The organism is Pseudomonas sp. TWI628, from assembly GCF_039673865.1.
Lineage (GTDB): Bacteria > Pseudomonadota > Gammaproteobacteria > Pseudomonadales > Pseudomonadaceae > Aquipseudomonas.
The window spans coordinates 1-82,843 of sequence record NZ_JBDJMM010000030.1 but is presented as its reverse complement, the minus strand read 5'-3'; the positions used below and the strand labels follow the sequence as shown (position 1 = coordinate 82,843).

At 64.6% G+C, this 82,843-nt stretch carries 72 protein-coding genes; 51 read left to right on the top strand and 21 right to left on the bottom strand.

Annotated elements, in window-relative coordinates:
* Positions 1–364 precede the first annotated feature (364 nt).
* Positions 365–1,858, bottom strand: a complete 1,494-nt coding sequence (locus ABE528_RS21850) for a CoA-acylating methylmalonate-semialdehyde dehydrogenase (RefSeq protein WP_346654040.1) — start codon at positions 1,856–1,858, stop codon at positions 365–367.
* A gap of 72 nt (positions 1,859–1,930) precedes the next feature.
* The gene (locus ABE528_RS21845; RefSeq protein ID WP_152958299.1) at positions 1,931–3,277 is read right to left on the bottom strand and encodes an aspartate aminotransferase family protein; all 1,347 of its coding nucleotides are present in this window, start codon (positions 3,275–3,277) and stop codon (positions 1,931–1,933) included.
* Positions 3,278–3,395: 118 nt separating this feature from the next.
* Here ABE528_RS21845 and ABE528_RS21840 point away from each other — a divergent pair, with 118 nt between their 5' ends.
* The 5 genes from ABE528_RS21840 to ABE528_RS21820 all read left to right on the top strand — a co-directional run bounded on the left by ABE528_RS21840 (position 3,396) and on the right by ABE528_RS21820 (position 7,750).
* Positions 3,396–4,313 (top strand): LysR family transcriptional regulator, encoded by a 918-nt coding sequence (locus ABE528_RS21840; protein WP_054886800.1) that lies wholly within the window; start codon positions 3,396–3,398, stop codon positions 4,311–4,313.
* Positions 4,314–4,403: 90 nt separating this feature from the next.
* A complete protein-coding gene (locus ABE528_RS21835; RefSeq protein ID WP_152958300.1) occupies positions 4,404–5,066 on the top strand; it encodes a TetR/AcrR family transcriptional regulator in 663 nt (220 codons plus the stop codon).
* A 9-nt stretch (positions 5,067–5,075) separates the two neighbouring features.
* Positions 5,076–5,660 (top strand): YigZ family protein, encoded by a 585-nt coding sequence (locus ABE528_RS21830; RefSeq protein ID WP_346654039.1) that lies wholly within the window; start codon positions 5,076–5,078, stop codon positions 5,658–5,660.
* Between the two features lie 371 nt (positions 5,661–6,031).
* Complete coding sequence (locus ABE528_RS21825; RefSeq protein ID WP_152958302.1) at positions 6,032–6,718, top strand: SDR family oxidoreductase; 687 nt, start codon at positions 6,032–6,034, stop codon at positions 6,716–6,718.
* 84 nt (positions 6,719–6,802) lie between these two features.
* On the top strand, positions 6,803–7,750 hold the full coding sequence (locus tag ABE528_RS21820; RefSeq protein WP_027920845.1) for an adenosine deaminase: 948 nt from the start codon (positions 6,803–6,805) through the stop codon (positions 7,748–7,750).
* 5 nt (positions 7,751–7,755) lie between these two features.
* On the opposite strand, the gene ABE528_RS21815 is transcribed toward ABE528_RS21820, so the two are convergent.
* Positions 7,756–8,457, bottom strand: coding sequence for a helix-turn-helix transcriptional regulator (locus ABE528_RS21815; RefSeq protein ID WP_152958304.1), 702 nt, complete (start codon positions 8,455–8,457; stop codon positions 7,756–7,758).
* Positions 8,458–8,909: 452 nt separating this feature from the next.
* Between ABE528_RS21815 and ABE528_RS21810 the strand changes: the two genes are divergently transcribed.
* A complete protein-coding gene (locus ABE528_RS21810; RefSeq protein WP_256669403.1) occupies positions 8,910–9,107 on the top strand; it encodes a hypothetical protein in 198 nt (65 codons plus the stop codon).
* Here ABE528_RS21810 and ABE528_RS21805 read toward each other — a convergent pair.
* Both ABE528_RS21805 and ABE528_RS21800 read right to left on the bottom strand, forming a co-directional pair.
* Complete coding sequence (locus tag ABE528_RS21805) at positions 9,058–10,239, bottom strand: multidrug effflux MFS transporter (protein ID WP_152958305.1); 1,182 nt, start codon at positions 10,237–10,239, stop codon at positions 9,058–9,060. The two genes, ABE528_RS21810 and ABE528_RS21805, sit on opposite strands and share 50 nt — an antisense overlap.
* A 106-nt stretch (positions 10,240–10,345) precedes the next feature.
* The gene (locus tag ABE528_RS21800) at positions 10,346–10,543 is read right to left on the bottom strand and encodes a cation transporter (RefSeq protein ID WP_159412249.1); all 198 of its coding nucleotides are present in this window, start codon (positions 10,541–10,543) and stop codon (positions 10,346–10,348) included.
* A 146-nt stretch (positions 10,544–10,689) separates the two neighbouring features.
* Between ABE528_RS21800 and ABE528_RS21795 the strand changes: the two genes are divergently transcribed.
* The 4 genes from ABE528_RS21795 to ABE528_RS21780 all read left to right on the top strand — a co-directional run bounded on the left by ABE528_RS21795 (position 10,690) and on the right by ABE528_RS21780 (position 16,068).
* On the top strand, positions 10,690–11,076 hold the full coding sequence (locus tag ABE528_RS21795; protein ID WP_152958307.1) for a hypothetical protein: 387 nt from the start codon (positions 10,690–10,692) through the stop codon (positions 11,074–11,076).
* A 57-nt stretch (positions 11,077–11,133) separates the two neighbouring features.
* Positions 11,134–13,533, top strand: coding sequence for a heavy metal translocating P-type ATPase (locus ABE528_RS21790; protein ID WP_152958308.1), 2,400 nt, complete (start codon positions 11,134–11,136; stop codon positions 13,531–13,533).
* Positions 13,530–13,934 carry a Cu(I)-responsive transcriptional regulator gene (gene cueR, locus ABE528_RS21785; RefSeq protein WP_110633749.1) on the top strand — a complete coding sequence of 135 codons (405 nt, stop codon included), beginning with the start codon at positions 13,530–13,532 and terminating at the stop codon, positions 13,932–13,934. The genes ABE528_RS21790 and cueR overlap by 4 nt, the downstream gene beginning before the upstream one ends.
* A gap of 190 nt (positions 13,935–14,124) precedes the next feature.
* The gene (locus tag ABE528_RS21780; protein WP_346654038.1) at positions 14,125–16,068 is read left to right on the top strand and encodes a methyl-accepting chemotaxis protein; all 1,944 of its coding nucleotides are present in this window, start codon (positions 14,125–14,127) and stop codon (positions 16,066–16,068) included.
* Between the two features lie 60 nt (positions 16,069–16,128).
* Here the strand turns inward: ABE528_RS21780 and ABE528_RS21775 are convergent, their stop codons facing one another.
* Together ABE528_RS21775 and ABE528_RS21770 are read right to left on the bottom strand one after the other, a co-directional pair.
* The gene (locus ABE528_RS21775; protein WP_152958310.1) at positions 16,129–16,908 is read right to left on the bottom strand and encodes a helix-turn-helix transcriptional regulator; all 780 of its coding nucleotides are present in this window, start codon (positions 16,906–16,908) and stop codon (positions 16,129–16,131) included.
* A 57-nt stretch (positions 16,909–16,965) separates the two neighbouring features.
* Entirely contained in the window at positions 16,966–18,243 is a 1,278-nt protein-coding gene (locus ABE528_RS21770) for an acetyl-CoA C-acetyltransferase (RefSeq protein WP_346654037.1), read from the bottom strand.
* A gap of 118 nt (positions 18,244–18,361) precedes the next feature.
* Here ABE528_RS21770 and ABE528_RS21765 point away from each other — a divergent pair, with 118 nt between their 5' ends.
* The 8 genes from ABE528_RS21765 (at position 18,362) to ABE528_RS21730 (ending at position 24,469) form a co-directional block, all read left to right on the top strand.
* Entirely contained in the window at positions 18,362–19,714 is a 1,353-nt protein-coding gene (locus tag ABE528_RS21765) for a 3-oxoacyl-ACP reductase (protein WP_346654036.1), read from the top strand.
* 2 nt (positions 19,715–19,716) lie between these two features.
* Positions 19,717–20,568: a MaoC/PaaZ C-terminal domain-containing protein gene (locus ABE528_RS21760; RefSeq protein WP_152958313.1), complete on the top strand. Its 852-nt coding sequence runs from the start codon at positions 19,717–19,719 to the stop codon at positions 20,566–20,568.
* 70 nt (positions 20,569–20,638) lie between these two features.
* Entirely contained in the window at positions 20,639–20,944 is a 306-nt protein-coding gene (locus ABE528_RS21755) for a MazG-like family protein (protein WP_027920833.1), read from the top strand.
* Positions 20,941–21,690 carry a methyltransferase domain-containing protein gene (locus ABE528_RS21750; protein ID WP_152958314.1) on the top strand — a complete coding sequence of 250 codons (750 nt, stop codon included), beginning with the start codon at positions 20,941–20,943 and terminating at the stop codon, positions 21,688–21,690. Before ABE528_RS21755 ends, ABE528_RS21750 begins: the two co-directional genes overlap by 4 nt.
* A 23-nt stretch (positions 21,691–21,713) precedes the next feature.
* On the top strand, positions 21,714–22,349 hold the full coding sequence (locus ABE528_RS21745; RefSeq protein WP_152958315.1) for a DUF4136 domain-containing protein: 636 nt from the start codon (positions 21,714–21,716) through the stop codon (positions 22,347–22,349).
* A gap of 19 nt (positions 22,350–22,368) precedes the next feature.
* A complete protein-coding gene (locus ABE528_RS21740; RefSeq protein ID WP_152958316.1) occupies positions 22,369–22,938 on the top strand; it encodes a DUF4136 domain-containing protein in 570 nt (189 codons plus the stop codon).
* 161 nt (positions 22,939–23,099) lie between these two features.
* The gene (locus ABE528_RS21735; protein WP_103445812.1) at positions 23,100–23,570 is read left to right on the top strand and encodes a prepilin peptidase; all 471 of its coding nucleotides are present in this window, start codon (positions 23,100–23,102) and stop codon (positions 23,568–23,570) included.
* A 119-nt stretch (positions 23,571–23,689) separates the two neighbouring features.
* The gene (locus tag ABE528_RS21730; RefSeq protein ID WP_346654035.1) at positions 23,690–24,469 is read left to right on the top strand and encodes a response regulator transcription factor; all 780 of its coding nucleotides are present in this window, start codon (positions 23,690–23,692) and stop codon (positions 24,467–24,469) included.
* 8 nt (positions 24,470–24,477) lie between these two features.
* On the opposite strand, the gene ABE528_RS21725 is transcribed toward ABE528_RS21730, so the two are convergent.
* The 4 genes from ABE528_RS21725 to pbpC form a co-directional block, all read right to left on the bottom strand.
* Positions 24,478–25,053 carry a PIN domain-containing protein gene (locus ABE528_RS21725; RefSeq protein WP_346654034.1) on the bottom strand — a complete coding sequence of 192 codons (576 nt, stop codon included), beginning with the start codon at positions 25,051–25,053 and terminating at the stop codon, positions 24,478–24,480.
* A complete protein-coding gene (locus ABE528_RS21720; RefSeq protein ID WP_346654041.1) occupies positions 25,053–25,511 on the bottom strand; it encodes a helix-turn-helix domain-containing protein in 459 nt (152 codons plus the stop codon). Before ABE528_RS21720 ends, ABE528_RS21725 begins: the two co-directional genes overlap by 1 nt.
* A 201-nt stretch (positions 25,512–25,712) precedes the next feature.
* Positions 25,713–27,371: a POTRA domain-containing protein gene (locus tag ABE528_RS21715; RefSeq protein ID WP_346654033.1), complete on the bottom strand. Its 1,659-nt coding sequence runs from the start codon at positions 27,369–27,371 to the stop codon at positions 25,713–25,715.
* A gap of 91 nt (positions 27,372–27,462) precedes the next feature.
* On the bottom strand, positions 27,463–29,817 hold the full coding sequence (gene pbpC / locus ABE528_RS21710) for a peptidoglycan glycosyltransferase PbpC (protein WP_346654032.1): 2,355 nt from the start codon (positions 29,815–29,817) through the stop codon (positions 27,463–27,465).
* A gap of 77 nt (positions 29,818–29,894) precedes the next feature.
* Between pbpC and ABE528_RS21705 the strand changes: the two genes are divergently transcribed.
* Positions 29,895–30,188: a hypothetical protein gene (locus ABE528_RS21705; protein WP_346654031.1), complete on the top strand. Its 294-nt coding sequence runs from the start codon at positions 29,895–29,897 to the stop codon at positions 30,186–30,188.
* Between the two features lie 81 nt (positions 30,189–30,269).
* On the opposite strand, the gene ABE528_RS21700 is transcribed toward ABE528_RS21705, so the two are convergent.
* The gene (locus tag ABE528_RS21700; protein WP_346654030.1) at positions 30,270–35,171 is read right to left on the bottom strand and encodes an alpha-2-macroglobulin; all 4,902 of its coding nucleotides are present in this window, start codon (positions 35,169–35,171) and stop codon (positions 30,270–30,272) included.
* Between the two features lie 163 nt (positions 35,172–35,334).
* On the opposite strand from ABE528_RS21700, the gene ABE528_RS21695 reads away from it, so the two are divergent.
* Positions 35,335–36,672 (top strand): MATE family efflux transporter, encoded by a 1,338-nt coding sequence (locus ABE528_RS21695; protein ID WP_346654029.1) that lies wholly within the window; start codon positions 35,335–35,337, stop codon positions 36,670–36,672.
* A gap of 101 nt (positions 36,673–36,773) precedes the next feature.
* Here ABE528_RS21695 and speA read toward each other — a convergent pair whose 3' ends face one another.
* The 4 genes from speA to ABE528_RS21675 all read right to left on the bottom strand — a co-directional run bounded on the left by speA (position 36,774) and on the right by ABE528_RS21675 (position 41,035).
* Complete coding sequence (speA, locus tag ABE528_RS21690; protein WP_152956918.1) at positions 36,774–38,687, bottom strand: arginine decarboxylase; 1,914 nt, start codon at positions 38,685–38,687, stop codon at positions 36,774–36,776.
* A 152-nt stretch (positions 38,688–38,839) separates the two neighbouring features.
* On the bottom strand, positions 38,840–39,211 hold the full coding sequence (locus ABE528_RS21685) for a translation initiation factor Sui1 (RefSeq protein WP_346654028.1): 372 nt from the start codon (positions 39,209–39,211) through the stop codon (positions 38,840–38,842).
* Positions 39,212–39,428: 217 nt separating this feature from the next.
* Positions 39,429–39,965: an NUDIX hydrolase gene (locus ABE528_RS21680; protein WP_152956919.1), complete on the bottom strand. Its 537-nt coding sequence runs from the start codon at positions 39,963–39,965 to the stop codon at positions 39,429–39,431.
* 2 nt (positions 39,966–39,967) lie between these two features.
* Positions 39,968–41,035: a DUF2333 family protein gene (locus tag ABE528_RS21675; protein WP_346654027.1), complete on the bottom strand. Its 1,068-nt coding sequence runs from the start codon at positions 41,033–41,035 to the stop codon at positions 39,968–39,970.
* Positions 41,036–41,281: 246 nt separating this feature from the next.
* Between ABE528_RS21675 and ABE528_RS21670 the strand changes: the two genes are divergently transcribed.
* From ABE528_RS21670 to accC, 6 genes are all read left to right on the top strand, one after another.
* Positions 41,282–42,661, top strand: a complete 1,380-nt coding sequence (locus ABE528_RS21670; protein WP_152956921.1) for a diguanylate cyclase — start codon at positions 41,282–41,284, stop codon at positions 42,659–42,661.
* Between the two features lie 105 nt (positions 42,662–42,766).
* The gene (locus tag ABE528_RS21665) at positions 42,767–44,728 is read left to right on the top strand and encodes a methyl-accepting chemotaxis protein (protein ID WP_346654026.1); all 1,962 of its coding nucleotides are present in this window, start codon (positions 42,767–42,769) and stop codon (positions 44,726–44,728) included.
* A 102-nt stretch (positions 44,729–44,830) separates the two neighbouring features.
* Entirely contained in the window at positions 44,831–46,609 is a 1,779-nt protein-coding gene (locus ABE528_RS21660; protein ID WP_346654025.1) for a protein-disulfide reductase DsbD, read from the top strand.
* A gap of 179 nt (positions 46,610–46,788) precedes the next feature.
* Positions 46,789–47,241 (top strand): type II 3-dehydroquinate dehydratase, encoded by a 453-nt coding sequence (gene aroQ, locus ABE528_RS21655; protein WP_027920816.1) that lies wholly within the window; start codon positions 46,789–46,791, stop codon positions 47,239–47,241.
* Between the two features lie 100 nt (positions 47,242–47,341).
* Positions 47,342–47,800 (top strand): acetyl-CoA carboxylase biotin carboxyl carrier protein, encoded by a 459-nt coding sequence (gene accB, locus ABE528_RS21650; RefSeq protein WP_152956924.1) that lies wholly within the window; start codon positions 47,342–47,344, stop codon positions 47,798–47,800.
* 17 nt (positions 47,801–47,817) lie between these two features.
* Positions 47,818–49,173, top strand: a complete 1,356-nt coding sequence (accC, locus tag ABE528_RS21645; RefSeq protein ID WP_152956925.1) for an acetyl-CoA carboxylase biotin carboxylase subunit — start codon at positions 47,818–47,820, stop codon at positions 49,171–49,173.
* A 64-nt stretch (positions 49,174–49,237) separates the two neighbouring features.
* On the opposite strand, the gene ABE528_RS21640 is transcribed toward accC, so the two are convergent.
* Complete coding sequence (locus ABE528_RS21640; RefSeq protein ID WP_152956926.1) at positions 49,238–51,091, bottom strand: sigma-54-dependent Fis family transcriptional regulator; 1,854 nt, start codon at positions 51,089–51,091, stop codon at positions 49,238–49,240.
* A gap of 279 nt (positions 51,092–51,370) precedes the next feature.
* Here ABE528_RS21640 and ABE528_RS21635 point away from each other — a divergent pair, with 279 nt between their 5' ends.
* The 12 genes from ABE528_RS21635 (at position 51,371) to ABE528_RS21580 (ending at position 66,354) form a co-directional block, all read left to right on the top strand.
* The gene (locus ABE528_RS21635; RefSeq protein WP_152956927.1) at positions 51,371–52,426 is read left to right on the top strand and encodes an NAD(+)/NADH kinase; all 1,056 of its coding nucleotides are present in this window, start codon (positions 51,371–51,373) and stop codon (positions 52,424–52,426) included.
* A 22-nt stretch (positions 52,427–52,448) separates the two neighbouring features.
* Positions 52,449–53,426 (top strand): thiamine pyrophosphate-dependent dehydrogenase E1 component subunit alpha, encoded by a 978-nt coding sequence (locus ABE528_RS21630; protein ID WP_152956928.1) that lies wholly within the window; start codon positions 52,449–52,451, stop codon positions 53,424–53,426.
* Between the two features lie 32 nt (positions 53,427–53,458).
* Positions 53,459–54,481: an alpha-ketoacid dehydrogenase subunit beta gene (locus ABE528_RS21625; protein ID WP_346654024.1), complete on the top strand. Its 1,023-nt coding sequence runs from the start codon at positions 53,459–53,461 to the stop codon at positions 54,479–54,481.
* A complete protein-coding gene (locus ABE528_RS21620; protein WP_152956930.1) occupies positions 54,478–55,584 on the top strand; it encodes an acetoin dehydrogenase dihydrolipoyllysine-residue acetyltransferase subunit in 1,107 nt (368 codons plus the stop codon). Before ABE528_RS21625 ends, ABE528_RS21620 begins: the two co-directional genes overlap by 4 nt.
* A 219-nt stretch (positions 55,585–55,803) precedes the next feature.
* Positions 55,804–56,682, top strand: a complete 879-nt coding sequence (gene prmA, locus ABE528_RS21615) for a 50S ribosomal protein L11 methyltransferase (protein WP_346654023.1) — start codon at positions 55,804–55,806, stop codon at positions 56,680–56,682.
* Positions 56,683–56,724: 42 nt separating this feature from the next.
* A complete protein-coding gene (locus ABE528_RS21610; protein WP_346654022.1) occupies positions 56,725–58,074 on the top strand; it encodes a DUF3426 domain-containing protein in 1,350 nt (449 codons plus the stop codon).
* Between the two features lie 205 nt (positions 58,075–58,279).
* Positions 58,280–59,293: a tRNA dihydrouridine synthase DusB gene (gene dusB, locus ABE528_RS21605; protein ID WP_152956933.1), complete on the top strand. Its 1,014-nt coding sequence runs from the start codon at positions 58,280–58,282 to the stop codon at positions 59,291–59,293.
* Positions 59,290–59,610 carry a DNA-binding transcriptional regulator Fis gene (gene fis, locus ABE528_RS21600; RefSeq protein WP_008093076.1) on the top strand — a complete coding sequence of 107 codons (321 nt, stop codon included), beginning with the start codon at positions 59,290–59,292 and terminating at the stop codon, positions 59,608–59,610. Before dusB ends, fis begins: the two co-directional genes overlap by 4 nt.
* A gap of 80 nt (positions 59,611–59,690) precedes the next feature.
* A complete protein-coding gene (purH, locus tag ABE528_RS21595; RefSeq protein WP_152956934.1) occupies positions 59,691–61,298 on the top strand; it encodes a bifunctional phosphoribosylaminoimidazolecarboxamide formyltransferase/IMP cyclohydrolase in 1,608 nt (535 codons plus the stop codon).
* A gap of 182 nt (positions 61,299–61,480) precedes the next feature.
* Positions 61,481–62,776 (top strand): phosphoribosylamine--glycine ligase, encoded by a 1,296-nt coding sequence (gene purD, locus ABE528_RS21590; RefSeq protein ID WP_152956935.1) that lies wholly within the window; start codon positions 61,481–61,483, stop codon positions 62,774–62,776.
* Positions 62,777–62,911: 135 nt separating this feature from the next.
* On the top strand, positions 62,912–65,689 hold the full coding sequence (locus ABE528_RS21585) for a response regulator (protein WP_346654021.1): 2,778 nt from the start codon (positions 62,912–62,914) through the stop codon (positions 65,687–65,689).
* Positions 65,690–65,757: 68 nt separating this feature from the next.
* Positions 65,758–66,354, top strand: coding sequence for a MarC family protein (locus tag ABE528_RS21580; RefSeq protein ID WP_152956937.1), 597 nt, complete (start codon positions 65,758–65,760; stop codon positions 66,352–66,354).
* 9 nt (positions 66,355–66,363) lie between these two features.
* Here the strand turns inward: ABE528_RS21580 and cobJ are convergent, their stop codons facing one another.
* The 4 genes from cobJ to cobG are packed head-to-tail and all read right to left on the bottom strand — an operon-like array spanning position 66,364 to position 70,739.
* On the bottom strand, positions 66,364–68,070 hold the full coding sequence (gene cobJ, locus ABE528_RS21575) for a precorrin-3B C(17)-methyltransferase (RefSeq protein WP_346654020.1): 1,707 nt from the start codon (positions 68,068–68,070) through the stop codon (positions 66,364–66,366).
* Positions 68,058–68,792 carry a precorrin-2 C(20)-methyltransferase gene (locus ABE528_RS21570; RefSeq protein WP_152956939.1) on the bottom strand — a complete coding sequence of 245 codons (735 nt, stop codon included), beginning with the start codon at positions 68,790–68,792 and terminating at the stop codon, positions 68,058–68,060. Before ABE528_RS21570 ends, cobJ begins: the two co-directional genes overlap by 13 nt.
* On the bottom strand, positions 68,789–69,415 hold the full coding sequence (locus ABE528_RS21565) for a precorrin-8X methylmutase (RefSeq protein WP_152956940.1): 627 nt from the start codon (positions 69,413–69,415) through the stop codon (positions 68,789–68,791). The genes ABE528_RS21570 and ABE528_RS21565 overlap by 4 nt, the downstream gene beginning before the upstream one ends.
* The gene (gene cobG / locus ABE528_RS21560) at positions 69,408–70,739 is read right to left on the bottom strand and encodes a precorrin-3B synthase (protein WP_346654019.1); all 1,332 of its coding nucleotides are present in this window, start codon (positions 70,737–70,739) and stop codon (positions 69,408–69,410) included. Before cobG ends, ABE528_RS21565 begins: the two co-directional genes overlap by 8 nt.
* 180 nt (positions 70,740–70,919) lie before the next feature.
* On the opposite strand from cobG, the gene cbiE reads away from it, so the two are divergent.
* The 13 genes from cbiE (at position 70,920) to cycA (ending at position 82,750) form a co-directional block, all read left to right on the top strand.
* Positions 70,920–72,131, top strand: coding sequence for a precorrin-6y C5,15-methyltransferase (decarboxylating) subunit CbiE (gene cbiE, locus ABE528_RS21555; RefSeq protein WP_346654018.1), 1,212 nt, complete (start codon positions 70,920–70,922; stop codon positions 72,129–72,131).
* On the top strand, positions 72,124–73,218 hold the full coding sequence (locus ABE528_RS21550; protein ID WP_346654017.1) for a cobalt-precorrin-5B (C(1))-methyltransferase: 1,095 nt from the start codon (positions 72,124–72,126) through the stop codon (positions 73,216–73,218). Before cbiE ends, ABE528_RS21550 begins: the two co-directional genes overlap by 8 nt.
* Positions 73,215–73,943 carry a cobalt-precorrin-6A reductase gene (locus tag ABE528_RS21545; RefSeq protein ID WP_346654016.1) on the top strand — a complete coding sequence of 243 codons (729 nt, stop codon included), beginning with the start codon at positions 73,215–73,217 and terminating at the stop codon, positions 73,941–73,943. The genes ABE528_RS21550 and ABE528_RS21545 overlap by 4 nt, the downstream gene beginning before the upstream one ends.
* An 83-nt stretch (positions 73,944–74,026) precedes the next feature.
* Positions 74,027–74,257, top strand: a complete 231-nt coding sequence (gene vapB / locus ABE528_RS21540) for a type II toxin-antitoxin system VapB family antitoxin (RefSeq protein ID WP_152956945.1) — start codon at positions 74,027–74,029, stop codon at positions 74,255–74,257.
* Positions 74,257–74,676 (top strand): tRNA(fMet)-specific endonuclease VapC, encoded by a 420-nt coding sequence (vapC, locus tag ABE528_RS21535; protein ID WP_152956946.1) that lies wholly within the window; start codon positions 74,257–74,259, stop codon positions 74,674–74,676. Before vapB ends, vapC begins: the two co-directional genes overlap by 1 nt.
* Before the next feature lie 120 nt (positions 74,677–74,796).
* Positions 74,797–75,234: an NfeD family protein gene (locus tag ABE528_RS21530; protein ID WP_346654015.1), complete on the top strand. Its 438-nt coding sequence runs from the start codon at positions 74,797–74,799 to the stop codon at positions 75,232–75,234.
* 27 nt (positions 75,235–75,261) lie between these two features.
* Positions 75,262–76,116, top strand: a complete 855-nt coding sequence (locus tag ABE528_RS21525) for an SPFH domain-containing protein (RefSeq protein WP_152956948.1) — start codon at positions 75,262–75,264, stop codon at positions 76,114–76,116.
* 120 nt (positions 76,117–76,236) lie between these two features.
* Positions 76,237–76,626, top strand: a complete 390-nt coding sequence (locus ABE528_RS21520) for a DUF2946 domain-containing protein (protein WP_346654014.1) — start codon at positions 76,237–76,239, stop codon at positions 76,624–76,626.
* A gap of 46 nt (positions 76,627–76,672) precedes the next feature.
* Complete coding sequence (locus tag ABE528_RS21515) at positions 76,673–77,158, top strand: copper chaperone PCu(A)C (protein WP_152956950.1); 486 nt, start codon at positions 76,673–76,675, stop codon at positions 77,156–77,158.
* Between the two features lie 25 nt (positions 77,159–77,183).
* Complete coding sequence (locus tag ABE528_RS21510) at positions 77,184–77,621, top strand: DUF2946 domain-containing protein (RefSeq protein ID WP_346654013.1); 438 nt, start codon at positions 77,184–77,186, stop codon at positions 77,619–77,621.
* A gap of 66 nt (positions 77,622–77,687) precedes the next feature.
* Positions 77,688–79,745 (top strand): TonB-dependent copper receptor, encoded by a 2,058-nt coding sequence (locus tag ABE528_RS21505; RefSeq protein WP_346654012.1) that lies wholly within the window; start codon positions 77,688–77,690, stop codon positions 79,743–79,745.
* Between the two features lie 58 nt (positions 79,746–79,803).
* Complete coding sequence (locus ABE528_RS21500) at positions 79,804–81,171, top strand: PepSY domain-containing protein (RefSeq protein ID WP_152956953.1); 1,368 nt, start codon at positions 79,804–79,806, stop codon at positions 81,169–81,171.
* A 172-nt stretch (positions 81,172–81,343) separates the two neighbouring features.
* Positions 81,344–82,750, top strand: a complete 1,407-nt coding sequence (gene cycA / locus ABE528_RS21495; RefSeq protein ID WP_152956954.1) for a D-serine/D-alanine/glycine transporter — start codon at positions 81,344–81,346, stop codon at positions 82,748–82,750.
* Positions 82,751–82,843: the final 93 nt, after the last annotated feature.

Here is an 82,843-nt window from a genome sequence, read left to right as displayed (position 1 = left end):
TTTTTTGCGAGAAACTCGTTTAGCTTCAAACACTTGACTCGCTGCGATCTCTCGTAGCGGGAGGCGAATAATACAGCGTTTAAAACCGCTGTCAACCTTCATCTCAACCGCCATCGATCATCTGATCGAAGCCCTTCCAGTTATCTCTTAACAACCTAACTCGTTGAATCTCAAGGAGTTTGTCGTTCCGATGTCGCTGGAAGTGGGGCGCATTATAAGGGGATTCGAAAGGCCGTCAACCTTTAATTTCAAGAAATTGAAATATAGGAGGAAAAGACCGCGTCAGGGCCACCAGGTGCTCGCCAGCACCACCCTAAAAACAAAGCGGGGAGGCCTACCGGCCTCCCCGCTTCTCCATCACCCCTTACAAACTAGGGAACGCAAACTGCGACGCCTCATGGCTGGCACGCTGCGGCCAACGCTGGGTGATCGCCTTGCGCCGGGTATAAAAGCGCACACCATCCGGGCCATAGGCATGCAGGTCACCGAACAGCGAACGCTTCCAGCCACCGAAGCTGTGGTAGGCAACCGGCACCGGCAGCGGTACGTTGACACCGACCATGCCCACTTCAATCTCGTCGCAGAACAGGCGCGCCGCTTCACCGTCACGAGTGAAGATGCAGGTGCCGTTGCCATATTCGTGATCGTTGATCAGCTGCATGGCCTGCTCCAGGCTGTGCACGCGCACCACGCAAAGCACCGGGCCAAAGATCTCTTCTTTATAGATGCGCATTTGCGGGGTCACGTTGTCGAACAGCGTGCCACCAACAAAGTAGCCATCTTCATTACCCGCCACACGCAAGCCACGGCCATCCACCACCAGCTTGGCGCCAGCGGCAACGCCGTCGTCGATGTAACCGACAACCTTGTCACGCGCAGCAGCAGTCACCAGTGGGCCCATGTCCAGGCCGCAGGAAGTGCCGGCACCAATCTTCAGCGCCTTGATCTGCGGCTCCAGCTTGGCGATCAGTGCATCGGCAACCTGGTCACCCACGCACACCGCCACCGAGATGGCCATGCAACGCTCGCCGCACGAACCGTAGGCAGCACCCATCAGCGCGCTGACCGCGTTGTCCAGGTCGGCATCAGGCATCAGCACCGCGTGGTTCTTCGCACCACCCAGGGCCTGTACGCGCTTGCCGCGCTTGGTGCCTTCGGCATAGATATATTCGGCAATCGGTGTCGAACCGACGAAGCTCAGTGCTTTCACTTCCGGCGCTTCGATCAGTGCATCCACCGCTTCCTTGTCACCATGCACCACGTTGAGGATGCCCTTCGGCAGGCCAGCCTCCAGCAGCAGCTGAGCGATGAACAGGGTCGAGCTCGGGTCACGCTCGGACGGTTTGAGGATGAAGGCGTTACCGCAGGCAATGGCCAGCGGGTACATCCACAGCGGCACCATGGCCGGGAAGTTGAACGGGGTGATGCCAGCGACCACACCCAGCGGCTGGAAGTCGGACCAGGCGTCGATGTTCGGGCCGACGTTGCGGCTGTACTCGCCTTTCAGCACTTCCGGCGCGGCACAGGCGAACTCGACGTTCTCGATGCCACGCTTCAGTTCACCTGCAGCGTCTTCCAGGGTCTTGCCGTGCTCTTCGCTGATCATCTGCGAGATGCGGGCTTCGTTCTGCTCCAGCAGCTGCTTGAAGCGGAACATCACCTGGGCACGCTTGGCCGGTGGGGTGTTGCGCCAGGCCGGGAAGGCAGCCTTGGCCGAGTCAATGGCTTCCTGCACGGTCGCACGGCTGGCCAGCTCGACCTTGCGTACCGCCTGGCCGGTGGAGGGGTTGAAGACATCGGCGGTGCGCTCACCCTTGGTAACCAGTTCGCCGTGGATCAGGTGCTGAACAATGCTCATGCAAAACTCCAGATAAAGAAGGTTGAGGCAGGCGCGTGATGGGTCACGCGCCCTACGTCAAAAGCGGAAAGATCAGTCGATCTGGTTCAGGGCTTCGCCGACCGCGTCGAACAGGCGGTCCAGTTCCTGCGGCTGGGTATTGAAGGTTGGGCCGAACTGCAAGGTGTCGCCACCGAAACGCACATAGAAGCCGGCTTGCCACAGCTTCATGGCCGCTTCGTAAGGACGCACGATCGCATCACCATCGCGGGCAGCGATCTGGATCGCGCCGGCCAGGCCGTAGTTACGGATGTCGACGATGTTCTTGGTGCCCTTCACGCCATGCAGCAGCTTCTCGAAGTGCGGTGCCAGTTCGGCAGCCGACTGCACCAGGCTCTCCTTCTGCAGCAGGTCGAGCGCGGCGAGACCGGCGGCGCAGGCTACCGGGTGAGCCGAGTAGGTGTAGCCGTGGGGGAATTCCACCGCATATTCCGGGGTCGGCTGGTTCATGAAGGTCTGGTAGATCTCGCTGGTGGCGATGACCGCCCCCATCGGGATGGCACCGTTGGTGACCTGCTTGGCGATGCACATCAGGTCAGGGGTGACACCAAAGGCCTCGGAACCGGTCATGGCGCCCATGCGGCCAAAGCCGGTGATCACTTCGTCGAAGATCAGCAGGATATTGTGCTGGGTGCAGATTTCACGCAGGCGCTTCAGGTACCCCTTCGGCGGCGGCAACACGCCGGCGGAACCCGCCAGCGGCTCGACGATCACCGCGGCGATGTTCGAGGCATCGTGCAGTTCGATCAGCTTGAGCATTTCATCTGCCAGGGCAATACCGCCCTCTTCCGGCATGCCTTTGGAGAAGGCGTTAACTGGCAGCACGGTGTGAGGCAGGTGGTCGACGTCCAGCAACTGGCCGAACATCTTGCGGTTGCCGTTGACGCCACCCAGGCTGGTGCCGGCAATGTTCACCCCGTGGTAACCACGGGCACGGCCAATGATCTTGGTCTTGGTGGCCTGGCCTTTCAGGCGCCAGTAGGCACGCACCATCTTCAGCGCGGTGTCGCAGCACTCGGAGCCAGAGTTGGTATAGAAGACGTGATTGAGGTCGCCCGGGGTCAGCTCGGTAATCTTCTCGGCAAGCTGGAACGACAGCGGGTGGCCGAACTGGAACGCCGGGGAGTAATCCAGGGTACCGAGCTGGCGCGCGACCGCTTCGGTGATTTCCTTGCGGGTATGCCCGGCGCCACAGGTCCACAGGCCAGACAGGGCGTCGAAGATCTTGCGCCCCTTGTCATCGACCAGGTAGTTGCCTTCTGCCGCCACGATCAGGCGCGGGTCGCGCTGGAAGTTACGGTTGGCGGTGTAGGGCATCCAGTGGGCGTCCAGCTTCAGCTGGCTGGCGATACCGGTGGCAGCGGTTTCGGGCATGTTCATCGGCAGTTCCTCGGAAGACGATTAGGCAACGATGGATGTTGTTGCAGCTAAATTCGCACGCGGATAAAGTCTGAAAAAGCCTACATTTCTAATCTTCAGGTAGCGCAAGACTAAACTTATGAGCCGACGCCCCGACCCTCTCGCGCAAGTCAGTGATTTCGACATTCGCCTGCTGAAAATCTACCGAAGCGTGGTTGAATGCGGCGGCTTCTCGGCGGCCGAGAACGTGCTGGGGATCGGCCGCTCGGCCATCAGCCAGCAGATGAACGACCTCGAACAACGCCTGGGCTTGCGCCTGTGCCAGCGTGGTCGTGCCGGTTTCTCGCTGACCGAGGAAGGCCGCGAGGTCTATCACTCGGCGCTGCAGTTGCTCAGTGCGCTGGAGACCTTCCGTACCGAAGTCAACGGCCTGCACCAGCACTTGCGCGGCGAGCTCAACATCGGCCTGACCGACAACCTGGTCACCCTGCCGCACATGCGCATTACCCATGCGTTGGCCGAGCTCAAGGACCGCGGCCCGGATGTGCGCATCCAGATCCGCATGATCGCCCCCAGCCAGGTCGAGCAAGGGGTACTGGACGGCAGCCTGCACGTCGGCGTGGTCCCCCAGACCAGCCCTCTGTCCGGCCTGGAATACCAACCGCTGTACAGCGAACGGTCACAGCTCTATTGCGCGGTTGGCCACCCCTTGTTCTACGCCGACAACCAGCAGATCGACGATGACCGCCTCAACAGCCAGGAAGCGATCGCGCCGACCTTCCGCCTGCCCGCGGAAATCCAGGCGCACTACCAGGCGCTCAACTGCACCGCCAGTGCCTCGGACCGCGAAGGCATGGCGTTCCTGATCCTCACCGGCCGCTATATCGGCTACCTGCCCGACCACTACGCCACCTTCTGGGTCCAGCAAGGTCGCCTGCGTGCACTCAAGCCTGCGCAACGCTTCTATGACCTGAGCCTGAGCTGGGTCACGCGCAAAGGGCGGCGGCCGAACCTGGTGCTGGAAAGCTTCCTGGAAAGCCTGGCTGCGACACGTTGATGCCAGCTTCTGACGCTAAGGCTTGTCACGCCAGCACAGGCAGGTAATCTTGTCCGACATTCGTTGCCACAGACCTGTCCGGAATCGTCCATGACCCTAGAAGTCCCTGCGCATCGCCTCGCCGCCTCGGGCAAGCCCGCCGGCCGCATCCGCCAGAAGAACGAACAGGCCATCATCCAGGCCGCCGAAGACGAATTCGCCCGCCATGGGTTCAAAGGCACCAGCATGAACACCATCGCGCTGAAAGCCGGCTTGCCCAAGGCCAACCTGCATTACTACTTCACCAACAAGCTTGGCCTGTACATTGCCGTGCTAAGCAACATCATCGAGCTGTGGGACAGCACCTTCAACGCCCTGAGCGTCGAGGACGACCCGGGCGAGGCGCTGAGCCACTATATCCGCACCAAGATGGAGTTCTCCCGGCGCAACCCGCAGGCCTCGCGCATCTTCGCGATGGAAGTGATCAGCGGCGGCACCTGCCTGACCGAATACTTCAGCGCCGACTACCGCGAATGGTTCCGCGGCCGGGCCGCCGTGTTCCAGGCCTGGATCGACGCCGGCAAGATGGACCCGGTCGACCCGGTGCACCTGATCTTCCTGCTGTGGGGCAGCACCCAGCACTATGCCGACTTCGCCACCCAGATCTGCCAGGTCACCGGCCGCAGCCGCCTGACCAAGCAAGACATGGAAGATGCCAGCAACAACCTTATCCACATCATTCTCAAGGGGTGCGGCATCACGCTGGGTGCCTGACGTTCATCTATGCCTTCTACCCTGCTCGACCTCTGCGAATTTCGCGAGGAAATCCGCAAGAGCCGCTTCATCACCCTCGCCGGCCCGATCAACAGTGCCGCCGAGGCGATGAGCTTCATCGAACGCCACAGCGACCTGGCCGCCACCCACAACTGCTGGGCGTGGAAGATCGGCGGGCAATACCGCAGCAATGACGATGGCGAGCCAGGTGGTACCGCCGGGCGGCCGATCCTGGCGGCCATCGAAGCACAGGACTGCGACCAGGTGGTGGTGCTGGTGATTCGCTGGTACGGCGGCATCCAGCTGGGCACCGGCGGGCTGGCACGCGCCTACGGCGGTGGCGCCAACAAGTGCCTGCAACAGGCGCCCAAACGGCTGCTGATCCAGCGCAGCGAATACACCTGCAGTTGCACCTTCAGCGAACTGGCCCTGGTGAAACTGCGCCTGGCCGACGTGGATGGCCTGGTGCTGGATGAACAATTCACCGCCAACGGCGTCGACCTGCAGATTGCCGTGGGCGCAGCTTACGTTCCGGCCCTGCAACAGCAACTGGCCGACCTGAGCCGCGGCCGAATCATCCTCGAAGCACGCTGAAGTTTGCCCACAACAACTGTGGGCTGGCCTGTGGATAAGCTTGGGGCACTCCGTTGCAGCCCAAGTACCGCAGGGCCTGCAGAGCATTGAGCATATTTTGATCACTGTTTGATGACAGCCGCAAGCAACTGAACCTTTGAGACTTATCCCCAATGTGTCAGGGCTGTTGCAAAACGAACGACGCCCTGCTTGCACACATTTACTGTGGATCAGCCTGTGGATAACCCGTTAGCCAACAAGCCAAGCGCCCGCCCGCTCACGGCCTGACGAGCCTGTACATTTTTTAACCAGCCGCGAAGTATCCGAGGCGCGCTCGCCAACTCTGCACTATGCTCAATTCCTTTTTCCCACACCGATAAAGGAATGTTCCTATGGCATCTTCTAGAACTGCCCTCATCATCGGCGCTTCCCGCGGGCTAGGCCTTGGTCTGGTGCAACGTCTGCACGAGGACGGCTGGAACATCACGGCCACCGTGCGTAACCCTCAGCAGCCCGGCGCCCTCGCCGATGTACCGGGTGTCCGCATCGAACAACTGGAAATGAACGACACCGCCCAACTCGACGGGCTCAAACAGCGCCTGCAGGGGGAGGTTTTCGACCTGGTGTTCGTCAACGCCGGCGTCATGGGCCCCTTGCCGCAAGACCTGGAAATCGTGCAAACCCAGGCCATCGGTGAGCTGTTCATGACCAACGCCGTGGCGCCGATCCGCGTCGCCCGCCGCCTGGCCGGCCAGGTACGTGAAGGCAGCGGCGTGCTGGCGTTCATGAGCTCGATCCTTGGCAGCGTGACCATCCCCGACGGTGGCGAGGTCTGCCTGTACAAGGCCAGCAAGGCCGCGCTCAATTCGATGATCAACAGCTTCGTGGTCGAGCTGCAACGCCCCGACCTGTGCGTGCTGGCCATGCACCCGGGCTGGGTGAAGACCGACATGGGTGGCGAAAACGCCGAAATCGACGTGCTCACCAGCACCCGTGGCATGCTCGAACAGATCAAGGCGCAAAGCGGCCACGGTGGCCTGCGCTTCATCAACTACAAGGGCGAGTCGCTCACCTGGTGAGGTGAATACCGACCGGCCGGGCGCAATGCCCGGCCAGGCCCTGTAGAATGGCGGCAACCGTACCTGATTCGAGACATTCCCCCTATGTATGACTGGCTGAATGCCCTGCCCAAGGCAGAACTGCACCTGCACCTTGAAGGCTCGCTGGAACCCGAACTGCTGTTCGCCCTGGCCGAGCGCAACAAGATCGCCCTGCCGTGGAACGACGTGGAAACCCTGCGCAGCGCCTACGCCTTCAACAACCTGCAGGAATTCCTCGACCTGTATTACCAGGGCGCGGACGTGCTGCGCACCGAGCAGGACTTCTACGACCTGACCTGGGCCTACCTGCAACGCTGCAAGGCGCAGAATGTCATCCACACCGAACCCTTCTTCGATCCGCAGACTCACACCGACCGCGGCATCCCGTTCGAAGTCGTGCTCAATGGCATCAACCAGGCTCTGAAGGACGGTCGCGAGCAACTGGGTATCAGCAGTGGCCTGATCCTCAGCTTCCTGCGCCACCTCAGCGAAGACGAAGCGCAAAAGACCCTCGACCAGGCCCTGCCCTTCCGCGACGCGTTCATCGCCGTCGGCCTGGACAGCTCGGAAATGGGTCACCCGCCCAGCAAGTTCCAGCGTGTGTTCGACCGTGCCCGCAGCGAAGGCTTCGTAGCCGTAGCCCACGCCGGTGAGGAAGGCCCACCCGAGTACATCTGGGAGGCCCTCGACCTGCTGAAGATCAAGCGCATCGACCACGGCGTACGCGCGATCGAAGACGAACGCCTGATGCAGCGCATCATCGACGAACAGATCCCACTGACTGTCTGCCCGTTGTCGAACACCAAGCTCTGCGTGTTCGACCACATGAGCCAGCACAACATCCTCGACATGCTCGAGCGTGGCGTTAAGGTGACGGTGAACTCGGACGACCCGGCCTACTTCGGCGGTTACGTCACCGAGAACTTCCATGCCCTGCACACCCACCTGGGCATGACCGAAGACCAGGCCCGCCGCCTGGCGCAAAACAGCCTGGATGCTCGCCTGGTCTGAAGCCGTCAACCGACCTGCAAGGTGCTCACGCGGGCTATACAGTTGATCTGCTGCACACCCTCGGCAGAAATCTGCAGTACCCGCGTGCCCTCAGGCTCGCGTATCCAGCCAGACTGCAAAAACAGTTTGAGCAATGCCTGACCAAGGCTGCCGCCCAGGTGTGGCCCTTGGTCGCTCCATTCATTGCAATGGCAGATCACACAGTGCCGCCGCGACGCCAGCGCGTCGATGTAGACGCCAATGGCCGCCAGCTGCGTTCGCCCCTCCTCACTGACCATCAGTTCCCGCTCGCTGCCCTCCAGCCAGCCCGCCACCACCAGCCGGTGATACAGCTCACCCGCCAGCTCGCCGCCCAGGTGTTCGCCACAGCGACGTGCCCTGCGCATCGACATCGGCAGCTGCAGCACCTCCGTACGCGGCCCCCTTTCCGACGCCAGCTGGACGCTGGCCAGCGCTTCGACAGCAACGCCCACCTGAGGTGTCGCGAGCCTGAAGTAGCGCTTGCGCCCGCGAGCCTCAAGCCTGAGCAGGCCGGCCGAAGACAGCAACGAAAGGTGGGCACAGGCCGACGACGCGGTCAGGCCGGCCATCATTGCCAGTTCATCGGTCGGCCGTGGTGTGCCATCGATTAGCGCCCACAACATCGCGCTACGCTTGGGGTCGGCCATCAGGCCGGCAATCTGACTGATACTGCTGACTGCATTCATGTCCCTGTATCTCCCCGCATGATCACGTCTGGTTTCCAGAGGCCAGCCTTGGCTACGCTGATCGCCTCTCAAGCAAACTGCCAAGGGCCAGTATAAGCCGCACCCGTGCCCCTTCCGGCAGTCCTGCATTTGCTCGGACAGGCGCATTCGGCGTTGGGTGGGGCAACCCTCACGCAAGTCAAAGTCGCCACAACGTGGTGCAGAAAGGAAAATACAGGGCATGAGGAAGGATGGCCCAGAGTGTGCAGCGACTCTGCTGACAGCGCGCTTCCTTAAGTAGCGCAAATCAAAGCGAAGCTTCCACAACAATCCAGGCATGTGCCTTGGAATCGTCTGACAGGCCACTGGGAACGGTGCCCAGACCGCCAGTCAGGACACATACCCAAGTCATGGCGCCCGGTGACTGCAGCGCTACACTTGACCCGCTCCCCCCCAATCGGAGGTATGCCGCAATGAAGATTGTCGTCAGTGCGTCGAACCGCAACCCCAACTGCCCTTGGCAAGTGAGGCTCGACCAGCATGTGGTGAGTTTCCGCAGCGAGGCAGAAGCACGTGCCTTCGTCGCCACCCTGGAAACCCGCCTGCGGGCACCTCACCCGCTTATGCTGGACGCGTGGCCTGTAAATGCCGGGTCAACAGCGCGACACTGACCACCAGCGCTCCGCACAGGCTGATCACCAAGGTCATGGGCACCGCACTGCCGTCATGCAGCACGCCGACCAGCGACGCCGCACCGGCTGCGACGCTGAACTGCAGGCAGCCCATCAGCGCCGACGCGCTGCCTGCTCGCGCGCCCTGGCCACTCATGGCGCAGGCCGACGCGTTGGGGATGATGCAACCCAAGCTGGCAATGCAGACGAACAGCGGCACCAGCAATGGCCACAACTGCGCCGGGCGCAGAGCTGCCACGCCCAGCAGTACCAGCCCTGCTGCCAGGTAGAGCCAGACCGCCCGTACCAACAGGAATGCCGGCCCTCGCTTGGCCAGCAAGCGCGCGTTGACCTGGGCTACCAGTATGAAGCCGGCTGCGTTGCTACCGAACAGCCAGCCATAGTGCTCCGCGGGTACGCCATAGAGCTTGATGAATACGAAAGGCGAACCGGCGATGTAGGCAAACATCCCGGCAATGGCGATACCGCCAGTCAAGGCGTGGCCGATGAACACACGATCAGCCAACAACCGCAGGTACTGGCGCACTGCACCTGACAGCGGCTGGCGCGGCATGTTCGCCGGCAGGCTCTCCGGCAGGCCCAGGCTTACCGCCAGCAGGCTGGCAGCGCTGAACAGGCTCAGCGCCAGGAAAATCGACTGCCAACCGGCCACGTTCACCAGCACTCCGCCCAGCATCGGCGCAAGGATGGGTGCCAGGCCCATCACCAGCATCAACTGCGAGAACACCTTGGCCGATGCCACCGGGTCGCACTTGTCACTGACAATGGCCCGCGACAGCACCATGCCGGCACAACCGCCCAGTGCCTGGACAAAGCGCGCCACGATCAAAGTGTCGAGGTTGGGGGCGTAGGCACAGGCCAGCGAGGCCAGGGTGAACAGCGCCACACCGAACAGCAGCGGCTTGCGCCGGCCGAAGCGGTCCGCCACCGGCCCGTAGGCCAGTTGGCCGATCGACAAGCCGAGGAAGTAGGCCGCCAGGGTGGCCTGTACATGTTTTTCATCGGTGGCGAACGCCTGCGCCATAGCCGGGAAGGCGGGCAGGTAGAAGTCGATCGCCAAGGGCCCGAACGCACTCAGTGCGCCCAGAATCAGCACCATTCGCAGGTTCATCAGGAATCCATAGCAGGCTAAGCAAGCTGCTAAGTCTACCTGCAGTGGCCACCCTCAGCATGAAAACATTTGCAACAAAACAGGGCCGCATTGCGGCCCCTTCGGCTCAGGCCACTTCAGCCTGGTAGCCTTCCTCGCGAATAGCCGCCAGCACCTGCTCAGCGGCCAGCGAGCTTTGCACGCGCACTTTCTTGCCAGGCAGATCGACTTCCACCGTCGCCTGCGCATCCTGTTCCTGTACCGCGCGCGTCACTGCTTTCACGCAATGGCCACAGGTCATGCCTTGAACATTGAACACTTGCATGGGTACTGCCTCCTTCAGGGTTTGACGCAGTTTCAAGCTTGCCATCGGGGCAAGGTCAAGTTCTGCGTGCAACGGCCGGGCTGGAAATCCGCGCGGTCCTCAGCCAAGCTGCGCCTTTGACGATTTGTGCAAGCAGGAGATTCTTCATGTTCAGGACAGCAGTGGGCGTTGTCGGGCTGTTGGCCGCGCTGGCCGCCGTGCCACCGGCCAGCGCCGAGGGCAATTCGGACTACAGCGTACTGATCATTTCCCGGGAACGCCTGGAAGTGGCTACCAGCTGCGAAATCGGCGTGTACCTCAACGATCAGCTCTCCGGCCGCGTATTCCAGGAACAGTCCACGTCCTTCAACCTGCCGCCCGGCCCGGTCGACGTGCGCTTGCGCCTGCTGCCCGGGCAGATGCCCGGCTGTGCTCCAGGCATCGAGGACCAACGCAGCACGCGACTCAACCTGCAAGCGGGCCAGATCAGTAAGTACCGCATCGCCATGGGCCACAATGGCCTTGAGTTGAAGCGAGCCAGCCTGGGCTATTGACCTTCCCTGTGTGGCAAGGTTGATGCTGATGCTGAAGCCCTGCCAAGGAGGAGCGTCATGCCTGCATCTACCACATTCGACCTGCCGATCTCCGGCATGACCTGCGCCAGCTGCGCTGGCCGTGTCGAGCGCGCCCTGCGCAAAGTCAGCGGCGCTGATCAGGTCAGCGTCAACCTCGCCACCGAACAGGCCAGGGTCCAGGCCCCGGCCGACAGCCTGCCAGCCTTGGTCGAAGCCGTGCGTGGCGCCGGCTATGGCGTGCCGACCCGAACCGTGGAACTGCAGATCGGCGGCATGACCTGCGCCAGCTGCGTCGGCCGTGTCGAGCGCGCGCTTGGCAAGCTGCCTGGGGTCGAACAGGTCAGCGTCAACCTGGCCAGCGAACGTGCTCACCTTGAAGTGCTGCAGGCGCTCGACGACGCGCTGCTGATAGCCGCTGTCGAAAAAGCCGGTTACAGCGCCAGCCTGCCGCAAGCGGCCAAGGATGATCAGCAGGCTGCGCAACGGCGCCTGCGCAACGAACGCCTGGCCGTCGCTGCCGCGCTGTTGCTGGCCCTGCCCTTGGTGCTGCCGATGCTGGTGCAGCCATTCGGCCTGCACTGGATGCTGCCCGCCTGGGTGCAGTTCGCGCTGGCCACCCCGGTGCAGTTCGTGCTCGGCGCACGCTTCTACAAAGCCGCCTACAAAGCCGTGCGGGCCGGTGCCGGCAACATGGACCTGCTGGTCGCCCTGGGCACCAGTGCGGGTTATGGCCTGAGCCTGTACCAATGGGCCAAGGCCCCAGCCGGAATGGCCCCCCACCTTTACTTCGAAGCTTCGGCGGTAGTCATCGCCCTGGTACTGCTGGGCAAATACCTCGAAAGCCGGGCCAAGCGCCAGACCGCCAGCGCCATCCGCGCCCTCGAAGCGCTGCGCCCTGAGCGTGCCGTGCGCGTCATCGACGGCCGCGAAGAAGACGTGGCGATTGCCCAGCTGCGCCTCGGCGACCTGGTACTGGTCAAGCCTGGCGAACGCTTCCCGGTCGACGGCACGGTGGAAGAAGGCAGCAGCCACGCTGACGAAGCACTGATCAGCGGCGAAAGCCTGCCGGTAGCCAAACAACCCGGCGACAGCGTCACCGGGGGGGCAATCAACGGCGAAGGCCGGCTGCTGGTACGTACCCAGGCGCTGGGTACGGAAACCGTGCTGGCCCGGATCATCCGCCTGGTCGAAGACGCACAAGCGGCCAAGGCGCCGATCCAGAAGCTGGTCGATCGGGTCAGCCAGGTATTCGTGCCCGCCGTGCTGGTGCTGGCACTGCTCACCTTGATTGGCTGGTGGCTGGCCGGTGCGCCGCTGGAGACCGCGCTGATCAATGCGGTCGCCGTGCTGGTGATCGCCTGCCCCTGCGCCCTGGGCCTGGCCACGCCAGCAGCAATCATGGCCGGCACCGGTGTCGCTGCCCGCCACGGCATCCTGATCAAGGACGCCGAAGCGCTGGAGCGTGCCCATGCGGTCGATCGTGTGGTATTCGACAAGACCGGCACCCTCACCTCCGGCAGCCCGCGGGTGGTCCACAGCCAGGCACTGGACGGTAATGGCGCCAACCTGCATCGCCTAGCCGGTGCCCTGCAGCGCGGCAGCGAGCATCCGTTGGCCAAGGCGGTGCTGGATGCCTGCGCCGAGCAAGGCCTGGAGGTACCCGTCGTGACTGACAGCCAGTCACTCACCGGTCGCGGCATTGCCGGGCGCGTGGAAGGTCGCGAACTGGCGCTGGGCAACCGTCGCCTGCTCGATGAAAGCAATCTGCAACCTGGCGAGCTGGCTGCCAGCGCTCAAGCCTGGGAAGCCGAAGGCCGCACGCTGTCGTGGCTCATCGAACGTGGCACAGCGCCTCGCGTACTCGGCCTGTTCGCCTTCGGCGACAGCCTCAAACCCGGTGCCGGGCAGGCCATCGCCGCCCTGCACGCCCGCCACATCAGCAGCCACCTGCTGACCGGCGACAACCGCGGCAGCGCCAAGGTGGTGGCCGATGCCCTCGGCATCGACGACGTGTACGCCGAAGTATTGCCGGCCGACAAGGCCGCCACCGTGGCCGCCCTGAAAAAGAGCGGCGTGGTAGCGATGGTCGGCGACGGCATCAACGATGCCCCGGCCCTGGCCGCTGCCGACATCGGCATCGCCATGGGCGGTGGCACCGACGTGGCCATGCAGGCTGCCGGCATCACCCTGATGCGCGGCGACCCGCGCCTGGTGCCCGCCGCGCTGGAAATCAGCCGCAAGACTTATGCGAAAATCCGCCAGAACCTGTTCTGGGCCTTCATCTATAACCTGATCGGCATTCCCCTGGCCGCGCTGGGCTATCTCAACCCGGTACTGGCCGGCGCCGCCATGGCGCTGTCCAGCGTCAGCGTGGTCAGCAATGCCTTGTGGCTGAAGACCTGGAAACCCACCAACACCTCGCAGGAGGCCCGATGAACATTGGCCAGGCCGCCCGCCGCAGCGGGCTCAGCACCAAGATGATCCGCTATTACGAATCCATCGGCCTGCTCAAGCCGGCCACCCGCAGCGACAGCGGCTACCGCTTGTACCAGGCCGAGGACTTGCACAGCCTGGCCTTCATCAAGCGCTCCCGTGACCTCGGGTTTTCCCTGGAAGAAGTGGGCAAGCTGCTGACCCTGTGGCAGGACCGCGGGCGTGCCAGCGCCGACGTCAAGGCGCTGGCCATGCAGCATATCGATGAGCTGAATCGGCGTATCGAGGAGCTGGTGAGCTTGCGTGACACCCTGGGTGATCTGGTTGCCCACTGCCAGGGGGATGACCGCCCGGACTGCCCGATTCTGAAAGACCTGGCCAATGGCGCAGGATGCTGCCATTGAAAGCCTGCGGCGTGCTGACATCAGTACGCCGCAAACTTTTGGTATGCCATATTAGCCCAATGCCGACCGAATAGTCGCCAAATGCGACTTTGCCCAACAAATACGGGCACTTTCACTAAAAAATCCCCGGATGCTGCCGATGTAGTTGCTACCTGCCTCGCGTGCAAAAAAACAAACCCCGGGAGCGTCGATGAACATCAAACAGAAACTGACATGGGCCTTCGCGATTATCGCGGGCTTGCCCATCGTCCTCGTGGCCACCTTGGTGGTGATCAACCTGCGCGGCGAAGCCCGTGACGGTTTCCTCGACAGCAGCAGCCGGGAAATCCGCCAGGTCAGCAACGCGATGAACATCTTCTTCCAGGGCATCGACCAGAACGTCGACTACCTGGCCTCCCAACCGATGGTGGCGGCCACGGGCAACAACCTGAACAAGTTCATGAGCGCCAACCCGTCCTACGAACTGGGCGATCAGGACAAGCAACTGCTGGAATTTTTCACTCGCCTGGCAGAAACCCACCCAGGCTACGCCTACGTAGCCTACGGGGTGAATGACGGTGGCTATGTCGGCTGGCCGGGCGGGCAGAAGTTCGTCAACTATGACCCGCGCCCGCGTCCCTGGTACCAGCTGGCCATGGCCAACCCGGGCAAGACGGTGCGCACTGGCGCCTATTACTGGGCTGCCGACGATGCCGTGCTGATCAGCACCGTGCGCGCCGTCGCCAACCAGCTCGGCAACCCCGGTGGCGTGGTCAACATCGACGTGTCGCTCAAGGGCCTGACCGAGATCGTCAAGCAGATCAAGCTGGGCGAAAGCGGCTACCTGATGCTGGTGGAAAACAACGGCAACGTGATGGTCGACCCACGCGATGCCAGCCACAACTTCAAGCAACTGGCCAGCTTCGGCGACGGATACGCCGAACTGGCCAAGGCCGGCAAGGGCCTGGTCGAGGTCGAGATCAACGGCGAGCGCTACATGGCCAACGTCTACCCTGACGAGAAGCTGGGCTGGACCTTCATCGGCCTGATCCAGCAAGGCGAAGTGATGCAGACCACCACCCGCCTGACCTGGCTGATCGGCGCCATCGCACTGGTACTGGCGGCACTGTTCGCCGTGGTCGGCGCCGCCTTCGCCAAACTCATCGTGCGCCCGATCAACAGCGTCACCAGCGGCCTGGAAGACATTGCCCAGGGCGAAGGCGACCTGACCCGTAATCTGGACGTGCGCGGGCGCGACGAAACCGCGCAACTGGCCAACTGGTTCAACCAGTTCCTGGGCGCCATCCGCAGCCTGATCCAGCATATCGGTTCGGCCGCCAGCAAGATCCTCAGCACCTCCAGCAGCTCCACCCGGGTCTCCAGCGACATGGCCGAGGCTGCCGGGCGCCAGCGTGAAGCGGTGGACATGGTCTCCACCGCGTTCCACGAAATGGTCGCCACCGCCAACGAAGTCGCCCGCTCCTGCAGCCAGGCTGCGCAATCGGCCGACAGTGGCCAGCAGCAAGCCCGCGAAGGCCAGCAACAGATCGACGCAGCAGTCAGCAGCGTCGACCGCCTGAGCCAGGAGATTGAGCAGTCGGCCCAGTCAATCCAGCAACTGGAGCGCGACAGCAACGCCATCCAGTCGATTCTCGGCACCATCCGCTCGATTGCCGAACAGACCAACCTGCTGGCACTCAACGCAGCCATCGAGGCGGCCCGGGCCGGCGAACAAGGCCGTGGCTTTGCCGTGGTGGCCGACGAGGTGCGGGCACTGGCCAAGCGCACCGCCGACTCCACGGCCGAAATCGACGGTTTGCTGGGCAACCTGGCCAGCCGCACCGCCGAAGTGGCCGAGCAGATGCATGCCAGCCTGGAAGTGTCGCAGCAGTCTGTCAGCCGCATTGGCCTGGCCCGTGACAGCTTCGGGCAGATCCGCGAGTCGGTGGACATCATCCGCGACATGAACACGCAGATCGCCACGGCGGCGGAAGAACAGCATCAGGTGGCCGAGGACATCAACCGCCATATCAGCCAGATTCATGGCGATGCGCAGTTGGTGGCGGAACTGGCCCAGGCGGCGCGCCAGGACTCCGAGAGCCTGGCCGGGCTGTCCAATGAACTGGATTCGCTGGTGCGTCGCTTCCGCACCTGATCGGCAGCCTGTTCTGGCCCTATCGCCGGCAAGCCGGCGATAGGGCCAGAACAGGCAACCTCAAAGCTTCAGTTCCCCGGGGGTCGCGCCGAACAGCTGCTTGAAGGCTGCAATGTAGGCCGAAGTCGAATCATACCCACAGCCCAACGCCGCCTCGGTCACACTCTCCCCCGCCTCCAGCAAGGCCAGCGACGACAGCAACCGCATCCGCTGGCGCCAGTTGCGAAAGCTCAACCCGGTCTCGCGCTGGAACAGCCGCATCAAGGTCTTCTCCGAACACCCCAACTGCACCGCCCACTGCTGCAACGTCTGGACCTGGTCCGGCGCGGCAATCAGCCCGTTGCACAACGCCAACAGCCCCGGATGCCGCGGCAGCGGCAGCGAAAAACCCACTTCAGGCAAGGTCCGCAACTGATCGAGCAACACGGCCACCAGGCGCCCTTCGACACTGTCACCCTCGGCATATTCAGCCGGGAACAGGCAGAACTGCTTGATCAGCTCCCGCGCCAGCGCTGTCACCTCCAGGACCCGACATTGCGCCGGCGCCCATGGGCAGGCATCACGGCGGATATACAGGCTGCGCATTTCGGCCTGCCCGGAGGTGACCACTTCATGTTCGGCATCAGCCGGAATCCACACGCCCCACTGTGGCGGGGCGAAGTAGCTGCCATCGTCGGTATACACCCCCAATACGCCACTGATGGCGTAGGAAAACTGCACCCAGTCGTGGCTGTGGCGAGTCGTCCAAGAGCCGGCGCCGAGGCTTTCGGCGCGGGCATACAGTGGCCTGGGTAACTGGTCCAGGGCTGGAATGGCACGGGGGTGTCCGATCGTCTGCATAGCGAATTCTTGTAGTTCTGAACAGACAAGCCTAACAGAGATCGCTACCGCCCTTCGTTAGCGCTCGACGATCACCGTCACCCCTTGCCCACCCGCTGCACAGATGGAGATCAAGCCACGTCCTTTCCCTGCCGTGGCCAGCAACTTCGCCAGGTTTGCCAATATCCGCCCACCGGTGGCGGCGAATGGGTGCCCTGCCGCCAACGAGCTGCCTTTGACGTTGAGCTTGCTGCGATCGATGGCACCCAGCGGTGCCTCAAGCCCCAGCTTCTCCCGGCAATATTCGGCATCTTCCCAGGCTTTCAAGGTGCATAACACCTGTGCCGCGAAGGCTTCGTGGATTTCGTAGTAGTCGAAGTCCTGCAAGGTCAGGCCATTGCGCGCCAACAGGCGTGGCACTGCGTACACCGGCGCCATCAGCAGCCCCTCGCGGCCGCTGACGAAATCCACAGCGGCGGTTTCGCCATCGACCAGGTAAGCCAGCACCGGCAGGCCCTGCTGCTGTGCCCATTGCTCGCTGCCAAGCAGCACCATCGAGGCGCCATCGGTCAATGGTGTGGAGTTGCCCGGCGTCAAGGTGCCCAGGCCGCTGCGGTCGAATGACGGCTGAAGCCTGGCCAGTTGCTCCAGGGTCAGGTCAGTGCGCAGGTTGTTGTCGCGGCTGAGGCCCAGGAAGGGCGTCAGCAGGTCATTCTGCCAGCCCTCGCTGTAGGAGGCCGCCAGTTGCTGGTGACTGTGCAGCGTCAGCGCGTCCTGCTCGGCGCGGTCAATCCCCCAGGTTTGCGCCATGCGTTCGCAATGTTCGCCCATCGACAGCCCGGTGCGGGGTTCGCCATTGCGCGGCAGATCGGGTTTCAGGTGGCTTGGGCGCAATTGCAGGAACGGTTTGAGCCGCTCCGCCAAGGTTTTGCCGCGATTGGCCTGCAAGAGGATGCGCCGCAGCCCTTCGTTAACGCCGATGGGGGCATCGGACGTGGTGTCCACGCCACCGGCGATGCCACAGTCGATCTGCCCGAGGGCAATCTTGTTGGCCACCAGCAGCGCCGCTTCCAGCCCGGTACCACAGGCCTGCTGAATGTCGTAGGCCGGCGTCTGCGGCGCCAGGCGCGAGCCGAGCACGCATTCGCGGGCCAGGCTCATGTCCCGCGAGTGCTTGAGCACTGCCCCTGCCACCACTTCACCCAGGCGCAGCCCGTGCAGGCGATAACGCTCGATCAGGCCTTCCAGCGCTGCAGTCAGCATCGCCTGGTTGCTGGCGGTGGCGTAGGCGCCGTTGGAGCGGGCGAAGGGAATACGATTGCCGCCCAGGATCGCGACCCGGCGAGTTGAACGCATGCGCTTGTTCCTCCTGAAACCATTTGATCCGTACAGCCTAGGTGTTTTTACCGCATTCGAACGACCTTGCCACAAAGTTGGTCCACACTTGCAAGCTTGCCTTCAGGGAGACCCGCACATGAGCGATCGCTATCTCGGCTTTGCCAACTCCAACCTCGGGCGCCGCCTCGTCGACACCTTTGGCCTGCCGCGCCCGGCGCCGCTGGAGCGCTGGCAGGCAGGCCGCCTGCGCCCGGTGGAGGGCGCGCTGGTGCTGGGCGGCGGGCCACTGGCGAACCAGGTCGAGGCCATCGCCCCGCGCCTGACCGAAGCGCTGTACAGCTTCAATGGTGACGGCCTGCAGGCGCCCGCCTGGGTCGCCGGCCTGGGGCCGAAGCTCAAGGCCGTGGTGTTCGATGCCAGCCATCTGTCCGACAGCGACCAGCTGAAGCAGTTGCGCGAATTCTTCCAGCCTTTGCTGCGCAGCCTCGCCTCCTGTGCCCACGTGGTGATCCTCGGGCGTACACCAGAATCCCTCGACGACCCGCTCGCCAGCGTCGCTCAGCGCGCCCTGGAAGGCTTCAGCCGTTCGCTGGCCAAAGAGCTGCGTAATGGCGCCACCGCGCAGTTGTTGTATGTGGGCGCGGGTGCAGACGATCAGCTCGAAGGCGCCTTGCGCTTCTTCCTGTCCCCCAAAAGTGCCTTTGTTTCCGGCCAGGTCCTGCGCCTGCAGGCCTGTGCCACCCAGGTCGAAGACTGGACCCGCCCGCTCGGTGGCCGTCGCGCCCTGGTCACTGGCGCCGCACGCGGTATCGGCGCCGCCATTGCCGAAACCCTCGCGCGTGATGGCGCCGAAGTGATGCTGCTCGACGTACCCCAGGCCCAGCAGGAACTCGATGCCCTCGCCGCACGCCTGGGTGGCAAGGCCCTGGGCTTGGACATCTGCGCCAGCGATGCCGCCGCGAAACTGCTCGAAGCCCTGCCCGACGGCATCGACATTGTCGTGCACAACGCCGGCATCACCCGCGACAAGACCCTGGCCAACATGACCCCGGAATACTGGGACGCGGTGCTGGCAGTCAACCTCAAGGCCCCCCAGGTGCTGACTCAGGCCCTGTATGACGGCGGCGCGCTGGGCGACCACGCACGTATTACCCTGCTGGCGTCGGTCAGCGGCATTGCCGGCAACCGTGGCCAGGCCAACTATGCCGCGAGCAAGGCCGGCCTGATCGGCTTCGCCGAGGCCTGGGCGGCGAAGCTTGCCGAGCGCGGCGGCAGTATCAATGCCGTGGCGCCCGGCTTCATCGAAACGCACATGACCGCCGCCATGCCCATCGGCCTGCGCGAGGCCGGCCGGCGCCTGAGCTCACTGGGCCAGGGCGGGCGCCCGCAGGATGTCGCCGAAGCCATCGCCTGGCTCAGCCAGCCGGGCTCCGGCGCGGTCAACGGCCAAGTGCTGCGCGTCTGCGGCCAGGCATTGATGGGGGCCTGAACATGAGCCGCCAATGGCAAGACCTGCACAGCCCGGACTCACGCGCCAGCCTGTACCTGCGCGCCGCCAGCAAACGCAAGATCAGCGGCGATACCCTGCCCACCAGCGGCCTGCGCAGCGTCTTGCGCGTGCAGCCCGACAACCTGGCAGCCTATCGCCGGCTCTGCCACTTCACCGACGATGGCCGCTTGCCGGGCACTTATCCACACGTGATGGCCTTCACCCTGCAACTGCAACTGCTGACTGCCCACGACTTCCCCTTCCCGCTGCTCGGGCTGGTGCACCTGCATAACCGCATCGACGTGCTCCGCCCGCTGGGTGGCATCGACGAGCTGCGCTTTGCGGTGTACGCCGACAACCTTCAGGCGCACGCCAAGGGTGGCACTTTTGACCTGGTCACCGAAGCCGAGGATGGCCTTGGCCTGCTCTGGCGTGAAACCAGCCGCATGTTGGTGCGTGGCCTGAAGCTGGATGGCCAGTTGGACGATGGCGAAGCGAACGAGCCCGGCGCCCTGGCGGAGGTCACCCGCTGGTACGCCGACGGTGATATCGGCCGGCGCTACGCCAAGGTCTGTGGCGACTACAACCCGATTCACCTGAGTGCCGCCAGCGCACGCCTGTTCGGCTTCCCCAAGGCCATCGCCCACGGCATGTGGAGCAATGCCATGGCGTTGGCGGCCTTGCGTACGCACATGCCAAACAGCGGCTATCGCTTCGAGGTGGGGTTCCGCAAGCCGGTGCGCTTGCCGTCGGAGGTTGTCCTGAGTGCCAGCGAAGCGGGGCCGGCGGGTGAATTGCGGCTGGACGGGCAGGGTGGATTGCTGCACATGGTCGGGCGCTGGGCCGTGCTCTAGCGCCCTGATTGCACTTGCTTTGCATCGGGCCTGCGCCGAAGCTATGCAGCATTAGGAGACCCAGACCCCGATGAACCTGCAAGAACTCACCGAACGCCTGCACCAGATCCGCGACAACAATGATTGGCGCGGCTTCCACAGCCCGAAGAACCTGGCCATGGCCGCCAGCGTCGAGATGGCCGAGCTGGTGGAAATCTTCCAGTGGCTGAGCGAGGACCAATCGCGCCAGCTGCCCGCGGATCAGCTGGCCCACGCCGGCCAGGAGGTCGGCGACGTGGTCCTCTATCTGTTGCTGCTGTGCAGCGAGCTGGGCCTGGACATGGAGCAGGTGGTGCGCGCCAAGCTGGCCGACAGCGAGAGGCGTTTCGCGCGATGAACGACCGTCACTTCGATGAACTGGCCACACGCTTCGCCGAAAAAATCTACGGTGGCGCCAAGGGTGCGATCCGCCTGGCCGTGCTCCAGGCCGACCTGGCCGACACCCTCCCCGATCGGCCACTGCGGGTGCTCGACATCGGCGCCGGCCTGGGCCACATGGCCTTGTGGCTGGCCCAGCGCGGGCACGATGTAACGCTGGCCGAACCTGCCGCCCCCATGCTCGAGGGTGCCCGGGCGCGCTTCGCAGAAGCGGGCCAATCGGCAACCTTCATCCAGGCGCCCTGGCAAGAGCTGCTTGGCCAGCTTACCGAGCCTTATGACCTGGTGCTGTGCCACGCCGTGCTGGAATGGCTGGCCGAACCGCAAAGCATCCTGCCGGTACTGCATCAGCTGGCTGCCCCAGGTGGCTGGCTGTCGCTGGCGTTCTACAACCGCGACGCGCTGGTCTATCGCAACTTGCTCAAGGGCCATTTCCGCAAGTTGCGCAGCAACCGCCTGGAAGGCGAAAAGCAGAGCCTGACCCCGCAAAAACCGCTTGATCCACGGGAACTCAAAGCGCAACTTGAAGTGATGTGGCAAGTCGAAAGCGAAAGTGGCGTGCGCGTCTTCCATGACTACATGCCCAAGGAGTTCCAGGACAAGGCCGAGCTGCTCGACCTGCTGGAAATGGAACTGGCCCACCGCCGTCACCCAAGCTTCGCCGGGCTCGGCCGCTACCTGCACTGGATGTGCCGCCCCCGCTGACTGCGCCCCTCCGGGAGGGATACATGCCGTACCGTCTGTTGTGCCTGGCCCTGCTGCCGCTCACCCTGGCCGCCTGCCAGGCCAGCAACCCCTATGTGGCCAGCAGCCGCCCGCTGCCGCCAGCCCCTGCGCAAGCGGCCAAGACCTTCGACGCCAGTGCCTACCCGGCACCACCGCGCGACTATGGGCACTACCGTAGCTGGAGCTGGCGCGACGGCCAGCTGCCCAGCGGCAATGCCGACGCAGACCCCGCACAAATTGCCGATGCCGTCAGTGGCGCCCTCGACCAACATGGCCTGCGCCCTGCCCGGGGCGCCACCGGCGACCTGCTGGTGAGCGCCGACATGCGCCTGGAACGACGCCTGCGCCAGGTGCGTGACTATGACACTTACGACCCCTATTACGGCCCGTACCCCTACGGCGGTGTCGGCTTCGGCGGCTACCGCAACGGTTACGGTGCCTACGGCAGCGTGCCGATCGTACGCACCTACGAAGTGGAGGTGATGGTGGTGCGCATCGACCTGTTCGATGCCCGCAACGGCCAGCCGGTGTGGAGCGCCAGCGCTGAAACTGGCAGCGACAAAGGCTCGCCGCGCGATCGCGAGACCGCCCTGCGCGAATCTATTCACAAGGCGCTCAGCGGCTATCCTCCCAGTTAATGCCTAACGGAGAACCATCATGTTGCGCCGCCTCGTTCTACTGTCATTCGCGCTGCTGCTCGCCGCCTGCTCGAGCAACAACGTTCAGCAGGATTTCGACGCCAGCCGCGATTTCGCCGCTTATCGCAGCTGGGCATGGCAGGAGCCGGGCCTGCAATATCGCCCGGATGACCCGCGCATCAAGAGCGACCTGACCGAGCAACGCATCCGCGCGGCGGTCGCCGACCAGCTCGACCAGCGCGGCCTGCGCCCGGCCCAGGGCAATGCCAGGCCTGACCTGAGCGTGCGCGCCTACCTGATCGTCGAACAACGCCAGCAACAGATCACCACTAACTATGGCGGGGCCTGGGGCGGCTACTGGAACGGGTACTGGGGCGGGCCGATGTATAACGAAACCCGTAGCGTCGACTACAAGGTGGCAACCATCCAGATCGACCTGTTCGATGGCCATGACGGCAAGCTGGTCTGGCGCGGCAGTGCCGAACAGATCATGAACAACTACCCGCCTAGCCCCGACGAGCGTAACAGTGCCATCCAGAAGACCGTTGCCCAGGTGCTCGGCAACTACCCACCGGGCCGGGTGAAATAAACCCTGCCGCTCAGGAAGCGGCCTGATTACGACATCAGGCCGCTTCCGTGCCGACCTTTTTGCCACCCGGCCATGCCCGTTCGTCAGATCGCGTCTACCCTGATTAGGAAACCTGACTGACCGGGTAGACGTGTTCAACGAATGGGAAAGGCGGCCTGCCGATGCAAAGCATTGTCCTTCTGATGTGGCTTGCCTTGTGCACTGAACAAGATATCCGCGAACGCCAGATCGCCAACATGCTGACCCTCGGTTTCGCTGCGGGCGCTCTGGTCTGGCTGTTCGCCACGGGGCACACGTGGATCGGTGCCGATGCCAGTGACGCTGGCTGGGCCCTGGCCATCGTCATGCTGCTGACGCTGCCAGGCTACATGCTCGGCCGCTTCGGTGCCGACGACGTCAAGCTGATGGGCGCCCTGGCCCTGGCGACCAGCCCGCAATACGTGCTCGGTACCTTCATCGGTGCCGGGGTCAGCGTGGTGCTTTGGTTGCTGACCCGCAGGCGCCTGTGGACGCTGCTCAACCCCAAGGTGAAGAAGCGCCTGGCCACACTGACTGAAGAAATGGGCGACAAACAAGCCTTCGTGCCTTACGTGCTGGCAGGTTTTTTACTGACTGCCGTATGGATCCAATGACCACTTCCATGGTCCGAACACTTGTACAAGACTTGTACAAAATCGCAGGCAGCGTCTATTTTTAAGCTGCCAGTGCGTCTGGCCCAGGAGCAGGGTCATTAACGAACAGGGAGTTGATCGTGACCAAGTCATTGAGTGAGGTGAAGGTTCTGGTGGTGGATGATCAGCCGCTGATCGTCGAACAATTGTGTGAATTCCTCGTATCCCAGGGCCATCCTTGCGTTGCGGCGCACTCCACCGACGAAGCCATCGAACGCTTCAATGCCGACGAAGCGATAGGCCTGGTGTTGTGCGACCTGCACATGCCCAATCGCGATGGCATCGAGCTGATGCATTCACTGAAAGAGATTGCCGGGCGCCAGCGCATGTTCGAAGCGATCATGCTCACCGGGCGCGCCGACAAACAGGACGTGATCCGCGCGCTGCGTGAAGGTTTCGCCGATTATTACCAGAAGCCCATAGACTTCGACGAACTGCTCGAGGGGGTGCGCCGCCAGGAGCAAGTGCTGCTTGAGCGCAAATCCAACCTCCAGGACCTGGGTAACCTCAATCAGCGCCTGCAGGACCTGGCCGGCTCCATCGACGAGCTCTATCAGGACCTGGAAAAGGCCCGCGGCCAGGGCGTTCACCGCCGCGCCACCGATGCCACCGAAGAGGTTGAAGGCGAACTCCCGGCGGCGTTCGAGAAGCTGTCTCCGCGGCAACTGGAGGTCGCCCGGCTGGTGAGCAAGGGCAAGACCAACTACCAGATCGCCTGTGAACTGGGGATCACCGAGAACACCGTGAAGCTGTATGTGTCGCAGGTGTTGCGTTTGACACACATGCACAACCGCACTCAGTTGGCGTTGGCGTTAACGCCGAGTTCTTCACCCGTGCATCAGCGGTTCACAACACATTAGGTAACAGCTCAAATCAGCAACGAGTAGTCACGCAGGGCATTTGCCGTCATGGGTAAGCCCTGCCTGAGAATACACTCGACGAACTCGTCAGCAGTGAAGCGCGAACGTTTCAGGCTACGTCGCATATCCGCTGCAGCCTCAAGGACGCCAGCCTGGTTCTGGTTCCACAGCTCCATGATGAATTCGTCCGGATGCAGGGCTGTTACTGAAAAATCCCGCAGTACTGATAAAGGAAAGTCTCTCAGGTTGTATGTGACGATGACCTGCGCATTGCACGCGATTGCGGCTGCAAGTACATGAATATCATCCGGGTCCGGCAGCGCCAGCGACTCTCCAAGGTATTCATAACCTGATACCAAAGCATCGGGAATCGCGGCCTCCATCAGTCCTGAGAGCCGGTCTAATTGATCACGCGTCAGATCCTTTCGATTGGTGAGCAGGTTGCGTTTCCACTCTTCATCAATTTCGCGTGTCCATCGAGCCCGGTAGAGCCCCTTTCCTCCAAGCCTCAGCAACAAGTCGCGTAGCGGAGCCGGGTACAGCACGCAAGCATCACAGATGGCAGTGAATGCAGCTTCGCGCATCAGTAGCCCTGCCCCAGCTCCTCCGAGAGCGCCGCGAGTTCATCCAGCGCCTTGTGGCTGGCCGCATCACGCCGTTGCTTGAAGTCCATCAGATCGGAAAACAGAACCCGGCGATGTCGCCCTGCCTTGTGAAAGGGCAGAGCCCCCTCCTCCAGCAACTTGACCAGGTGTGGTCGCGAAACATTGATGATGTCAGCCGCTTCCTGGGTAGTCAGCTCCGCATGCACAGGCACTACACGTACCGAATTGCCTTGCGCCAGCTCACCCAGGATATCGACCAGCAGACGCAATGCGCTGGTTGGCAGTTCAACCGTATGCGCCTGGCTGGAGGCGTCATAGATCTGGATCCGCTGCATCTCTGCCTGGGTGCACAGATAAGCTGCCAAGTCTCTTTGCCCTTGAAGCGCCGCAGCGATCTCGCGGGCTTCTGGAAAGTCGGTTCTTGAAGAAATGCTCATGATCACGCTCTCATGCGTCATGCGGGTCACCCTCGATGCTAATCGAAATAAACGAAAACTCAAGCATGTGCATCACGCAAAGAGCTCTTTCACCTTTGCCCAAAGGTTAGGGGGGTAGCCGATCCAGAGACAATCAGACCCCAACCGCTTTAGCTCGTAGGACTTTTCCCAAAAACTGCGCCGTCCAAGCAAGTGGGGTAGCTATAGCCGAAAACTGAAGTTGATAACCAGGCGAGCTTCACGGCTCATGCTGTCCAACGCCACATCCGCCAGTGGCTTGGCCACCTCCAGGGCCACATTGCCGTACCGCCCATCGCCAAGCCGCACACCCAACGCCGCCGAGCGCATCCGGGTATCTTCGAATGGTCCGCCGTTGTACCAGGCCTGCGCAGCATCCAGCAGCGCATACGGCTGCACCAGCCGCAACCAGCCAGCGCCAGGCTGGATGCTGTAGTTGAGCTCGTAGGCCACGCCCCAGCCCTTGTCCCCCGCTGCCTGGTCCTGAGGGTAGCCATGGCCGAAGTTCTGCCCGCCAAACACGGCACGCTCACTGTCGGGCAACCGGTCATCGGTCCAGTACATGGCGCCTGACACCACGCCCTGCCAACGCGGGAACAGCTGGTCGCTCTGCAACCCGGCCACGCGAAAGCGCAGGAAGTCCATGTCGTAGTCCGCATCACTGCGTGCGCCCAGGTAATCCAGCCCCTGATACACCCCGCCGCTGACCATGCGAAAGCGCCCGGCCTCGACCTTGCGCCAATCGCCCTCGAACGACAGCGCGCGCACATAGGTGTCATTGCGCCCCAGGCCGCCAGTGAGGTCTTCGGCATGCTCACTGACCGAATAGACATGCCCGGTCACCGCCAGCCATTCATCCGCCGTGACGATCACCGGCTGGCCAAGCCCGATTGCATAACGCTCGCTTTCTATCTTCTGGAAAAACTGCGCACCATGCTCCAGGCGCACAGGTGTTTGCGGCTCGCTGCGGTAGCGAGCCGCCGAAAGCAGCAACTGGCTGCCTTGTGCATCCAGGTGCTGGCTGTAATCAAGGCGCTGGTAATGGCTGTGGTCGTCACCCGGCGGCAGCAGCACGCTGGCCGTCAGTTGCTCGGCAAAACGGGTCTGGGCATTGCTGGTGACCTTGAACAACCCCTGCGGGCCATCGCGGCTGCCATCACTGAACGCCACTGCCGCATCGAAGGGCTTGCGCGAGGCATGCACGGTAAGCTGCGCGGCGCCCTCGCTTTGCTCGGCCTGGGTCAAATCTGCCAGCAGCGTCACACCCGGTATCCGCTGGGCCAGGCCGAGGAAGCGGTCGAGCGTCGCCTGAGTCAACGGGCGCTCTGCCTGCAAGCGCTGCAGCAACTGGTCGAGATACGTACCAGCGGGCCCGATGTCCCCGTTACGCTTCACGTCGTGAACATAGCCCTCGACCAACACGACATGCACGCGGCCATCGGCAAAGTCCTGGTCGGGCAGATAAGCCTGCGACAGCAGATAGCCGTCGCGCTGGTAGCGCTGTGTCAGGCGTTCGGTGAACTGCTGCAGCTCGCCAACACTCACTTCGCGGCCGATCAAGGGCTGGTAATGCTCGCGCAACTCGCTCAGCGGGTAGACCGTTCCGCCTTCGAAGCGCACCTTGTGCAGCACGAAGCGGGTCGCCAGGCGCAGCGTGTCGGTCGCGGCCGTGGGCGGTGCCAGGTGCAGGTTCGGAGCACGTGGGCGATAGGCCTCGATTGGCAGGTTCGCGCTGGGCAGGCGACGCTCGTATTCATGGCCGTCGAGCAACACTGGCAAGGGCTCGGCAATCACCAGGCAGGCCCAGGGCGACAGCAACAGGGGCATCAGCAGAAGACGCATAGGACGCTCCACAATCCCTTGGGTACCGGGGCGTCGCCGGCCTCACCCGTCACGTTGAAGCGTAGGTGTTGCCCCGGTAAACGTCGAACCCCTACTCGGTGACCTGGAACGCCACCCGTGCTGTTTCTCCGCTTTCATCCAGGGCACTCAGCTCAAACTGCCCGGCCTGGTCGAAACGTACCAGCACGCTGCCCTGCCCTTCGCTTTCGCCCAGCGGCTGGCCGTTGAGGAACCACCAGCGCCGCCCGCCACCGCCGAGGGCAGAGACGTGCAGCTGCAAGGGTTCGCTGCTGGTGGCCGGGCGCTGCAGGTTATCGCCGGGACGCACGCCCACGATGGACAGCGGTGGCGCGCTGGCCGGCACCTGTGGCGGGCAGCTCGGGTCCACCGCCGGCAGCCGCGCCGCACGCCGCTCGACGCGTGGCAACCAAGGCTCCAGCGGTGCCGGCCACAAGGCGATGTCGCGCGTTTTGGCGCCTGGACAACTGCCGTCCACGCGCAGGCCCTGGGCATTGACCCAGATGCTCTCGCGCAGCCCCAGGCCGAGGGGCTGGTCGGCGGCCTGCAAAGTGGGAGGTGTGGTGCCATCGAGTGTCCAGGCAAAGCGCTGACGCCGGCAGTTCGGGTCCTGTCGGTTCATCGGCTGGCCCAGCGGCCAGCAGATGGCTGCCACGCCAACACTTTCCGGCACGCGTTCCACCGGTACCCGGATGCCCCGCTGGCTGTCGCGGTTGCTCAGCAAGTCATGCACCTGCAGCATCAACGGTGCCGCCGAGGCCAGGCCGAACTGCCCGGGCACCGGCGTGCCATCGGGGCGACCGATCCACACCCCGATCAGGTAACGCGGCCCTACGCCGATCGACCACGCATCGCGAAAGCCATAGCTGGTACCGGTCTTCCAGGCCAGTTGCGGGCGCTGTACCAGCTCGGCATGCGGGTCGCGATCAGGCCGCGCCTGGCCACTGAGGATGCGCCGAATGATCCACGCCGCGCCCGGCGACATCAACCGGCGCTCCAGCAGCGGATCCTGCGGTTGCAGGCGAACCTGCGCGCTGTTACCGCCCCGGGCCAGTGCCGCGTAGCCACCGACCAGGTCCTCCAGGCGGCTGCCGGCACCGCCCAGAATCAATGCCAGGTTGGGCTCGGCCAAAGGCGGCAGCGCCAGAGGCACGCCAGCCATGCGCAACTGCGCGGCAAAGCGCTTGGGGCCATAGGCTTCGAGCAATTGCACCGCTGGCAGGTTGAGTGATAGCGCCAGCGCCGAACTGGCGGAGACCGGGCCGCTGAAACCCATCGAGAAATTTCCGGGACGATAGTCGCCATAGCGACGTGGCACATCCTGCAGCAGTGATTCGGAGTGGATCAGGCCGTCATCCATGGCAAGGCCGTAAAGAAACGGCTTGAGCGTCGAGCCTGGTGAGCGCAACGAGCGGACCATGTCGACATGGCCAAAACGGCGCTCGTCGCTGAGGTCGATCGAGCCCAGATAAGCGCGTACCGCCATGGTCTGCGCCTCGACCACCAGGATCGCTGCCGAGGTGCGCTCCGGCAGGCGCGCGCGCCAGCCCAGCAGCAGGTCCTCCAGGCGCCGTTGCAACGAGGCATCGAGGGTGGTGCGGATCAAGGTCGGGCTGTCAGGGGTGTTCAGCCGCCGCGCCAGCAGGGGCGCCAGCGCGGGTTCCTGACGCGGGGCCAGCAGCAGAGGTTCTTCGGCCGCCTCCTTGATCTGTTGCGCCGGCCACACCTGATACTCGTCCAGGCGCTGCAACACCTTGTCGCGGGCACGTTGGGCACGGGCCGGGTGGCGGTCCGGGCGCAAGCGGCTCGGTGCCTGCGGCAGCACCGCCAACAATGCGGCCTCGGCGGGGGTGAGGTGCTGCGGCGACTTGCCCAGGTAAGCCCAACTGGCCGCTGCCACACCCTGCAAGGTACCGCCGAACGGGGCACGGTTCAGGTAGATCTGCAGGATCTCGCGCTTGGACAGGTGCCACTCCAGCTGCGCAGTGCGCCACAGCTGCCGCAGCTTGCCGGCCAGGGTGCGATCATGGGGGTCGAGCAGGCGTGCAACCTGCATCGACAATGTGCTGCCGCCAGACACTACCCGCCCACCGCGCAGGTTGAGCCAGGCCGACCGCGCCAGGGCCAGCGGGTTGACCCCGGGGTGGCGGTAGAACCAGCGGTCCTCGTAGGTCAGCAGGGCCTGCAGGTACAGCGGCGAAACCTCTTCCGGGCTGACCGGATAGCGCCACACGCCATCGGCATCGGCAAAGCGCCACAACGGTGTACCGTCTTCGGCCAGCACCACCCGTGCCAGGTCATTGCCCGGCAACGGCAGCGGCCAGATGCGGTCGGCCAGCCACAACAGGCCGAGCAGTATCAGGATGCTGACCGCGGCAGCACGCACAAGCCTTCCCGCTCGGCTACGTGGCCGCGCTAAGCTTGGCATCGGGAACCGACCTGGCCAGGTAATGGCCAAAGGCTTGGGAGCGGCAAACGTGCCGATTCGTTCATCAGGAAGCAACTATGCATGTAGAAGGTTTTTTCGAGTGGCTTGGCCAGGCACTGGGGTCATTGATCCGCTTCATCGTCGACGCCTTGAGCGGCCTGTTCAACCTGCTGGCCAACGCCGGGGGCAATTTCATCGATGGCCTGGCACGCACGCTGGGCATGGACACCTCGCTGCTCAGCATCCTCGCCCTGATCATCGGCCTGATGCTGCTGTATTCGGCCTTCCGCGCCTTCATGCGTGCCTCGATCATCCTCGGGATCATCTGGCTGGTGCTGGGGCTGTGGGTGATGAGCTGGGTCATTCACTGAAGAACAGCTGCAAGTCTCGAGCTGCAAGCTGCAAGAAAGCCAATCTGCTTCACTTGCAGCTTGAAGCTTGAAGCTTGCGCTTCAGCGCGCTTTCACCGTCATTTCACCCTGCCCGTCCCCCACCGCCTGCAGGTTCGGCCGGTACATCGACTCCACCTGCGGCGGCGGCACCCGGTAGGTGCCCGGGGTCACCGCACGCGCCAGGTACAACAGGTGCGTGGTGCCATAGCCGTCGAGCTTGAGGGCCGCCACGTAGCGGTCATCACGGTACTCCTGGTGCACCACGCTGGCGTTCTGCATCGACTCACGCCACTGCTTCACCGCGCTGCTGGCATTGTCCAGGCTGGCAGCGCTCTGGGCGAGGTTCTGGTTCTCCAGTTCCAGGCCAGCAGGCAGCAGGTCAACCACCAGGGCATCCGGCACGCGATCAGTGGCCTTGAGCGCCAGGTGCACCAGCACCAGGTCGCCGCTGCGCAGGTTGTGCAGGTCCAGCGGCTGGCCATTCATGCCCAGGTAGTCGCGGCGAATCTCCATGCCATTGCCACCGGCGGCAGGCGCCTGGCGTGGATAGCCCGACAGGGTCAGTTGCTGATAGAGCGTTTCGCTACCCTCGTTCTGCACGCTCAGCGGCGAGGCCAGCAACGGCCCTTCGAGCTTCATGCCCGCCTCGACATTATTGAATTCACGCACCTCACCAGCACTGTCCAGGCGTGCCTTCCACGGCGCTTCCGGCTTGCCCAGCAGACCACGGCCGGCCAGGTACAAGGCATTGCGCTCCTGGGTCGACAGCCAACGGTTGGCCGCCAGCTCGTCCGACAGGGCGAACAGCCGCTGGTCGACCTGGTTGCTGGCCAGTTTGCTCTCCTGCAGCAGCGCCAGGATCAGCGCCTGGTCGCGCAGGCTGCTGCCATAGTCGGCCATCCAGCCCTTGCTACGGCTGATGCCCAGGCCCGCCTGCAGCGCCTGCTCGGCGCGTGGCTTGTCGCCCATGGCATCCAGCGCTACGGCAAGCTGCACCAGCGGCAAGCCGGAGCGGGCATCGGCGCGGCGCTCGAACAGGCTGCGCAGGGCACCCAGCGGTGCCTGCTGGCTGCGCGACAGCACCAGCGCGGCGTAGGCTTGCACGGCAAAGCGAGTGTGCTCGGCGTTCTCGCTGTAGTCGACTTCGATCAGGTTGCGTTCCTGCAAGTAGCGCAGCAAGCGCTCGTTGGCCTTCTTCAAGGCCTCGGCCGGCACGCCGAAGCCCTGGTCGCGCGCACGCAGCAGGAAGTCGGTGACATAGGCGGTCAGCCAGTATTCCTCTTCACTGTCCGAGCTCCACAGGCCGAAGCTGCCGTTGTAGCGCTGCATGCCCAGCAGGTGCTCGATGCCCATCTCGATCTTGCGTTTGCGCACCTCGGCCGGCTCACCCTTGATGCCCAGGCGCTTGAGGCTGTCGGCATCGGCGTAGAGTGATGGGTAGAGGCCGCTGGTGGTCTGCTCCAGGCAGCCGTAAGGGTAGGCTTCGAGGGCGCGGATCTGTTCCGCCAGGTTCAGTGGCGGGCGGCTCGACAGCGCCAGGCTGGCTTCCAGGCCCGCAGGTTCGAAGGCGGCCAGATCGCTTTCCGGCAAGGTCCATGGCTGGTCCTTGAGGGCCACGCGGTAATGCTTGAGCATCGCCGGATAGGCCGGGCGCACACCCAAGGTCCATTCGCGCTCGAAGGTATTGGCCGGCTCGCCCGGCAGTTGCAGGCCATTGACCCGCACCTGCACCTTGCCCTGCCCCAAACCGCCAAGGGCTTGCACCGGAATCAGCAAGGTGCGGCGCTCGCCTTCGGCAAGGGCGACACTCTGCTGGGCGCTGGCGGTAAGCTCCAGCTGCCCCTCGGTGGTGATCTCGACATTCAATTGCTGGGCACGCCCCGACAGGTTGGCCAGGTCCAGCGCCAGGCTGGTGCGATCACCGCCGGCCAGGAAGCGCGGCGCAGACAGCTCGGCGATCAGCGGCGCGGCCACCACAGTCTTGCCTTCGGCCATGCCGAAGTGCTCGTCGGTCCAGGCCTGGGCCATCAGCCGCAGCTCGCCGTTGAAGTCGGGAATATCGACCGTCGCCTCACCTTCACCCTGATCGTTGAGGGTCACCGGCAGGCTTTGCTGGGCAACGATGGTCACCGTGGTATTGGGCCGCTTGCCGCCCTTGGCCATCGCCGCATCACCACCGAACGCCAGGCTGGCCAGGCGCCCCTGGCCGGCTTCGATCAGCTGGCCGTAGATGTCCAGCTGGTCGGCGCCATAGGCCTTGCGGCCGAACAGGCTGGCGAACGGGTCGGGGGTCTTGAAGTCGGTGATGTTGAGGATGCCCACGTCGACGGCGGACAGCAGCACGTGCACCTGCTTCGGCACGCTGCCGTCGGCATTGGCGGCCTTGATCTTCACCGTCAGCGGCTGCTTGGGCCGCATCTTCTCCGGCGCCTGCAAGCTGACCGCGAGCTTGCGCTCGGCACGCGCCAGCGGCAGGTGCAGCACGCCGACGGCGCGCTTGGGCGTGGCATTGGCCTTGCGCTCACCCGGGCGGATCACCAGCGCACTGATGTACAGGTCGTGGCGCGCCCACTGTTTGTCCAGCTGCACCTCGAAGGTCTTGCCCTCCGCGGGCACCTCGATTTCTTGCCACCACAGCGGGCCATCGCTGGACTCGATCATCAGGTAGCCGCTGCCGGCCGCAGGCGGGGTCACGGTGACCTTAGCGCTGGCGCCATCGGCATAGGCCGGCTTGTCCAGTGCCAGCTTCACCTGATCCGGTCGCACCGCGCCGCCTTCGGCGTTGTCCTGGGCGCGGTAACCGGCCCAGAAGCGCTCGCTGGAAACCAACCCGGTCTCAGGGTCTTCCACCTCGACCCGGTACGGGCCCCATTCCACCTGGAAATTCAGTTTGGCGGTGGAGCCTGCCTTGACACTGATGGTCTGCTCGCTCTGGGTGAGGAATTTCTCGTTGTAGTTGTAGCTCCAGCCATCGCTCTGCGAGTAGTTCCAGTAGTAGTCACGGCGCTCGCGGATCAGCCGCACTTTCAAGTCATTGGCGGCGAGCTTGTTGCCTTCACGGTCAGCCACGAGAAACTCGAATTCGACCGGGCCATCGCTGTCGGTTTCTTCGCCGTCGAACAGGCCGCGCAGGCCAGGCAGGCGCTCGGCTGGCCAGATCGGCTGTTCGAGGCGGCGGGTGATCGGCCGGCCGCCGGATTCCTGCAGGCTGGCCTGCACGGTCAACTGCAGCGGCGAGCGTGCTTCGGCCCAGTGGCTCTCGATATCGACCACTGCCTTGCCGGCCTGGTCAAGGGTGACTTCGTCAAGCTCCAGGTCCTGGGTCAGTTCGGTTTCGGTAACCGAGCCGAACTGGTAGCCCGGCAGTGCCGGCACGGCTTCACGCAGCGGGCGCACACAGGCTTGCCCGCTCAGGCGATTGCCGGCAGCCGGCGCACCGTAGAGGTAGCGGCCATTGACCTGAATGCGCGCATCCTCTTCGGGCGACAACGGCGTATCGCTACCCTTGAGCTCAAGTGCCAGGCGCTCGGGGAGGAAGTCTTCGACCAGGAATTGGTAAACCTGCTTGCGCCCGCCGCCCAGGTCGAGCAGCAATTGCCAGCGACCGGTCGGGGCCTCCGTAGCCAGTTGCAGCTGATACTGGTAAAGGCCATTGGCATCGGCTTCCCAGACGAACTTGCGGCTGACCTGCTCGTCGGGGCGGCGCACTTCCACGCTGACCGGCTGGGCCTTGACCGGCTTGCCATCCTGATCGCGCAGCAAACCGTTGAGCAGCACCGTTTCACCCGGGCGATAGAGGTCGCGCGGGCCAAAAATGAAGAATTGCAGCGAGTTGGCCTGGGGGCCGGTGATGTCGAACTCGGCCAGGTCCAGGGCTGCGGTGTTCAGGCGCAGCAGGGTGGTGTGCACGCCCTGGGTGGCGATCAGGGTATCGGCCTTGGCAGTGATCGGCAGTTGGGCATGGCCGGCACCATCGGTCTTGGCCTGGGCCAGCAGCTTGCCCTTGTCGTCATGCAGTTCGAGGTTGACGTCCTTGAGTGCCTTGCCGCCCTCCAGGGCCTGGGCGAACACGTCCAGGCGGTCGCGGTAGCGGTGGGCAGACACGCCAATGTCGCTGAGGGTGAACAGCGTCGCTGGCTGCGAATAGTCGTAGGTACCCGAGGCGCGCATCACGGCCAGGTACACGCCGGGTTCCTGCAGCGGCTTGATCCCGGCAATCGGCAGCAGCACGGTCTCGCGGGTGTTGCGCGCCGGGTTCAGGTCGAAGCGGCCACTGTAGACCAGCTCGGCCATGTCCAGGGTTTCCTTGGACTGGTAGTAGTACAGGCTGCTGTTGCGGCCCCAGCTGGCCAGGAAGGTCGAGAGCATCTCAGGCTTGACCCGGAAGAACTCGACATCGACCTTGGCAACGTTCAGCGCGATCACCGGCAGGCCTTCGGCCAGGCGTGTGGGCAGCAAAGAACCGCGGCTGGCGAAACCAACGGTGGCTTGCATGTCGCGGGTTTCCAGGCGGCTCACCGATTCGCTGTCGAGCTTGTTGCCGTTGACGGCCAGCAAGCCCTTGTCGACGGTCAGCACCAGCTTGCGCTGCGGTTCCAGGTGGCGCAGGCGCAGTTCCATCTGGTTGTCGGAGAGTTCCCAGGCACCGTCGACCTTGCCCTTGACCGTATCGACCAGGTGCACCTTGCTGGCGAAGTCCTGCTTGGCGTCCAGCGGTGCCGAGAAGCTGATCGACAGCGTGCTGGCGCCATCGAGCTGCACTTCCGAGACGTCCAGCACGCTGAGCTCGCGCCCTTCGTAGCGTTTGGCAAGGACGGCAGGGTCCTCGCGCTTGGGCGCCGGGGCCTCGACCGCAGCGCTCGCGGCCGGTTCTTCGGTGGCAGCGGGCTTGCCCGGCGTCGAGGAATCACAGGCACTGAGCAAGGCCAGCGCGCAGGCCAGCAACAATCCTTTGTTGAACATGGAGTGGGAACTCTTTGGCAGCGTGTACGTGAGGGCAGCAACTATAGCGCAACGGCGGGTCTGGCACTTTCGTCGATGCGGCAAGTAAGACCGTGTTCGCGCAGATTGGTTGCCTGCCCGGTACACTGTGCCCGCGAAGCGCCCCACAGCCTCAGGAATTGCAATGCCGCAACTGACCACCGACTGGCAGCACCGCCCCACCCACCGCAAGGTCTGGGCGCTGGCTGCGCCGATGATCCTCTCGAACATTTCGGTACCGCTGGTGGCCCTGGTCGACAGCACCGTGATCGGCCACCTGCCCCACGCCCACCAGCTCGGTGCGGTGGCCGTGGGCGCCACGCTGTTCACCTTCATGGTCGGCCTGATGGGCTTCCTGCGCATGGGCTCCACCGGCTTCGCTGCCCAGGCTGCCGGGCGTGCCGACGGCGCAGCGCTGCGCCAGGTGCTGGTACAGGGCCTGCTGCTGGCCGTGGCCTTCGCGCTGCTGATCGGCCTGCTCGCCCTGCCCTTCAGCCAGTTGGCGCTGCACGCCATGCAACCGAGCGTGGCGTTGCAGCAATCCACTGAAGACTTCTTCCATACCCGGTTGCTGGGCTTGCCGGCAGCGCTGGCCAGCTATGCGCTGGTCGGCTGGTTCCTTGGTACGCAGAACGCACGGGCGCCACTGGCGATTCTGCTGACCACCAACCTGCTGAATATCGCCCTCAACCTGTGGTTCGTGCTGGGCCTGAACTGGGGCGTGCTGGGTTCGGCACGGGCCTCGGTGGTCGCCGAATGGTGCGCCGCATTGCTCGGCCTGGCTTTGACCCGCCCGGCCCTGCGCGCCTACCCCGGGCAGATCGCCTGGGCTGCGCTCAAGCGCTGGCAGGCCTGGCGGCCGTTGCTGGCGGTGAACCGTGACATTTTCCTGCGCAGCCTGGCGCTGCAGCTGGTGTTCCTGCTGATCACCGTGCAGGGCGCGCGCCTGGGTGAAGCCACCGTGGCGGCCAATGCTCTGCTGCTCAACGGGCTGCTGCTCACCGCCTACGCCCTCGATGGCCTGGCGCATGCCGTGGAGGCGCTGTGCGGGCATGCCATTGGTGCGCGGGACCGGGATACCTTGCGCCGGTCGTTGGTGGTGGCCTGTGGTTGGTCGCTGATCACCAGTGTGGGGTTTGCCGGTTTGTTCCTGCTGGGCGGGCATCTGTTCATCGACTTGCAGACCGATATCGATAGCGTGCGGGCAGCGGCTTATCCGTACCTGCCGTATCTGGCGCTGCTGCCGTTGATTGCGGTCTGGAGCTACTTGCTCGACGGGCTGTTCATTGGCGCGACCCGGGCGCGGGAGATGCGCAATGCGATGGTGCTGTCGGTGCTGATTGCGCTGCCCTTTGGTGTGGTCATGAGCGGGGTTGGCAACCATGGGTTGTGGTTGGCCTTTCTTGCGTTCATGGCGTTGCGGGCGGTGACGTTGGGGTGGGTTGGCTGGCGGTTGAAGCAGCGAGGTTTGTGGGTTGGCTGAGGGTGCATGCCTCGGGTTTTGCGGGGGCGCGTAAATCGAGCGCCGCCCGCGCGGCGCTCGGTCTCATAAGCGCTGAAGGTGCCCCGGCGGACACCCTGCGATCACGAGGAGAGGTAGGAAGAACGCGTCAGGCCCAGACGCAACGCATCCAGGAACTGGGTCCGCTCACGGGCGCTGATCTTGGCGCTGGCCACCTTGTCACGGTAATGAGTCATCAACTCCTCCGGTGACAGGTGCACGTAACGCAGCATGTCTTCGATAGTGTCGTGGGTCTCGATACCGGCGTGATACACGCTGCCATCGGCGTTCTGGTAGATGTTCACCGAGTCGGTGTCACCGAACAGGTTGTGCATGTCGCCGAGGATTTCCTGGTAGGCACCGACCAGGAACACGCCCAGCAGGTAGTCCTCACCTTCGTTGACCGCATGCACCGGCATGCTGGTCTCGATGCTCTGCTCGTCGACGTACTGGTTGATCTTGCCGTCGGAGTCGCAGGTCAGGTCCTGCAGCACCGCACGACGCATCGGCTCTTCGTCCAGGCGGTGCAGCGGGATGATCGGCAGTACCTGGCCGATGGCCCAGGTGTCCGGCAGGCTCTGGAACACCGAGAAGTTGCAGATGTACTTGTCGGCCAGCTTGTCGTTGAGCTCGTCCAGCACCTGACGGTGCGAGCGCTGGCGGGCCTTCAGCGAGTTGTGCAGGCGGCGGCACACGGCGAAGTAACACTGCTCGGCCAAGGCTTTTTCAGCCAGGCTGAGCTTGCCATCGGCATACTGCGCCGCCACGTCACCCATGTAGTGGGTGGCGCGCCAGTAGGTTTCGGTAACCATCTCGATGTCGGTCGGGCCCAGCAGATCGACCAGCCATTGCACGGTTTCCGGCAGGGCTTCCTTGTTCTCGATGGTTGGCACGTCGTCGTTGTGCTTCTCGACGTCGGTCACCTGGATCACCAGCATCGCGTGGTGCGCCGTCAGCGAACGGCCGCTCTCGGAGAAGATGTGCGGGTGCGGCAGGCCCTGCGCGTCGCAGAACTCCTTGAGCATGCCCACCACCACGCCGGCGTAGTCATCCATGTCGTAGTTGATCGAGCTGGCGTTACGCGAGTGGGTCCCGTCGTAGTCCACGCCCAGGCCACCGCCGACGTCGATATGGTCGACCGGCAGGCCCAGCGCACGCAGTTCGCCGTAGTAGCGAATCGCTTCCTTGAAACCGTGCTGGTAGTCGGCCAGGTTGGCAATCTGCGAGCCCATGTGGAAGTGCAGCAGGCGGATGCCCTGGTCCAGGCCGGCATCGCGGAAGCGCTGCACCACCGAGATCAGCTGGGCGGCGGACAAACCGAACTTGGACTTCTCGCCCCCGGTGTCTGCCCACTTGCTCGACGCCAGCGACGACAGGCGCACGCGCAGGCCGACCTGTGGCTTGACCTTGAGGTCGGCGGCCTCGTCGATCACCAGAGCCACTTCCGACTCTTTCTCGATGACGATGAACACGTTATGGCCGAGCTTCTGGCCCATCAGCGCCAAGCGGATGAACTCGCGATCCTTGTAGCCGTTGCAGACGATGGTGCCACCTTTCGGCGCCAGCGCCAGGACCGCCAGCAGCTCGGGCTTGGAACCGGCTTCCAGGCCGATCGAGACGTTCTGCGTGGCGATGATGTTTTCCACCACCGCTTCCTGCTGGTTGACCTTGATCGGGTACAGCGCGGTGTACTGGCTCTGGTATTCCAGGCGCGCGATGTTGGCATCGAAGGCACCGGTCAGCTGGCGCACACGGTCCTGCAGGATGTCGGGGAAGCGCACCAGCAGTGGCAGCGACAGGCCGCTCTGACGCAGCTCGTCGACCTGTTCGAACAGGTCGATCGGCGCGCTGCTGGGGCCGTTAGGGCGCACTTCGACGCGCCCGGCTTCATTGATGGCGAAATAACCAGCGCCCCAATGGCGGATGCCGTAAACACTGCGGCTGTCGGCCACGGTCCATTGGCTACCATCGTCTTTGCGTGTGCGTCGTACGGACATTCAAGTCCCCTATAGATAAGTCGAAGACACTGCCCCACGAAGAGGCGGGCGCAGTGTAAAAGCCAAAAATGACGATTCGTCCGTGCCCTGGGGTAGACCCTGGTCACGGGAACGAGTTTAGAAAGCGTTGGGCAAAAAATCGCCTGGGCGTATCAGCCGCCGGCCTTTTTCGCCTTGAAGCCCTGTTTGATCAGCTCGGCGATCAGCAGCTCGACGTGGTCGCCCTGGATCTCGATGACCCCATCCTTCAGCGCACCGCCGGTACCGCAGCGGCGCTTGAGGGTGGTGGCCAGCTCCTTGAGCGAGTCGAGCGGCAGCGGCACGCCGGTGACGGTCGTCACTGTCTTGCCGCCACGGCCTTTGCTTTCACGACGCACACGGGCGATGCCGTCACCTTCGGGGATGACTTGCTGCTTGCAGGTGCAGGCGTCCACCGGCTGGCCACAGTCGGGGCAGTGCCGACCGGCATCGGTGGAGTAAACGAGACCGCCAAGGGCGGCGAAGGAAGAAGCTTTCTTGGCCACTTTTGTTCCTCTGTGCTGAGGACAAAAACTGGTCGGCCCCAGGGGTTGAGCCCGACCGCGAAGCCCCACTCTGGCAGGGGCGGCGCTACTGCCGCAAGATCCTGCGGCAGCCCGAAAAGGGCGCGCAGTGTAACGATAAATCAGGCCGTTGCTAAGTACTGGAATGCGCCATTTTGCGAATGTTTTGCGACCTTGGGGCAGCGATGCGGCCCCAGCTTCATTTCAGGCTGGCCTTGTAGCGCTGCAATGCGGCCAGCGAGTCCGGGCAATACGGCTTGGTCAGGCTTTCCTGCTCGGCTTGCTCAAGGCTGATGAACTTCGCCTCGATCACTTCCTCCGGCTGCAACCGCAGTGGCGCATCCGACACCGCCGAATACACCGCACACCACAGGTGGTTATCCGGCATATCGAAATAGAAGCGCTCATGAAAGCGCAGGTCGACGCCGTCGATACCCAGCTCCTCGGCCAGCTCGCGGGCAGCCGAGTCGTCATACGCCTCCCCCGCCGTCACCATGCCACCGGCCGCCACGTCCCAGTACCCCGGGTACAGCGCCTTGCTCAGAGCCCGCCGGTGTACGCACAGCTCACCGGCACTGTTGAACAGCAGGATGAACGTGCAGCGGCCGATCAGCCCGCGCTCACGCAGCTCGGCCCTGGGCAGCGCGCCGAGCACCTGGTCGGCGGCGTCGACCCAGGCGACCAGTTCACGGTCGGAAGCCGCCCGGTGGGCGGCCTCGTTGGCGCTGATGGCCATGCTCAACCCTGCGACAGCAGCTGACGCAGGTCGATGACCGCAGCATTGGCCCGGGAGATGTAGTTGGCCATGACCAGCGAATGGTTGGCCCACATGCCGAAGCCACTGCCATTGAGCACCATCGGGCTCCACAGCGGTTCCTGCGAGGCTTCCAGCTCACGAATGATCTGGCGCACGCTGACCGTGGCGTTCTTCTTCGCCAGCACGTCGGCGAAGTCGACCTCGATGGCGCGCAGCAGGTGCGAGAGCGCCCAGGCCTGGCCACGGGCTTCGTAGAACACGTTGTCGATCTGCAGCCACGGGGTTTCTACCAGCTCTTCATCCACCTGCGGTGCCTGGCCGGCGACTACCGACTCGGTCTTCAGGGTGGTGTTGAGCTTGACCCGGCCAACACTGGCCGACAGGCGCTGCGACAGCGAACCCAGACGGGTGGCCACGTCACCCAGCCAGTTGTTCAGGTTGTCGGCTCGGGTATAGAAGGCGGCGCCCTTGTCACCAGCGGCCAGGCGGGCCTGGTAGCGGCTCAGCGACTTGATGCCCTCTTCGAACTCCGACTCGCTCGACGGCAGGATCCAGCTCTTGTTGTCAAAGTTGAAGCGCGGCTCGGCCTTGGCCAGGTCGGCATCTTCGGTGGACTGCGACTGCGAACGGGCGAAGTCCTTGCGCAGGGCCCGGGACAGGTCGCGCACCTGCACCAGCACGCCGTATTCCCAGCTCGGCATGTTGTCCAGCCACAGCCCGGGCGGGAAGCGGTCGTTGGAGATGTAGCCACCCGGCTTGTTCAACAGGGTGCCGGCCACGGTCTTGAGGGTTTCGATAGTGGTATAGCCCACCACCATCTGCTGGCCGTTGCGCTCGGCGGCGGCCTGGGCATTCTGCTGCACCGGGAACAGCGCCGGCTCTTCGCTCCAGTACCAGCCAAGGCCCAGGCACACCAGCAGGTACAACCCGATCAGGGTCCCCAGGGCACGGCTCCAGAGCCCGCCCAGATAGCTACGGGCAGCGGCACGGCGGCCATCGACACGCTCGCGGGGCTCGGCTTTGGCCTCGCGGTTTTTCCAGTCCAGCATGGCTTTGTCCTTAATCAGTCACGACGGTTCAGGGCTTGGACCACAGGCCAACGCCAGGGTGCCACGGCAAGCCCGCGTCGCAGCACTATAAAGCAGACACCGCCGTACGCATAAGCGACCAATGAGTCAGTAACTGAATATTCGTTCGTGAGCCTTTGTTGATGCGGCGCACGTACGGGTGGAAAAAGTGGTGCTAGCATAGAGCCATCATCGAACCTGCATAGCCCACTAATAAGTAGCCAGGACATGACCCAAGCCGCAGAGCCGAGCCAGGAGCACCTCTCGCAGGAGCTCGACCAGCTGTTGCAGCGCCTGTCGCGTACGCGCCTGCGCCATGGCGACCAGCCCGATCAGCTGGAGCTGCCACCTGCGCGCAAACCGGTCTACCTGCTGCTGCACGACCATGAACGTGCCGAGCGCCTCGCCCAGCAGCTGGAATTCTTCGGCCTGAGCGCGCAGCCGCAGCCCTGCGCCAGTGCGTTTCTGGCTTCGCTGGCCGAGCAGCCTCCGGCCGCCATCGTCATGGATGTCGACTTTTCCGGCCCCGGTGCTGGCCTGCCGTTGGCGGCGCTGGCGCAGCGGGGCCAGGCGCAGCCCATACCGCTGCTGTTCTTCAGCCTGCACGAAGCCGATACGCCGACTCGCCTGGCCGCAGTGCGCGCGGGCGGCCAGGCGTTTCTGACCGGTACGCTGGAAGCCTCCAGCCTGCTGGAAAAACTCGAAGCCATGACCAGCCACGCACAGCAAGACCCCTTGCGCGTGCTGATCATCGACGATTCACGCGCCCAGGCCCTGCATACCGAACGGGTACTGGCCAGCGCCGGCATGCTGACCCGCAGCCTGAACGACCCGATCCGCGCCATGGTCGAGCTTGCCGACTTCCAGCCCGACCTGATCATCCTCGACCTGTACATGCCGACGTGCTCCGGCCCGGAGCTGGCCAAGGTGATCCGTCACAATGACCGCTACGTCAGCGTGCCGATCATCTACCTGTCCGCCGAGGACGACCTGGACAAGCAGCTCGACGCCATGAGCGAGGGCGGCGACGACTTTCTGACCAAGCCGTTCCGCTCGCGGCACCTCATCACCACCGTGCGCAACCGCGCCGCCCGTGCCCGCCACCTCAAGGCGCGCATGGTCCGCGACAGCCTGACCGGGCTGTACAACCACACTCACATCCTGCAACTGCTCGAAGACTGCAGCTACCGCGCCCGCCGCGAGCGACAACCGCTGAGCTTCGCCATGCTCGACATCGACCACTTCAAGAAGATCAACGACCGCCACGGCCACCCCATGGGCGACCGGGTGATCAAGAGCCTGGCGCTGTTCCTCAAGCAGCGCCTGCGCAAGACCGACTTCATTGGCCGCTATGGTGGCGAGGAGTTCGCCATCGTCATGCCCAACACCTCGCTGGAAGCCGCGCACAAGGTGCTGGACGAGATTCGCCGGCGCTTTGCCGAAATTCTGTACCCGGCGCAGCCGGAAGATCTGCAATGCACCTTCAGTGCCGGGGTGGTGCAGCTGATTGATGAGCTGGATGCGCTGAGCATGGCCAGCACGGCGGACGAGGCGCTGTACCGGGCCAAGCATGCCGGGCGTAACTGTGTGGTCAGGGTCGACCTGTAACCGTCGCGCGCAATAGCTCAACGCCACCATCGTCATCACCTGGTAACAAATTCGCCATAAATTCAGGCACCTATCTCTCGACTCCCCCGCAGGAAGTTCGCGGCTATGCGCCTGAAGTGGCTGACCAATTTCAACACCCTGTTGCTGGTGACCGTGTGTATCGCCCTGGGCGCGACCTTGTGGTGGTCGCAACGCGCCCTGGAGCGGCCCTATCAGTTGATGGAGCGCTACCTGGGCCTGTCGCAGCAGTTCCAGAACCAGACTGCGCGCAACATCCAGGCTTACCTGGGCAGTGGCGATGCCTTGCGCCACGCCGCTGCCGTCGACGCCAACCAGCAGCTCGAAGCCTCGCTGACCGACTGGCCAGCAGAGCTCGCCAGCACGCTGCGCCCGAGCCTGGACACCCTGCAGGCCTTCACCGCCAACGAACTGCTCGCCGCCGGCAAGCTGGCCGGCGACCCGCAGGCCCTGCTGCTGCAGGCCGAACGGGAGCTTGGGGCCAACTTCGAACAGCTGACGGCCTATGCCCGCGACAGCGGCAGCAGCGAAGCCAACCGCTACCTGCTGCCACTGCTCGACGCCACCGTGCACCTGGGCCGGCTATCGCTGGCCCGGGACAAACTGGTCAGCAGCGGCCGCGCCGAGCTGGCCGACGAAGTCGAGCGCGAACTGCAACTGATCCGCACCCAGGCCCAGGTCATCGACGGCCTGCCGCTGCTGGGCGTGACCCGAGCCGCCGCATCCAGCGCCGACGACTTCGCCGCCATGATGGGCCTGGAGTCCCAGGCCAGCGAGCAGCAGGAAGACGTGGCGGTCGGCCTCAAGCGCGAACTGCAAAGCCTGCTCACCCGCTACCCCGCCGAGCTGCAACGCACCCGCGAACAGATCGAGCGCCGCACCGCCCTGGCCGCCAGCACCAACCAGCGGCTCGAAGCCGTGCAACTGGCCATCGCCAGCCTGGAGCCGGAAGTGCGCGGCCAGCACGCAAAGATCGCTGGCGAAGTGCGCATCATCCAGGGGCTGATGATCGGCCTGATCCTGCTGATCGCCTTGCTTGTCGACACCCTGCAGCGGCGCCTGGCCCGCACCTTGACCAGCCTGGCCCCGGCCTTGTCGCGCTGGGCCGAAGGCGACTTTGCCGCGCCTATCGCGCTGGGCAAGACCAACCGCGAGCTGCACGACATCCAGGACTCGCTCAACCGCCTGCGCCAGTACCTGGTGGAGCTGGTCGGCACCATCCGCCACAACGCCGAGCAAGTCGCCGGCAGCAGCCACGCCCTGGCCGGCATGAGCGCCGCCCTGCACCACGGCGCCGAGCGCCAGGCCGGCGACACCGGGCAGATTCGCGATGCGCTGGGCGAGCTGGAAGCGACCATTCAGCAAGTGGCCGGTGACGCCAGCTCCGCCGCCGATGCCAGCCGCGATGCCGGCCGTGCCGTGGAACAGGGCCAGACGGTGATCGGCCAGAGCCTCTCGGGGCTGCGGGCGCTGGTCGACGAAGTGCAGGGCAACGCGCGCATGATCGAACAGCTGGCCGAGGAATCGGCCACCATTGGTGGGGTGCTGACGGTGATTCGCGCCATCGCCGAACAGACCAACCTGCTGGCATTGAATGCCGCCATCGAGGCCGCCCGTGCGGGTGAGATGGGCCGTGGCTTCGCGGTGGTCGCCGACGAGGTGCGCTCACTGGCGCAGCGCACCACGGGGGCTACCGGCGAGATCCAGGCCCTGATCGACCGCCTGCAGCAGGCCGCGCGCGAGTCGGTGGCCGGGATGCGCACCCAGCTTGAGCATGCCGAAGCCACCGCCAACCAGGCCCAGGCCGCCGATGGCGCGCTGGATGAGATCGTCAGCGCGATCCGCACGATTGCCGATACGGCGGTGCGCATTGCCGATGTCACCGCCCAACAGAGTGGCGCGGTGAGTGAGATTCGCGATCACAGTGAGCGGATTCATGAGCTGGGTGAGGACAACCTGCAGCGCATTGGTGAAGGGCGTGAGCAGGGTGAACAACTGCTGAGCCTTGGTGGGGAGCTGAGCAAGGCGGTGCGGGCGTTCAGGGTCTGAGGCCGGCACAGGCAATACACAGCTGGCGCCATGTGTCGCCGTCCCTTTCAACCTGCGCCAACTCCGTTATCATGCGGGCACGTTCCACCTCGCGAGTCCGCCATGCGCCGCCTGTTTTTCCTGCTGTTCCTGCTGCTGGCCAGCCCTGCTTTCGCCTCGGGCCTGCTCGACAACCGCCCCAGCGCCACCCTCGGCGCCGCTTCGCTGTCCAACAATGCCGACTTCCTGCCGGTGCACGAAGCCTTCAAGCTCAGCCTGGTGCAGGCCGACGCGCAAACCCTCAAGCTGCGCTTCGTCGCCACCGACGGTTACTACCTGTACCGCCACCGCTTCCATTTCCGCACGGAACCGGCGGACATCGCCCTGGGCCCGCCAAGCATCCCCAAGGGCGAAGCCAAGCACGACGAGTTCTTCGGCGACGTCGAGGTGTACCACGGCGTGCTCGATATCGAGATCCCACGTACCGACGCCCGCGCCTTCACCCTGCTGGTGGGCTACCAGGGCTGCGCCGACAAGGGCCTGTGCTACCCGCCGGAAACCGAGCGCCTGAACATTGATGGCGAAGTTCCCGCTGCTGGCGCCGCCCTGCCTGCAGGTAACCAACAGGGCTGGAGCTGGAAGTCATTGTTGCTGTTCTTCCTCGCCGGGGTCGGCCTGACCTTCACCCCGTGCGTGCTGCCGATGCTGCCGATCCTGTCTGGCGTGGTCCTGCGTGGCCAGGTCGGTGGCCTGCGCGGCCTCGCGCTGTCGCTGGCCTACGTGCTGCCGATGGCCGCCAGCTTCGCCGTGCTCGGCGCGCTGATGGGCCTGTTCGGCGCTGGCCTGAACCTGCAGGCACGCCTGCAATCGGCCTGGGTACTGGTGCCGTTCGCACTGTTCTTCGTGGTGTTCGCCCTGGCCATGTTCGGCCTGTTCGAGCTCAAGTTGCCGCAGGCCCTGAACAACCGCCTGAACAACATCGCCAACCACACCCGGGGCGGCTCGCTGCTCGGTGCGGCACTGCTCGGCGTGCTTTCCAGCCTGCTGGTCTCGCCCTGCGTGTCGGCGCCGCTGGCCGGCGCCTTGCTGTACATCAGCGCCAGCGGCGATGCCGTGGGCGGCGCGCTCAAGCTGTTCGCCCTGGGCCTGGGCATGGGCGCCCCGTTGCTGCTGATTGCCACCGGTGGCGCGGCCTGGCTGCCGAAGAGCGGGCCTTGGCTGAACACCGTGAAAAATGCCATAGGCGTGTTGCTGCTGGGCCTGGCCATCGGGCTGCTCAGCCGCATTTTGCCGGGGCCGGCGACCTTGCTGCTGGTCGGGTTCCTGGCGGCTGGCGTGGCGCTGTTCCTCGGTGCCCTGGAGTTCGTGGTCAAGGCGCCACGCCAACGCCTGGCACAACTGTTGGGCCTGGCGCTGCTGGTGTATGCGCTGGCCTGCTGGTACGGCGCGCTGAGTGGCCAAGGTGACCCGCTGCGCCCACTGCCGCCCCCCGCCGCAGCCACCGACAGCGGTGCAGTGGCCAAGGCCGATGCCTGGCAAACCGTCACCACCCCGGCCGCACTGGACGCCGCCCTGGCCGAGGCCAAGGCCGCTGGCCAACCGGTGCTGCTGGACTGGTACGCCGACTGGTGCATCAGCTGCAAGGTGATCGAACACGAAGTGCTCAATGCGCCGCAGGTTCAAGGGCCGTTGAGTGCCTTCAAGCTGCTGCGCTTCGACATTACCGAAAGCAGCGCCGAACAGCGCACGCTGCTCGATCGCTATCAGCTGTTCGGGCCGCCAGCGTTGCTGTTCTTTGCGGCGAACGGTAGCGAAATGACCGCCGATCGTGTGATTGGCGAGATAAACGCCGGCGAATTTGCGCAGATTCTGACGCGCGTGCGTGGCAAACTCGGTCTATAACTTCCCGCGTGCCGGGAAATTTCTCCCAATGAGTGACCAGAATTAATTATTTGGTCACATACTTCGCGCGAACCTCGGGCAACGTGCTGGCTATTGCCGGGAACTGGACACTTGCCGTCGCTTTGCGGCACACTCGCCGCGCTGTGTCGAATTGCCCTACAAATCCAAGGAAACCGCAGATGGCAACCCTACTGGTGCTCCACGGCCCCAACCTGAACCTGCTCGGGACTCGCGAACCGGGCCACTACGGCGCCGTGACCCTGGCCCAGATCAACCAGGACCTGGAGCAGCGCGCCCGCGCCGCTGGCCACCATTTGCAGTACCTGCAGAGCAATGCCGAGTACGAACTCATCGAGCGTATTCATGCCGCACGCAACGAGGGTGTGGACTTCATCCTGATCAATCCGGCTGCTTTCACCCACACAAGCGTCGCATTACGTGACGCATTGCTCGCGGTGAGCATCCCATTCATCGAAGTGCACCTGTCCAACGTGCACAAACGCGAACCGTTCCGTCACCACTCCTACTTTTCCGATGTTGCAGTAGGAGTGATCTGCGGCCTGGGCGCCAGCGGTTATCGCCTGGCCCTGGAGTCTGCACTGGAACAACTGGCTGCCAACGCACAGCCCTGATAACGAAAACCCTGGCCTCAGTGGGCCGGGGTTACAGAGAAACGTTCAGATACGTTTTTAAATTTCGCCCCCTGACCGAACCTTTGGGAGTTGATGATTAATGGATATCCGTAAAGTCAAGAAACTGATCGAGCTGCTGGAAGAGTCTGGCATCGACGAGCTGGAGATCAAGGAAGGCGAAGAGTCGGTCCGTATCAGCCGCCACAGCAAGACCCCGGCTGCCCAGCAGTTCTACGCACCTGCGCCAATGGCTGCCGCGCCTGTCGCTGCTCCGGTTGCCGCTGCTGCTCCAGCCGCCGAAGCCGCTGCTGCTCCAGCCCTGAAAGGCACCGTGATCCGTTCGCCGATGGTCGGTACCTTCTACCGCAAGCCTTCGCCGACCTCGCCGAACTTCGCTGAAGTTGGCCAGAGCGTGAAGAAAGGCGACACCCTGTGCATCGTCGAAGCCATGAAGATGATGAACCACATCGAAGCCGATGTTGGCGGTGTCATCGACGCCATCCTGGTGGAAGACGGCCAGCCGGTTGAGTTCGACCAGCCGCTGTTCACCATCGTTTGAATCGCGGAGAGCCAACGATGTCTGGGAAGCTCGAAAAAGTCCTGATCGCCAACCGTGGGGAAATTGCCCTGCGGATCCTGCGTGCCTGCAAAGAGCTGGGCATCAAGACCGTCGCCGTGCACTCCACGGCCGACCGTGAACTGATGCACCTGGGCCTGGCAGACGAGTCGGTCTGCATCGGCCCTGCATCGTCCAAGGATTCCTACCTGCACATCCCGGCGATCATCGCTGCCGCCGAAGTCACCGGCGCCACCGCGATCCACCCGGGTTACGGCTTCCTCGCGGAAAACGCCGATTTCGCCGAGCAGGTGGAAAAGTCCGGTTTCGCCTTCATCGGCCCGAAAGCCGACACCATTCGCCTGATGGGCGACAAGGTTTCGGCCAAGGACGCGATGATCAAGTCGGGCGTACCGACCGTACCGGGCTCCGATGGCCCGCTGCCAGAAGACGAAGAGGTCGCTCTGGCGATCGCTCGTGACGTCGGCTATCCGGTGATCATCAAGGCCGCCGGTGGCGGTGGTGGTCGCGGCATGCGCGTGGTGCACAAGGAAGAGGACCTGATTTCCTCGGCCAAGCTCACCCGTACCGAAGCCGGTGCTGCCTTCGGCAACCCGATGGTCTACCTGGAGAAGTTCCTGACCAACCCACGTCACGTGGAAGTTCAGGTACTGTCCGACGGCCAGGGCAACGCCATCCACCTGGGCGACCGTGACTGCTCGCTGCAGCGCCGTCACCAGAAGGTGCTGGAAGAAGCCCCGGCCCCGGGCATCGACGAGAAAGCCCGTCAGGAAGTCTACAAGCGTTGTGTCGACGCCTGCATCGAGATCGGCTACCGCGGTGCCGGTACCTTCGAGTTCCTGTACGAGAACGGTCGCTTCTACTTCATCGAGATGAACACCCGTGTGCAGGTTGAGCACCCGGTGTCGGAGATGGTCACCGGTATCGACATCGTCAAGGAGATGCTGAGCATCGCCGCTGGCAACAAGCTGTCGTTCCGCCAGGAAGACGTGGTCATCCGTGGCCACTCGCTGGAGTGCCGGATCAACGCCGAAGACCCGAAGAAGTTCATTCCGAGCCCAGGCAAGGTCAAGCACTTCCACGCTCCGGGCGGCAATGGCGTACGCGTCGATTCGCACCTGTACAGCGGCTATTCGGTTCCACCGAACTATGACTCGCTGATCGGCAAGCTGATCACCTACGGCAAGGACCGCGACGAAGCCATGGCGCGCATGCGCAATGCTCTGGACGAGATCGTCGTCGACGGCATCAAGACCAACATCCCGCTGCACCGCGACCTGGTGCGTGATGAAGGTTTCTGCAAAGGCGGCGTGAACATCCACTACCTCGAGCACAAACTGGCCAGCCAGGAGTGATCGCGTTAGCGTGATGCACCTAAACCCCGGCCCAGTGCCGGGGTTTTTTATTGCCCGTCAAGGCCTACCCCTTCATCCTCGGCATCTCGATCCGGTGCTCATGCACCCGCCGATACAACGTCGCCCGCGATATCCCCAAGGCCCGCGCCGCCTCCGCCGGTTTCCAGCGATGCCGTATCAAGGCATCGAGCAGCAACTGCCGAGCCGGGCTCGATACCCCGGCATCAGCCACAGGCACGGCATCACCCCGCACCTCCTGCGGCAGATTTTCCAGGCACACCTGCCCGCCTTCGCTGACCGCACAGGCATAACGCAGTACCTGCCGCAGCTGGCGCAAATTCCCCGGCCAGCGGTACACCAGCAGCGCCTGCAACGCATCGTCAGCCAGCATCACCTCAACCCCGCAAGCCTCGGCCTCCTCCGCCAGCAACTGATGAATCAAGCCCAACCGATCCTCCCGCTCCCTTAGTGGCGGCAACTCAAACCGGGCATTGGCCAGACGGAAATACAGGTCCTCACGGAAACGCCCATCGCTCACCATCGCCGCCAGGTCGCGATGGGTTGCGCAGATCACCTGGATATCCACCCGCTCCCGCCGCGCAGCGCCCAGCGGCGCCACTTCGCCTTCTGCCAGCACCCGCAGCAGGCGGGTCTGCAGGCTCAGCGGCATGTCGCCAATCTCGTCGAGGAACAAGGTGCCGCCAGCGGCCTGCTGCAGCAGCCCCTGCATACCTTTGCTCGACGCACCGGTAAACGCCCCGGCGACATAGCCGAACAGCTCGCTCTCGATCAGGCTCTCGGGGATGGCCGCACAGTTCAGCGTGACGAACGGCCCATCACGGCGCTGGCTCTGCTGGTGCAACTGGCGCGCGAAGACTTCCTTGCCGGCACCGGTCTCGCCCTGCACCAGTACGGCCAGGTTGCAATCCTTGACCCTTGTGGCCAACCGAAGGTGCTGTTCGAGGCGCGCATCCTGTGCTTGCTGCAAGGGTTGCGCCCGGCCCCGCCGCTGGGGCGCGCTGACCCGCCCGTACAACCCGCCCCAACCTGGCAGGCGCTGGGCCGAGGCCTCGTTGGCGCGGCGCAGCTGACCAATGTCGAACAACTCACCGATGTGTTCAGGCAAACGCCCGTGACGCGCCAACAGGCGCTCGCGGGCCAGGCTGTTGATCGCCTGCAGGCGCCCGTCGGCATCCCAGGCCAGCAAGTAATCGGGCTGGCTCTCCACGTAGCCCGGCGTGCCATGGGCGCGCATCACCCAGTGGCCCTGGGCGCTGTGCATGAAAAAAGCGTTTTCGATTTCCCGTGCGGTCTGTTCCACCAGTTGCAGGATCAGGTGCTGGCTGCGTCGGTCGTCCGGGGATTGCAGGGCCGACACATCCACCACGCCAAGCAACTCGCCCTGCGGGTCGAACACCGGCGCCGCCGTGCAGGTCAGGCCGATGAAGGCGGCGCGAAAGTGGTCGCGCTTGTGCACCGTGACCGGCGCCTTGCTGGTCAGCACCGCCGCCACACCACAGGTGCCCTCCTCGCCCTCCGACCAGCAGGTGCCCAGGTACAGGCCGGCCTTGCGGCAGTCGTTGCGAATGACCGATTCGACCCGGTAGTCGATGGTGCGCCCCAAGGCATCGGTCAGCAGCACGCAATAGTCGGCGCCACGCACCCGTGCATGCAGGCGTGCCACGGCATCACTGGCAATGCGCAGGAACAGTTCGGCGCGCTCGCGGCATTCGTTGAGCAGGCTTTGGGAAAGGATGCGCGGCCCCTGCTGAGACCCGGGGTCAAGACGGTACAGCTCCATGGAACGGCGCCATGAGTCGAGGATCAGCGGCGGCACCGGCGCCTGGGGCAGGCGGCCGGCGTTCTTCAGCACCCGGCTGACGCAATCGACATGGGCTCGGGAGTTCGCGGCAAGCATGAGACCTCCGGTTCCTGTTTGTTCTTGTCGTTGTGCGGCCATTAAGCGCCTGCCGGCATGCTCCGACAAGCGCTGTGTGATTACCGGTGGGCTTGAGACGGAGCGTCTCAGCCGCCCGGCAAGCACCCGGCAAGACTGGTACGCAGCGTCTCAGGCAAGGGCCGCTGCAGCCAGGCCCTACAGCCCTCGAACCCCTCTGCAACGGCCCTTGCAGGGCATGCGAAGAAAGCTGGCACCCACCTTGCTCAAGCCTAGGCAAACAAGAACACGAGGTGTGCCATGCCGCAGCCCGCCCCGACCATCGGGATCATTGCCAACCCTGCCTCCGGCCGCGACCTGCGTCGCCTGACCAGCAACGCCGGGCTCTACTCCAGCACCGACAAGGCCTCGGTCATCCAGCGCCTGCTCGCCGCCTTCGGCGCCACCGGCGTGGCCGAGGTGCTGCTGCCCACCGACATGACCGGCATCGCCGCCGCCGTGCTCAAGGCCAGCCTCGGCCCCGTGGCACAGGCCCAGCACTGGCCGCGCCTGGCACTGCTCGACCTGCCATTGACTCAAACCGTCAGCGATACCCGCCTGGCCACCCGGCAGATGGTCGAGCGCGGCGTGGCGATGATCGCCGTGCTGGGTGGCGACGGCACGCACAAGGCCGTGGCGGCCGAAGCTGGGGACACCCCACTGCTCACCCTGTCCACCGGCACCAACAACGCCTTCCCGGAACTGCGCGAAGCCACCAGCGCCGGCCTCGCCGGCGGCCTGCTCGCTGGCGGCCGGGTACCGGCCAGCATCGGCCTGCGCCGTAACAAGCGATTGCTGGTGAGGGTGCCGCAGCAACAGCTGTGCGAGTGGGCGCTGGTCGAAGTCGCAGTGTCGCCGCAACGCTTCATCGGCGCCCGCGCGCTGAGCCGCAGCGAAGACCTCAGCGAAATCTTCGCCTGCTTCGCCGAGCCCCACGCCATTGGCCTGTCTGCGCTCTGCGGGCTGTGGCAGCCGGTCACCCGCCATGAACCTCACGGCGCCTGGGTGCGGCTCAACCCCGGCGCCGAACAGGCCTTGCTCGCGCCACTGGCCCCCGGCCTGCTGCAAGGCTGTGGCATCACCGCCAGCGGCATGCTCAGCCCGGGGGTGGCGCACCGCCTGAGCCTCACCGCCGGCACCCTGGCCCTGGATGGCGAGCGCGAGATCGAGTTCGCCGAACACGACACCCCGACCATCACCCTCGACCTGCAAGGCCCGTTGACCGTTGAGGTCGAGGCCGTGCTGGCACATGCCGCCCGTCATCACCTGCTGGCCGTCCCGCGCGGCCATCGGCTGCACCCTGCAACCCCGTGTTGAGACAACCCTGGAGAACAACAAGATGTCCACTCACCTCAGTTCAGAGCAATTGCTGCATGCCTATGAAGTGATGCGCACCATCCGCGCCTTCGAAGAACGCCTGCACGTGGAGTTCGCCACCGGCGAGATACCCGGCTTCGTCCACCTGTATGCCGGCGAAGAAGCCTCGGCCGCCGGGGTCATGGCGCACCTGCGCGACAGCGACTGCATCGCCTCGACCCACCGCGGCCATGGCCACTGCATTGCCAAGGGCGTCGACGTGTACGGCATGATGGCCGAGATCTACGGCAAGAAGACCGGCGTGTGCGGCGGCAAGGGCGGTTCGATGCACATCGCCGACCTGGAAAAAGGCATGCTCGGTGCCAACGGCATCGTCGGCGCCGGTGCGCCCCTGGTGGCCGGTGCCGCCCTGGCGGCCAAGATCAAGGGCAACGACAACGTCGCCGTGGCCTTCTTCGGCGATGGTGCCTCCAACGAGGGCGCGGTGTTCGAGGCGATGAACCTGGCCTCGATCATGAACCTGCCGTGCATCTTCGTCGCCGAGAACAACGGCTACGCCGAAGCCACCGCCTCGACCTGGTCGGTGGCCTGCGACCACATCGCCGACCGCGCTGCCGGCTTCGGTATGCCAGGGGTGACCATCGACGGCTTCGACTTCTTTGCCGTGCACGAGGCTGCCGGCGCCGCCATCGAGCGCGCCCGCGCCGGGCAAGGGCCGTCGCTGATCGAGGTCAAGCTCAGCCGCTACTACGGCCACTTCGAAGGCGATGCACAGACCTACCGCGCCCCGGACGAAGTGAAGAACCTGCGCGAGTCCCGCGACTGCCTGCTGCAGTTCCGCAACAAGACCACCCGTGCCGGCCTGCTGCAGGCAGCGCAACTGGACGCCATCGACGCCCGTGTCGACGACCTGATCGAGGACGCCGTGCGCCGCGCCAAGGCCGACCCCAAGCCGCAGCCCGCCGACCTGCTCACCGACGTCTACGTCAGCTACCCCTGAGCCCGGACAACAAGAACAACAGGAGAACCACCATGGCTAGAAAAATCAGCTATCAGCAGGCTATCAACGAAGCCCTGGCCCAGGAAATGCGCCGCGACACCAGCGTGTTCATCATCGGCGAAGACGTTGCCGGTGGCGCAGGCGCCCCGGGTGAAGAGGACGCCTGGGGTGGCGTGCTCGGTGTCACCAAAGGCCTGTACCATCAGTTCCCGGGGCGCGTGCTCGATGCGCCGCTGTCGGAAATCGGCTACGTCGGTGCCGCCGTCGGTGCCGCCACCCAGGGCCTGCGCCCGGTGTGCGAGCTGATGTTCGTCGACTTCGCCGGCTGCTGCCTGGACCAGATCCTCAACCAGGCCGCCAAGTTTCGCTACATGTTCGGCGGCAAGGCGGTCACCCCGCTGGTAATGCGCACCATGTACGGCGCCGGCCTGCGCGCCGCTGCCCAGCACTCGCAGATGCTCACCTCGCTATGGACCCACATCCCCGGCCTGAAGGTGGTCTGCCCTTCCTCGCCGTATGACGCCAAGGGCCTGCTGATCCAGGCGATCCGCGACAACGACCCGGTGATCTTCTGCGAGCACAAGCTGCTCTACAGCATGCAGGGCGAGGTACCGGAGGAGGTCTATACCGTGCCGTTCGGCGAGGCCAACTTCCTGCGCGACGGCGACGATGTGACCCTGGTGACCTATGGGCGCATGGTCCACGTGGCCATGGAAGCCGCCAACAACCTGGCCCGCCAGGGCATCGACTGCGAAGTGCTGGACCTGCGCACCACCAGCCCGCTGGACGAGGACAGCATCCTCGAAAGCGTGGAAAAGACCGGCCGCCTGGTGGTGATCGACGAAGCCAACCCGCGCTGCTCGATAGCCACCGACATCAGCGCACTGGTCGCACAAAAGGCCTTCGCCGCGCTCAAGGGCCCGATCGAGATGGTCACCGCGCCGCACACCCCTGTGCCGTTCTCCGATGCCCTGGAAGACCTGTACATCCCTGACGCGGCGAAGATCGAAGCGGCGGTGCGCAAGGTGATCGAAGCTGCAAGGAGTGCCGCATGAGCCAGATCCATACCCTGACCATGCCCAAGTGGGGCCTGTCGATGACCGAAGGCCGGGTCGACGCCTGGCTCAAGCAGGAGGGGGACGAAATCAGCAAGGGCGACGAAGTGCTGGATGTCGAAACGGACAAGATCAGCAGCAGCGTCGAGGCGCCGTTCAGCGGCGTTCTGCGCCGCCAGGTGGCGCGACCCGACGAAACCCTGCCGGTCGGCGCGCTGCTGGCCGTGGTGGTGGAAGGTGAAGCCGAGGAGTCGGAGATCGACGCCGTGGTGCAGCGCTTCCAGGCCGAGTTCGTCGCCGAAGGCGGCGCCGACCAGGCCCAGGGGCCGGCACCGCAGAAGGCCGAGGTAGCCGGGCGCCTGCTGCGCTGGTTCGAGCTGGGTGAAGGTGGCACGCCGTTGGTGCTGGTGCACGGCTTTGGCGGCGACCTCAACAACTGGCTGTTCAACCACCCGGCGCTGGCGGCCGAGCGTCGGGTCATTGCCCTGGACCTGCCGGGGCATGGTGAATCGGCCAAGGCCCTGGCAAAAGGTGGCCTGGATGAATTGAGCGAGACCGTGCTGGCCCTGCTCGATCATCTGGACATCGCCAGTGCCCACCTGGCCGGGCATTCCATGGGCGGCGCGGTCAGCCTGAATGTGGCGCGCCTGGCACCGCAGCGGGTGGCGAGCTTGAGCCTGGTGGCCAGTGCCGGCCTGGGTGACACAATCAATGGTCAGTACCTGCAAGGCTTCGTCGCCGCTGCCAACCGCAATGCGCTGAAGCCGCAGATGGTGCAGCTGTTCGCCGACCCGGGGCTGGTGACCCGGCAGATGCTCGAGGACATGCTCAAGTTCAAGCGGCTGGAAGGCGTGGACGACGCATTACGGCAACTGGCGGCGGCGCTGGCCGACGGTGACCGCCAGCGGCATGACCTGCGTGGGGTGCTCGGGCAGCACCCGGCACTGGTGATCTGGGGGGCCGAGGATGCAATCATTCCAGCGGCGCATGCCGACGGGGTCGAGGCCGAGGTGCTTGTGCTGCCTGGGGTCGGGCACATGGTGCAGATGGAGGCGGCGGAGCAGGTGAATCAAAAGATGGCCGAATTCCTCGCCAGGCATTGAGATCGCCGGGGCCGCTCTGCGGCCCATCGCAGGCAAGCCAGCTCCCACAGGTACTGCACAGGCCTCACGCACTGTGGAATACCTGTGGGACCGGGCGTGCCCGCGAAGTAGGCGACGCGGCCTGCCGGCTCTGCTCTACAAACCCCCCGCACTCGCGTAAACTGCCAGGCTTCGCGCAGCCTAGGGCTGCCCCTGTCAGATTTACCAAAGGTGCCCGCCATGCCTTGGCTGCAAGTACGCCTGGCCATCAGCCCGGAACAAGCCGAAACCTACGAAGACGCCCTGCTCGAAGTCGGCGCCGTATCGGTCACGTTCATGGACGCCGAAGACCAGCCGATCTTCGAACCCGACCTCAACACCACCCCGCTGTGGTCGCACACTCACTTGCTGGCACTGTTCGAAGCCGACGCCGAGCCTGAAGCGGTATTCGCCCACCTGCAATTGCTGACCGGCGCCGAGTTGCCCGAGCATCAGGCCGAGGTGATCGAGGACCAGGACTGGGAACGCAGCTGGATGGACGGTTTCCAGCCAATGCGCTTCGGCCAGCGCCTGTGGATCGTGCCGAGCTGGCACGAGGCCCCGGAACAGGACGCGGTCAACCTGCTGCTCGACCCGGGCCTGGCCTTTGGCACCGGCACCCACCCGACCACCGCACTGTGCCTGGAATGGCTCGACGGCCAGCAGCTGCAAGGCACCCAGGTGCTGGACTTCGGCTGCGGCTCGGGCATCCTCGCCATCGCTGCCCTGCTGCTGGGCGCGCGCGAGGCCGTTGGTACCGACATCGACGTGCAGGCCATCGAAGCCTCGCGTGACAACGCCCAGCGCAACGGCATCGCCGACGACAAGTTCGCGCTGTACCTGCCCGAGCACATGCCGGCCATGCAGGCCGATGTGCTGGTCGCCAACATTCTCGCCGGCCCCTTGGTGTCGCTGGCGCCGCAGCTGTCCGGCCTGGTCCGCCCAGGTGGCCTGCTGGCCCTGTCGGGCATCCTCGCCGAACAGGGCGAGGAAGTGGCTGCCGCCTACGCTGCCGATTTCGATCTGGACCCGATCGTCGTACGCGACGGCTGGGTGCGCATCAGTGGTCGGCGCCGCTAAGCGGGCCTAGAATAGTTCTCTGCACAGCTCCCGGATCGCCGCATGACCGACAGTTTCGTCACCCAGTGCCCGCATTGCCAGACCAGCTTTCGCGTCACCCATCACCAGTTGAGCGTGGCTCGCGGCGTCGTGCGCTGCGGTCACTGCCTGCAGGTGTTCAATGCGGCCAAGCAGTTGCTGGAACAGAACCGTGCCGCGGCCAGCGTCGCACCTGTCGCTCCACCGCCAGCGGTGATCGAACCGGTCGCTCCACCGCCAGCGGTGATCGAACCGGTCGCGGCGCCTGAACCGGTCGCCAGCGAGCCGCCACCGGTCGAGAAAGAGGACTGGGCCATCACCGCCAAGGCCCTGGATGAGCTCGACCTGGACCAGGAGCTGGCCCGCCTCGAACGCCGTGGCGAGCCGGCCGAACCACGCCCCGACACCCAGGGCGCCGCCCTGCAGGCCCGCCGCGACGAGCCGGCTGCCGATGAGCATGATGATGAGCTGTTCGGCACCGCGACCGACGACCGCCACGAACCGCCCGCGGCCCATGAGCCGGCGCCGGTGCTGCTGGATGAGCAGCCACTGGCGCCGGAACCGGGTGATCGCACCGAGCCGACCCTTGGTGGCAACCTGGACCTGGACCTCGACGACGAACCACCTGCGCAACCTGCTGCGCAGCCCGAGCCCGAACATCGGTTCGACGAACACGATGACGACGTCATTCACGAAAAGGGCCTGAGCGCCCGTGATGACGACGACACCGACCTCCATTTCTCGGCCCGCGACGACGACCCGCTCGAGCCGCTGCCCGGCGAACGCCTGGAGCCCGGTTTTGCCGCCAGGCCGGAACGCGCGTCACGCAAGGAGCCGTTGGTCGACGTGGTCGACGACCCGCTGCAGCTGGGTTGGGAAAAACCCCGGCCCAACTGGGGCAAGCGCCTGCTGTGGAGCTTCCTGACCCTGCTGGCCGCAGGCCTGCTGGCATTCCAGTACGTGTGGTTCCACTTCGACGAACTGGCCCGCCAGGACCAGTACCGGCCAATCTTCCAGCAAGTGTGCCCGATGCTCGGCTGCCAAGTGCCGACCCGCGTCGATATTGGCCGGATCAAGAGCAGCAACCTGGTGGTGCGCAGCCACCCGGACTTCAAGGGCGCGCTGATCGTCGATGCGATCATCTACAACCGCGCACCGTTCGCCCAGCCGTTCCCGCTGCTGGAGCTGCGCTTCGCCGACCTCAACGGCCAGCTGATCGCCAGCCGTCGGTTCAAGCCCAGCGAATACCTGTCGGGTGAACTGGCCGGGCGCGGCGAAATGCCCAGCCAGACACCAATCCACATCGCCCTCGATATTCTCGACCCAGGCCCCAAGGCCGTGAACTACAGCCTCAGCTTCCGCTCGCCGGAATAAGCGACAAGCTGCAAGCTGCAAGCCAAGCGAGCCGATAGCCGGTCTCTCGCCTCTTGCCGCTTGAAGCTTGCCGCTTGAAGCTCAGCGCTACAGGTCGCAACTGTTCAGATTTTATCCAAATCCTTCTTTATCCGGTCACCGAGAGCGGGTATTATGCCAACCCTTTTTCGACTCCAATGATTCGGCCCCACAACAGGGAACACCTATGTCGGCGGTACGCATCGGCCCATACACACTACGCAACAACCTGATCCTCGCGCCCATGGCCGGGGTCACGGACCAGCCTTTCCGTACACTTTGCAAGCGCCTGGGCGCTGGCATGGTGGTGTCGGAGATGGTCAGCAGCGACATGAGCCTGTGGAACAGCCGCAAGTCCAGCCTGCGCCGCATCCATGAAGGTGATCCCGAGCCACGCTCGGTACAGATCGCCGGGGGTGATGCGCAGATGATGGCGGCGGCGGCCCGGGCCAACGTCGAGGCAGGCGCCCAGATCATCGATATCAACATGGGCTGCCCGGCAAAAAAAGTCTGCAACAAAGCTGCAGGCTCTGCTTTATTGAGAGATGAAGCGTTGGTCGCCGAAATCCTCCACGCCGTGGTCGGCGCGGTGGACGTACCGGTGACCCTGAAAATCCGCACCGGATGGGACCGGGCGAACAAGAACGGCCTGAACGTGGCGAAGATCGCCGAACAGGCCGGCATCCAGGCGCTGGCGGTGCATGGCCGCACACGCGCCGACCTGTACACCGGCGAGGCCGAATACGACACCATCGCTGCCATCAAGCAGGCGGTGTCGATCCCGGTTTTCGCCAATGGCGATATCACTTCGCCAGAAAAGGCCCGGGCGGTGCTGGATGCCACCGGGGTCGACGGCTTGCTGATTGGCCGGGCGGCCCAGGGGCGGCCGTGGATCTTTCGCGAGATCGAACATTTTTTGGGGACTGGCCAGCATTTGCCGGCCCCGCAGTTGGACGAAGTGGAACGCATCCTGCTGGAGCACCTGGCCGCGCTGCATGCCTTCTATGGCGACGTGATGGGCGTACGTATCGCCCGCAAGCACGTGGGCTGGTACCTGGCAACACGACCCGGCGGCAAGGAGTTTCGCTCCCGGTTCAACGCTTTGGAAGACACACAAGCGCAGTGCGCCAACGTTCGCGCGTATTTCAGCGAGCGTCGACAGAGCCTTGAGACAGAGGACGGACAAGGGGTGGCCGCATGACGATGATGACTGAGACATTAGTGAGTGGAACAACGCCCGTGAGCGACAACGCCAACCTCAAACAGCACCTGAACACGCCGAGCGAAGAGGGCCAGACCCTTCGCGACAGCGTCGAGAAGGCGCTGCACAACTACTTCGCACACCTGGAAGGCGCGACCGTCACCGACGTGTACAACCTGGTGCTCTCCGAAGTCGAGGCGCCCCTGCTCGAAAGCGTGATGAACTACGTGAAGGGCAACCAGACCAAGGCCAGTGAGATGCTCGGGCTCAACCGTGGCACCCTGCGCAAGAAGCTCAAGCAGTACGACTTGTTGTAAGCCAGAATCCCAATCAGAAAAGGCGGCCTCTGCGAAGAGACGCCTTTTTTGCTGACTCCACCGCGTTATTGGAACCCGAAATGACCGACCAGACTACCCGCCTGCCAGTCCGCCGCGCCCTGATCAGCGTCTCCGACAAGACCGGTATCCTCGAATTCGCCCGTGAGCTGCAACAGCTCGGTGTCGAGATCCTGTCCACCGGCGGCACCTACAAGCTGCTCAAGGACAACGGTGTGAACGCGGTGGAAGTGGCCGACTACACTGGCTTCGCCGAAATGATGGATGGCCGGGTGAAGACCCTGCACCCGAAAATCCACGGTGGCATCCTCGGCCGTCGCGGCACCGACGACGCCATCATGAACGAGCACGGCATCAAGCCGATCGACCTGGTTGCAGTCAACCTGTACCCGTTCGAAGCCACCATTTCCAAGCCGGGCTGTGACCTGCCGACCGCCATCGAGAACATCGACATCGGCGGCCCGACCATGGTCCGTTCGGCAGCCAAGAACCACAAGGATGTCGCCATCGTGGTCAACGCCAGCGACTACGCCGGCGTGCTGGAAGGCCTGAAGGCCGGTGGCCTGACCTACGCCCAGCGCTTCGACCTGATGCTCAAGGCGTTCGAGCACACCGCCGCCTACGACGGCATGATCGCCAACTACATGGGCACCATCGACCAGGCCAAGGAAACCCTGTCGACCGCCGAGCGCAGCGAGTTCCCACGCACCTTCAACAGCCAGTTCGTCAAAGCCCAGGAAATGCGCTACGGCGAGAACCCGCACCAGAGCGCGGCGTTCTACGTTGAAGCGAAAAAAGGCGAAGCGAGCATTTCCACCGCCGTGCAGCTGCAGGGCAAGGAACTGTCGTTCAACAACGTGGCCGACACCGACGCCGCGCTGGAGTGCGTGAAGAGCTTCGTCAAGCCAGCCTGCGTCATCGTCAAGCACGCCAACCCGTGCGGCGTGGCGGTGGTGCCTGAAGACGAAGGCGGTATCCGCAAGGCCTACGACCTGGCCTACGCCACCGACACCGAGTCGGCATTCGGCGGCATCATTGCCTTCAACCGCGAGCTGGACGGCGAAACCGCCCAGGCCATCGTCGACCGCCAGTTCGTCGAAGTGATCATCGCGCCAAAAATTTCCCAGGCTGCCCGCGACGTGGTGGCGGCCAAGCAGAACGTGCGCCTGCTGGAATGCGGCGAGTGGCCAGCCGAGCGTACTGCCGGTTGGGACTTCAAGCGTGTCAACGGTGGCCTGCTGGTGCAGAGCCGCGATATCGGCATGATCACCGCCGATGACCTGAAGATCGTCACCAAGCGTGCCCCGACCGAACAAGAAATCCACGACCTGGTGTTTGCCTGGAAAGTGGCCAAGTTCGTCAAGTCCAACGCCATCGTCTACGCCAAGCAGCGCCAGACCATCGGTGTCGGCGCCGGCCAGATGAGCCGCGTCAACTCCGCCCGCATCGCCGCCATCAAGGCCGAGCATGCTGGCCTGCAGGTGCAGGGTGCAGTGATGGCGTCGGATGCGTTCTTCCCGTTCCGCGACGGCATCGACAATGCGGCTAAAGTGGGTATCAGCGCCGTGATCCAGCCAGGTGGCTCGATGCGTGATGCTGAAGTCATCGCTGCTGCCGACGAAGCCGGCATCGCCATGGTGTTCACCGGCATGCGCCACTTCCGCCACTGATTTACGGCAATCGGCCGCACTGAAGCAGGCATCTGCTGCGTTGGGGCCGTTTCCGCTGATGCTCATTGCCAGAAGGCAACTGCGCTCATCGGAACCGGCCCCGCCTTGCATCTACCTGCTTCATTGCGACCTCGTACAGCGAGAGGCACGGTCTCTCGTTCGACAGATTTCGAGGTTTTGACATGAAAGTTTTGATCATCGGCAGCGGCGGCCGTGAGCACGCCCTGGCCTGGAAAGTCGCCCAGGACCCACGCGTCGAGAAAGTCTTCGTTGCCCCGGGCAACGCCGGCACCGCCATCGAGCCCAAGTGCGAGAACGTCGCCATCGACGTCTGCGCCCTGGAGCAACTGGCCGACTTCGCCGAGAAGAACGTCGACCTGACCATCGTCGGCCCGGAAGCGCCGCTGGTGATCGGCGTGGTCGACCTGTTCCGCAGCCGTGGCCTGGACTGCTTTGGCCCGACCAAGGGCGCGGCCCAGCTGGAAGGCTCCAAGGCCTTCACCAAGGACTTCCTGGCGCGCCACAAGATCCCGACCGCCGACTACCAGAACTTCACCGAGATCGAGCCGGCCCTGGCTTACCTGCAGGAAAAAGGCGCACCGATCGTGATCAAGGCTGACGGCCTGGCTGCGGGCAAGGGCGTGATCGTCGCCATGACCCTGGAAGAAGCCGAAGCCGCCGTGCGTGACATGCTGGCCGGCAACGCCTTCGGCGAGGCTGGCTCGCGGGTAGTCATCGAAGAGTTCCTCGACGGCGAAGAAGCCAGCTTCATCGTCATGGTCGACGGCCACAACGTGCTGCCAATGGCCACCAGCCAGGACCACAAGCGCGTCGGCGACCAGGACACCGGCCCGAACACTGGCGGCATGGGCGCCTACTCGCCTGCCCCGGTAGTTACCCCGGACGTGCACCAGCGCGTGATGGACCAGGTGATCTGGCCGACCGTGCGTGGCATGGCCGAAGAAGGCAACGTCTACACCGGCTTCCTGTATGCCGGCCTGATGATCGACAAGGCGGGCAACCCCAAGGTCATCGAGTTCAACTGCCGCTTCGGCGACCCTGAGACCCAGCCGGTCATGCTGCGCCTGGAGTCGAGCCTCGTGCTGCTGATCGAAGCCGCCTTCGCCAAGGCGCTGGACAAGGTCGAAGCACAGTGGGATCCGCGTCCAAGCCTGGGCGTGGTGCTGGCTGCCGGCGGTTACCCGGGCGACTACGCCAAGGGCGACGTGATCAACGGCCTGGAGGCTGCGGCCAAGATCGAAGGCAAGGTATTCCATGCCGGTACTTCGCTGAAGGACGGCCAGGTCGTCACCAACGGCGGCCGCGTGCTCTGCGCCACCGCCATGGGTGCCAGCGTTGCCGATGCCCAGCAACAGGCCTACCGCCTGGCCAAGGAAGTGAGCTGGAACGGCAGCTTCTACCGCACCGACATCGGCTACCGGGCCATCGCCCGCGAGCGCGGTGAGCACCAGCAGTAAGTTGTACCGGATTGCCGCAGCACCGTGTGCATGCGGCATCCGGCTCGTCGACAGGGCTCCATGCGGGCCTTGCCTTCGACTTGGCGCGCCGCGCATAGTTAGCATCTGGCACATCGGCTAGGAAGGGATCTCGTAGTGCGTCGGCTTCGGATTGCCACAGCTCTGATCGTCAGCTTGCTGACCCTGTTCTGCCTGTTGCCGGTTTCGGCCGAACAGGGCGGAGGCTGGTCCGTTCTGCTCGATGAACAGGCCAACCTGCAATTGAGCGACGTGCGCTCCGATCGCTATCGCAGCCAGTTCAGCCCGATCACCCTTGGTGAACTCGATGCCGCACCGGCCGAACAGGCCCTGTGGTTGCACTATCGCCTGGAACCCGGTGATCAGGAGCAGCTGCTGCGCATCTTCGCCCCCGACCTGTCCCGCCTCGATCTGTACGCCCTCGATGGCGACAGGCTGCTGCGCCAGCTGCACCATGGCCGCCAGGCCGGCAGCGGCACTGGCAGTCCGACCCTGCGCGGCAGCGACCATGTATTGCCCTTGCCCAACAGCCAGCACGCGCTGGACATCTACCTGCGCCTGGTCTCGGAGCACCAACTGCGCCCGGCGATCAGCCTGGAGCCTGCAGCGGTAGCGGCTTCCGACCATAGCCAACCCTTGCTGTTCGGCATGCTGTTCGGCGGCCTGGTGATGCTCATCCTGCATAACCTCATCCGCTTCATCTATACCCGCTCCAGCACCACCCTGTACCTCGCCCTGTACCACGGCCTGATGCTGCTCAGCGGCCTGATCCTGCTCAACCTCAGCGGCCCGTGGTGGCATCTGTGGCACAGTGCGCAAACCCCGGCCGCCTACCTGACCCTGGTGCTGGCCGGCCTGTCGGGGCTGTATTTCACCCAACATTTCTTCGCCCCCTGCAACTCACCGCGGCTCAACCGCCTGCTGCAGGGCGAAATGCTGGTCGCTGCTGTCAGCGGCCTGATTCTGCTGTTCGTCGACACCTTGCCACTCAACCTGATGACCTATGCCCTGCTGGCCATCGGTAGCGTGACCATGCTGCTGGCCAGCAGCTACCACTGGTACAAGGGCTATGCACCAGCACGGCTGTTCAGTATCGCCATGCTGGTGTTCAACCTTGGCGGCCTGGTGCTCCTGCCCGCCCTGCTTGGCCTGACCCGCACCTCGACGCCCTGGCTACTGTGCATCCTGCTGGGCATGACCGTGGTCAGCGGCCTGCTGCTCAACCTGGCCGTCAGTGAGCGCTTGCGGCGCATCAGCGAAGAACGCTTCAGCGCCAGCCGCGCCCTGGCCGCCAGCGATGCCGAGATCAACGCCAAGGCGGAATTCCTGGCCAAGATCAGCCACGAAATCCGCACCCCCATGAACGGTGTGCTGGGCATGACCGAACTGCTGCTCGGCACGCCGCTGTCGGTCAAGCAGCGCGACTATGTACAGACCATCCACAGCGCCGGCAACGAGCTGCTGACGCTGATCAACGAGATTCTCGACATTTCCAAGCTCGAATCGCGGCAGATCGAACTCGATGACGTGCAGTTCGACCTCAACGCCCTGATCGAAGACTGCCTGAACATTTTCCGCGCCAAGGCCGAGCAGCAGAACATCGAGCTGATCAGCTTCACCCAGCCGCAGGTGCCGCAGGTCATCAGTGGTGACCCGACACGCCTGCGCCAGGCGCTGTCGAGCCTGCTGGAAAATGCCCTGAAGAACACCTCCCAGGGCGAGATCCTGCTGGTAGTGGCACTGGACCAGCGCGGAGAAACCCCGCGCCTGCGCATTGCCGTGCAGGACAGTGGCGAGCCGCTGCCTGCTGCCGAGCGCGAAGCCTTGCTGCAGGCCGAACTGCACAGCCACCACTTCCTCTCCAGCAACAAGCTCGGCGGCCACCTCGGGCTGGTCATCGCCAAGCAGCTGATCGGCCTGATGCAAGGCGAGTTCGGCATCAAGAGCAGCACCAGCATGGGCAACACCCTGTGGCTGACCTTGCCGCTCGACCCATCACGCCTGGAGCAGCCACCGGCAGACCTGGACGGCCCACTGCGCGACGCCCGCGTGCTGGTGGTGGACGACAACGACACCTGCCGCAAAGTGCTGGTGCAGCAGTGCAGCGCCTGGGGCATGAATGTCAGCGCGGTGCCGTCCGGCAAGGAGGCGCTGGCCCTGCTGCGAACCAAGGCGCACCTGCGCGACTACTTCGACGCGGTGTTGCTGGACCAGAACATGCCGGGCATGACCGGCATGCAGCTGGCGGCCAAGATCAAGGAAGACCCGAGCCTGAACCACGACATCCTGGTGGTGATGCTCACCGGCATCAGCAACGCGCCCAGCAAGGTCATCGCGCGCAATGCCGGGGTCAAGCGCATTCTCGCCAAGCCGGTTGCCGGCTATACGCTCAAGACCACCCTGGCCGAAGAACTGGCGCAACGCGGCCGCGAGCAAACCGTGCCGGCTCCGTTGCCCGGCGCGCAGGGCACACTTGAGCTACCGAACGACTTCCGGGTGCTGGTGGCCGAAGACAACAGCATCTCGACCAAGGTCATCCGCGGCATGCTCGGCAAGCTCAACCTGGAGCCCGATACCGCCAGCAACGGCGAGGAGGCCTTGCAGGCGATGAAGGCACAGCGTTACGACCTGGTACTGATGGACTGCGAAATGCCGGTGCTGGACGGTTTCTCCGCAACCCAGCAGCTGCGTGCCTGGGAAACCACCAACCAGCGCCAGCGGACTCCAGTGGTGGCGCTCACCGCGCATATACTGGCAGAGCACAAGGAGCGCGCACGGCTGGCCGGCATGGATGGGCACATGGCCAAGCCAGTGGAACTGTCGCAGTTGCGCGAGCTGATCCAGTACTGGGCCAATCAGCGCGAAGCCAAGGCTGACCCTGCGCATACTTCCTGATTGCCAGTGCGAACAACCGCTATGCGGCTGATACACTTCTCCTCACCTTCCCTGCCAAGGGCTACCCAATGCTCCACGAGTTGTTCAGTGTCTACCTGAAAATGCTGGTGCTCTATAGCCCGTTCTTCGTGCTGTCGTGCTTTATCAGCCTGACCCGTGGTCATTCCAGCAAGGAGCGCAAGCAGCTGGCCTGGAAGGTGGCCTTCGCCGCGCTGGTGGCCAGCGTGCTGCTCTATCTGTTCGGGCGGGTGATCTTCGGCATTTTCGGCATCACCGCCGACGCCTTCCGCATCGGTGCCGGTAGCGTGCTGTTCATTTCGGCATTGGGCATGGCCCAAGGCAAGCCGGCCGTGCAGGCCGACAACGTGCAGCAGGACGTGACCATCGTGCCGCTGACCATTCCACTCACCGTCGGCCCCGGCACCATCGGTGCACTGCTGGTGATGGGCGTTGGCCAACCCCACTGGGACGACAAGCTGCTGGCCATCATCAGCATCGCCCTGGCCAGCTTCACCGTCGGCCTGGTGCTGTACCTCTCGCACGGCATCGAAAAACTGCTCGGTGACCAGGGCCTGCAGATCGTCAGCCGCTTGATGGGGCTGTTCGTCTGCGCCCTGGCGGCGCAAATCATCTTCACCGGCATCAAGGGCTACCTGGTCGGATAGCCCTCGTGCTCAGGGCGCGACCGGGTACCAGCGTGGGGTGTACACCCACTGCCCGCCATTGGCGCGGTCGAAGGTGCAGGTAGTGGACGAACCGACCAGTACCATGGTGCGCATGTCGACCATCTCCGGCGTCAGCTCGGCCAAGGTCACCACCCTCAGCGTCTGCCCCGGCCGGCCGATATCGCGCCCCAGCACCACCGGCGTCTGCCCATCACGGTGCCGGCGCACGACCTCCAGTGCCATGCCAAGCTGGTGCGGCCTGGATTTGGAAATCGGGTTGTAGAAGGCCAGTACCAGGTCGGCATGGGCCGCCAGGTCCAGGCGCTTTTCGATGATCGACCAAGGCTTGAGGTTGTCCGACAGCGACATCACGCAGAAGTCATGCCCCAGCGGCGCACCCGCTTGCGCGGCGGTTGCCAGCGAAGCCGATACCCCTGGCAGGATCTCGAGGTCGACACCGTGCCAGGCAGGGTCGCTGGACTCATGCAGGGCTTCGAGCACCGCCGCCGCCATGGCGAATACACCCGGGTCGCCCGAAGACACCACCACCACCGAGCGGCCCAGGGCCGCCAGCTCGAAGGCATGCCGCGCACGCTGCATCTCTTCACGGTTGTCGGTGCAGTGCTGCACCTGATCGTCACGGAACGGCCCGGCCATGCGCACGTAGGTCTCGTAGCCGAGGATATCTTCGGCACGCGCCAGCTCGGCCTTTACGGCAGGCACCATCAGCTCGGCAGCACCAGGGCCCAGGCCGATCACCGCCAATCGGCCACGCTTGCGGCCCAGGCTTGCCGTGTCGACCGGCCGTGGGGCCGCGGCGATGACCAGGCCCGACTGTTCGATCAGGCGAGCCTCGGGCAACGCCTCGGCAGCCATGTTGGCCAAGGTGCCGTTCATTGCCGCGAAACGCAGCACGACACCCAGTTCGGCGGCGGCCTCGTGCAACGATGGCTCGGCCATCGCCTGCTCGGCGACCAGCAGGCAAGCCAGCGAGGGCTCGGCAATGCCGGCCTCACGCAAGGCGCCACGCACCTGCTCGGCCAGACCGGGCCCGCCTGCAGCAAGCGCCACCACCACACAGCGCGGGTGGATCAGCAGCTCGTCACGGCTGGCCACGCGCGCGTCACAGCCGACATGGATGGTGCGCCGGGCCATGTCACTGGCCGGCAGGTGTGCCTGCGCAAGCCACGGTGCATCGCCCTCGACACGCACGCTTTCGCCGGCCAGCAGGTCGGAGACAAAGCGCTTGCCCTGCTCGAGGTCCGCCAGGGCATAGCCCTCGGGCGGATTGAGCAGGCAGGTGCCGAAGCGCAGTTCACCACTGGTGGTGATCGCCGCCGCCACACCCAGCGCTTCGCCGAGTTCGCGCGCCATGACGTTGACCCCGCTCAGGCCGCCCAGCAGCGGCACCACCGCGCTGCCGTCCTCGGCCACGGCCAGTACCGGCGGCTCTGCACCTTTTTCATCGAGCAGGCTGGCCAGGCTGCGGATGACGATGCCGGCTGCACACAGCGCGATGATCGGGGTGGCCTGCTGGTACAGCACGCGCAAGGTGTCGCCAAAGCCGTCGTAATACTGATCGGCGCCCTCCACCCGGCCACGCAGGCCGTGGATGGTCGCCTGTGGATAACACTGCTGGATACGCTGCGCCGTAGCGAGGCTGCCGCCACCGAGGATGACGATGGCCGGCGCCTGTTGCCTGTTCAGCCCTGCCATTTTTCCCCCGGCACGATGATCAGCGAGAAGTACGGCGAGGACTGCGGGTCCACCGCGTCCAGCGGCACGATCTTCTGGTTGGCCATGGTCGCCCGCTCGACATACAGCGCGCGCCCGTCCAAGCCCAGTTCGGCGAGCACCTGGCGCACCTTGGGGAAGTTGCGGCCCAGCTTCATGATCACCGCCGCATCGGCGTCTGCCAGCCGGCGCTTGAGCTCTTCGGCCGGCAACACGCCCGACAGTACCGACAGGCTCTGGTTGCGATACACCAGCGGCGCGCCCAGTACCGAGGCGCCACCGAGCATCGAACAGACGCCCGGGACCACTTCGGCCTCATGCTGCTGGGCCAGGCGGTCATGCAGGTACATGTAGGAACCGTAGAAGAACGGGTCACCTTCGCAGATCACCGCCACATCGCGGCCGGCATCCAGGTGCTCGGCTACCTGTACGGCCGCTTCATCGTAGAAATCGCTGATCACCTGCTCGTAGGACAGCGGCGCAGGCAGTGCCTCGGTAGTCACCGGGTACACCAGCGGCAGCAGGGTCTGCTCGGCTTGCAGGTGCGCCTCGATGATGCCGAAGGCGTTGCCGCGCTTGCCCTTGGCCACGAAGTAAGCCACCACGGGTGCCTCGCGCAGCAGGCGCAGTGCCTTGACGGTGATCAGTTCAGGGTCGCCGGGGCCTACGCCCAGGCCCAGCAGTCGTCCGCGCGGCGCCATCATTCCACCTCCGTGGCCAGGGCGTTGACCGCGGCAGCGGCCATCGCACTACCGCCCAGGCGGCCTTGCATGATCACGAACGGCACGCCGCGGCTGTCGGCAGCGAGCATCGCCTTGGACTCGGCGGCACCGACGAAGCCGACCGGGAAGCCGAGGATCAGGGCGGGCTTGGGCGCGCCGGCATCGATCATCTCCAGCAGGTAGAACAGCGCGGTCGGGGCATTGCCGATCACCACCACGCTGCCTTCCAGGTGCGGGCGCCACAGCTCCAGGGCAACGGCGGAGCGGGTGTTGCCGGCATCCTTGGCCAGGCCTGGCACGCTCGGGTCACGCAAGGTGCAGATCACCGGGTTGTTGGCGGGCAAGCGTGCGCGGGTGATGCCTTCGGCAACCATGTGCGCGTCGCAGAGGATCGGCGCGCCATTGGCCAGGGCCTCACGACCGGCGCGGCCGGCACCTTCGGAGAACTGCAAGCCATCGATGGCCTCGACCATGCCGCAGGCATGGATCACGCGCACGGCGAGTTTTTCCAGGTCTGCGGGAATCCGTTCGAGGCGGGCTTCCTCGCGGATGATCCGGAAGGAATTGCGATAGATCTCCTGACCATCGCGGATGTAGTCAATCATCAAGGTGCTCCGTCGGCAGGGCGAGCATGGCGCCTGCTTCATTCAAGGTAAGGTCGGTGCCGCGCAGGGCACCCAGGCCCGGCAGGTGCGCGTCACGCAGATACAGGTCATAGCGGCCAGGTGCACGGGCCAGCAAGGTAGCCGGGGCAACATGGGCCACGGCACAGGAACGGGGGCAACCGGACAGGTGCACGCTGCCGGGCACGCCGCTGCCCAGCAGCGCCGCCAGCTCGACGGCATCGGCCTTGGTCTCGGCCAGGCCCTTGGCGCAGCCACTGCTGCCGGTGCAGGCGACCATGCGCACCAAAGGCTCATCGGCCTGGCAGAGCAGGCCCAGCGCCGATAGCGCGGCACGGGCCTGTTCCAGGCCGGCAGCAGTGATATTGGTCAGCATCAGGCTTTGCCACGGGCTCAGGCGCAGGCTGCCATCACCCCATTGGCGGGCTACCCGGGCAGCACCCCGCAACATGGCGGGCGACAGGCGGCCCAACGGTGGCGCGACGCCCAACGCCATGCCATCGCGCTGGGTCACAGCCCCCAGCCATGGGTGTTCGGCCGCTTGGCGATGCCATTCAAGTACCGCCGTGTCACGGCGGATTTGCACACCGAGGCTGTTGATGAAGACCTCGGCCGGGCAGCCTTGCAGCAGTTGGCGCATGCGCGACTGCTCCGGGCTGGCCAGGTCGAGGAAGCGATCGAGCACCGCACGCACCAACGCCAGGCCCTGCTCCAGCGGCACCGCACCCAGCACCTGGCCATCGGCCGGGCAGCTGGCCAGGCCGAATGCCAGCCAGTCGCGCTGTTCCAGCCGCAGTGCCGAGAGCCACAAGTCGTGGGGGTGATCGAGCATCGCCACGCCCTCACCACCGTCGAGTTGCACAGCGAACTTGGCCGACAGCTCATGGAAGCGCGGCGTGCCTTGCAGCAAGTCGAGGATCTGCCCGGCCAACGGGCGTACATCCAGCAGCATCGACGGATCATGGCCAGCCAGGGGGCTGAGCATCAGGTTGCGCACGTCATCGCTGGCGGCGTCACGCGGACCAAGGCCGGCGGCCAGCAGGCTTTCGACCAGCCCGGCATGATCGCTGCCAATGCCGCGGATCTGCAGGTTGCCGCGGTTGGTGGCCTCGATCACCCCACCGGCGAATCGCTCGGCTGCCGCTGCCACCGCGTCTGCCTGGTCGGCCAGCAGCAGGCCACCGGGCAGCTTGATGCGGCAGATGCCACCGTCACGGGCGCTGACGATGCGCCACAACCCCGGGCAGGCCGAGGGACGGGGTGATGCTACGGGCGTGTTGGCTGGGGTCAAAGGGGCGTCCGGCAATCGCTGAAAATGCGCTTGAGTGTAGAAGGCGCGGTATTATGCCTGCTTTGTCCGGCGGCATGAAAAACCGGTGGTCGAGCATCCACAGCAATTGAGCAGAAATTCAGGACCGCGTCGCCCTTTTCGCGGGTAAACCCGCGAAAAGGGCGAAGCGGCCGCAAAAATGGCGGAACGAAACACATGACCCCCTGGCTGACAGTAGTAGGCATCGGCGAAGACGGCTTCAGCGGCCTGGGCAAACAGGCCCGGCGCGCCCTGCTGGGTGCCTCGCGGATCATCGGCAGCCCGCGCCAGCTGGCCCTGCTGCCGCGCTGCATCGGCGCCGAGCGGCAAGACTGGCCGACCCCGTTTTCCCTCGCACCGGTGTTGGCCCTGCGCGGTGAGCCGGTGTGCGTGCTGGCCAGCGGCGACCCGATGTTCTTTGGCGTCGGCGCCAGCCTGGCGCGGCAGGTGCCGGCTGCAGAAATGCAGGTGCTGTCGATGCCCTCTTCCTGTGCCCTGGCCGCCGCCCTCCTGGGCTGGCCGCTGCAGGAGGTGCAGGTGGTGTCGGTGGTCGCACGCCCGTTGGCGGCGCTCAATGCCAACCTGTACAGCGGCCAGCGCCTGCTGGTGCTGAGCAACGACGGCGATAGCCCTGCGGCGATCGCTGCACTGTTGCGTGAACGCGGTTTCGGGCCCAGCCGCCTGCACGTGCTGGAGCACCTCGGTGGTACGGCCGAGCGTCATCTCTGCGGCAGCGCCGATGACTGGCCCCACAGCGAAATCGCCGCCCTCAACCTGGTCGCCATCGAGTGCCTGGCCAGCCCGGACGCCATGCGTCTGTCGCCTGTGCCCGGGCTGCCGGATAGCGCCTTCCGCCACGACGGCCAGCTGACCAAGCGCGATGTGCGCGCCATCACCCTGGCGCGCCTGGCGCCGCAGCCCGGCGAATTGCTATGGGATGTCGGCGCCGGTTGCGGCTCGATCGGCATCGAATGGATGCGCGCCCACCCGGCCTGCCGCACCCTGGCCATCGAAGCCGACGAAGGTCGCCAGGGCTTCATCGAATACAACCGTGATGCCCTCGGCGTGCCTGGCCTGCAGCTGGTTCGCGGCAAGGCACCCGACGCCCTGGCCGAACTGGAACGCCCGGATGCGATCTTCATTGGCGGCGGTGTTACCCGCGAGGGTGTGTTGCCACTGTGCTGGGAACGCTTGCGTCCCGGTGGGCGGCTGGTGGCCAATGCGGTGACCCTGCAAAGCGAACTGGCCTTGGCGCATTTCCGTGAACAGCACGGCGGCGAGCTGACCCGTATCCATGTCGCCCAGGCCCAGCCACTGGGCGCCTTCGACACCTGGCGCCAGGCACTGCCGATCACCTTGCTCGACGTGGTGAAACCCCTCGATGCGTGAAGAAACCCGCGAGCAACCCGCGCCCCTGCGCAGCGGCCTGACCACCGGCAGCTGCGCCACCGCCACCAGCCTGGCCGCGGCCAAGTTGCTGCTGACTGGCCAGTGTGATGACGCGGTGAGCATCACCCTGCCCAAGGGCAAGGTGGTGCAGATGCGCCTGGAGTTCTGCCGCCTGGTAGACGAACGCGCTGAAGCCGGCACGCTCAAGGATGCCGGCGACGACCCGGACGTCACCCACGGCGCCCTGCTCTACAGCCAGATCCGCCTGCAGGCGCAACCCGGCATACGCTTCGTCGCAGGCCAGGGCGTCGGTACCGTCACCCGCCCCGGCCTGGTGCTGGCGGTGGGTGAGCCGGCGATCAACCCGGTGCCACGGCGGATGATCAGCGAGCACCTGCAGCAGTTGGCTGACGACTGCGGCTATCCGGGCGGCTTCGAGGTCACGGTCAATGTGCAGGGCGGCGAACAGCTGGCGCTGAAGACCATGAACCCGCGCCTGGGCATCCTCGGCGGGCTGTCGATTCTCGGCACCAGTGGTATCGTCCGGCCTTTCTCCTGCGCGGCGTATATCGCCTCGATCCACCAGGGTATCGACGTCGCCCACACCAACGGCTACACCCACATCGCCGCCTGCACCGGCAACGCCAGCGAAGACACCATGCGCCGGGTCTACAACCTGCCCGAGATCGCCCTGATCGAGATGGGCGACTTCGTCGGCGCAGTGCTCAAGCACGTACGCAAGGTGCCGGTGCCACGCCTGACCTTGTGCGGTGGTTTCGGCAAGATCAGCAAGCTGGCTGCCGGCCACATGGACCTGCACAGCCGCCACTCCAGCATCGACCTGCCGCAACTGGCCGGCTGGGCCGCGGACATCGGCGCCGACGCCGAGTTGCAAGCGGCCATCATTGCCGCCAACACCAGCCAGCAAGCACTGGCCCTGGCACATGCCGCCGGTATCGCCCTGGGCGACGCGGTGTGCGCCCATGCCCTGGCCTTTGCACGCAGCGTGGTGCCGGCTCAGGTGCAGGTCGAAGTGTTTGCCATCGACCGCCAGGGCGGCATCGTCGGCAAGGCAGGTGTGCAATGAACCACCGTATCCTGCTGCTCGGCGGCGTCACCGAAGCCTTGGCCATCGCCCGCCAGCTCGGCCCCGAACACGTCTACAGCCTGGCCGGCATCGGCCGCGTGCCGCAGGACCTGGCGTGCCAGGTAAGGGTCGGTGGCTATGGGGGCGCTGAGGGCCTCGCCGCTTACCTGCGTGAAGCTGGCATTACTCTGCTGATAGATGCCACCCACCCGTATGCCGCGCAGATCAGCCGCAACGCGGCCGGCGCCGCGCAGACCGCCGGCATCCCCTGCTGGGCCTTGCGCCGCCCGGCCTGGCAGGCGCAACCGGGGGACGACTGGCGCGAAGTGGAAGACTGGGCAGGGCTGATCGAGGCGCTCAAGCCGTTCAAGCGACCACTGTTCACGCTCGGGCGCGAGCCGCTGCAACATCTTGCGGAGATTCCGCCGGAGCAGTTCTGGACCTTGCGCGCGCTGGAAGCCTGCGCGGGCAATGAGCGCTGTGAGGTAATCGGCGCACGTGGGCCGTTTCAGATCGAAGACGAGCGGGCGCTGTTCGAACGCCGCCGCATCGATGTACTGGTCAGCAAGAACAGTGGCAGCGTAGCGACCGAGCCGAAGCTCGATGTAGCGCGGGAACGCGGCGTGCCGGTGCTGATACTGAAACGCCCTGCATTACCTGTGGTGGATCGGGAATTCACCCAGGCAGGCCTATTGCTGACCAAGATCAAGGACTGTTTGAAATGACGCCAGAGCGTATATCCCGTTGACATATACGCCCTCTCACTTATAACTCCAGTCACAGTTTGCTGCTTCCAAGGAGGCCCATCATGGAGCAAGGTGCAGTCTTCAAAAGTAACCGCAGCCAGGCCATCCGTTTGCCGAAATCCGTTGCCCTTCCCGATGAAGTGACCCGCGTAGACATCGTTGCCGTGGGGCGAACCCGCATCATCAGCCCAGCAGGTGAGTCATGGGACAGCTGGTTTGATGGCAACGACGCAAGTACGGACTTCATGGCCAGCCGTGATCAACCTGCCGACCAGGAACGCGAAGGGTTTTAATGCTCAGGTACATGCTCGACACGAACATCTGCATCTTCACTATCAAGAACAAACCACAATTGGTTCGTGAAGCGTTCAACCGCCACCACGGTCAGATGGCCATCAGTACCGTTACGTTAATGGAGCTGGTGTCTGGCGCAGAGAAATCAGCACACCCCGAGCGCAATCTCTCGGTAGTGGAAGGCTTCGCTGCCCGCCTGGAAGTACTCGATTACGATAATCAGGCAGCCGAACACAGTGGGCAACTACGTGCAGAATTGGCACTGGCTGGGACACCGATCGGTCCATTCGACCAGCTGATAGCTGGCCATGCCCGGGCTCGGGGGCTGGTGCTCGTAACCAACAACCTGCGTGAATTCCAACGAGTCCCAGGTTTGAGAGTTGAAGACTGGCTGGCCAATCCTGCCGTCCGGGCCTAACGCGGAAATTTCCTCCCCATCACCTCGTCATCGGCAACGAAACACTCAGAAATTTCCAAGTGGCCATTCGCCCACTGAGCACTTTAGACTTTGCGCCTCCCCTTGGAAGGCGTGATTCATATGGAAATGCAATGGTGGATCTGGCTGGTCTTCGGTATCGGCCTGATCCTGCTCGAACTGGTCCTGCCCACGTTCTTCATCATCTGGTTCGGCATCGGTGCCGTGCTGGTCTCGCTCATCGCCCTGGCCGCCCCCGCCCTGCAACTGGATATGCAGGTGCTGCTGTGGGTGCTGTTCTCCTCGGTAACCACGTTCCTCTGGTTCAAGCTGTTCAAACGCAAGCAACCGGACGTGCGCTGGACTGCCGACAGCGTGATCGGTGAAGTCGGGCTGCTGACCAGCAGTGTCTCGCCATTCCAGAAAGGCCGCGTGCGTTTCCAGAAGCCACTGCTCGGCAACGAGGAATGGACCTGCGTCGCCGACAGCGACATCCCGGCAGGCGAGCGTGTGCGGCTCGTCACCATCGAAGGCAATACCGCCCGGGTAGTCCGGGCCTGAATCGGCATTTAAAAGGAAGTTTGCATCATGACCAGTCTCATCGTCGTCGGCGCCATCGCCCTGTTTGTCCTGATCACCGTGTTCAAGGGGGTGCGTATCGTGCCCCAGGGCGAGGAGTGGATCGTCGAGCGCCTGGGCCGCTACCACAGCACCCTCAAACCCGGCCTGAACATCGTCATCCCGTACATGGATGTAGTTGCCTACCGCCTGCCGACCAAGGACATCATCCTCGACGTGCAGGAGCAGGAGATCATCACCCGTGACAACGCGGTGATCGTCGCCAACGCCCTGTGCTTCGCCAAGGTGGTCGACCCGCAGAAGGCCTCTTACGGCGTGCAGAACTTCTCGTTCGCCGTCACCAGCCTGACCATGACCTCGCTGCGCGCCATCGTCGGCGCCATGGACCTGGACGAAGCGCTGTCGAGCCGCGAACAGATCAAGGCGCGCTTGCGTGAAGCGATGTCCGAGCAGACCGAAGACTGGGGCGTGACCGTGCGCTCGGTGGAGATCCAGGACATCAAGCCGTCAGAGAACATGCAGCTGGCCATGGAACGCCAGGCGGCCGCCGAGCGTGAGCGTAAAGCCGACGTGACCCGTGCCGAGGGGGCCAAGCAGGCGGCGATCCTCGAAGCCGAGGCGCGCCTGCAGTCGGCCAAGCTGGATGCCGAAGCGCAGATCAACCTGGCCGAGGCCTCGGCGCGGGCCATTTCGCTGGTCAAGGAAGCGGTGGGCAACGAGACCGTACCGGCCATGTACCTGCTGGGCGAGCGTTATGTGGGAGCCATGGAGAACCTGGCCAGCAGCAGCAATGCCAAAGTCGTGGTGCTGCCAGCGGACCTGCAGGAGACCGTGCGCGGGCTGATGGGCCGCAACAAGGCTTGAGCATTCCGGGGCTGCTTCGCGGCCCCAAACCACCCCGCCTGCGTCACTTCACCGCACCCCAGCATTTTTACCTATACTCCGCCTTACAATACCGCCCACGATTCCTGACCGGATCTCTCCATGCCCCCACGTCGGCACATTGCCTGGATAGCCTGCCTAGCAGTGCTGTTCAACCTGCTGGCCATGCCGCTGTCTTCTGCCGCGCCCAAAGGCCCGGCCGAGCAGCTGCTGTGGGGGGCTTTCTGTTCCAGCCTGGCCGGCAAGGCCAAGGCCGATGTCCAGGCCCTGGCCAAGATCGACCTCGGCACGCAAAGCGACCAGCACGCCAACATGCAGCACTGCTGGTGCTGTTCGGGCGCTGCACCGCTGCTGGCCCTGCCGGGTTATCCGCCGCAACTGCACAACCCGCCGACGCTGTTGGCCAGGCGCGAGCCGCCACCTGCCAGTTACCAACCCACGCCGCGCCAGCTATGGCCCGCGCTCAATCCCCGTGCCTCTCCGCTGGTCTGAGTTCATCACGCTGTCTGCCTGAACCTGAACCGATCGGAGACTCACCATGCTCAAGCAAGCCCTTGTCCTGGCTGCCCTGTTGCTGCCCGGCGCCTACGCCAACGCCCATGAATACACCGTGGGCGACCTGCACATCGCCCACCCGTGGTCACTGCAATTACCGCCCAACGCCCCTAACGTTGCCGCCTATTTCGTTGTGCACAACAACGGCAAGGCCGATGACCGTCTGCTCGGTGTCGACAGCCCGATCAGCGATGACGCACAGCTGCATGAGCACGCCATGAGCGCCAGCGGCGCGATGAAGATGCAGCAGGTACAAAGCGTGGCAGTGCCCGCCGGCAAAGACCTGGTGTTCGCCCCCAGCGCTTACCACGTGATGCTGATGCAGCCCAAGGACCGCAGCCTGCTTACCGACGGCAAGCGCTTCCCGCTGACCCTGCACTTCGAGAAGGCTGGCGACATCACCGTCGACGTGGCCGTTCAGAAGCAGGCGCCAGCGGACCAGCCCCAGGGCCACGAACACGCGCACTGACGCCCGCTGACAGGCGCTCGCCAACATGAGCCTGCCGCGCAACAGTTTCAGCCGTACCACCCGCCCTGAACGCAGGCGCGTCGGTGGCGGCTGGCTGAGCCTGTTCGCCATGTGGATGATCTTCATCGGCCCGCTGATTTCCCAGTCGATGCCGATGGACCACCACGCCGGCATGAGCATGCCGATGGACATGTCGATGTCCATGCCTGCGGCCCACGCTCATGGCAGCGATACCCATCACGGCCACGGCAACGATGGCCAGTTGCATGTGATGTGGGAAAAGTGTGGCTACTGCAGCCTGCTGTTCAACTGCCCGGCCTTGCCGCAAACCCTCAGCCCGCTCAGCGTCGCCAGCGCAGTTCCCCCCACCCTCCTCCCGGCCCCCACGCGCCAGGGCCATGCCCGGCAGGCTGTGTTCCCCGGTGCGCGCAGCCGCGCGCCACCCCTTTCGATCAGCGTCTGACACCGCCGTTATCGCCCGGAGCCAGGAGGCTTCGCGCACACTCATGACTGATCGACTGGAATCATTATGTCCGGCTGCACCCCTGTTTTATTCCCAACCCTGCGAGGGACATTCGCCGCGCTGTGCGGCTCGCTGCTCGCGCCCATGGCCCTGGCTGCCGAACCTGGCCATGAAGGCCCTGAGGCCGAGCTGAGCCCGACGGTGATCACCGCGCTTGCGCCGAGCTCGCCGCTGACTGTGGTCACCAACCCCAAGGACCCGCGCCAACCCGTGCCGGCCAGCGACGGGGCCGACTACCTGAAGACCATCCCCGGCTTCTCGGCCATCCGCGCCGGTGGCACCAATGGCGACCCGGTGCTGCGCGGCATGTTCGGCTCGCGCCTGAACATCCTCACCAACGGCGGCGTGATGCTCGGCGCCTGCCCCAATCGCATGGACGCCCCGACCTCCTACATCGCCCCGGAAACCTACGACCGCCTGACCGTGATCAAAGGCCCGCAAAGCGTGATCTGGGGACCAGGCGGCTCGGCGGGCACCATCCTCTTCGAGCGTGAGCCGGAGAAGTTCGGCACCCTCGGCAGCCGGGTCAACGCCAGCCTGCTGGCCGGCTCCAACGGCCGCTTCGACAAGGTGCTCGATGCGGCGGCCGGCAACAGCCAGGGCTATGCGCGCTTCGTCGGCAACCAGTCGCACTCGGACGATTACCACGATGGCAACGGCGACACCGTGCCTTCGCGCTGGGAGAAATGGAACGGCGACGTGGCCCTGGGCTGGACGCCCGACCAAGACACGCTGCTCGAACTCACCGCCGGCAAGGGTGACGGCGAGGCACGCTATGCCGGCCGTGGCATGGATGGCGCGCAATTCAAGCGCGAAAGCCTGGGCCTGCGTTTTGAAAAGTCCAACCTCGGCGAGGTGCTCGACAAGGTCGAGGCGCAGGTCTACTACAACTACGCCGACCACGTGATGGACAACTACAGCCTGCGTACCCCCTCGGGCACCGGCATGATGGCCGGCCCCATGGCCGCCGCCGTCGACCGCCGCACCTTGGGTGCACGGATCAAGGCCACCTGGCGCTGGGCCGACGTGCAACTGGTCAGCGGCATCGATGCGCAGACCAACGAGCACCGCGCACGCAGCGCCATGGGCATCGACACCTACAAGGACAAGCCCTGGGAGAAGGACGCCGATTTCCACAACTACGGCGCATTCGGCGAACTGACCTGGTACGCCACCGCTGAAGATCGCCTGATCACCGGCGCCCGCCTGGACCGCGCCTCGGCCCGGGACTTGCGCGATGACAGCGCCACCAACGGCGACACCCGCGCCGACACGCTACCCAGCGGTTTCATCCGCTACGAGCACGACCTGGCAGCGCTGCCGGCCACCACCTACCTCGGCCTCGGCCACGCCCAGCGCTTCCCGGACTACTGGGAACTGTTCTCCCCGGACCAGGGCCCTGCCGGCTCGGTGAATGCCTTCGACAGCATCAAGCCCGAGAAGACCACCCAGCTCGACTTTGGCATCCAGTACCGCGACGAGCGCCTGGACGCCTGGGCCTCGGGCTACGTCGGGCAGATTCGCGACTACATCCTGTTCGACTACCGCACCGGGATGATGGGCATGAGCAGCTCCCAGGCACAGAACATCGACGCCCGCATCATGGGCGGCGAACTGGGCGCGGCCTACAAGCTCACCGAGCGCTGGAAGGCCGATGCCACCCTGGCCTACGCCTGGGGCAAGAACAGCAGCGACGGCAAGGCACTGCCGCAGATGCCTCCGCTGGAAAGCCGCCTGGGCCTGACCTACAGCCGCGACAGCTGGAGCGCCGGAGCGCTGTGGCGCCTGGTGGCTGAGCAGAACCGCATCGCCGAAAACCAGGGCAACGTGGTCGGCAAGGACTTCGACAAGAGCGCCGGCTTCGGCGTGTTCTCGCTCAACGGCGCCTACAAGGTGAACCACAACCTCAAGCTCAGCGCGGGGGTCGACAACCTGTTCGACAAGGCCTACGCCGAGCACCTGAACCTGGCCGGGAATGCCGGGTTCGGCTACCCGGCCAATGATCCACAGCCGGTGAACGAGCCAGGCAGGACCTTCTGGACCAAGGTCGATTTCAGCTTCTGACAACAACAACGGGCGCGGCTTCGGGCGCGCCCATCAGCTGGTCAAACAGGAGGTTCCCATGAGCGGAACACGCGTTTCCTTCTACAACCTGGCCTGGCGCTGGCACTTCTATGCCGGGCTGTTCGTCGCCCCTTTCATGATCCTGCTGGCACTCACCGGGATCATCTACCTGTTCAAGCCGCAGCTCGACCCGCTGCTGTACCGTGACTTGATGGTGGTCGAAGCCGGCCACCACCGACAGGGCGCCGACACGCTGCTGGCCGAAGTGCGCCAGGCCTACCCGAAAGGCCATGTCGGCCAGTACCTGCCGCCGATCAATGCCGAGCGCAGCGCGCAGTTCGTGGTGCATGACGCTGGCCGCGAGCTGAACGTGTTCGTTGACCCGTACAGCGGCAAGATCCTTGGCGAGCAGGACGGCAAGCAGAACCTGCAGGCCATCGCCCGCGCCCTGCACGGCGAACTGATGGTCGGCACGGTCGGTGACCGCCTGGTGGAACTGGCTGCCGGCTGGGGCATCGTGCTGGTGGTGTCTGGCCTGTACCTGTGGTGGCCACGCGGGCGCAACGGTGCCGGCGTGCTGTGGCCACGCTTCGCGGCGAAAGGCCGGTTGTTCTGGCGCGACCTGCATGCCGTGACCGGGTTCTGGGGTTCTGCCCTGCTGTTGCTGATGCTGGTCAGCGGCATGACCTGGACCGGCCTGTGGGGCAAGCAGTACGCCGATCTGTGGAACCGCTTTCCGGCTGCAATGTGGAATGACGTGCCCAAGTCGGACCAGGAGGCGCGCGAACTGAACAGCGCGCATCGCCAGACCGTGCCATGGGCGATGGAGAACACGCCGATGCCGCAATCCGGCGCCCATGCCGAGCATGCCGGGCACCACAGGATGGACAGTGCACCGGCTGCGCCACAGGTCAGCCTGCAGCAGGTGGAAGACATCGCCACGGCGCGCCAGGTCGCGCCGGGCTACAGCATCACCACGCCGACCACTGCCGAAGGCGTGTACACCATCGCCGTGTTCGCCGACGACCCGCGCAACGATGCCACCCTGCATGTCGACCAGTACACCGGCAAGGTGCTGGCCGACGTGCGCTGGCAGGACTACAGCCCGGTGGCCCGCGCTACCGAGCTGGGCGTGATGCTGCACGAGGGCAAGATGTTCGGGGCGCTGAACCAGATCATCATCCTGCTGGTGTGCCTGATGATCCTGCTGGGTTCGGTGAGCGGCCTGGTGATGTGGTGGAAACGCCGGCCGGAGGGTGGCCTGGGCGTACCGCCGCTGCGCCATGACCTGCCGCGCTGGAAGGCGGCAGTGGGGGTGATGCTGGTGCTGGGCGTGATGTTCCCGCTGGTGGGGGTGTCGATGGTGGTGATGTGGGTGGTGGATAGCCTGCTGGTGAAGCGCCGCCGGGTGCTGGCCAATGCCTGAGTGTTGACCTGCACCGGCCTCTTCGCGGGTAAAGCCGCGAAGAGGCCGGCACAGGAGAAATGCTGCACCGCAATAGTCGAGTCGATCTGTCGCGCGTCTATCTGGCACGAGCGTGTTAGCCTACCCGGCTACCTCTGACAAGCAGACTGACCTTTCAAGGGATTGCAGCTTTATGACGCAAACTTCTCCGACTGCGCCAGGTGACCAGCATCTGCAGCGCAACCTGACCAACCGCCATATCCAGCTGATCGCCATTGGCGGCGCCATCGGCACCGGGCTGTTCATGGGCTCGGGCAAGACCATCAGCCTGGCCGGGCCGTCGATCATCTTCGTCTACATGATCATTGGCTTCATGCTGTTCTTCGTCATGCGCGCCATGGGCGAACTGCTGCTGTCGAACCTCAACTACAAGTCGTTCATCGACTTCTCCGCCGACCTGCTCGGCCCCTGGGCTGGCTATTTCACTGGCTGGACCTACTGGTTCTGCTGGGTGGTCACCGGCATCGCCGACGTGGTCGCGATCGCCGCCTACACGCAATTCTGGTTCCCCGACCTGCCGCAGTGGATACCGGCGCTGACCTGTGTCGGCCTGCTGCTGTCGCTGAACCTGGTGACGGTTAAAATGTTCGGCGAGCTGGAGTTCTGGTTCGCCCTGGTCAAGATCGTCGCCATCCTCGGCCTGGTGGTTACCGGCCTGTACATGGTCATCACCGGCTTCACCTCGCCGAGCGGGCGCACTGCACAACTGGCCAACCTGTGGAACGATGGCGGCATGTTCCCCAATGGCCTGATGGGCTTTTTCGCCGGCTTCCAGATCGCCGTGTTCGCCTTCGTCGGCATCGAGCTGGTGGGCACCACTGCGGCTGAGGCGAAGAACCCCGAGCGCACCCTGCCACGGGCGATCAACTCGATCCCGATCCGCATCATCGTGTTCTACGTGCTGGCGCTGATTGCGATCATGGCGGTAACCCCATGGCGCGACGTGGTACCGGGCAAAAGCCCGTTCGTGGAACTGTTCGTGCTGGCCGGTCTGCCGGCAGCGGCGAGCATCATCAACTTCGTGGTGCTGACCTCGGCCGCTTCGTCGGCCAACAGCGGCGTGTTCTCCACCAGCCGCATGCTCTATGGCCTGTCCCAGGAAGGCGATGCGCCCAAGGCGTTCGAGAAACTGTCGAGCCGCTCGGTGCCGGCCAACGGCCTGTACTTCTCCTGCACCTGCCTGCTGCTGGGCGCGGTGCTGATCTACCTGGTGCCAAACGTGATCGAAGCGTTCACCCTGGTCACCACGGTGTCGGCGGTGCTGTTCATGTTCGTCTGGACGCTGATCCTGCTGTCGTACCTGAAGTACCGCACGCACCGCGATGCGCTGCACCAGGCGTCGAAGTACAAGATGCCGGGCGGGCGCTTCATGTGCTACGTGTGCCTGGCGTTCTTCGCCTTTATCCTGGTGTTGCTGAGCCTGGAAGCAGACACCCGCTCGGCGCTGGTGGTGACGCCGATCTGGTTCCTGCTGCTGGCGGTGACCTACCAGTTCGTGCGTAGCCGCCGTCATCCGCGCTCGGCGGTGCGTAACGGCTGATGGCCAAGGGGGCTGCTTTGCAGCCCAGCGCCCGGGGGGGCGGGGGCCCCCCCCGCACGCCCATATAAAGTGTTGGGGCGCGAGTGCGGGCGG

Bases quoted from the DNA above. Each gene is read 5' to 3' on its own strand.
- ABE528_RS21850 (WP_346654040.1), bottom strand. From the start codon at position 1,858: ATGAGCATTGTTCAGCACCTGATCCACGGCGAACTGGTTACCAAGGGT.
- ABE528_RS21845 (WP_152958299.1), bottom strand. From the start codon at position 3,277: ATGAACATGCCCGAAACCGCTGCCACCGGTATCGCCAGCCAGCTGAAG.
- ABE528_RS21840 (WP_054886800.1), top strand. From the start codon at position 3,396: ATGAGCCGACGCCCCGACCCTCTCGCGCAAGTCAGTGATTTCGACATT.
- ABE528_RS21835 (WP_152958300.1), top strand. From the start codon at position 4,404: ATGACCCTAGAAGTCCCTGCGCATCGCCTCGCCGCCTCGGGCAAGCCC.
- ABE528_RS21830 (WP_346654039.1), top strand. From the start codon at position 5,076: ATGCCTTCTACCCTGCTCGACCTCTGCGAATTTCGCGAGGAAATCCGC.
- ABE528_RS21825 (WP_152958302.1), top strand. From the start codon at position 6,032: ATGGCATCTTCTAGAACTGCCCTCATCATCGGCGCTTCCCGCGGGCTA.
- ABE528_RS21820 (WP_027920845.1), top strand. From the start codon at position 6,803: ATGTATGACTGGCTGAATGCCCTGCCCAAGGCAGAACTGCACCTGCAC.
- ABE528_RS21815 (WP_152958304.1), bottom strand. From the start codon at position 8,457: ATGAATGCAGTCAGCAGTATCAGTCAGATTGCCGGCCTGATGGCCGAC.
- ABE528_RS21810 (WP_256669403.1), top strand. From the start codon at position 8,910: ATGAAGATTGTCGTCAGTGCGTCGAACCGCAACCCCAACTGCCCTTGG.
- ABE528_RS21805 (WP_152958305.1), bottom strand. From the start codon at position 10,239: ATGAACCTGCGAATGGTGCTGATTCTGGGCGCACTGAGTGCGTTCGGG.
- ABE528_RS21800 (WP_159412249.1), bottom strand. From the start codon at position 10,543: ATGCAAGTGTTCAATGTTCAAGGCATGACCTGTGGCCATTGCGTGAAA.
- ABE528_RS21795 (WP_152958307.1), top strand. From the start codon at position 10,690: ATGTTCAGGACAGCAGTGGGCGTTGTCGGGCTGTTGGCCGCGCTGGCC.
- ABE528_RS21790 (WP_152958308.1), top strand. From the start codon at position 11,134: ATGCCTGCATCTACCACATTCGACCTGCCGATCTCCGGCATGACCTGC.
- cueR (WP_110633749.1), top strand. From the start codon at position 13,530: ATGAACATTGGCCAGGCCGCCCGCCGCAGCGGGCTCAGCACCAAGATG.
- ABE528_RS21780 (WP_346654038.1), top strand. From the start codon at position 14,125: ATGAACATCAAACAGAAACTGACATGGGCCTTCGCGATTATCGCGGGC.
- ABE528_RS21775 (WP_152958310.1), bottom strand. From the start codon at position 16,908: ATGCAGACGATCGGACACCCCCGTGCCATTCCAGCCCTGGACCAGTTA.
- ABE528_RS21770 (WP_346654037.1), bottom strand. From the start codon at position 18,243: ATGCGTTCAACTCGCCGGGTCGCGATCCTGGGCGGCAATCGTATTCCC.
- ABE528_RS21765 (WP_346654036.1), top strand. From the start codon at position 18,362: ATGAGCGATCGCTATCTCGGCTTTGCCAACTCCAACCTCGGGCGCCGC.
- ABE528_RS21760 (WP_152958313.1), top strand. From the start codon at position 19,717: ATGAGCCGCCAATGGCAAGACCTGCACAGCCCGGACTCACGCGCCAGC.
- ABE528_RS21755 (WP_027920833.1), top strand. From the start codon at position 20,639: ATGAACCTGCAAGAACTCACCGAACGCCTGCACCAGATCCGCGACAAC.
- ABE528_RS21750 (WP_152958314.1), top strand. From the start codon at position 20,941: ATGAACGACCGTCACTTCGATGAACTGGCCACACGCTTCGCCGAAAAA.
- ABE528_RS21745 (WP_152958315.1), top strand. From the start codon at position 21,714: ATGCCGTACCGTCTGTTGTGCCTGGCCCTGCTGCCGCTCACCCTGGCC.
- ABE528_RS21740 (WP_152958316.1), top strand. From the start codon at position 22,369: ATGTTGCGCCGCCTCGTTCTACTGTCATTCGCGCTGCTGCTCGCCGCC.
- ABE528_RS21735 (WP_103445812.1), top strand. From the start codon at position 23,100: ATGCAAAGCATTGTCCTTCTGATGTGGCTTGCCTTGTGCACTGAACAA.
- ABE528_RS21725 (WP_346654034.1), bottom strand. From the start codon at position 25,053: ATGCGCGAAGCTGCATTCACTGCCATCTGTGATGCTTGCGTGCTGTAC.
- ABE528_RS21720 (WP_346654041.1), bottom strand. From the start codon at position 25,511: ATGAGCATTTCTTCAAGAACCGACTTTCCAGAAGCCCGCGAGATCGCT.
- ABE528_RS21715 (WP_346654033.1), bottom strand. From the start codon at position 27,371: ATGCGTCTTCTGCTGATGCCCCTGTTGCTGTCGCCCTGGGCCTGCCTG.
- pbpC (WP_346654032.1), bottom strand. From the start codon at position 29,817: ATGCCAAGCTTAGCGCGGCCACGTAGCCGAGCGGGAAGGCTTGTGCGT.
- ABE528_RS21705 (WP_346654031.1), top strand. From the start codon at position 29,895: ATGCATGTAGAAGGTTTTTTCGAGTGGCTTGGCCAGGCACTGGGGTCA.
- ABE528_RS21700 (WP_346654030.1), bottom strand. From the start codon at position 35,171: ATGTTCAACAAAGGATTGTTGCTGGCCTGCGCGCTGGCCTTGCTCAGT.
- ABE528_RS21695 (WP_346654029.1), top strand. From the start codon at position 35,335: ATGCCGCAACTGACCACCGACTGGCAGCACCGCCCCACCCACCGCAAG.
- speA (WP_152956918.1), bottom strand. From the start codon at position 38,687: ATGTCCGTACGACGCACACGCAAAGACGATGGTAGCCAATGGACCGTG.
- ABE528_RS21680 (WP_152956919.1), bottom strand. From the start codon at position 39,965: ATGGCCATCAGCGCCAACGAGGCCGCCCACCGGGCGGCTTCCGACCGT.
- ABE528_RS21675 (WP_346654027.1), bottom strand. From the start codon at position 41,035: ATGCTGGACTGGAAAAACCGCGAGGCCAAAGCCGAGCCCCGCGAGCGT.
- ABE528_RS21670 (WP_152956921.1), top strand. From the start codon at position 41,282: ATGACCCAAGCCGCAGAGCCGAGCCAGGAGCACCTCTCGCAGGAGCTC.
- ABE528_RS21665 (WP_346654026.1), top strand. From the start codon at position 42,767: ATGCGCCTGAAGTGGCTGACCAATTTCAACACCCTGTTGCTGGTGACC.
- ABE528_RS21660 (WP_346654025.1), top strand. From the start codon at position 44,831: ATGCGCCGCCTGTTTTTCCTGCTGTTCCTGCTGCTGGCCAGCCCTGCT.
- aroQ (WP_027920816.1), top strand. From the start codon at position 46,789: ATGGCAACCCTACTGGTGCTCCACGGCCCCAACCTGAACCTGCTCGGG.
- accB (WP_152956924.1), top strand. From the start codon at position 47,342: ATGGATATCCGTAAAGTCAAGAAACTGATCGAGCTGCTGGAAGAGTCT.
- accC (WP_152956925.1), top strand. From the start codon at position 47,818: ATGTCTGGGAAGCTCGAAAAAGTCCTGATCGCCAACCGTGGGGAAATT.
- ABE528_RS21640 (WP_152956926.1), bottom strand. From the start codon at position 51,091: ATGCTTGCCGCGAACTCCCGAGCCCATGTCGATTGCGTCAGCCGGGTG.
- ABE528_RS21635 (WP_152956927.1), top strand. From the start codon at position 51,371: ATGCCGCAGCCCGCCCCGACCATCGGGATCATTGCCAACCCTGCCTCC.
- ABE528_RS21630 (WP_152956928.1), top strand. From the start codon at position 52,449: ATGTCCACTCACCTCAGTTCAGAGCAATTGCTGCATGCCTATGAAGTG.
- ABE528_RS21625 (WP_346654024.1), top strand. From the start codon at position 53,459: ATGGCTAGAAAAATCAGCTATCAGCAGGCTATCAACGAAGCCCTGGCC.
- ABE528_RS21620 (WP_152956930.1), top strand. From the start codon at position 54,478: ATGAGCCAGATCCATACCCTGACCATGCCCAAGTGGGGCCTGTCGATG.
- prmA (WP_346654023.1), top strand. From the start codon at position 55,804: ATGCCTTGGCTGCAAGTACGCCTGGCCATCAGCCCGGAACAAGCCGAA.
- ABE528_RS21610 (WP_346654022.1), top strand. From the start codon at position 56,725: ATGACCGACAGTTTCGTCACCCAGTGCCCGCATTGCCAGACCAGCTTT.
- dusB (WP_152956933.1), top strand. From the start codon at position 58,280: ATGTCGGCGGTACGCATCGGCCCATACACACTACGCAACAACCTGATC.
- fis (WP_008093076.1), top strand. From the start codon at position 59,290: ATGACGATGATGACTGAGACATTAGTGAGTGGAACAACGCCCGTGAGC.
- purH (WP_152956934.1), top strand. From the start codon at position 59,691: ATGACCGACCAGACTACCCGCCTGCCAGTCCGCCGCGCCCTGATCAGC.
- purD (WP_152956935.1), top strand. From the start codon at position 61,481: ATGAAAGTTTTGATCATCGGCAGCGGCGGCCGTGAGCACGCCCTGGCC.
- ABE528_RS21580 (WP_152956937.1), top strand. From the start codon at position 65,758: ATGCTCCACGAGTTGTTCAGTGTCTACCTGAAAATGCTGGTGCTCTAT.
- cobJ (WP_346654020.1), bottom strand. From the start codon at position 68,070: ATGGCAGGGCTGAACAGGCAACAGGCGCCGGCCATCGTCATCCTCGGT.
- ABE528_RS21570 (WP_152956939.1), bottom strand. From the start codon at position 68,792: ATGATGGCGCCGCGCGGACGACTGCTGGGCCTGGGCGTAGGCCCCGGC.
- ABE528_RS21565 (WP_152956940.1), bottom strand. From the start codon at position 69,415: ATGATTGACTACATCCGCGATGGTCAGGAGATCTATCGCAATTCCTTC.
- cbiE (WP_346654018.1), top strand. From the start codon at position 70,920: ATGACCCCCTGGCTGACAGTAGTAGGCATCGGCGAAGACGGCTTCAGC.
- ABE528_RS21550 (WP_346654017.1), top strand. From the start codon at position 72,124: ATGCGTGAAGAAACCCGCGAGCAACCCGCGCCCCTGCGCAGCGGCCTG.
- ABE528_RS21545 (WP_346654016.1), top strand. From the start codon at position 73,215: ATGAACCACCGTATCCTGCTGCTCGGCGGCGTCACCGAAGCCTTGGCC.
- vapB (WP_152956945.1), top strand. From the start codon at position 74,027: ATGGAGCAAGGTGCAGTCTTCAAAAGTAACCGCAGCCAGGCCATCCGT.
- vapC (WP_152956946.1), top strand. From the start codon at position 74,257: ATGCTCAGGTACATGCTCGACACGAACATCTGCATCTTCACTATCAAG.
- ABE528_RS21530 (WP_346654015.1), top strand. From the start codon at position 74,797: ATGGAAATGCAATGGTGGATCTGGCTGGTCTTCGGTATCGGCCTGATC.
- ABE528_RS21525 (WP_152956948.1), top strand. From the start codon at position 75,262: ATGACCAGTCTCATCGTCGTCGGCGCCATCGCCCTGTTTGTCCTGATC.
- ABE528_RS21520 (WP_346654014.1), top strand. From the start codon at position 76,237: ATGCCCCCACGTCGGCACATTGCCTGGATAGCCTGCCTAGCAGTGCTG.
- ABE528_RS21515 (WP_152956950.1), top strand. From the start codon at position 76,673: ATGCTCAAGCAAGCCCTTGTCCTGGCTGCCCTGTTGCTGCCCGGCGCC.
- ABE528_RS21510 (WP_346654013.1), top strand. From the start codon at position 77,184: ATGAGCCTGCCGCGCAACAGTTTCAGCCGTACCACCCGCCCTGAACGC.
- ABE528_RS21505 (WP_346654012.1), top strand. From the start codon at position 77,688: ATGTCCGGCTGCACCCCTGTTTTATTCCCAACCCTGCGAGGGACATTC.
- ABE528_RS21500 (WP_152956953.1), top strand. From the start codon at position 79,804: ATGAGCGGAACACGCGTTTCCTTCTACAACCTGGCCTGGCGCTGGCAC.
- cycA (WP_152956954.1), top strand. From the start codon at position 81,344: ATGACGCAAACTTCTCCGACTGCGCCAGGTGACCAGCATCTGCAGCGC.